This window comes from uncultured Erythrobacter sp., from assembly GCF_947499705.1.
In the GTDB taxonomy this organism is placed as follows: domain Bacteria; phylum Pseudomonadota; class Alphaproteobacteria; order Sphingomonadales; family Sphingomonadaceae; genus Erythrobacter.
The window spans coordinates 112526-224166 of the sequence record NZ_CANMPJ010000002.1 but is presented as its reverse complement, the minus strand read 5'-3'; the positions used below and the strand labels follow the sequence as shown (position 1 = coordinate 224166).

Annotated in this window: 115 protein-coding genes (2 of these 115 running past the window's edge); 45 read left to right on the top strand and 70 right to left on the bottom strand. The window is 59.8% G+C overall.

Going from position 1 to position 111641, the window contains the following annotated elements:
* Positions 1-43: the end of a TonB-dependent receptor gene (locus Q0837_RS13895; protein ID WP_298470350.1), read on the top strand. The gene continues 2351 nt to the left of window position 1, outside the view; the window shows 43 of its 2394 coding nt (coding positions 2352-2394); the start codon falls outside the window, past its left edge; it ends in the stop codon at positions 41-43.
* Between the two features lie 119 nt (positions 44-162).
* Here Q0837_RS13895 and Q0837_RS13890 read toward each other — a convergent pair whose 3' ends face one another.
* The 3 genes from Q0837_RS13890 to Q0837_RS13880 are packed head-to-tail and all read right to left on the bottom strand — an operon-like array spanning position 163 to position 3145.
* A complete protein-coding gene (locus Q0837_RS13890) occupies positions 163-1752 on the bottom strand; it encodes a GMC family oxidoreductase (protein ID WP_298470349.1) in 1590 nt (529 codons plus the stop codon).
* A gap of 24 nt (positions 1753-1776) precedes the next feature.
* On the bottom strand, positions 1777-2736 hold the full coding sequence (locus Q0837_RS13885) for a sterol desaturase family protein (protein ID WP_298470348.1): 960 nt from the start codon (positions 2734-2736) through the stop codon (positions 1777-1779).
* Positions 2737-2746: 10 nt separating this feature from the next.
* Positions 2747-3145, bottom strand: a complete 399-nt coding sequence (locus Q0837_RS13880; RefSeq protein WP_298470347.1) for a hypothetical protein — start codon at positions 3143-3145, stop codon at positions 2747-2749.
* A 59-nt stretch (positions 3146-3204) separates the two neighbouring features.
* On the opposite strand from Q0837_RS13880, the gene Q0837_RS13875 reads away from it, so the two are divergent.
* A complete protein-coding gene (locus Q0837_RS13875; RefSeq protein ID WP_298470345.1) occupies positions 3205-4629 on the top strand; it encodes an amidohydrolase in 1425 nt (474 codons plus the stop codon).
* A gap of 3 nt (positions 4630-4632) precedes the next feature.
* On the opposite strand, the gene Q0837_RS13870 is transcribed toward Q0837_RS13875, so the two are convergent.
* A complete protein-coding gene (locus Q0837_RS13870) occupies positions 4633-5064 on the bottom strand; it encodes a TIGR01244 family sulfur transferase (protein WP_298470344.1) in 432 nt (143 codons plus the stop codon).
* Between the two features lie 314 nt (positions 5065-5378).
* On the opposite strand from Q0837_RS13870, the gene Q0837_RS13865 reads away from it, so the two are divergent.
* The 7 genes from Q0837_RS13865 (at position 5379) to Q0837_RS13835 (ending at position 12295) form a co-directional block, all read left to right on the top strand.
* On the top strand, positions 5379-6170 hold the full coding sequence (locus Q0837_RS13865; protein WP_298470343.1) for a cold-shock protein: 792 nt from the start codon (positions 5379-5381) through the stop codon (positions 6168-6170).
* A gap of 131 nt (positions 6171-6301) precedes the next feature.
* The gene (locus tag Q0837_RS13860; protein ID WP_298470341.1) at positions 6302-7501 is read left to right on the top strand and encodes an aspartate aminotransferase family protein; all 1200 of its coding nucleotides are present in this window, start codon (positions 6302-6304) and stop codon (positions 7499-7501) included.
* A complete protein-coding gene (argF, locus tag Q0837_RS13855; RefSeq protein WP_298470339.1) occupies positions 7501-8442 on the top strand; it encodes an ornithine carbamoyltransferase in 942 nt (313 codons plus the stop codon). Before Q0837_RS13860 ends, argF begins: the two co-directional genes overlap by 1 nt.
* A 54-nt stretch (positions 8443-8496) precedes the next feature.
* Positions 8497-9405: an Hsp33 family molecular chaperone HslO gene (locus tag Q0837_RS13850; protein WP_298470337.1), complete on the top strand. Its 909-nt coding sequence runs from the start codon at positions 8497-8499 to the stop codon at positions 9403-9405.
* An 82-nt stretch (positions 9406-9487) separates the two neighbouring features.
* Complete coding sequence (locus tag Q0837_RS13845) at positions 9488-9904, top strand: hypothetical protein (RefSeq protein WP_298470335.1); 417 nt, start codon at positions 9488-9490, stop codon at positions 9902-9904.
* A 62-nt stretch (positions 9905-9966) separates the two neighbouring features.
* Positions 9967-10665 carry a 7-cyano-7-deazaguanine synthase QueC gene (gene queC / locus Q0837_RS13840; protein WP_298470333.1) on the top strand — a complete coding sequence of 233 codons (699 nt, stop codon included), beginning with the start codon at positions 9967-9969 and terminating at the stop codon, positions 10663-10665.
* Between the two features lie 52 nt (positions 10666-10717).
* Positions 10718-12295, top strand: a complete 1578-nt coding sequence (locus Q0837_RS13835; protein WP_298470331.1) for an MFS transporter — start codon at positions 10718-10720, stop codon at positions 12293-12295.
* Between the two features lie 372 nt (positions 12296-12667).
* Here the strand turns inward: Q0837_RS13835 and Q0837_RS13830 are convergent, their stop codons facing one another.
* From Q0837_RS13830 to Q0837_RS13740, 19 genes are all read right to left on the bottom strand, one after another.
* A complete protein-coding gene (locus tag Q0837_RS13830) occupies positions 12668-13816 on the bottom strand; it encodes an OmpA family protein (RefSeq protein ID WP_298470329.1) in 1149 nt (382 codons plus the stop codon).
* A 177-nt stretch (positions 13817-13993) separates the two neighbouring features.
* A complete protein-coding gene (locus tag Q0837_RS13825) occupies positions 13994-14455 on the bottom strand; it encodes a DUF2793 domain-containing protein (protein ID WP_298470328.1) in 462 nt (153 codons plus the stop codon).
* 14 nt (positions 14456-14469) lie between these two features.
* The gene (locus Q0837_RS13820) at positions 14470-16647 is read right to left on the bottom strand and encodes a phage tail protein (RefSeq protein WP_298470326.1); all 2178 of its coding nucleotides are present in this window, start codon (positions 16645-16647) and stop codon (positions 14470-14472) included.
* A complete protein-coding gene (locus Q0837_RS13815; RefSeq protein ID WP_298470324.1) occupies positions 16648-17070 on the bottom strand; it encodes a peptidoglycan endopeptidase in 423 nt (140 codons plus the stop codon).
* Positions 17067-17882 carry a DUF2163 domain-containing protein gene (locus Q0837_RS13810; protein ID WP_366519681.1) on the bottom strand — a complete coding sequence of 272 codons (816 nt, stop codon included), beginning with the start codon at positions 17880-17882 and terminating at the stop codon, positions 17067-17069. The genes Q0837_RS13815 and Q0837_RS13810 overlap by 4 nt, the downstream gene beginning before the upstream one ends.
* A complete protein-coding gene (locus Q0837_RS13805; RefSeq protein ID WP_298470322.1) occupies positions 17882-20206 on the bottom strand; it encodes a DUF2460 domain-containing protein in 2325 nt (774 codons plus the stop codon). Before Q0837_RS13805 ends, Q0837_RS13810 begins: the two co-directional genes overlap by 1 nt.
* A 14-nt stretch (positions 20207-20220) precedes the next feature.
* Positions 20221-20799 (bottom strand): tail tape measure protein, encoded by a 579-nt coding sequence (locus Q0837_RS13800; protein WP_298470321.1) that lies wholly within the window; start codon positions 20797-20799, stop codon positions 20221-20223.
* On the bottom strand, positions 20792-20992 hold the full coding sequence (locus Q0837_RS13795; RefSeq protein ID WP_298470320.1) for a phage tail assembly chaperone: 201 nt from the start codon (positions 20990-20992) through the stop codon (positions 20792-20794). The genes Q0837_RS13800 and Q0837_RS13795 overlap by 8 nt, the downstream gene beginning before the upstream one ends.
* On the bottom strand, positions 20989-21303 hold the full coding sequence (locus tag Q0837_RS13790) for a gene transfer agent family protein (RefSeq protein WP_298470319.1): 315 nt from the start codon (positions 21301-21303) through the stop codon (positions 20989-20991). Before Q0837_RS13790 ends, Q0837_RS13795 begins: the two co-directional genes overlap by 4 nt.
* A complete protein-coding gene (locus tag Q0837_RS13785; RefSeq protein WP_298470318.1) occupies positions 21300-21707 on the bottom strand; it encodes a phage tail protein in 408 nt (135 codons plus the stop codon). The genes Q0837_RS13790 and Q0837_RS13785 overlap by 4 nt, the downstream gene beginning before the upstream one ends.
* Positions 21708-21712: 5 nt before the next feature.
* Positions 21713-22108: a DUF3168 domain-containing protein gene (locus Q0837_RS13780; protein ID WP_298470316.1), complete on the bottom strand. Its 396-nt coding sequence runs from the start codon at positions 22106-22108 to the stop codon at positions 21713-21715.
* A 6-nt stretch (positions 22109-22114) separates the two neighbouring features.
* Entirely contained in the window at positions 22115-22288 is a 174-nt protein-coding gene (locus Q0837_RS13775; RefSeq protein ID WP_298470314.1) for a hypothetical protein, read from the bottom strand.
* Positions 22285-22830, bottom strand: coding sequence for a hypothetical protein (locus Q0837_RS13770; protein WP_298470312.1), 546 nt, complete (start codon positions 22828-22830; stop codon positions 22285-22287). Before Q0837_RS13770 ends, Q0837_RS13775 begins: the two co-directional genes overlap by 4 nt.
* A gap of 133 nt (positions 22831-22963) precedes the next feature.
* Entirely contained in the window at positions 22964-24121 is a 1158-nt protein-coding gene (locus tag Q0837_RS13765; protein WP_298470311.1) for a phage major capsid protein, read from the bottom strand.
* A gap of 171 nt (positions 24122-24292) precedes the next feature.
* The gene (locus Q0837_RS13760) at positions 24293-24697 is read right to left on the bottom strand and encodes an HK97 family phage prohead protease (protein WP_298470309.1); all 405 of its coding nucleotides are present in this window, start codon (positions 24695-24697) and stop codon (positions 24293-24295) included.
* Entirely contained in the window at positions 24694-25002 is a 309-nt protein-coding gene (locus Q0837_RS13755; protein WP_298470308.1) for a DUF6127 family protein, read from the bottom strand. The genes Q0837_RS13760 and Q0837_RS13755 overlap by 4 nt, the downstream gene beginning before the upstream one ends.
* Positions 24999-26168, bottom strand: coding sequence for a phage portal protein (locus Q0837_RS13750; protein WP_298470306.1), 1170 nt, complete (start codon positions 26166-26168; stop codon positions 24999-25001). Before Q0837_RS13750 ends, Q0837_RS13755 begins: the two co-directional genes overlap by 4 nt.
* Before the next feature lie 14 nt (positions 26169-26182).
* Positions 26183-27505, bottom strand: coding sequence for a terminase family protein (locus Q0837_RS13745; RefSeq protein WP_298471756.1), 1323 nt, complete (start codon positions 27503-27505; stop codon positions 26183-26185).
* A complete protein-coding gene (locus Q0837_RS13740) occupies positions 27505-27975 on the bottom strand; it encodes a hypothetical protein (RefSeq protein WP_298470304.1) in 471 nt (156 codons plus the stop codon). Before Q0837_RS13740 ends, Q0837_RS13745 begins: the two co-directional genes overlap by 1 nt.
* A 214-nt stretch (positions 27976-28189) precedes the next feature.
* Between Q0837_RS13740 and Q0837_RS13735 the strand changes: the two genes are divergently transcribed.
* Complete coding sequence (locus Q0837_RS13735) at positions 28190-28846, top strand: DedA family protein (protein ID WP_298471754.1); 657 nt, start codon at positions 28190-28192, stop codon at positions 28844-28846.
* A gap of 8 nt (positions 28847-28854) precedes the next feature.
* Here the strand turns inward: Q0837_RS13735 and Q0837_RS13730 are convergent, their stop codons facing one another.
* From Q0837_RS13730 to Q0837_RS13720, 3 genes are read right to left on the bottom strand one after another with little or no spacing between them, the layout of a single operon-like run.
* Positions 28855-29640 carry a sulfite exporter TauE/SafE family protein gene (locus tag Q0837_RS13730; protein WP_298470302.1) on the bottom strand — a complete coding sequence of 262 codons (786 nt, stop codon included), beginning with the start codon at positions 29638-29640 and terminating at the stop codon, positions 28855-28857.
* A 1-nt stretch (position 29641) separates the two neighbouring features.
* Complete coding sequence (locus Q0837_RS13725; protein ID WP_298470300.1) at positions 29642-30154, bottom strand: rhodanese family protein; 513 nt, start codon at positions 30152-30154, stop codon at positions 29642-29644.
* Positions 30155-30167: 13 nt separating this feature from the next.
* Positions 30168-30488: a helix-turn-helix transcriptional regulator gene (locus Q0837_RS13720; RefSeq protein WP_298470298.1), complete on the bottom strand. Its 321-nt coding sequence runs from the start codon at positions 30486-30488 to the stop codon at positions 30168-30170.
* A 66-nt stretch (positions 30489-30554) separates the two neighbouring features.
* On the opposite strand from Q0837_RS13720, the gene Q0837_RS13715 reads away from it, so the two are divergent.
* A complete protein-coding gene (locus Q0837_RS13715) occupies positions 30555-31433 on the top strand; it encodes an MBL fold metallo-hydrolase (RefSeq protein WP_298470296.1) in 879 nt (292 codons plus the stop codon).
* 6 nt (positions 31434-31439) lie between these two features.
* Here the strand turns inward: Q0837_RS13715 and Q0837_RS13710 are convergent, their stop codons facing one another.
* The 3 genes from Q0837_RS13710 to Q0837_RS13700 form a co-directional block, all read right to left on the bottom strand.
* Positions 31440-32690: an aminotransferase class I/II-fold pyridoxal phosphate-dependent enzyme gene (locus Q0837_RS13710; protein WP_298470294.1), complete on the bottom strand. Its 1251-nt coding sequence runs from the start codon at positions 32688-32690 to the stop codon at positions 31440-31442.
* Between the two features lie 13 nt (positions 32691-32703).
* Complete coding sequence (locus Q0837_RS13705; protein ID WP_298470292.1) at positions 32704-32946, bottom strand: acyl carrier protein; 243 nt, start codon at positions 32944-32946, stop codon at positions 32704-32706.
* A 117-nt stretch (positions 32947-33063) separates the two neighbouring features.
* A complete protein-coding gene (locus Q0837_RS13700) occupies positions 33064-33438 on the bottom strand; it encodes a response regulator (protein ID WP_298470290.1) in 375 nt (124 codons plus the stop codon).
* Between Q0837_RS13700 and Q0837_RS13695 the strand changes: the two genes are divergently transcribed.
* The 5 genes from Q0837_RS13695 to Q0837_RS13675 are packed head-to-tail and all read left to right on the top strand — an operon-like array spanning position 33432 to position 36749.
* The gene (locus Q0837_RS13695) at positions 33432-33782 is read left to right on the top strand and encodes a DUF3572 domain-containing protein (protein WP_298470288.1); all 351 of its coding nucleotides are present in this window, start codon (positions 33432-33434) and stop codon (positions 33780-33782) included. The two genes, Q0837_RS13700 and Q0837_RS13695, sit on opposite strands and share 7 nt — an antisense overlap.
* Positions 33779-34408 (top strand): HAD family hydrolase, encoded by a 630-nt coding sequence (locus Q0837_RS13690; protein ID WP_298470286.1) that lies wholly within the window; start codon positions 33779-33781, stop codon positions 34406-34408. Before Q0837_RS13695 ends, Q0837_RS13690 begins: the two co-directional genes overlap by 4 nt.
* Positions 34405-34863, top strand: a complete 459-nt coding sequence (locus Q0837_RS13685) for a RidA family protein (protein ID WP_298470284.1) — start codon at positions 34405-34407, stop codon at positions 34861-34863. Before Q0837_RS13690 ends, Q0837_RS13685 begins: the two co-directional genes overlap by 4 nt.
* A 6-nt stretch (positions 34864-34869) precedes the next feature.
* Positions 34870-35598, top strand: coding sequence for a glycerophosphodiester phosphodiesterase family protein (locus tag Q0837_RS13680; protein ID WP_298470282.1), 729 nt, complete (start codon positions 34870-34872; stop codon positions 35596-35598).
* Complete coding sequence (locus tag Q0837_RS13675) at positions 35595-36749, top strand: GNAT family N-acetyltransferase (protein WP_298470280.1); 1155 nt, start codon at positions 35595-35597, stop codon at positions 36747-36749. The genes Q0837_RS13680 and Q0837_RS13675 overlap by 4 nt, the downstream gene beginning before the upstream one ends.
* Before the next feature lie 9 nt (positions 36750-36758).
* Here the strand turns inward: Q0837_RS13675 and Q0837_RS13670 are convergent, their stop codons facing one another.
* On the bottom strand, positions 36759-37088 hold the full coding sequence (locus Q0837_RS13670; RefSeq protein ID WP_298470278.1) for a hypothetical protein: 330 nt from the start codon (positions 37086-37088) through the stop codon (positions 36759-36761).
* A 320-nt stretch (positions 37089-37408) separates the two neighbouring features.
* On the opposite strand from Q0837_RS13670, the gene dksA reads away from it, so the two are divergent.
* From dksA to kynU, 7 genes are all read left to right on the top strand, one after another.
* Positions 37409-37867 (top strand): RNA polymerase-binding protein DksA, encoded by a 459-nt coding sequence (dksA, locus tag Q0837_RS13665; RefSeq protein ID WP_298470276.1) that lies wholly within the window; start codon positions 37409-37411, stop codon positions 37865-37867.
* A gap of 183 nt (positions 37868-38050) precedes the next feature.
* Positions 38051-38428, top strand: a complete 378-nt coding sequence (locus tag Q0837_RS13660; protein WP_298470274.1) for a PilZ domain-containing protein — start codon at positions 38051-38053, stop codon at positions 38426-38428.
* A 102-nt stretch (positions 38429-38530) separates the two neighbouring features.
* Positions 38531-39967 carry an ABC transporter substrate-binding protein gene (locus Q0837_RS13655; protein ID WP_298470272.1) on the top strand — a complete coding sequence of 479 codons (1437 nt, stop codon included), beginning with the start codon at positions 38531-38533 and terminating at the stop codon, positions 39965-39967.
* Between the two features lie 18 nt (positions 39968-39985).
* Positions 39986-40402, top strand: a complete 417-nt coding sequence (locus Q0837_RS13650) for a DUF4112 domain-containing protein (protein ID WP_298470270.1) — start codon at positions 39986-39988, stop codon at positions 40400-40402.
* Between the two features lie 36 nt (positions 40403-40438).
* Entirely contained in the window at positions 40439-41230 is a 792-nt protein-coding gene (locus tag Q0837_RS13645) for a tryptophan 2,3-dioxygenase family protein (protein ID WP_298470268.1), read from the top strand.
* The gene (gene kynB / locus Q0837_RS13640) at positions 41227-41859 is read left to right on the top strand and encodes an arylformamidase (protein WP_298470266.1); all 633 of its coding nucleotides are present in this window, start codon (positions 41227-41229) and stop codon (positions 41857-41859) included. The genes Q0837_RS13645 and kynB overlap by 4 nt, the downstream gene beginning before the upstream one ends.
* A 4-nt stretch (positions 41860-41863) precedes the next feature.
* On the top strand, positions 41864-43081 hold the full coding sequence (gene kynU, locus Q0837_RS13635; RefSeq protein WP_298471751.1) for a kynureninase: 1218 nt from the start codon (positions 41864-41866) through the stop codon (positions 43079-43081).
* Here kynU and Q0837_RS13630 read toward each other — a convergent pair.
* The 3 genes from Q0837_RS13630 to Q0837_RS13620 are packed head-to-tail and all read right to left on the bottom strand — an operon-like array spanning position 43078 to position 45153.
* Positions 43078-43509 (bottom strand): potassium channel family protein, encoded by a 432-nt coding sequence (locus tag Q0837_RS13630; protein ID WP_298470264.1) that lies wholly within the window; start codon positions 43507-43509, stop codon positions 43078-43080. The two genes, kynU and Q0837_RS13630, sit on opposite strands and share 4 nt — an antisense overlap.
* A gap of 37 nt (positions 43510-43546) precedes the next feature.
* On the bottom strand, positions 43547-44485 hold the full coding sequence (locus Q0837_RS13625; RefSeq protein ID WP_298470262.1) for a S41 family peptidase: 939 nt from the start codon (positions 44483-44485) through the stop codon (positions 43547-43549).
* Between the two features lie 59 nt (positions 44486-44544).
* Positions 44545-45153: an HNH endonuclease gene (locus tag Q0837_RS13620; protein WP_298470260.1), complete on the bottom strand. Its 609-nt coding sequence runs from the start codon at positions 45151-45153 to the stop codon at positions 44545-44547.
* A 141-nt stretch (positions 45154-45294) separates the two neighbouring features.
* Between Q0837_RS13620 and gluQRS the strand changes: the two genes are divergently transcribed.
* The 4 genes from gluQRS to Q0837_RS13600 all read left to right on the top strand — a co-directional run bounded on the left by gluQRS (position 45295) and on the right by Q0837_RS13600 (position 47901).
* Entirely contained in the window at positions 45295-46113 is an 819-nt protein-coding gene (gene gluQRS, locus Q0837_RS13615; protein WP_298470259.1) for a tRNA glutamyl-Q(34) synthetase GluQRS, read from the top strand.
* Positions 46114-46137: 24 nt separating this feature from the next.
* A complete protein-coding gene (locus Q0837_RS13610; RefSeq protein WP_298470258.1) occupies positions 46138-46371 on the top strand; it encodes a hypothetical protein in 234 nt (77 codons plus the stop codon).
* Positions 46372-46382: 11 nt separating this feature from the next.
* A complete protein-coding gene (locus tag Q0837_RS13605) occupies positions 46383-46958 on the top strand; it encodes a cob(I)yrinic acid a,c-diamide adenosyltransferase (RefSeq protein WP_298470256.1) in 576 nt (191 codons plus the stop codon).
* Positions 46959-47031: 73 nt separating this feature from the next.
* Positions 47032-47901, top strand: coding sequence for a 3-hydroxyacyl-CoA dehydrogenase NAD-binding domain-containing protein (locus Q0837_RS13600; RefSeq protein WP_298470254.1), 870 nt, complete (start codon positions 47032-47034; stop codon positions 47899-47901).
* Positions 47902-47913: 12 nt separating this feature from the next.
* Here Q0837_RS13600 and Q0837_RS13595 read toward each other — a convergent pair whose 3' ends face one another.
* The gene (locus Q0837_RS13595; protein ID WP_298470252.1) at positions 47914-48351 is read right to left on the bottom strand and encodes a hypothetical protein; all 438 of its coding nucleotides are present in this window, start codon (positions 48349-48351) and stop codon (positions 47914-47916) included.
* Positions 48352-48376: 25 nt separating this feature from the next.
* Entirely contained in the window at positions 48377-51004 is a 2628-nt protein-coding gene (gene mutS, locus Q0837_RS13590; RefSeq protein WP_298470250.1) for a DNA mismatch repair protein MutS, read from the bottom strand.
* 118 nt (positions 51005-51122) lie between these two features.
* On the opposite strand from mutS, the gene Q0837_RS13585 reads away from it, so the two are divergent.
* Positions 51123-53384, top strand: coding sequence for an NADP-dependent malic enzyme (locus Q0837_RS13585; protein ID WP_298470248.1), 2262 nt, complete (start codon positions 51123-51125; stop codon positions 53382-53384).
* A gap of 1 nt (position 53385) precedes the next feature.
* Here the strand turns inward: Q0837_RS13585 and Q0837_RS13580 are convergent, their stop codons facing one another.
* The 5 genes from Q0837_RS13580 to Q0837_RS13560 all read right to left on the bottom strand — a co-directional run bounded on the left by Q0837_RS13580 (position 53386) and on the right by Q0837_RS13560 (position 57887).
* Positions 53386-54093, bottom strand: a complete 708-nt coding sequence (locus tag Q0837_RS13580) for a M50 family metallopeptidase (protein WP_298470246.1) — start codon at positions 54091-54093, stop codon at positions 53386-53388.
* Positions 54094-54100: 7 nt separating this feature from the next.
* Entirely contained in the window at positions 54101-55327 is a 1227-nt protein-coding gene (locus Q0837_RS13575; protein WP_298470244.1) for a DUF917 domain-containing protein, read from the bottom strand.
* Positions 55328-55407: 80 nt separating this feature from the next.
* Positions 55408-56232, bottom strand: coding sequence for a DUF1353 domain-containing protein (locus tag Q0837_RS13570; RefSeq protein WP_298470242.1), 825 nt, complete (start codon positions 56230-56232; stop codon positions 55408-55410).
* 63 nt (positions 56233-56295) lie between these two features.
* Entirely contained in the window at positions 56296-57000 is a 705-nt protein-coding gene (locus Q0837_RS13565) for a tRNA (guanosine(46)-N(7))-methyltransferase TrmB (RefSeq protein WP_298470240.1), read from the bottom strand.
* A gap of 53 nt (positions 57001-57053) precedes the next feature.
* Positions 57054-57887, bottom strand: coding sequence for a class I SAM-dependent methyltransferase (locus tag Q0837_RS13560; protein WP_298470239.1), 834 nt, complete (start codon positions 57885-57887; stop codon positions 57054-57056).
* A gap of 126 nt (positions 57888-58013) precedes the next feature.
* On the opposite strand from Q0837_RS13560, the gene Q0837_RS13555 reads away from it, so the two are divergent.
* On the top strand, positions 58014-59237 hold the full coding sequence (locus tag Q0837_RS13555) for a mechanosensitive ion channel family protein (protein WP_298470237.1): 1224 nt from the start codon (positions 58014-58016) through the stop codon (positions 59235-59237).
* Positions 59238-59411: 174 nt separating this feature from the next.
* On the opposite strand, the gene ctrA is transcribed toward Q0837_RS13555, so the two are convergent.
* The 3 genes from ctrA to lptB form a co-directional block, all read right to left on the bottom strand.
* Entirely contained in the window at positions 59412-60107 is a 696-nt protein-coding gene (ctrA, locus tag Q0837_RS13550; RefSeq protein WP_067600795.1) for a response regulator transcription factor CtrA, read from the bottom strand.
* Positions 60108-60493: 386 nt separating this feature from the next.
* Complete coding sequence (gene rpoN / locus Q0837_RS13545) at positions 60494-61990, bottom strand: RNA polymerase factor sigma-54 (RefSeq protein WP_298470235.1); 1497 nt, start codon at positions 61988-61990, stop codon at positions 60494-60496.
* Positions 61991-62001: 11 nt separating this feature from the next.
* Positions 62002-62793, bottom strand: a complete 792-nt coding sequence (lptB, locus tag Q0837_RS13540; protein WP_298470233.1) for an LPS export ABC transporter ATP-binding protein — start codon at positions 62791-62793, stop codon at positions 62002-62004.
* Positions 62794-63271: 478 nt separating this feature from the next.
* On the opposite strand from lptB, the gene Q0837_RS13535 reads away from it, so the two are divergent.
* Complete coding sequence (locus Q0837_RS13535) at positions 63272-63640, top strand: hypothetical protein (protein WP_298470232.1); 369 nt, start codon at positions 63272-63274, stop codon at positions 63638-63640.
* 33 nt (positions 63641-63673) lie between these two features.
* On the opposite strand, the gene ppa is transcribed toward Q0837_RS13535, so the two are convergent.
* The gene (ppa, locus tag Q0837_RS13530; protein ID WP_298470231.1) at positions 63674-64201 is read right to left on the bottom strand and encodes an inorganic diphosphatase; all 528 of its coding nucleotides are present in this window, start codon (positions 64199-64201) and stop codon (positions 63674-63676) included.
* A gap of 110 nt (positions 64202-64311) precedes the next feature.
* Between ppa and hisS the strand changes: the two genes are divergently transcribed.
* The 7 genes from hisS to Q0837_RS13495 all read left to right on the top strand — a co-directional run bounded on the left by hisS (position 64312) and on the right by Q0837_RS13495 (position 72738).
* Positions 64312-65562, top strand: a complete 1251-nt coding sequence (hisS, locus tag Q0837_RS13525; RefSeq protein ID WP_298470228.1) for a histidine--tRNA ligase — start codon at positions 64312-64314, stop codon at positions 65560-65562.
* Positions 65563-65662: 100 nt separating this feature from the next.
* The gene (prfA, locus tag Q0837_RS13520) at positions 65663-66730 is read left to right on the top strand and encodes a peptide chain release factor 1 (protein WP_298470226.1); all 1068 of its coding nucleotides are present in this window, start codon (positions 65663-65665) and stop codon (positions 66728-66730) included.
* The gene (gene prmC, locus Q0837_RS13515) at positions 66727-67578 is read left to right on the top strand and encodes a peptide chain release factor N(5)-glutamine methyltransferase (RefSeq protein WP_298470224.1); all 852 of its coding nucleotides are present in this window, start codon (positions 66727-66729) and stop codon (positions 67576-67578) included. Before prfA ends, prmC begins: the two co-directional genes overlap by 4 nt.
* Before the next feature lie 249 nt (positions 67579-67827).
* Positions 67828-68475 carry a DUF4167 domain-containing protein gene (locus Q0837_RS13510; RefSeq protein WP_298470223.1) on the top strand — a complete coding sequence of 216 codons (648 nt, stop codon included), beginning with the start codon at positions 67828-67830 and terminating at the stop codon, positions 68473-68475.
* A 35-nt stretch (positions 68476-68510) separates the two neighbouring features.
* On the top strand, positions 68511-70196 hold the full coding sequence (lnt, locus tag Q0837_RS13505; protein ID WP_298470221.1) for an apolipoprotein N-acyltransferase: 1686 nt from the start codon (positions 68511-68513) through the stop codon (positions 70194-70196).
* Positions 70197-70272: 76 nt separating this feature from the next.
* The gene (gene metK / locus Q0837_RS13500; RefSeq protein WP_298470219.1) at positions 70273-71520 is read left to right on the top strand and encodes a methionine adenosyltransferase; all 1248 of its coding nucleotides are present in this window, start codon (positions 70273-70275) and stop codon (positions 71518-71520) included.
* 18 nt (positions 71521-71538) lie between these two features.
* Positions 71539-72738, top strand: a complete 1200-nt coding sequence (locus Q0837_RS13495) for a DUF418 domain-containing protein (protein WP_298470218.1) — start codon at positions 71539-71541, stop codon at positions 72736-72738.
* Here Q0837_RS13495 and Q0837_RS13490 read toward each other — a convergent pair.
* Positions 72735-73886 (bottom strand): CaiB/BaiF CoA-transferase family protein, encoded by a 1152-nt coding sequence (locus Q0837_RS13490; protein ID WP_298470216.1) that lies wholly within the window; start codon positions 73884-73886, stop codon positions 72735-72737. The two genes, Q0837_RS13495 and Q0837_RS13490, sit on opposite strands and share 4 nt — an antisense overlap.
* A 131-nt stretch (positions 73887-74017) precedes the next feature.
* On the opposite strand from Q0837_RS13490, the gene Q0837_RS13485 reads away from it, so the two are divergent.
* Positions 74018-75097 (top strand): hypothetical protein, encoded by a 1080-nt coding sequence (locus tag Q0837_RS13485; protein WP_298470214.1) that lies wholly within the window; start codon positions 74018-74020, stop codon positions 75095-75097.
* An 11-nt stretch (positions 75098-75108) separates the two neighbouring features.
* Here Q0837_RS13485 and Q0837_RS13480 read toward each other — a convergent pair whose 3' ends face one another.
* The 4 genes from Q0837_RS13480 to Q0837_RS13465 are packed head-to-tail and all read right to left on the bottom strand — an operon-like array spanning position 75109 to position 77667.
* Positions 75109-75774 (bottom strand): CoA transferase subunit B, encoded by a 666-nt coding sequence (locus Q0837_RS13480; RefSeq protein ID WP_298470212.1) that lies wholly within the window; start codon positions 75772-75774, stop codon positions 75109-75111.
* A gap of 11 nt (positions 75775-75785) precedes the next feature.
* Positions 75786-76634: a hypothetical protein gene (locus Q0837_RS13475; protein WP_298470210.1), complete on the bottom strand. Its 849-nt coding sequence runs from the start codon at positions 76632-76634 to the stop codon at positions 75786-75788.
* Positions 76635-76639: 5 nt separating this feature from the next.
* Positions 76640-76960 carry a DUF5076 domain-containing protein gene (locus tag Q0837_RS13470; RefSeq protein WP_298470208.1) on the bottom strand — a complete coding sequence of 107 codons (321 nt, stop codon included), beginning with the start codon at positions 76958-76960 and terminating at the stop codon, positions 76640-76642.
* Positions 76960-77667 (bottom strand): CoA transferase subunit A, encoded by a 708-nt coding sequence (locus Q0837_RS13465; protein ID WP_298470206.1) that lies wholly within the window; start codon positions 77665-77667, stop codon positions 76960-76962. Before Q0837_RS13465 ends, Q0837_RS13470 begins: the two co-directional genes overlap by 1 nt.
* Positions 77668-78173: 506 nt before the next feature.
* Here Q0837_RS13465 and Q0837_RS13460 point away from each other — a divergent pair.
* Positions 78174-80495, top strand: a complete 2322-nt coding sequence (locus Q0837_RS13460) for a CDC48 family AAA ATPase (RefSeq protein WP_298470204.1) — start codon at positions 78174-78176, stop codon at positions 80493-80495.
* An 8-nt stretch (positions 80496-80503) separates the two neighbouring features.
* On the opposite strand, the gene polA is transcribed toward Q0837_RS13460, so the two are convergent.
* Positions 80504-83338 carry a DNA polymerase I gene (gene polA / locus Q0837_RS13455; protein ID WP_298470202.1) on the bottom strand — a complete coding sequence of 945 codons (2835 nt, stop codon included), beginning with the start codon at positions 83336-83338 and terminating at the stop codon, positions 80504-80506.
* A gap of 283 nt (positions 83339-83621) precedes the next feature.
* On the opposite strand from polA, the gene Q0837_RS13450 reads away from it, so the two are divergent.
* A complete protein-coding gene (locus tag Q0837_RS13450; RefSeq protein WP_298470200.1) occupies positions 83622-83912 on the top strand; it encodes a hypothetical protein in 291 nt (96 codons plus the stop codon).
* 81 nt (positions 83913-83993) lie between these two features.
* On the opposite strand, the gene Q0837_RS13445 is transcribed toward Q0837_RS13450, so the two are convergent.
* Entirely contained in the window at positions 83994-85013 is a 1020-nt protein-coding gene (locus tag Q0837_RS13445; protein WP_298470198.1) for a serine hydrolase, read from the bottom strand.
* Positions 85014-85312: 299 nt separating this feature from the next.
* On the opposite strand from Q0837_RS13445, the gene Q0837_RS13440 reads away from it, so the two are divergent.
* Positions 85313-87682: a DUF305 domain-containing protein gene (locus Q0837_RS13440; protein WP_298470197.1), complete on the top strand. Its 2370-nt coding sequence runs from the start codon at positions 85313-85315 to the stop codon at positions 87680-87682.
* Positions 87683-87763: 81 nt separating this feature from the next.
* Here Q0837_RS13440 and Q0837_RS13435 read toward each other — a convergent pair whose 3' ends face one another.
* From Q0837_RS13435 to Q0837_RS13420, 4 genes are all read right to left on the bottom strand, one after another.
* Positions 87764-89605 carry a DUF885 family protein gene (locus tag Q0837_RS13435; RefSeq protein ID WP_298470196.1) on the bottom strand — a complete coding sequence of 614 codons (1842 nt, stop codon included), beginning with the start codon at positions 89603-89605 and terminating at the stop codon, positions 87764-87766.
* 139 nt (positions 89606-89744) lie between these two features.
* Positions 89745-91400, bottom strand: coding sequence for a chaperonin GroEL (gene groL, locus Q0837_RS13430; RefSeq protein WP_298470194.1), 1656 nt, complete (start codon positions 91398-91400; stop codon positions 89745-89747).
* 54 nt (positions 91401-91454) lie between these two features.
* Positions 91455-91742 (bottom strand): co-chaperone GroES, encoded by a 288-nt coding sequence (gene groES / locus Q0837_RS13425; RefSeq protein ID WP_298470192.1) that lies wholly within the window; start codon positions 91740-91742, stop codon positions 91455-91457.
* A gap of 149 nt (positions 91743-91891) precedes the next feature.
* Positions 91892-93283, bottom strand: coding sequence for an MATE family efflux transporter (locus Q0837_RS13420; RefSeq protein ID WP_298470190.1), 1392 nt, complete (start codon positions 93281-93283; stop codon positions 91892-91894).
* A 257-nt stretch (positions 93284-93540) separates the two neighbouring features.
* On the opposite strand from Q0837_RS13420, the gene Q0837_RS13415 reads away from it, so the two are divergent.
* Complete coding sequence (locus Q0837_RS13415) at positions 93541-95079, top strand: hypothetical protein (RefSeq protein WP_298470188.1); 1539 nt, start codon at positions 93541-93543, stop codon at positions 95077-95079.
* Here the strand turns inward: Q0837_RS13415 and csgH are convergent.
* The 10 genes from csgH to rplJ all read right to left on the bottom strand — a co-directional run bounded on the left by csgH (position 95076) and on the right by rplJ (position 104664).
* Positions 95076-95414, bottom strand: coding sequence for a curli-like amyloid fiber formation chaperone CsgH (gene csgH, locus Q0837_RS13410; RefSeq protein WP_298470187.1), 339 nt, complete (start codon positions 95412-95414; stop codon positions 95076-95078). The genes Q0837_RS13415 and csgH overlap by 4 nt on opposite strands.
* Complete coding sequence (locus Q0837_RS13405) at positions 95411-96187, bottom strand: hypothetical protein (RefSeq protein WP_298470185.1); 777 nt, start codon at positions 96185-96187, stop codon at positions 95411-95413. The genes csgH and Q0837_RS13405 overlap by 4 nt, the downstream gene beginning before the upstream one ends.
* Positions 96188-96207: 20 nt before the next feature.
* On the bottom strand, positions 96208-96915 hold the full coding sequence (locus tag Q0837_RS13400; protein ID WP_298470183.1) for a hypothetical protein: 708 nt from the start codon (positions 96913-96915) through the stop codon (positions 96208-96210).
* A 71-nt stretch (positions 96916-96986) separates the two neighbouring features.
* The gene (locus Q0837_RS13395) at positions 96987-98627 is read right to left on the bottom strand and encodes a Curlin associated protein (RefSeq protein ID WP_298470181.1); all 1641 of its coding nucleotides are present in this window, start codon (positions 98625-98627) and stop codon (positions 96987-96989) included.
* Positions 98628-98735: 108 nt separating this feature from the next.
* The gene (locus Q0837_RS13390; protein ID WP_298470179.1) at positions 98736-100211 is read right to left on the bottom strand and encodes a hypothetical protein; all 1476 of its coding nucleotides are present in this window, start codon (positions 100209-100211) and stop codon (positions 98736-98738) included.
* Between the two features lie 65 nt (positions 100212-100276).
* On the bottom strand, positions 100277-101581 hold the full coding sequence (locus Q0837_RS13385; RefSeq protein WP_298470177.1) for a hypothetical protein: 1305 nt from the start codon (positions 101579-101581) through the stop codon (positions 100277-100279).
* A 207-nt stretch (positions 101582-101788) separates the two neighbouring features.
* Positions 101789-102697, bottom strand: a complete 909-nt coding sequence (locus tag Q0837_RS13380) for a CsgG/HfaB family protein (protein WP_298470176.1) — start codon at positions 102695-102697, stop codon at positions 101789-101791.
* Between the two features lie 59 nt (positions 102698-102756).
* Positions 102757-103176 (bottom strand): curli assembly protein CsgF, encoded by a 420-nt coding sequence (locus Q0837_RS13375; protein WP_298470175.1) that lies wholly within the window; start codon positions 103174-103176, stop codon positions 102757-102759.
* Positions 103177-103679: 503 nt separating this feature from the next.
* The gene (gene rplL / locus Q0837_RS13370; protein ID WP_298470174.1) at positions 103680-104054 is read right to left on the bottom strand and encodes a 50S ribosomal protein L7/L12; all 375 of its coding nucleotides are present in this window, start codon (positions 104052-104054) and stop codon (positions 103680-103682) included.
* A gap of 94 nt (positions 104055-104148) precedes the next feature.
* A complete protein-coding gene (gene rplJ, locus Q0837_RS13365) occupies positions 104149-104664 on the bottom strand; it encodes a 50S ribosomal protein L10 (protein WP_298470172.1) in 516 nt (171 codons plus the stop codon).
* A 388-nt stretch (positions 104665-105052) separates the two neighbouring features.
* On the opposite strand from rplJ, the gene Q0837_RS13360 reads away from it, so the two are divergent.
* Both Q0837_RS13360 and Q0837_RS13355 read left to right on the top strand, forming a co-directional pair.
* Positions 105053-105877: a helix-turn-helix transcriptional regulator gene (locus tag Q0837_RS13360; protein WP_298470170.1), complete on the top strand. Its 825-nt coding sequence runs from the start codon at positions 105053-105055 to the stop codon at positions 105875-105877.
* Positions 105878-105925: 48 nt separating this feature from the next.
* Entirely contained in the window at positions 105926-107068 is a 1143-nt protein-coding gene (locus Q0837_RS13355) for a hypothetical protein (protein WP_298470169.1), read from the top strand.
* Between the two features lie 70 nt (positions 107069-107138).
* Here the strand turns inward: Q0837_RS13355 and Q0837_RS13350 are convergent, their stop codons facing one another.
* The 5 genes from Q0837_RS13350 to Q0837_RS13330 form a co-directional block, all read right to left on the bottom strand.
* A complete protein-coding gene (locus tag Q0837_RS13350) occupies positions 107139-107366 on the bottom strand; it encodes a helix-turn-helix transcriptional regulator (RefSeq protein WP_298470167.1) in 228 nt (75 codons plus the stop codon).
* Positions 107366-107917: a DUF2975 domain-containing protein gene (locus Q0837_RS13345; RefSeq protein WP_298470166.1), complete on the bottom strand. Its 552-nt coding sequence runs from the start codon at positions 107915-107917 to the stop codon at positions 107366-107368. The genes Q0837_RS13350 and Q0837_RS13345 overlap by 1 nt, the downstream gene beginning before the upstream one ends.
* Before the next feature lie 19 nt (positions 107918-107936).
* Positions 107937-108068, bottom strand: a complete 132-nt coding sequence (locus tag Q0837_RS13340; protein WP_298470165.1) for a hypothetical protein — start codon at positions 108066-108068, stop codon at positions 107937-107939.
* A gap of 116 nt (positions 108069-108184) precedes the next feature.
* Entirely contained in the window at positions 108185-109228 is a 1044-nt protein-coding gene (locus tag Q0837_RS13335; protein ID WP_298470164.1) for a 50S ribosomal protein L11 methyltransferase, read from the bottom strand.
* 51 nt (positions 109229-109279) lie between these two features.
* Positions 109280-109903 carry a LuxR C-terminal-related transcriptional regulator gene (locus tag Q0837_RS13330; RefSeq protein WP_298470163.1) on the bottom strand — a complete coding sequence of 208 codons (624 nt, stop codon included), beginning with the start codon at positions 109901-109903 and terminating at the stop codon, positions 109280-109282.
* A gap of 334 nt (positions 109904-110237) precedes the next feature.
* On the opposite strand from Q0837_RS13330, the gene rpoB reads away from it, so the two are divergent.
* Positions 110238-111641, top strand: partial view of a DNA-directed RNA polymerase subunit beta gene (gene rpoB / locus Q0837_RS13325; protein WP_298470162.1) — the 5' portion only. It continues 2793 nt past the right edge of the window; the window shows 1404 of its 4197 coding nt (coding positions 1-1404); it begins with the start codon at positions 110238-110240; its stop codon lies beyond the right edge, outside the window.

The following is a 111641-nucleotide window of genomic DNA, read 5'->3' as shown; positions in this document are numbered from 1 at the left end:
GCAACCAAGGACGATTGGTGTGACGGCGCGGCAATCTTTTTAGTGGGTTCCGCACGCCATCCGGCGTGCGAAATCCTCGCTCATGCGGCCTGAGGGCCACATCGCTGCGGGCGGGCGGTCGCCTTTGCGGTCCGACTTCGCCGGACCGTTTGGCGCTTCCAGTTAGGTTGCTTCTGCTTCCTTGATGAAATCCGCGCACCTTTCGCCGATCATGATGCTCGGCGCGTTGGTGTTTCCGCTGACGATCTTTGGCATTACGCTCGCATCGGCGATCCACAGCCCGTCGAGCCCGCGCACCTTGAGTGTTGGATCGACCACGGCATCATCGTCTGAGCCCATCCGGCACGTGCCGACCGGGTGATAGACCGTGTCCGCGCGTTCTCGGATCAATTCGTCCAGCGCTTCATCGTCATTGAGATCGACCGGGTGGCGATCAGTCGGACCGTACATCTGGAGCGGCGGCGCTTCGGCAATCCGGTGCGACAGGCGAATGCCTTCGCGCAGCACCGCAATGTCGCGGTCGGCGTCGAGGAAGTTCGGGTCGATCACCGGTGCGTCTTCGGACTTTCTCGATCCAAGCCGTACCGTCCCACGGCTCTCCGGGCGCAGCACGCAGGCATGCAGTGAAAAGCCATAGCCTTTAACGTTCTCGCGGCCATGATCCTCAAGCACAGCTGGCACGAAATGCCATTGCACATCGGGCGTCTCGGCGTCGGGCATCACTTTCCAGAAGCCGCCAGCCTCGGCGTAGCACGTGGTCATCGCCCCGGTGCGTTTGCGGCGATGTTCCAGAATAGCGCCTGCCATCTTGAGAGTGCCTTTCAGCGTCCCGCCAATCGGCACATCGCTTGTCGTCTGCCAGCCAGACACGTAATCGATATGGTCCTGAAGATGCGAACCGACCGCCGGGCGATCAAGCACGACATCGATGCCATGTTCCTTCAAATGCTCGACCGGGCCAATCCCAGACAGCATCAGTATTTGCGGAGAATTGAACGCGCCTGCGGAGAGGATCACGCCGCGCTTGGCATAGAGCATTTCGCTGCGCTTGCCCCGGCGCACCATCACACCAGTGACGCGCCCGCCTTCGACAACCAGCCGGTCGACCAGAGTGTTGGTGCGGATCGCGAAATTGCCCTGTTCGCGCAGCGGCTCGACATATCCGCGCGCCGCTGACCAGCGTTCGCCGCCTCGCTGCGTGGTCTGGTACAGCCCGAAGCCTTCCTGCTTCTCACCGTTGAAATCATCATTGGTGCGCAATTGCAGCGCCGCCGCTGCCTCGACGAAGGCTTCACTGGTCGGGTTGGGTGAAATCTGGTCGGAGACAAACAATGGCCCGCCTTCGCCATGATAATCGTCCGCGCCGCGTTCATTCGCTTCTGACTTGCGGAAGTAGGGCAGCACATCGTCATAGCCCCAGCCGGTGCAGCCCATCGCCGCCCAATTGTCGTAATCCCAGCGGTGCCCACGAATATAGACCATCCCGTTGATGGCCGAGGAGCCGCCAAGCCCCTTGCCTCGCGGCTGATAGCCAATCCGCCCATTCAGTCCCTTTTGCGGGACAGTGTCGAACTTGTAGTTCGCCGAATTCCGGATGAAGGGCATGAAGCCCGGGGTCTTGATGAGTACGTTGTCGTTGCGCCCGCCAGCCTCGACCAGGCACACACGGCGCGTTCCATCGACTGCGAGCCTTCCGGCGACTGCACTCCCCCCGCTGCCGCCACCGATGACGATATAGTCGAAACTTTCCATTATCTCTCCTCTTGGGGGAGAGGATTAGGCAGCTTCGGGACTATCCGCAATCGCGTTTCGCGCTGCAACCGATCGACCGTCGGTTTCGCTCGACGCCTGACGTTCCAGCCAGCGCGCGCGGATCGTGTCCGAGGTGTCGCGGCTGCCATCATGCGTCCAACCGGGCTCGCGCAGCAGATAGGACAGTTTGTGTTTCCACGGTGCCCGCCAGATGTCGCTCAGCATGCCGATCCATTCATGGAACACCGACCATAACAAATTGAAACTGCCGAGCTGCTTGATGATGCCGTATCGGATTTTCTCGTCATTGGTTTCCGGCTCGAACGTGCCGAACATCTTGTCCCAGACGATGAAGACCCCGGCGTAGTTGCGGTCGAGATAGCGCGGGTTGGTCGCGTGGTGGACGCGGTGGTGGCTCGGCGTGTTCATCACCGCTTCGAACCAGCGCGGCATCCGGTCGATCGCTTCGGTGTGGATCCAGAACTGGTAGATCAGGTTGAACCCGCCTGCGATTGCAATCATCCCGGGGTGGAAACCAAGCAGCACGAGCGGCAGCGCGAACAGGAACCCGAACGTCAGCGAGCCGGTCCATGTTTGCCTGAGTGCCGTCGACAGGTTGTAGTGCTGGCTCGAATGGTGATTCACATGCGCGGCCCACATCCAGCGGATGCGGTGCCCGGCGCGGTGAACCCAATAATATTTGAGGTCGTCGAGCACAAAGCAGAGCGGCCACGCCCACCACACGGTCCACCATTCAGGCCCGAGATCAAAAACGCGATACTCGTAAGCGGCGATGAATATGTAGAGCGCGAACCCGCCAAGCAGCCCGCCTGCAATGGTCGATCCCAGTCCGAATGCGAGACTGACCAAAGTGTCCATCGGCTCATAGGCGTCTGGCCTGCGAAACCGCGACCAAACCATCTCCGCCAGTACGGCGATGACGAATAGCGGCACAGCATATTGGGTGGGGGAGAAATCGGGCATTGGTGCAGTGCTATAGCCGATTGATCGCGTCGGCCCAATATGCCGGGTCTTCGAGCGAAAGACGCACGCTGCCGAATTGCGTCTCGCCACAATCGACCACCAAACCGTCGACCTCTTCGCGCACCTTGGCAGCGCTAGTCAGCGTGCGTCCGGCAAACTGGTTGCCATGTCGCTTGATCACCATGATCCGTCCTGCCTTGTCGGAAGCAAGCGCTGCAGCACCATCGCGTGCGATCGAGATGCGCTGCGCCTCGAAACCATCCTCAACCTCGCCCGCCGCGGCTCGGACGTCGGCGTCCTCGCTCAGTACCGGTTTGCCGCCAAGCTTCAGCCACCATGCCAGCCCGGCAAGCGCAAAGATTGCGACCAGCGAACCGCCGGTGATCCAAAGTTGCGGGTGAATTTCCATGGCAATTTGGATTGGCATGGGCGGCGCTTTGCGGCAAGCAATGTGCTGAGGAGATTCACATGAAGCTGTTTGCCAGACTTGCCTGTTCCGCTTTGCTGATCGGTGCCGCTCCGCTTGCTGCCGACAATCACGATCCAGCCGCGACGGTGGAGGCTGAGGCGGAGCGTACGGCCCGCGTTGCACAGCAGCTGTGGGAGATGGCAGAGCTCGGCTATCTGGAAACGCAGTCCTCGGGCCTGCTTCAATCGGAACTCGCTGGCGAAGGTTTCAACATCACTGGCGGTATTGCGGAAATTCCCACGGCGTTCGTCGCCGAATGGGGCGAGGGCGGTCCGGTGATTGCAATTCTCGCTGAGATGGATGCGCTTCCGGGGATCAACCAATCGGCTTCGGCCACGCGCGATCCGGTTGATGGCAAACATGCAGGACATGCCTGTGGGCACAATCTGTTCGGTGCAGGCTCGCTGACCGCGGCGATTGCAGTGAAACGTTGGCTCGAGGCGACCGGTACGCCGGGCCGCATCAGGCTCTATGGCACGCCGGCCGAAGAAGGAGGATCGGGCAAAGTCTACATGACCCGCGCGGGCATGTTCGACGATGTCGATGTCGCAATCCACTGGCACGCCGATGATGAGAACAGCGCAGCGGCGCGGACTAGTCTGGCGAACCGTTCCGCGAAGTTCCGTTTCACTGGCATCTCGGCCCACGCCGCTGGCGCGCCCGAGCGCGGCCGCTCGGCGCTCGATGGTGCTGAGGCGATGAACATGATGGCCAACATGCTGCACGAGCACATGCCGCAGGATGCGCGCATGCATTATGTTATCACGTCAGGCGGAAATGCTCCCAATGTCGTCCCCGATTTCGCGGAAGTGTTCTACTACGTCCGCCATCCGGACCCGGAGGGTGTAGAACAGATCTGGACCCGGCTCGAAAATGCAGCGCGCGGCGCAGCTATGGGAACCGGCACCGAAGTCGAATGGGAAGTGATCCACGGCAACAACCCGTTGCTGGTCAACGAAACGCTGGCCAAAGTCATGGACCAGAAACTGCGCGTGGTTGGCGGGGTCGAATACGACGCCGAAGAGCGCGCATGGGCTGAGAAGCTGCAGGAATCACTCGGTGATGCTGCTAAACCGCTCGCCAGCGCGGCTGAGATTGGCGCTTACAACAAGAGCCTCGGCTATGGTTCGACCGATGTCGGCGATGTGTCCTGGGCAACGCCAACGGTTGGCGTTCGCACCGCCACATGGGTTCCCGGCACGAGCGCGCATAGCTGGCAAGCGGTCGCGTCAAGTGGCCACTCGATCGGGCACAAGGGCACACAGGTTGCCGCTAAAGCGATGGCGCTGATGGCGACGGAACTGTTCACCAATCCTGATCTGCGCGCAGCAGCCCGGGCCGAGTTCGATCGATCGCGCGGCGAAAACTATGAATACAAATCGTTGCTCGGCGACCGCGATCCGCCGCTCGATTATCGCAAGTAAGACTTAGCGCGCGGCGAGCATATCCAGCATCGGGCGGATCGGGCTGACGTCGTAGCCCGCCGCCATTGCGGCCTCGGCGATTTCGTCCGGAGCCATGCCCAGCTTCGCCTGCGCGAGCGACCACAGAAGTGTGGAACGCGTGCCCGAGCGGCAATAGCCTAGCACCTTGCCCTCGGCGCTATCCAGCGCACCAATCATCTCGTCGATCTGGACCTCGCTGAATCCCGAATGTCCGATCGGGATCGAAACATAGCTCAGCTCTGCATCCGCAGCGGCGGCGGCGATCTCTGCACTCTGGGGCGCGGAGGGTTCCTCACCATCGGGGCGGTTGTTGACGATCAGCGTGACGCCCAATTCCTTGGCGGCTGCGACATCGCACACCTCGATCTGCGGGCTGGCGAGCATGGTCTGCGAAAGGGTGCGAAAGTTGCTCATGTTGGGCATGCCTTTGTTTCTGCGCCGAGAATTTCGGCAGGCTGTTACGATTCGCTGGGATAATGGTATTTGCGCCCCCGGCAATTCAATATTTGCGCTATTCAGCTCTGCTCAATCATTCGAAAATGTCATATTTCCGCGGGATACGGGCAGTATCGGTTAAATCATTCGCATAGCGCCAGTTTCTACGCTATGCATCGCTTCGAAAGGTGGGGTTCCGTCGACTCGGTCTGCCACCAGCGCCCGGCACAGCATGCTGTCCCCGGTGTCGGCGCTTTGGAGGGCGGGCAGTGTGATAAGGTACTGACTAGGTTATGGGTTACGATAGAGGACGTCGCCGCGGCAAGGACAAGCGCGACGGATTCGGCGAAGACGGTTTCGATCCGTTCGGCGGTGGCATGGACGGATTCCCGCCCCCTTCAGATTATGGAAATGACCGTGGTGGCGGCGGCGATCGCTATTCCGGCGGTGGCGGCGGTGGAGACCGCGGCGGCAATCGCTACAGCGGCGGCGGCGGCGGAGGCGGTGGTGACCGTTTCGGCGGCGGCGGCGGCGGCGGTGGTCGTGGAGGCCCTGGCGGCGGCGGTGGCGGAGGCGGCGGTTTCAACCGCATGCCCGCTCAGGTCGTAGGCACGGGCAAAGGCACCGTGAAATTCTTCAACGGCCAAAAGGGCTTTGGCTTCATCGCGCAAGAGAGCGGCGGCGAAGATGTGTTCGTGCACATCAGCGCGGTCGAACGCGCCGGGCTTGAAGGTCTTGCTGAAGGGCAGGAGCTTGAATTCAACCTGGTCGATCGCGGCGGCAAAGTGTCCGCGCAGGATCTGCAGGTCGTCGGCGAAGTCATCGCAGCACCAGCAGCAGACGGTCCGCCCAAGCGTGAGCTTACAGGCGAGAAAGCAACCGGCACGGTCAAGTTCTTCAACTCGATGAAGGGCTTTGGCTTTCTGGTACGCGACGACGGCCAGCCTGATGCGTTCGTGCATATTAGCGCGGTTGAGCGTTCGGGCCTGACGGCGATCAACGAAGGCGAACGCTACGAGTTCGACCTCGAAGTCGATCGACGAGGCAAGTATTCTGCGGTCAATCTGGTGCCTGCGCAGGGCTAACCTCGCATCATCACCAAGGCCGTTTGACCTGATCGACGAGCGGCCATATCATTCAGGAAATGGCGGCTCATCGACGGGCCGCCATTTTCTTTTCCGATCACGTCCCATTCGGGCAATTCTAGGATCCCACTATGTCGATTTCCCCGCTGATGCCTGTCTATCCGCGTTGCGGCGTGCGGCCCGTGCGCGGCGAGCACTGCCATTTGATCGATGAAGACGGCACACGTTATCTCGATTTCGCCAGCGGGATTGCAGTGAACTTACTAGGCCATTCGCATAAGGGCCTGATCGAAGCGATCCAGAAACAGGCCGACACGCTGATGCATGTGTCGAACCTGTATGGCAGCCCGCAAGGCGAGAAACTGGCGCAGCAACTCGTCGACAACACATTTGCCGATACTGTTTTCTTCACCAATTCGGGCGCAGAAGCGGTCGAAGGGGCGATCAAGTGCGCGCGCGCCTATCACCAGAATGCCGGGGATGAGGGCGACAAGGAGCGGTTCGAGCTGATTACCTTCACCAACGCATTTCACGGCCGAACGATGGCGACGATCAGCGCATCGAACCAGACCAAGATGCATCACGGCTTCTCGCCATTGCTCGACGGTTTCAGATATTGTGAATTCGACGATCTCGAAGCGGCCAAGGCTCTGATTGGTCCGAAAACGGCAGGTTTCCTGGTCGAACCGATTCAGGGTGAAGGCGGCATTCGCCCGGCATCCGAAGCCTTCATGAAGGGGCTGCGCGAGCTTGCCGACGAACACGATCTGATGCTCGTGTTGGACGAAGTGCAGTCCGGCGTTGCGCGGACCGGTGCACTGTATGCGCATGAGCACTATGGAATCGAGCCCGATATCCTCGCGACTGCCAAGGGCATCGGTGGCGGCTTCCCGCTTGGCGCCCTGCTCGCGACGGAAAAGGCCGCGCGCGGAATGACCTTCGGTACGCACGGGTCGACCTATGGCGGCAACCCGCTAGGCATGGCTGCGGGAAGCGCCGTGATGGACGCCGTGGCGAATGAGGAATTTCTCGCAAGCGTGCGCGACAAAGGCGAGCGCATCCGCTCGCGGCTCGAACAGTTCATCGGCAACTACCCCGACCTGTTCGACTTCGTGCGCGGCAAAGGATTGATGCTGGGCATCAGGATGAAGGTCGAAAGTCGGCCATTCTTCGTCCACCTGCGCGACAACCACCAATTGCTGACAGTTGCTGCGGGCGATCAGACGCTCCGTCTGCTACCTCCGCTGGTGATCGGCGACGAGGAGATCGACGAATTCTTCGAAAAACTCTCGGCTGGCGCTGCAAGCTTCAAAGTGCCCGAGCCAGCCTAATGCCAATCAAGCACTTTCTCGACCTGAGCGATGCTGGCGCTGACGGGGTCGCCGCGATGATCAATGACGCGATCGATCGCAAGGCGGCGCGCGCGGATTGGCCAAAGGGTAAGCCCGATGCCGATGCGCCTTTGGATGGCCGCGTGCTCGCGATGGTGTTCGAGAAAAACTCGACCCGCACTCGCGTGAGCTTCGACATTGCGATGCGCCAGCTAGGCGGGAGCGTGTTGACGCTCGATTCGAGCTCAAGCCAGCTCGGTCGGGGCGAGACGATTGCGGATACTGCGCGTGTGCTCAGCCGGATGGTCGATGTGATCATGCTGCGCACAGACGATCACGCCAAGATCGAAGAGATGGCGAAGCATGCCACGGTTCCGGTCATTAATGGCCTGACGGACCGGTCACACCCATGCCAGATTGTTGCAGACCTGCTCACTGTGATTGAGCATGGTCATCCGCTGCCCGGCCTCGAAGTTGCTTGGTTTGGCGATGGCAATAATGTGCTGCACTCGATTCTCGAGGCGGCTGCGTTGATGAAGTTCAACGTACGCATTGCGACGCCAGCCGGATATGAGCCGGAAGCCGAGTTTGTGGAGATGGCGCGAGTTGGCGGTTCGCAGGTCACTCTGACGCAAGATGCGGCAGAAGCGGCGCGCGGAGCGGACGTGCTGATCACCGACACCTGGGTGTCGATGGGCCAAGAGCATGTCCACAACAAGCTGGCTGCGATGGCACCCTATCAGGTGAACAACGAGTTGCTGTCACAGGCGAAGCCAGGCGCGAAATTCCTGCACTGCCTGCCCGCCCATGTCGGCGAGGAAGTGAGCGAGAAAGTGTTTGAAGGATCGCAATCGGTCGTTTTTGACGAGGCGGAAAATCGTATCCACGCGCAAAAGTCGGTGCTGCTCTGGAGCTTCGGATTGCTGGACGCTCCGTCCTAGTGGTGACCGACCGCGGGGCTTATAGTCTCGCGGAACGGCACCATATATGTGCTCATGAAACTTCAGCCACAAACTTCTCAGGCACCTGAAACGTTTTCGGACAAGCTGCTTGGCTTCACCCTTCCGTCGCGCAATGCGCGGGGGCGTGCGGTTCGGCTTGATGCGGTAGTGGATCAGGTGCTGGCAGCGCACGATTATCCCGCGCCCATCACGCACCTGCTGAGTGAAGCACTGGTGCTCGGTGCCTTGATGGGCGGTTTGCTCAAAGGCGAGAATGGCCAACTGACCATGCAGGCGCAGACCAAGAGTGGCGCTGTCACTCTGCTGGTGTGTGATTATCGCGGCGGCGAGATGCGCGGCTACGCTGAGTTCGATGCTGCGATGCTGGATGGGCTGGGGGCGAATCCGTCGCTCAACGCGCTATTCGGCGAAGGCTATCTCGCAATCACCTTCGAAACAGGAGCCGACAAGCGCTATCAAGGCATTGTTCCGCTCGAGGGCGATACCCTGTCCGAGGCGTGCGAAACTTATTTCGTCCAGTCCGAGCAGGTGCCGACGATGATCCGGATTGCCAGCCGCGCGAGCGGCTCCGGAAGGCAGGCGGCGGGGTTGCTGGTGCAGCATCTGGCCGATGGTGAAGAAGGCCGCGAGCGGTTGCACGTTCGGCAAGATCATCCTGATTGGGAGCATATCACTGTGCTCGCGGGAACCCTCAGTCATGACGAATTGCTCGATCCGTCGCTGTCGATGGAAGGGATCGTCTGGCGATTGTTCCACGAAGAGGACGAGATTCGTATTCAACCGGGTGCAGCATTGACGCGCGGCTGTCGCTGCAGCGCCGAGTATTATGACACCGTGCTTTCCCGCTTTCCCAGCGAAGAACGAGATGCCATGCGCAACGAGGACGGCAAGATCGTGGTTGATTGCGCCTTTTGCTCGAAGCAGTTCGACTTGGCACTTTAACGATTCATCGCTATTCAGGAACGGCTCATCGACGTTCTGACAGATTGTACAAGCAATTTTCGCGTATTTTTGGCGAGGTCACATGATGAAACGCATTAACAGACGCATGATCGGCGGCTTCGCTGCAGCCTGCGGTGCTGGGCTTCTTGCGTTCGGCATCCCAGTTGCAGCCCAATCCGATGGCCTCGCCATGCTCAGCGGTCTGGCCAAAGGCGAATGGACGCTGAAATATCGCGATGGAACGCCTGAGCGCAAAATTTGCGTCCGGAGCGGTCTGGAACTGATCAAGCTGCGCCATTCTGCCCCGAACTGCAGCCGCTTCGTGGTCGAAGACGACGCTTCGAAAGTGACGGTCCAGTACACCTGCCCGGGCAATGGCTATGGTCGGACCAATATCCGCCGTGAAACCGGAAATTTGGTCCAGATCGAAAGTCAGGGAATTGCGTCCGGTCAGCCATTCCAGTTCAGCGCCGAGGCGCGCCGCACCGGAAGCTGCTGATTGCAACTCAAACGGCCATGACGGCAATTGCCATTCGCGCGCGCCGCGCTTAGCCAAATTTCATGCAACAGTCGGAAAACAAAGAAGCACGCCCGGTCGCTGTGGTACTGCTGTCGGGCGGGCTCGATTCCATGGTCACCGCCGCGATCGCAAAGGAGCGTGGCTTTGCCGTCCGCGCGCTCACAATTGACTACGGGCAGCGGCACGTGCGCGAATTGCAATCAGCCAAAGCGATAGTGAGGCAGTTGGAGATCGACCGTCATGTCGAGCTGCCTCTCGATATGAGGAAGTTCGGTGGCTCGGCGCTTACCGACGATATCGAAGTGCCCAAATCAGGTGTGGGGAACGATATTCCGGTGACCTACGTGCCAGCTCGCAACCTCGTCTTCCTCGCTTTGACGACTGCCTTCGCTGAGGCATCGAGCGCGCGAGATGTCTTTATCGGAGTGAACGCGCTCGACTACTCAGGTTACCCTGATTGTCGCCCCGAGTTCATTGCGAGCTTTGCCGAGACAGCACGGCTCGGGACCAAGGCTGGCGTCGAAGGAGCCCCGTTCGATATCCACGCCCCGCTGCAGCATATGACCAAAGCTGACATTGCAAAGGAATGTGCACGACTGGGTCTCGACCCCGCTTGGAGTTGGTCTTGCTACGATCCGACACCCGAGGGCACAGCATGCGGGCTGTGCGATTCGTGTCGCCTACGCAAAAAGGGTTTTGCCGAAGCCGGGATAACCGATACCACCCCATATGCCGCGTGATTGCCGTGTCGAGCATGCGGCCAAGACATAGAGATGCCGAGGGGATCATTCATTGAGTGAAGATACAACCGTGCAGCCGGACTCAGCTAAGCAGAAGGTTCCGGCTTACAGTTGGTATGCGTTGAGCATCCTTGTGATTGTTTACGTGCTCAACTTCGTCGACCGCAACATCATCTCGATCCTGGCCGAGGATATCAAAGCGGACCTGGGCCTGCGCGATGATCAAATCGGGTTTCTGTACGGTACGGCATTCGGCGTCTTCTATGCGTTGTTCGGCATCCCACTCGGCAAACTGGCTGACAACTGGCACCGTATTCGGCTGATGACCGTGGGCCTTGCTGTCTGGTCAGCATTCACCGCGCTATCGGGGTTTGCGAAGAACTTCACGATGCTAAGCGTGGCCCGGATTGGCGTGGGCGTGGGTGAAGCAACCGCCAGTCCAGCCGCCTATTCTCTGATATCTGACTGGTTTCCCAAAAAGATGCGCGCGACCGCGCTCGCGATCTATTCGTCCGGCCTCTATATAGGCGGCGGCGTGTCTCTGCTCATTGGCGGGGCGATCGTGGAGCAATGGAACGCGGCATATCCGTCCGACGCGCCGTTGGGCCTTGCGGGCTGGCAGGCTGCTTTCATCATTGTAGGCTTGCCGGGGCTGCTGCTCGCGTGCCTGGTCTTCACATTGCGAGAGCCGCTGCGCGGCGAAAGCGAAGGCATAGTCACCCCGCCTCCCAAAGACCCGTTTCGCGGTTTTTTCCGGGAACTGGTAGCGGTCATTCCGCCGTTTACTTTGATCGGCGCAGCCCAGGCTGGCGCACGCGGGATCGCAATCAATTTGGCCGGAGCCTTGGTCATCGGCAGCGCCGCCTATGCAATGGCCGTGGCGACTGACAACTTCCAGCAGTGGATTGCGGTCGGCATCGGCTACTATGCCATCTTCTCGTGGGCATCGACGCTGAAAGGGCGGGACGCCCCTACGTTCAAACTGATTTGGGGCACCCCAGCCTTCCTGACGACGATCCTTGGCTACGGCATGGTTGCGTTCATGTCCTACGCCGCGTCGTTCTGGGCGGCTCCTTATGCGATCCGGATACTCGAAGAAGCGCCGTCGACTGCCGGTTGGTGGATTGGTGGCCCCGGAGCACTCGGCGGTTTCCTTGGGGTCATTCTTGGCGGACGTGCAGCGGATTGGCTCCGCGAGCGCAATCCGGCCGGAAGATTGCTGGTCGTCGCATTCGGTCTTGTCGGCGCAGCGCCATTCCTATTCCTGATGTTCACGACCGAAATCCCGGCACTTTTCTATTTTGCTGCCTTCATGCAGTCGCTGTTTGGCAGCTCCGCGCTCGGCGGAGCTGCGGCAACGACGCAGGATCTCGTCCTGCCACGAATGCGAGGCACCGCCACGGCCACATTCTTCCTTGCTACTACGCTGGTCGGTCTTGCGCTCGGGCCATACATGGCAGGGCAAGTGTCGACGATCACAGGAAGTTTATCGTCAGGCGGCCTGAGCCTGCTGATTGCAGTCCCAATTGGTCTCGTCTTGTTGCTGATAGCGTATCGTACAGTGCCCGAAGCGGAGCGAACCCTCCTAGAGAGGGCAAAGGCTGCCGGCGAGGATACGGAAACCGATTAAGGCAGGTGCATGCATGCCAGTAAGTGTCGGGCATGCTGATTTAATACTGATATGCAGGCTTAGGGCTTAGACACCTCTCTCTATGTTGGGCGAATAGGCTTCTGCGCCCTATCGTTTGCCTGCGAGGACAAGAGCCACAGAGCCAGACCGACCAGTAGTCGCGGGCTTCGCTTGGCCGATTGGAGCGGTATCACTGCGCGCATTTGCTCTTGGAAACTCGAAACATACCGCGCTTGCGAAAAAGCACACGCAGAACCTGTCGCTGCTTGAAGTGAATTGCCCTGCAAGAGGGAGAAATAGAAATCTCGCTGGGTACAAAAAAGGGGCCGGATCGCTCCGGCCCCTTAATGATGTTAGGCGTTTAAGCCGTCCTTACATGCCCGAACCCGGACCGTAAGTAACTTCCACACGGCGGTTCTGCAGTTCGCGAACACCATCGGCAGTTGCAACGCGAGGTTGCGATTCACCGAATGCTTCGCTCGAGATCCGGCTGCCTGGGACACCGCGACCGGTAAGGTAGTCGGTGACCGAAGTGTTACGACGCTCAGCCAGACCCATGTTGTAGGTCACGCTGCCCGAACGGTCGGTGTGACCTGCGAGCATGACGTTGGCCGTACCGCAGTTGGCGTAAGCCGTGACCGCGTTGTCCAGGATCGTCGCAGCTTCTGCTGTGATGACTGACTCGTCCCAATCGAAGAATACGATGTACGGGCCAGTGTTGCACGGCGGCGGCGGTGGTGGCGGCGGCGGTGGCGGAGGTGGCGGTGGCGGTGGCGGAGGTGGCGGAGGTGGCGGTGGCGGTGGTGGAGGCGGAGCCGCTGGCTCGCCACCGAAGTTGTAAGTCACCGTACCGAGCAGCGAATGCGAACTTACATCCGTGTTCAGCTCAAAACCGCGGCTATCGACCAGGTCGACGCCCGTTGCATTGAAGTAACGATACTTCAGGCCAACATCCCAGCTCTCGCTGAGCGGAGCGCGGATACCAGCGAGAAGCTGCCATGCGAGACCCGTGTCGGAATCATCAAAAGCGCCAGGGCCGCTAAGTGCAGCCGTTCCGTCGACGTCGACGCGGGCAACACCCACACCACCGCCGGCGAAGGCTTGAATGCCATCATCCGGACCGAAGTCGAAAAGGCCATTCAGCATGAAGCTAAGCGCGTTAAACTCACCAGCCGCCGGAAGCGTGCTGTTGAAGAACGACGTGCCAGCACCACCAGCCGGGTTACCAGCTTGGAGACCAACGGTTCCAGCCTGGAGTTCCTGCAGGCTTGCAGCACGATAGCTGGCTTCGGCTTCGAGACGGAAAGCGCCGAAATCGTGGCCAACTGAGGCACCGAAATCATAACCTGTGTCTTCGAAATCGGCTTCGGCATCAGCCGGAGCACCATTTACGTCGAAAGCAATGTCTTCGACGAGCATGGCCCCGCCGCTACCCTCAATGTACCATTGGCCTTCACGGGCCATGGCGGGTGCGGTGAGCGCTGTCGAAGCCATCGCCATACCAATGACGAACTTGCGCATTCTTATATTCCCCTTTTTGCGAAGTGAGGCACATTGAGTCTCTAACTTCTCGCCCTGTGGGTGGCAAGCAATCAATCACGCAGACTGTTGCAAGAAAGCCTCTATCTGACGGCTGTGTTGAGAAATTTCGAAGATGGTGGGTCTAACCGTGCTCTTTGCAAGGCAGTTGCCTCCGGTTCAGCCGTTCGATCTGAGCCACCCGAGATTGAGAAGCGTCTGAGTTAATTCAGCAATCGCGTTTCTTGCTTCGGCGTCGACTACGCCGCCCCCTTGGGGCAGGTCTGGTGCAACGAACGCGGTCCATCCGGATCGATAGACCACGAAACTGCCCGCATTACGGTCGAACAGATGCATTCCTTCGAAGGGTTCGATGAACTGCCAGGCACCACCAATCCTAATCGCAATTCTGGCTTCGTTGTTTTCCCATTCGCCAGAGGGCGACTCGCCGACCAAGTATGTGTCTCCATCTTCCGGGCTTGCTGGCGGAGCGTCGAGCGTCGCCACAACTCCCTGCTGCAGTAGGGAGTCGACCAAGACCAGGGACTGATTCACGAAGAACTCCTTCTGCGCCTGACCGGCGAATAGCAGGGGGAGTTGGAATTGGTTGGTTGCGGTTGAGAACGTGATCGGTTCGGGCATTCTGGCCTCCTGGTTCAGGAAAATTCTGCGATGAAGAGAGCGTCGGATTGATCGAATGTGCCGATTTGCTTCACCCAAACCGAGCCGCTTCCGTAGAGTCCGGTCAGATCGGTTCGCTCACTCGGAGAGAATGAGATTTCGGGTTTGTCGGTGACCCACGTCTGAAACGGTGATGATTCCGGGCCGAACCCAAGAAGATAGCTCTCCAGTTCCTCGACCAAGGGAACTTCTACGCGGTCTTCCCAAAGCCATTGGCCGCGTGCGCGCCTCGTCCAGCATAGGGTCCAATTTGAGGAGCCATCTATGAGTATTCTTGGATGCACAGGAACGAGTGGTCGGCGGCTGACACCGGTGTTCTGCAAAGTGGCATAGACGGGCTCTTGGTCGCCGCGCCCGATCGCCGCAATCCGGCTAGTCACGCCAGCGGGTAGCTGGCCAGCATCCAGAGCGGTTAGCCGATCATCCAGCAGTGTGATCGAGGTTCCCGATTCGTGTACCATTGCCGCTCGTGCCTCCGTTCCGGCGCGACCGCGAAGCAATCCCGACAATTGCCAAACACGCTCACCGAGATACTCAGCATCGGCAAACTGCACGACTTCGCCACCAACCAGTAGTCGATTGAAGCCCGCAGCGAGACCGGTCACGTCAGTCGACTCCAGAACGAGATCATCGGCAACCAGTTTGATCGTCATGCTTCCGCGAGGTTCGAACAGGATCGCTTCGGACGCTGGCAATGCACTGACAAGAACTCCAGTTACGGCGCGTCTCGTTTCCGTTGAACCGATCTGAACCAGGGTAGAGCCTTGTTCTGCAAACAAGGCCGCGCCTCGCCATGCATTGTTCTCTGAGGAAGCGGCGGCGAACAATTGCGGCGCAGAGGAGTCTGCCGTGCCGTCCGAAGGCAATTCAAGGAATTGCAAGGATGTCGGGAAGATCGGTAAATCTACGGGAGAGATGAGCTGCCCCGCTTCGCTCGGGAGTGGAGTGCCAGCCGCTGGCGGGGCGCGCTCAAGGGTCAATTCGATCCCTCGATCGAACCATTCCCACCCTTTCACGATCCAAAGCCCGGGAGAATCGGGCACTCGTACAAGCGACCCCGGCTGAATCGAAGGGTTGAGCTCGGCAACCCGCCAGGTGATCTTCTCGTGATGCCAACGCGCGCGCTGTGCGTTTTCATTGGCAAGCTGCCGCGCGCCATCTGCCATCATGGTTGCGGGCAAATCGATCATGTTTTCCCGGCCGTTTGGCCGACTTCCGACGGCGCGTTGGACGCCCGGCTGATAGTCTCGCTGTTCATCGTAGTAGCGCACGGCCAGTGGGGTGAGTTCAGCATTATCAGCGCGCTGCTGCGTTCGCTCGTCGGCTTCACCGTCTTGAGTACTGACCAATTGCGGCGGCAATACCGAAATCTCGCCCTCGCTTACAGCGGCAGAAGAAAGGGTGAAACCGTCACCGGTATTGACGCAATAGACAGGCATCACCTGATCGATCGCCGCCAGTGATGAACCAACCGGACCGCCTTCGTCGGCGAAGCCCCGCGCGTGATCTATAGGAGCAGACCCCGCCGCATTCTGGGCCTGCGGGACGATTTGACCCAGGGTGACCTGCTGGTCGGTTTCGCTGAAAATCTCGAACGTGAGCGCGGGTATCCGATTGCCATAATCGGCCAGTTGCAGGTCTTCGAAGACGACATAGGCGCAGTCGCGAAATGCTGGAGCTTGCGCACCCTTGTCTGCGGCAATCACGGGGTCGACCGGATTGTCACCTGTGCCGAGATAGGTGCGCAGAGTGCCTGCAACCTTTAGATCCTCATTGACCCCGCGCAGAAGATTTCCGTCGGCCCATATCCTGCCCAAGCGGGCAATCGGCGTGCTCGACAAGGCAACCGCGAATGACACCGAGTAGGAATAGGTGGTCGTCTTTGGTTGGCCCTTGCCACCTTCTTTGGACGAACTTTCGACTAGGTCAGTCGCCCAGATAACAGTCCCTGCGACCCGCAGCCGCCCGAAGTTGCGCGGGATCGGTTGGCCGTAACTTGAGGTCGTAACCGCCAGCTCTTTCAACCGGGGCCCTTTGCGAGAGCCGATCCCAAACACAGCACTGTCGATTTCGCGGCCGATGAGCGATCCCAAGGCAAGACCGATCGGGCCTCCGAACGCACTGCCGACGGCTGAAAGTACAATAGTAGCCATTCAGGTGTCCTTCGCTCGCGGTTTCACCCGCCAGATGTTTTGGGGTTTCACAGACTGATCGAAAGGCTGGCGCACAACGCGGCGTAGGCCCGCATGCGCGTGAATGAACGACCGGCTCGATTCCATGATGAGAAGGTGAGTCTGACCCGGCCCCGGCACGGTCAACACTATATCCCCGCTGATGGGAGCACCGCTGGCCGTTTTCAGACCTGACCGGTGCGCGCACCCAAGCCAGCGCTCAATCGATGTGTTGCGCAAGTGATAGCCGCGAGGCGTCACAGGCTTAAGGTCAATCGCCTCAAGGCTCGCCGCGACGAGACCAACACAGTCGAGACCGGTGACACGATTTCGGCCATGGAGTCGAAAAGGCACTCCGATCAGCGTCGCTGCGGCATTGGCAAGCCGCGCGCCATCCTGGCTCATCCCGATGGTTGGCCGTAGCGGGTGAGCAGATCGTTGCCCGGAAGAAATGGCTCGCCGCGAAAATTGACTGCGTTTGCAAACCGGGACGCGCAGGTCGTGAGTGTATGATCGCACCCTTCGCGTAGCTCAACTCTTGTGCCGATGGGTGTTCCGTCGACCAATTGCCGATCAAGGACCAGACCGTTCACGTCTGCGCTGATTATGCCGAAAGAAACCCCCGATTGAGGTCCATCCAGAAAGCGCAATTGCCCGTCGACAAAGTCGCTCGGGTCGATGCCATCGAAAAGGATGGTGTTCCTGTCAAGGTCGATCCCCGCAAGGCTTTGGGTCGTTGTCACGGCGGCTGCAGAGACCCCGCAACCCGGGCCGCAGAATAGCGCGCGGCATGTTGGACTGGTGCGCGGAACAAGATCTTCATCGAGCTGTCGTTTTGCTGACCGAAGCTCTGCGGTGAAGCTTCGTCTGTCGTCCTCGATTCTCCCCAATCGACCCGAATAGATCACATGGCTGTCGAGCAATTCCCAATCAACCGCGCCGATCTCGATCGCAGCGTGATCGAACAATCCGGCGGCAAGGTCCTTTTCGCGGATCGTAGCGTGGCTTAGCGCGCCTTGAACCTCGGCGCTGTCTTCGTTGAGGTCCGCGGTCAACCGGATTGCCGCTGGCACCATGCCAGGGGCCGCCCGATGCGCGATTCCGTTGAAGGTCAGGTCGCGATCATGGCTGGTGAACGCCAGCATGATCCCGTCGCGCCGATAGACGCGCCAGAACGTCGCGACCGTATCGAGTTCGCGGTCAAAGAAAACGCGCATCAACTGGTCTCGCGCAGTTCGATCAAGGGAATGCTTGGGGCTTCGCCAGCTGCAAAATTGACGCCCGAAATGTCAATCCGGTCTTCGGCAAAACGAACCGGAACATCAAACAGGAAGCCTGCCCGGATTTCGGACCCCGCTGGTGGAGCCACATCAAAACTCAGCATCCCGAGACTGGTGAGCGTCCAGTCGGAACTGGGTGCGCCGTCGACGCTGACGAGCAGCGATCCTGCACGCGGTCTCGTGATCGGGCGGATCTGCGGTTCGCTTGTGCCGCCGTAAGCTTTCACGATCTGAAAGTCGGCGGCCAGGCCGTCACCGATGCCGATCAACTGATCGAGCATAGTTGGCGTGCCTGTCATGCCGTTTGAGCTGTGATCGAACGGATCGCTGATGCGGAAGCCCCGCGCTGCCCCTCGTCGTGCCCGAAAGAAGGAGATCAACTCCGCCAATTCTGACTCCGAGCGGATTCCGGGACCGACATCGAAATGCACTCGTGCATCCGACCACAGCGAATTGCGCTGCTCATGCCCGGATGCGGTTACCGTGACGGAGGTCGAAAATTCCGGGGCCACAGCCGTGTTGCGACCAAGCGCGAAGGGATAGAGCACGTCGTCAAAAGGTTCCATGATGTCCTCTTCGGCAAGGTAAAGTCGGGTGTAGCCATCGCGCGTGACCTGCGGCAGCGCCCAGACATATCGGCGCGGAACACCGCGTTCGGCAGCTTCATCCAGACCGGCATCGATCCGCGTCCAGAAGTCCTCGGCGTCTGCAGGGTCGAGCACGAAGCCTGCAAGATAGTCTTGCTCGGCGAGTGGGTAACCGAGCAGCTGGTCGACGAATTGATACGCCGCACGGCGCAGCGCATCGGCTCCTGCGGTCAGCCAATCGTAATCTTCAAGCTGGAGACGATCGAACGCAGGACGCGCCCAGCCTAGAGGCAGGTTGGCGCGGTACATTTCCGGCATCTCGGGATCGAGTATCGTCGGCGTGAAAGCCAGCAGCAGCACTTCAGCATTCGAAGTCGCCCGATCGCGGATCGTCGCTGTAAGATCGGCCGTCGATTGCGCAAGCAAAGCGCCCGCCAAATCTAGCAAGGCTAATTGTTCGCCATTCAGCGGGCTGCGCAGGTCATCGATGATGGGAGGGTCACCCCCAAACGCCGCCTTCGCGGCATCATCGTAGAGGCAAATTTCGCCCGCTGCGGTCACCCACCACCATGGTTCGCCAATCTGCATTCGGACCGGCAACTGTGCCTCTTCCAGCAGGTCGACAAAGGCGAGAGCGCTGTCCTTCAGCCAATTCATCGCTTCGGTGTTGGCGGGCGAAAGCAGAGTGGACGGCGGCACCCATCCGGTGAGCGCGGGGTCGCCGCTCGCCGTGCGCTGCTTCCATTCCTCGGGGCAAAAGGCGTTGAACAGCTCGTAGGAAATTGAACCGATCGCTTCGAAATCATTGTCTCGGCAAGCCTCGAAGAAGCTGCGGTGCCAGGCACGTGCCGGTTCGCGGAGCTCGGCTGTGGACGGGACGAGCAGCTCGCCGTTCGTGCGCCGCTCGAGCCGCATGAAGTGGCTCATCCCGACATAGTGAATGAGGTCGTCGCGATACCCGAGCCCGAGAACGTTGCGAAGCAAACGTGCAGGGGTTTGGTTGAAGGCATCATCATAGGCGGTAGCCATGCGCTCGCCATGCGGCGGCAGACGGACATCGCCGATCTCAAGCATCGCGTTCGCGCCATCCGTGTTGATGTCGGACAGAATGGCATGGCCATTGAACCGAGCTGGTAAGGGCGCGCTGCTGTTCGCGACGTAGTCTGGCGCGACAAGCGAAATGAACATCCGGTCGATTGTCTTGGGATTGATCGCATCGCCAGGCAGTCCAAATCCGCCTTCCAGCTCGGAAAACGGCAGCGTGATCACCGCATCTTCCGGTGTGCCTTCGGCATAATTCCAGAGCCGGACGAACCAGGTCTTTGGCTGATCGGCCGCGTCGTAACCTTCGATCGTTAGCGTCGGACCGTTTGGCTGATCGAGCGGAATGACACCCTGCGACTGCCACCGGAAACTTAGCGTTGTATGCGAGTAATCGACGCTGGTTTCATAGGCCAGCAAAGGGTGGTCGAGCGAGTCGATACTGTCCCAGATCAATCCGACGAGTTCGCCTTCATGATGCAGCTCGACATCAACGCGCAGCGAATCCGGCCCAGTCGTCACAACCGACGCCATGGCGGGGCGAGGGAAGTTCACCGTCCAGAAACGCGGGTCGAAGCGTTGGATGTAGCTCGATTCCTGAGCGTGGCGCCGCTGCGCCAACCAGAATGCCATTTCCTGTTCTCCGCTTAGCCGTTTTGGATCGCGCGGCGCACTGCGCTTGCGACTTGACGTGAAGACCGTTGCATGGCGGTTGGTGCCGCCATTCCTCGCGGTGTTGCAAGCTGAATGGCGACGCGAACATCGCGTCCGCCGCCACCGGTGATCGACTCGTTGCTTTCGACCCGGCCTGAGGCCGTAGGCACGAAAATCTCGGGTCCTCGTTCGCCGACGACATAGCCTCGACCCGGCGAAACCGGCCCGCCGGTCGCGCGCCCTGGCAAGCCCAGCAGTGCGCCCAGAGATTGCCCTATCAGGCTGCCCAGTCCGCCATCTTGAGAGCCGCCGAACAGAGAACCGAAGCCCGAGCTGAGCGCGTGTGAAGCGATTTCATCGAGCGCCCGAAACGCAATCTTCTTCAGATCGTCGAAACCCAGGCTGCCGCGCCGAAGCGCCGAAAGCAGGCTGTTTTCAAGCACCCCGCCAGCCTTGCTGAAGCCATCGATCAATGATGTGTCGAGTGTGCTGCGCATTGTTTGGACATCGGCGGCAAAGCCGTCGGTCGTCGCGCGCACATCGATCACCAGTTCATCCAGATTGTCATCCATTGCTATCGCGCTCCATCATTTGAGCGATGCGTTCTCGGCTGGGACCAGCCGCGTCGTCGGTTTCGGTTGGGTCTCGCAACGAAGCTATCAATTCAGCCGGCGTGGCTTGCCAAAAATCGTTTGGCCTCCAGCCGAGCAGGCGGGCCGAAAGGCTCCACCACTTCTGTGCCGCCTGACCAAAGACTTCGTTCATTGCTGCCCTTGCAGGACCTGTGCGAGGATGCCGCGAACGGGCTTCGTTGCAGCGACAAGGCCACCGGTCAGAACAGCCTCACCGACCTCATCACGTGGCGGACGTGCGGTGCTGGCCATGCAATGCCAAAGCAGTGCCGTGATCTCAAACAGAGTGAGCGACCCTTCGGAAGCCCGTTCGACGAGAGCGAACAGTGAACCCAGTTCCTGTTCGGCGGCCACCAACGCTTCAAAGCTTGGGCGCAAGACAAAATCCTGCCCGCCAACCCTGAATGCCAGCTCACCTCGCAGGGGGTTTGCAGCATTCGTCATGCAGGCACGACCGGACCCGAACTCTCGAGTTGGAGCGTGTAGTTGCGCTCTCCGTTGAAATCGCCGGAGTAGTCGAGCCGCTGTACCAGAAACCGCCCGCGCAACCGCTCGCCGTCTTCGAAGGATAGCTCGTAGTCATCGAGCGTCCCGGCGAGCGCATGGCCGCGCACCGCGTTTTCCGCAGCACTACCAAGAAAGATTCCGGCAGCGCTGACCGAGACCGAACGCGTCCCGGCGCCCGATAGCAGATCGCGCCAGCCGCCCGATCCTTTGTGCGTCACTACGACAGTGTCGCCGTTGATCGTCATCTGTGTCGTGCGCAGTCCGGCGACCGTTTCATAGGCGACGGGGTCTGCTCCGTCGCCGATCTTTAGTAGGAAGGCTGAGCCGTTTTGGGCGGGCATAGGGCTTACTCCGTAAGGGGTTCGAGGATGCGGAAACGAAATTCGAGCAGCGCGCCGCGCAGATTGTTCTCGCGCTGCTCACTGCGGGCGCGCAGGAATCGGATCGAAGCAAGCTCGAAGCCCGACTGAAATGGCGGGAGGTCGAGCGTTCGCTGCTCGATTGCCTTGAGCAATGCGGCGTCAGCTGCGGGCTCATCGGCCCGGCCTTCAAGTTCGAGCGCGATGCGTATTTCCCGTCCAGGGCGATCCTTGGTGCCCCAGTCACTCGACGCGCTGGCCGCGATGCCAAGCCATGGTGCGCTCGATTTGAGCGGACTTTCCTCTTCGATCGCGTTGAGGCTCGACAAGGCGGGGTCATCGCGCAGCCACAAAATCAGAGCTGCGCGCAGGTGGTTTTCCATCGCCGATCACTCCAGTCCAAGTTTGGGCCACAGCGCGGCGGAAGACCGCCAGCGGTGCGAGGCATTTCGCAAAGCTTGCGCAAGGTATTCGGCGCGTTGATGTCCAAGGCGCGCGGCGCGAGCTTGCAGTCCAACCAGCGTGTCGGTGCGGGAATTCGCGTCGATAGCGGCGTCGATCATGTGAGCCTCATGGTGCGCCACGGGCGCCACAGAGCTGTCACGCTTGATGGTGGTTGCATCATCCGTTCGCTGTCGCGGTCGCGATAGAAATGTGCTGCCAAACGGATGATGCCTTGCCGCAGCGCTTTGGGAACTGACGGCCAATCGGGCGCGATGCCGACCAACAGAGTGACGGCGACGGCCTGTCCTTCGAGATCGAACTTCAGGTCAGCGGTCGCGACGCCGTCATGATCAAGATTGAAGCCGTGGCCCTGCCCACTCAGCGAACTGCGCGTTCCGATCTGATCGATCAATTCCGCATTGAGCAGCATCCGCGCCGGTCTGGAGCCGAGACGGTAGATCCCTTGCTTGACCGAGATCCGCTCTTCGATTGTCTGCTCGAGCGGCGCTTGCGCGGTGAAGGCTTCACACGTCGCCAGGCTCGCCGCCAGCAGATCGACCAGCAATGGGTCTTCGTTAGGCCGACTGATGCCGAGCCAATCCTTGAATTCGGCCAGCGCCGGACCGCTAAGGTCGGCTGGCTGCACAATCGTCCGCCGCATTGCGGTCTCCAATGTTGAGATCGAAAAGAGGCACCCGCGCCGCAGCATCCGGGGAGAGTTCCGGCGGCGGCGCGGGTGCAGGGTCCGGCAAGGGAGAAGGGGGAACTCGACCTTGCCGGGAGGGTGAGGGGCCTTAGGCCTCGATCTTCAGCAGCTTGATCGCGTTGCTATCGAGTACTTTGCCGCCCACGCGCTTGGTCGCGTAGAAGTGGACGAACGGCTTGTTCGAGAACGGATCGCGCAACACGCTGGTCGCGCTGCGTTCGGCGATCAGATAGCCGTGGCGGAAATTGCCGAATGCGATCGGGAATTCACCGTTCGCGACATCGGGCATGTCCTCGGCTTCGACCACGGGGTAGCCGAGCAGGCGATCGGGCTGACCCTCGACCATGCCCGGCTGCCACAGGAACGCGCCATCGGCGGTCTTGAGCTTGCGAACCGTCGCGAGAGTGGCCGAGTTCATGACGAAACTCGCGCCCTGACGGTGTCCGGCCTTCATCGAGTGGATCAGGTCGATCAATTTGGCTTCAGGCGAGGCGTCGAAACCATCGGTATCGCCGGATCCGACATACTGAAGCGTCCCGAAAGCGCGGACGTTATCTTCGACTGTGCTGGTCGGGACGCTGAGGAAACCCTCGGGCTGATCGAGCCCTGTTCCGCCGACAAAGGCGGAACCTTCTGCGCGGGCGAATTCGATCGCGATTTCGTTGGCAAGCCACGTCTCGATATCGAATGCGGCATCGTCCAGCATCGATTGGCTGGCCGCCGGATTGGCATAAAGGTCCCCGGTCGGCGGGGCGATTTCCGCGAAGTTGGGTGTGTCGGTTTCCGGACGTCCGGCGGTCTCGCTGACCCAGCCCGATGCGGTGCCTCCGGTTGCAACCAGCTTGCGGTAGCCCGCCGTGCCGGTCTGGACGATCTGCGCAATCGAGCGGATCGGGCTGATCTCGTGCAGTTCGCGGGCGATGATCGCGTCGATCTGCTGCGGGACAGCATAGCCGCCATCGGCTGGGTTCACGCCGCTGATCGATTTGAGTTCGGTCTCGCGACCACGGCGCAAATAGCCATCGACGAAGCCTTTGACCTCCTGACTGGTCACCGCGCCGCCGCCGATGGCAGGGCGCGAAGCGGCGCGCGAAATCTTGTCCAGCCGCGCTTTCACTTCATCGACATCCTGGCGTAGCGCCGTGACATTGGCTTCGGTCTGGTCTTGCCGTGCGACGATGTCGAAGCTTTCCTCGAGCGGGTCGGTCGCGGCGGCTGGTACGGTAGGCGTGGTAAGCATATCCATGGGGCAATGGGCCTTTCTGTTGGGCATGAAAAAGGCCGCCCAAGGGCGACCACGTTAGGTGCGGTTTACAAGGATCGGTCGCGTAGCGACCGCAAGGCCGACCGGCCGCCCGCAGCGACCGGAGGGAGCGAGGATAGCCAGGGCTGCGGATGCAGCCGCCGACGCTTGAGGCTAGACAACAAGATGAACGCGTGAGCCGTGTTGAAGAGGGTGCGACACAAGACTGACTTCGAACAAGTCGATGTCGAGAAGTTCGCGGCCCGCCTCGGTATGACGTGCATTGCGGGCGCGGTAGCCGAAGCTGAGGCCGGTCACTTCTCCGTTCGAGAGCATTGTAGCAGCGCGGCTGTCGGGCCGTTCGATCAGCGCGATCACTTTGAGACCCCGAGCATCTTCGGACACAGTCTCCACCGTGCCGATTGGCTGGTCCGGGCGGTGCTGCCAAAGCAGCGGCAGCGGCATGTCTCTCGCCGCGAGGCTCTTGGTGAAGGCGCCGGGCCGGATCGTGTCGCGGTCCGCGTCTGCAATATCGAACAGGGCCGCATAGCCTGCGAAGCGAATGGGTTGGGTGGTCATGAGACCAATTCTCCGACACCGAGCCTGACTGCGATCCCGATCAGCAACAGCGCCAGTACCGCGCGGATCGTCCAATCGATGAAGGCTTTCCATGCGCTGGTCTTGGCATCGCGCCAGGCGCTTAGCAGCTCGCGCAATTCGCCGAGATCGTCCTCGGCTCCTGCATCGCCGAGACCAAGTCGGACGAGCACTCGGTCCGCTGCCAACTCGCTTGTTTCCTCGACAATCGCGCGCAAGGTCACGACGTCCGCGCCGTCTTGTGCCGCCTGCACCATTAATCTGGCGAGCAGATCTTCCCGGCTCATTCTGCATCCTCCGGCTCGGTTTCTTCCGGCGGCAGCCCGAGCATCGCGCGTTTCTCGCTGCGAGTCAGGAATTCGGCATCCGACACCTGCTTCCACAGACGCTCGCGATCCTCGGAAAGTGCGGTGATCTGATCGAGATCGATCCCCAGGTTTGCGTCCGGAAACCACGGTGAGAGACCTTCGCGCAGCGCCGAGAACAGTTTGTCGGCAAGCGGCAGCAACGTCAGTCGCCACAGAGCGCGATTGGCCTCGCGGTAGTTCGAATAGGTGTTGTCGCCCGGCAGCCCGAGCAGCATTGGCGGAACGCCAAATGCCAGCGCGATCTCTCGGGCTGCGGCGCTTTTGAGGGTCGCAAAGTCCATGTCAGCGGGGGAGAGCGCCATGCTCTGCCATTTGAGTCCGCCATCGAGGAGCATGGGCCGACCGGCATTGCCGGCGCCGGAGAAAGCCTCTGTCAGCTCGGACTTCAGCCGGTCAAACTGATCGGTGGTCAGACCCGCGCCATCGCTCGCTTGATAGACCAGCGCTCCTGACGGCCGGGCTGCGTTTTCGAGCAGCGCGCAGTTCCATTCGGCTGCGGCGTTGTGAATGGAGACCGCTTGCATTGCCGCGGCGAGTGCGCCCGCGCCGTAATGATCCTCGAGCGGATGCATTGCCTTGATCGCGATGATGTTGGGCCAGCCGTCCCCGTCTTCGAGCGCCATCGAAATCCGTTCGGACCCGACCCGGTATTCATACGCGCAAGGCCAGCCATCATCGCCCGCGACAACCGTGACGCGGTCGGGCCGAAGCGCGAACAGTTCAACCGGTTTGCCGCTCGCATCCTTGATGATCTGCACATAGCCATTGCCGTGAAGCAGCACCTGCGCCGCGAGCGTTTCGACCAGCGACTGCCCCGCGCTGGTCGCATTGACGAGGCTGGTCAGTTTGCTGTCATCGCCAGCTAGAGGAGCCTGCCCGACACCCTCGGCAACGATCCGCACCGCTCTCTGCGCAACCGGATTGGACAGGAAGCTCTCGCGGACCGCCGTGTGATAATCAAAGTGCCGCGCGGCCCTCCCGCCTTCGAAAGCGGGCATCCATCCCTGCAGGAAGCCGGGGGCAAGCGGCACACGGCTTTCCTCCCCGCCCTTAAAGGCGGAGAGTATGTTTTCGAACAATGCCATTGCTGTTCCTTTGTTCAGATTTTCCGCACGCTAGGCCGCGTGGTGCGACCCAGCATCAATTCGGTCAGTGCCCATACGAGAGCGTCGGCGCGGTCGGGGCTTCGGCCTGGTCCGGCATAGTCACCGGCTACCATCAGTCCGCACAATTGGTCTTCGAGTTGCGGGAAATTCCCGTGATGTCTCACGCGTCCTGCGGCGTAGAGTGCCGCGACCGGTTCGGCCCGCGCGACCTTGCCGCGGCTGGCATGCACCAGCTTGATTGGCAGCGATGACTTGGCTGCGCGCAACACGCTTTCGACCATCGCACCGCCTTGATTGGCTTCGGCGACCACCCGGTCGGCTTCCCATTCCTCCGCCGCGTTGGCGACCGCTCGCGCCCAGCCATCCGGCTGCGAACCCGAGACTGTACAGTCTGCGAGGACATGACCAAGTCCATCCTGGCCCAAAGCCGCGACCAAAATGCCGCATTCGTCGCCATTGGCCGAGGCGGGCGGATCGACCGCAACCACCACACGGCGATGTTCAGGCGCGGGGCCAGTGTCTCGGACTTGCTCAAGCAAGGTTCGCGACCAGAGCGCTCCTTCGATATCCTTCAGCAGTTCGCCGCCAATTTCCTGCCGCGCCAACTGGCTGCCTGCGAACTCGCTCTCCATCGCATCGAGGAACTGCGACGGCAGGTTCGATGCGTTGTCGAAGGTCGATCCTCGTGTGACAGCCACCTCGCCGCCATCTTCTCGTTCCAGCAGGCGTTGTACCAGCGGCACCGCGCGCGGAGTCGTCGTCACCGCGATGCGCGGTTCCTTTCCCAGTCTCAGACCCATCAACAGATTGTCCCAGCAACGCGTAGCCCGTTCATGCGCGAGCGGCCATTTGCCAATCTCATCACACCAGGCGTGCGAATTTTGCGGACCTCGCAGGCTTTCTGGTTCGGCAGCCGAATACATCTGTGCTTGCGCTCCGTTGGGCCAGCGCAGCCGCCGCAAGGACGGTTCGAATTGTGGCCTGCGTTCGGGCGGGCAGCAGGCGATAATGCCGCTTTCCCCCTCGATCATCACTGCGCGCGCCTCGGCGAGCGAGGACGAGACGAGCGCGATGCGTGCCTCGCAATTGTCCTCGGCCACCATGCGAACCCACTCGGCACCGGCCCGCGTCTTGCCAAAGCCGCGCCCGGCCATGATCAGCCAGATCCGCCAATCTCCATCGGGAGCAAGCTGGGCTTTGCGAGCCGACATGCCCCAATGAAAATCGAACTCGTTGCGTTCTTCGTTAGTTAGCGCTTTCGCGATCCGCTCTCGGATCGCCGCAGGCTCGTCTTTCAGCCAATCGAGCGGCGATATCACTTGCGCGCAGCTCCGCGGCGCTTTTCATCCTGAACCTGCTGCCGGATGGCCTCGACCTTCCGGTCGATCGACGCCCGCACTTCTGCCGCACTCACATTGCGCTGTTCGGCCTGAGCGCGGGCCACTGTCTCTCGATGCAAAACCAGCAGGCGCAGCGCGTTCGCGATGTCGAACTTGGGGCCATCGGCCTTGGTGCCCACACGCAGCCGGCGCAGAGTTTCCAGCTCAAGATGCTCGTATCCTTCGAGCAAGGCCACGCGCCATTGCTTGGCAAATTCGGGCTCTTCGCGGCGGACCTTGTATGCGCGGCTGGGGTTGATGCCTGCTTCTTCCGCCGCTTTGGTGACGTTGGACGACTCTGCCAGGAAGTCGAGAAACACCCCGCGCCAATGGCGGTTTAGCGGACCATTTTCGCCCTCTTTAAGCTGCTGTTTGATCTTGGTGCGGTTCTGGCCCCGTGCAGCCATGAACGATCTCCCGTCCCAGAAACGAAAACGGCAGCGCTCCAACGAAGGAGGCTGCCGAGAAATCCGCTTGGTTGCGAATCACAGTTTTGCGATGATGCCCTGTACTAACCAAAGAGCGTGACGATGTCAAGAAAAATAACCAAATGGGTTATTCGATTGTTGGTTGCTTACCGGGAATCGCTGCCCTAACGCGCCGCAAACCCTTGCTTGGATGATGTCGATGGCGTGGCTGCGTGGCCTTTACAATTGGACGATGGACAAGGCTGCGCACCCGCATGCTGTGTGGTGGCTGGCGTTTTTCAGTTTCATCGAATCGAGCTTCTTTCCGATCCCGCCGCATCCGCTGCTTGGCCTGATGTGTCTTGCCGAGCCGAAGAAAGCGATCCGGTTTGCTCTGGTCGCGACCGTGTCTTCCGTGCTCGGCGGGCTGTTCGGTTATGCGATCGGCTTTTTCCTTTATGAGGCCGTTGGAGCCTGGATGATCGGTTTGCTGGGCCTGACCGAGAGTTTCCCGGTCGCCGCTTGCTACATCCGCGAACAAGGGGCGCTCGCTGTGTTTTTTGCAGCAGGAACGCCGGTGCCGTTCAAGTTGATGACCATCACGGCTGGCTTCATCGAGATGAACCTGCTGACATTCACGCTGGCGGCCATCGCCGGACGCGCTTTGATCTTCATGGTTGTGGGCGTGCTGTTCCAACTGTTCGGCGCACCGATCAAGGCGATCATCGACAAGTATCTCGGCTGGGTGACGACAGCATTCGTTGTGCTGGTGGTCGGCGGGTTTGTTGCTTTCACTCAGCTGGCAGGCGGGGAAAACGAGGCCGACGCTTCCAACCCCTGCGACGGTGTAACCGAAGTGCGCGGAGCCTGAGGCTCAGGCTAATCCAAACCTTCGGCAATCAGAATTGCTAATCCCACCGCGACTACCAACGCTCCGAACCCGATCTCCAGTGCTCGGCCTCGCGCGCTAAGCTTTACCATCGCGATACGCCCCAAGACCGCCCCGACCACGCCTCCGGCCGCAAGCTGCACCACCAAACGCCAATCGACGAATCCTGACAGCGAATAGGACAATGCGGTCGTAGCGCCGACCGCACTGATCACCAGAAGCGAAGACCCGATAGCGACAGCGATCGGCATAGCGGTCGCCGAAATCAGACCCGGCACAATTAGAAATCCGCCGCCAATCCCGAAGAATCCCGAAAAGCCGCCGACACCGAAGCCTGTCGGCAATATTCGCGGCAACAGCTTTCGCGCTGTGCTTCGGCCCAGCGTCACGTCGGGATTTGAGCCACCTCGTCGCTCGCGGATCGTAAGAAGGCCGACCCCGATCATCAATATGGCGAACAGCGCCAGCAATCGCTCTCCATCGACCGATTTTCCCAACTCCGCTCCCAGAGCAGCGCCGACAATGGCCGCCAGGGCAAAGGCAATTGCGCAGCCCCATTTGATGTTGCCCTTTCTCGCGTGGGCAGTGAGTCCAATTGCAGCGTTGATTGCGACCGCCACAGCAGCCGTGCCAATCGCCATATGCGTGCTTTCAACGCCGACGAAGTAAATGAGAAGCGGGACAGCGAGGATCGAGCCACCGCCGCCAACCAGCCCCAGGACGAATCCGATCAACGCCCCCGCAGCCATAGCGGCGAAGATGGTCGATGGATCCACGTCAGGCCGCTGCGCGGCGGTTCCAGGGCAACATTGCCAAGAGTTTGGCCATGCCGCACCAGCCCGTTGCTCCTGCAAACAGCAAACCCGCTCCGACAAAGGCAGCGAGTCCGTACCAAACGGGGGTCGTCAGACTGCCGAGCAACACGCCGAGGAGGATCAGCGCGCCAGCGGCGATCTGAACTTGGCGCATAATTTCGATTGGCTGCGAGGCATCGGTTACTATTGGCAGACCTGCCTGTTGCCAGCCATCAAGGCCGCCGTCGACGATGTATGCATCACCGGTACAGGCACCCTCGAGCCGATCGGCACTGGCGCTGGTTCGCATCCCAGATTTGCACATGAAAACGATTGGCTCACCGCCGGTTATCGTTTCGATCACATCGAGTGGCCTGCTCTCCGCTCCAACGGCCTTGGTTCGCCTGAATTCATCTGGAGAACGAATGTCGACAAGGCGCGCACCTTGTGCCGCAAGTTCAACCGCTTCTGAGGGAGATATTGTTTTGATCGCCATGACTGCGGTCCTTTCACGAACAATAGAGTTGATAGAGCGTCGCCAGAAGGCTTTCGCAGCGCGGATCGGCGATCCGATAATATGCGGTCTGCGCATCTTTCCGAGAGGCGACGAGGCCCTCGGCGCGCAGTTTTGCGAGATGTTGTGACAGCGCCGATTGCGACAGGCCAACATCAACCGCCAGCACGCCGACGCTGACTTCGCCGTGTTCGGCAAGCTTGCACATGATCATCAGCCGCCGTTGGTTGCCGAGCGCCTTAAGGAGGGCGGCAACTTCGTCTGCCCGCGCAGCGAATTCGGCGGGATCGAGAGGAGGGTGGATATTCTCTTTCATTAGGACTTGCTAAATAAGCATTCACTAATATATGTCAAGGGAACACTTAGACCCAAGGAGGACGCCGTGAGTGACCCGGCTATCCGCGCATTCTTCGATGAACCGACCAACACCGTAAGCTACCTCGTTTGGGACAAGCAGACCGGCCGCGGTGCTGTCATCGATCCGGTGCTCGATTTCGACATGGCGTCCGGCGAAGCTGACACCCGGTCGGCAGAAGCAATCATGACAGAGGCCGAGAAAGAAGGGGTGTCGATCGAATGGGTTCTGGAAACTCACGCGCATGCCGATCACCTGTCTGCCGCGCCGATGATCAAGGCTCGCACCGAAGCACGGATCGGGATCGGGGAGCACATTCGGGACGTCCAGAAGATATTCCGCCCGATCTTCGCCGACGAAACTTTGAAGACAGACGGGTCCGACTTTGATCGGCTATTTTCCGATGGCGACCGATTTGCGCTTGGACATCTTGAGGTCGAAGTGATTCACGTGCCGGGTCACACTCCGGCGGATGTCGCTTACAAGATCGGCAATCATGTGTGGGTCGGCGATACGCTATTTATGCCCGACTACGGAACCGCGCGGGCTGATTTTCCCGGTGGTGACGCCCGGCAACTATACCGCTCAATTCAACGAATTCTGGCGCTGCCCGACGAGACGAAGCTCTATCTGTGCCACGACTACAAAGCGCCCGGTCGCGACGAGTATCAATGGGAGACGACCGTTGGCGAACAACGAAGGACTAACGTCCATGTCCACGAAGGCCTCAGCGAAGATGAGTTCGTCGCCATGCGCGACACTCGTGATGCCGGCCTGTCAGTGCCTAAGCTGCTGCTCCCGTCGATCCAGGTGAACATCCGCGCGGGACGGTTTCCGGAGGCCGAGGACAACGGCGTCCATTACCTCCGTATCCCAGTCAAAATGAAACCTGCTGCTCGAGGTTGAGCAGACTCAGCCTGGCAGGATCCCAACAGCCTTACCGGCGCGCTCGAACATGCCGAGGATTGTTTCCACTTCCTCTGCCGAGTGCTCGGCGCAAAGCGAACAACGCAGCAGGGTCATGTTTGCGGGCGTTGCAGGTGGACGCGCTAGATTGACGTAAAGGCCTTCGCGCAACAGCGCTTCCCACATCATCGCCCCGCGTTCCAGATCGGGCATGATCACGGCAACAATCGCGCTTTGCGGCGTGTCGGTGCCAATATCGAAGCCAAGCTCGACCAAACCGCCATGCAGCCGCTTGGAATTTTCCCACAGATGCGCACGCTTGTTCGCGCCGTGCATCAGTTTGCGGATCGACGTAGCGGCGGTGGCGACGACGCTGGGCGGCAGGCTGGCGGTGAAAACGTAGGGGCGGCAGACGAGCCGCATGATGTCAAATTTCGGATGGTTAGAGACCGCGAAACCTCCGACTGTGCCGACGCTCTTCGAGAAGGTGCCAATGATGATATCGACGTCGTCGATCACACCCTGTTCTTCGCAGACCCCGCGCCCATTCTCGCCGATGAAGCCCATCGAATGCGCTTCGTCGACCAACACCATCGCGCCATATTTCTTGGCGACGGCGATCATTTCCTTGAGCGGAGCGACGTCCCCCATCATCGAGTAGACGCCTTCGAGAACGACCAGCTTGCCTGCTTCTTCAGGAATGCGGCGCAGGCGCTTTTCCATCGCTTCGACGTCATTGTGCTTGAACGGCACGATCTCGGCCTTGCCCATCGCGCAGCCATCGTAGATCGAAGCGTGGCTGTCGATGTCGAGCACGATGTAATCGCCTTTGCCCGCGATAGTCGAGATGATCCCGAGATTGGCCTGATACCCTGTCGAAAAGACCATCGCATGGTCCATATCGTAAAATTCTCTGAGCGCATCCTCGCACTCTTTGTGACCTTGATATGTGCCGTTAAGAACGCGGCTACCGGTCGTACCTGAGCCATAATCGGCGAGCGCTTGTTTGCCTGCATCGAGCACGTCCGGATCGAACGTCATGCCCATGTAATTGTACGTACCGAGCAGGATAGTCTCACGCCCGTTGCAAATCGCGCTGGTAGGCGAGAGCACTTTCTCCATCACCAGATTGTATGGATCCTCGACCCCGGTCGCGAGCAGCGTTTCGCGCGTTTGGATCAGGCCATCAAACTTGGAAAAGAGGTCGCCGTGCGGCGCGTCCGTATCGGTGCCCGCTTTCGTCATCGTGTCAGTCATGAAGCGCTCTTTATCAGCTATCCTGCAGCTTGTGCACTGCGGCGACAAGTTGCCCATAGGTTTCGATTTCGGCCTGCTGGTTCATGCTGATTATGATGTCGAATTCGTCTTCGATCTCGGCGACGAAATCCATCACGGTCAGGCTGTCGAATTCCAGATCGTTCTGAAATGTCGTGGCGTCGGAAATCTCTACGCCTTTCTTGTTGAAAGGGTCGATCAGGGCGCGGATGCGTTTGTCGACTTCGGCGCTGTCCATGGACGAAATGCTCTCTTTGTTGGGTGGTTTCGCCGCCGCTATGGCGCGTGTTTGTGGCTGAAAAGCGGCTTGGTTTTCCGGATAAATGGCGAGAACGGGCGGAAATGCAAGCGGGGCTCAGGCGTCCACTTCAATCAATTGCCTAACTGCGGTCATGAACGGGGTGATCGACACTGGCTTTGCCAGATAGCCAGAGGCGCCCGCCGACCGGATGCGTTCTTCATCGCCCTTGGCTGCAAAAGCGGTAACCGCCAAAACCGGGATTTCGCGCAGCAGCATGTCCTGTTTGGCCGCTTCGATCAGGTCGACGCCAGACATTCCGCCGAGCTGGATATCCATAATGATGAGGTCGGGCGAGGTTTCGCGCGCGGTGTCGAGTACCAATGCCCCTTCGGCAACCGGATCGACCTCGAAACCGTTAGCCTTGAGCACATCGCAGAACAATTTTCGGTTGAGGTCGTTATCCTCGACAACCATTATTCGCTTTGCCACTGCATGCCCCGCTGCTGACTGTGGCGCCTGCCTATCCCTTCCACGAGGACGCTACAATCGCCAATTCAATAACTTCGCCATCGGACGAACCCGCTTTGACCCCGCAGACGCTTGCCTTGGCGGCGCTAGGCTGGGTGCTGGAGGACGGCGAGCGAGCCGAGCGCTACCTTGAATTGACCGGCCTCGATCCCGATACTCTGCGTGCAGGGCTGGGCGATCCGGTTGTGCTCGCATCGACACTCGATTTTCTCGCAAACCACGAACCAGATCTGATCCGCGCGGCCGAGGCTTTAGCCGTTACGCCGGAAGAACTGGTAGCCGCCCGCCAGGAGCTTCATAAATGACCCGCCCTCTCGTTATCAGCGATTGCGACGAAGTGATCCTGCACATGGTCGCGCATTTCAAGGATTGGCTCGAGGAGAGTCAGGGCGTCAATTTCAACATTGACGACGGCAACTTCGCCAAGGCGCTGACTTGGCAGAAGAGCGGTGAGTTTCTCGAAGCGAATGATGTCTGGCGTATGCTTGGCGGCTTCTTCGACACTGAAATGGACCGCCAATTGCCGATCGCGGGTGCGGTGGAATCGATCAACGCGCTCAGCGAGTATGCCGATGTCGTGATCCTGACCAACCTTGTCGACAAACGCCGCGATCATCGCGCAGAGCAGCTCGCCGGGCATGGCATCCATGCGGAGGTCTACACCAACCAAGGACCCAAAGGTCCGGCGCTGCAGAGAATTATCGAGGAGCACGCTCCAAGCCGCGCGATCTTCATTGACGATCTTGCGCAGCACCACGCCTCGGTCGCAGAGACAGTGCCGAGTGTCATGCGCCTGCACATGTGCGGCGAACCGATGATCGCGGGTGCGATCGACTGCGCTCACAAAGCAGGGCACGCGGATGCGCGGATCGACCGCTGGTCTGATGCGTTGCCATGGTTGATGGATCGTCTTGAGGAGGAGCGGGTATGAGCATCGAAGCACGTTTGAACGAACACGGCATTACGTTGCCCGAAGCAGCAGCTCCAGTGGCCAGTTATCAGCCGGTCGTCGTCCATGGCGGTGTCGCCTATGTTTCGGGACAGCTGCCTTTCGTGGACGGCGAGCTGCTCAAAGGGCGTCTAGGCGAGACTGTATCACTCGAAGACGGCATGGCGGCTGCGCGTGCCTGCGGACTTATGATACTCGCACAATTGAAAGCAGCCGGCCTGCTTGAAAGAGTGGAGCGCGTCGTAAAGCTCGGTGCTTTCGTCAGCTCGACGGTCGATTTCACCGATCAGCCCATGGTCGCAAATGGCGCGTCGGACCTGATGTTCGATGTCTTCGGCGAAAAAGGCCGCCACTCGCGCGCTGCAGTTGGCGTGCCTGTCCTGCCGCTTGGGGCGGCGGTCGAAGTCGACGCCGTGATCGCGATTTCGGATGCCTGATTGCGCGTGACCGAACGTGCTGTTCACGACTGGCTGAGACGCCACACCTTCGCCCATCGAGGGCTCCATGGTCTTAGCATTCCTGAGAATTCTCGCACTGCGATGGAAGCGGCGATCGCAGATGGGTTCGGGCTCGAATGCGACATCCAACTCAGCCGCGACAATGTTCCGCTCGTTTTTCATGATTGGGAGCTGGAGCGGCTGACGGCGGAGCACGGCAAGGTCGCCCTGAAGTCTGCCGATGAGCTGTGCGAGTTGACGCTGGGCCAAACCGATCAGACGATCTGGACGCTCGCCGATTTGCTCGAATTGGTCGGCGGCAACGTCCCGGTCCTTGTCGAGGTGAAGTCGCTGCCAGATTTCGATATCGCCGCCGCTTGCGCAGCAATCTCGTCGGTGATCGCTGACTATTCTGGGCCGCTAGCAGTGATGAGTTTCGACCCTCGCATGGGCGAGTGGTTCGCGAAGCACGCGCCGCAGCACACGCGCGGACTGGTCTGCACCGACACGCTCGACCACGGTTTCAAACATGCGTGGCGACAGCCTAACGCAATCGAGCGCGCTCAGCCCGACTTTCTCGCATGCGATATCCGAGACCTGCCCAATGTGATTGCCGGAATGTGGCGTCAGACTGGGAATCCGCTGCTAACGTGGACGGTGCGCACGCAGGATTTGCGTAAGCGGGCTCTGACCCATACCGATGCAATGATTGCCGAGGGCGAAGGGATCGAATGAACCCGGACGATGCGCCCAACACAGAGCTAACAGTCAAGCTCGCACCCGGCGTGGGCGAATTCGACCGCGACCAGTGGAACGCCCTAGGCGGCGATCGCAATCCCTTCGTAAGCCACGAATTTCTGACCGCGCTCGAGGATTCTGGCAGCGTGGGCGAGGGCACCGGCTGGGACCCTGTGCCGATCGTGATCACCGATGCAGCCGACAAGTTGCTCGCTGCCATGCCGAGCTATGCCAAAGGCCATAGCCAGGGCGAATATGTATTCGATCACAGCTGGGCCGACGCGTTGCAGCGGGCAGGGCGCAACTATTATCCAAAGCTCCAGATCGCGGCACCGTTCACACCGGCAAGCGGCCCGCGCCTCCTGCTAAGCGATCCCTCGCTCGCCTTGCATTTGCTCAAGGGCGCCGAGTTGGTGTGTGAGCAGAACGGCCTGTCCTCTGCCCACGCGACCTTTGTCGAGCGCGAACAGTTGCACCTGTACGAACAGGCGGACTGGCTGATCCGCAGCGACATTCAGTTTCATTGGCTCAACCGCGACTATGCCACCTTCGATGATTTCCTCGGCGAACTCGCATCGCGCAAGCGCAAGAACCTGCGCAAGGAACGCGCGGCGGCGCAGGATGGGCTTAGGATCGAGCGCCTGTCAGGCGGCGACATTAAACCTAAGCACTGGGATGCATTCTGGGTGTTTTATCAGGACACTGGTGCGCGAAAATGGGGCACGCCGTATCTGACGCGCGACGCGTTTACACTGTTGGGCGAAAGAATGGGCGACAGGATGGTGCTGATCCTGGCCTTCGATGACGACACACCAATTGCCGGTGCGCTCAATTTCATCGGCGCAGAGGCAATCTATGGCCGCTATTGGGGATGCACACGCGATGTGCGCTTCCTGCATTTCGAGCTGTGCTATTATCAGGCAATCGACTTGGCGATCGAATTGGGATTGCCGCGTGTCGAAGCTGGGGCGCAAGGTGGGCACAAGCTCGCGCGGGGATACGAGCCAGTGCAGACCTATTCCGCGCATTGGCTGGCGGACCCGGGCTTTCGCGCGGCGGTTGCCGATTTTCTCGAGCGCGAGCGTGAAGGCGTCGCGACGGATCAGTTGTTTTTAGGTGAGCGGACGCCCTTCAAGAAAGAGAATTAGACTGGCCGATCAGGCCGCGTGGCGGCGTTCTTCCGCAATCCACTGGCGTGCGCGTCGCTGTGCTTCGGCGATTTCGCGTGCGGTCATTTCGTCCGAAATGTCGGCGCGGCACCAAGCGGCTTCATCGTGACCGCGCGAAGCGGCGAGGTTGAACCATTTGTGCGCTTCAACAAGGTCGCAGTCGAGCCCGTTGCTACCGGTCGAGTAGGCGACGCCAAGATCGAAATAGGCCGACGTGTCACCTTGTGCGGCGGCAGCAAGGCAGCGTGCTACGACCAGATCCGGTTCGTTGCTGTCGACTGGTTTGAAATTGCCCCCATCAATCGATTTGAGTTCCATTTTGTATTCCCCGTGTTTGGCGAAACAGCCCCCCTGCCGATCGCTTGAACACAGACCTCCAAGATCAGGGTCAACAAATGGTTAACAGCGTCACGGGTTTCTTTAACCAAGAGCCGGCCTTCTCCATGAAAATCCGGGGTTATCGGTCAATTCATCCCCCGTTCTGTTCGCGCGTTGCAAAGCGACTTGTGCCGCTACGACCTCGCGCCTATAGGCCGCCCGAACGCTTCGACTTGCTGGGGGGCAGGTAGGCTAACGGAAACATCCGGGCGCCAAGGACGGGACAGTCTCGCGGGAGTTGAAAGGGCGAAGAGGACCACATGGCCACGGCGGCGTCTAACGAATCCGACATCCTCGAAAATGCAAAACGTGTGCTTCCTGCGGATTACACTCCGTCTGAGGACGAGGAGTACATGAATGAGATTCAGCAGCACTATTTCCGTGTGCTGTTGATTGAGTGGAAGCGCTCAATCCACGACGCGGCGGATCAAACCTTGCAGTCATTGCAGGATGGGCCAATCCGCGAGGCTGACCTGAACGATCGCGCGTCAAGTGAGACCGATTGGGGTATCGAACTGCGCACTCGTGACCGTCAACGCAAACTGATCTCGAAAATCGACTCCGCCCTTCGCCGCATCGACGAAGGCGAATATGGCTATTGCGAGGTGACCGGCGATCCAATCGGATTACGCAGGCTGATCGCGCGGCCTGTCGCAACCATGACGGTCGAGGCGCAGGAAGCGCATGAGCGCCGCGAAAAAGTTTCGCGCGACGATTGATCGTTAAATCGTTTCGCGATTGTCGTGCCACTATGGGACGGCATGTTCGAACAGTGTCGCGAACGTACAAGCATTAACGATGCATTAGCCTTCCTATCCTAACTCGATTGACACGTATCGAGAGCTGAATCCGCGCCGTTGCGGGTCCTCGATTCATGGATTTGCCTAGGAGATGATCCGAAGATGACGGGTGTTGAGACACGGAGCGTATCGCGCGACAGCTTGTTTCTGCTCGCCAACATTCGCGTCGAACAGGGTGAGGATTCGCACCGGATCCGTGTGCGCAACCTTTCGGATGGCGGAATGATGGGCGAAGGCAATCTGCGCGTCAAACGCGGCAATCGGTTGCTGATCGAGCTGCGCAATCTCGGCCAGGTCGAAGGCACTGTCGCGTGGGTCCAGGATAACCGCTTTGGTATCGCGTTCGATGAAGAAATCGATTCTCAGCACGCTCGCGGCGGCACCGCCGAACCACAGGCCGATGATCCTGCGGTTATCGAACGGTCTTGGCAGCACCGGGCGCCGAAAACGCCTGACCCGCTGAACGTCCGCAAGGTCTAAGACAGTTTCTGACAGGGTTTGGCGCATATCTGCGCTGACCCGTTCGTTCCAAGGTGCTAATCGCATCTGGTAATGCGATTCTGTCTTCTTCTTTTGAGCCTTGTGTTTCTGGGATCGTGCGGTCCTTCGAATGACAATGGCCCGATCGAAGTTGCAATAGTCGGCGAACCGGAAAGCCTATTCGAGCAGGGCGTTCGCCTCTCTCCAGCAGCTCAGCATGTTCGCGCCGCGACGGTAGAAGGGCTTGTAGCTCTCGATCCGGCTGGGCAGATTGTTCCTGCCATCGCCGAACGCTGGATCGTCGCCGATGATGGCCTTAGCTACATTTTTCGTCTTCGCGCCTCCGACTGGCCCGACGGTGAGCCGGTTACGGCAGCCGATATCCGGCAATTGCTTCGCGACACGATCACGCGGCTCGAGGGAACCTCGCTTGGCCTCGATCTCGCCAAGATAACCGACATCCGGGCGATGACCGGGCGTGTTATCGAGGTGCGATTGTCGAGCCCGATGCCCGAATTTCTGAGATTGATTGCTCAGCCAGAGCTTGGCCTCTTGAAAAGCGGTAGCGGTTCCGGACCGATGGTGATGTCGCAGGATGATGAGCAAATGCTCGCCCGCCTGAGCGCCTTGCCGCCGGAGGAGCGCGGCCTTCCGGCAAGAGAGGATTGGGAGGAAATTGCCCGAACCCTCACGGTTCAGGCGATGCCGGTCGAAGCATCGGTTGAGGCCTTTTCCAGCGGTGCTGTCGATCTGCTTCTGAATGGGCGCTTATCGGGATTCCCTCTCGCCGAACTCGGCCCTCTTTCGCGTGGGACGGTGCAAGTCGATCCGGCGCTTGGTGTGTTTGGACTGGTGTTTCGCAGCGACGACGGATTGCTTGCTGACCCCGCCCGGCGCGAAGCCCTATCGATGGCATTGGACCGCAGCGGATTGATTGAGCCATTCGGATTGGGCGGCTGGCAGCCGACCAGTTGGATCGTGCCGCCAAGCCTGCTTGCGGGTGCAGCGCTGGACCCTGACAGGTGGAGCGATCTCGATATCGACGCTCGCAGAAATATCGCCGCGCAAAGGATCGCTCAGTGGCAGCCGGCCGAAGGCGAAGCACGCGAGGTCAGGGTCTCACTGCCCGAGGGGCCGGGAAGCGATCTGTTGTTCCAGCAGCTCGCCCAAAACTGGGCCGCCATCGGCGTTGCCGCGATCCGGGTGGCTCCCGGGGAGGGGGCGGACCTTGAAATGCGAGACCGGCTGGCGCGCTATTCATCGCCGCGGTGGTTCCTGAATCAGTTCAATTGCGAGCTGGAAATCGGCCTTTGTTCGGCAGAAGCCGATGAATTGGTGCAGCAGTCGCTGACGATCCGAGACCCGGAAGCGAAGCAACAAGCCTTCGCGCAGGCGCATGCTGCATTGGTGGCAGAAGAGGTGTTTATTCCCCTCGGCGCACCGGTCCGCTGGTCGCTCGTGCGCGGCGCGATTGGGGCCTATGTACCCAACCAATGGGGCCTCCACCCCTTGTTCCCGCTGTCCCAACCCACCATTTAGAGGGCAAAGGAGAGCACATTGGACGGCCCTGAACGACTGCAAACGGCCCAGATTAGCCTGCCTACCGGCACCGACCCGGCTTCGATCCGCGCGCGGGTCGAAACGCTGGAATTGCTGCTCGAACGCAGTTTTCGTGTGCCGGGTATCAACGTTCCCATTGGTTTGGACGCGCTGATCGGACTGGTCCCTGTCCTCGGCGATTTCGTGACCACCGCCCTCGGTGCCTACATCGTCTGGGAAGCGCGCAATCTTGGCATGTCGAAATGGCATTTGATGCGCATGGGCGGCAATGTGGCGTTCGACACGGTTCTCGGTCTAGTTCCGGTGGTCGGCGATGCCGCGGACTTCGTGTTTCGATCCAACACACGCAACCTGCGGATCATCAAGAAGCACCTCGATAAGCACCATCCCGAAACCCGCGTAATCGAGGGTTAGTTTTCTCGCGGCGACATTCACGCTAGGGCATGGGCCATGACCAGCGACGTCACCTATTCCAGCTATCTCGATCTCGACAAGGTGCTCACCGCGCAGCACCCCTCTTCTGATGCGCATGACGAGATGCTGTTCATCGTTGTCCATCAGGCCAGCGAGCTGTGGCTCAAACTCTGTCTGCATGAGCTGACCGAAGCGCGTGAGCATATCGAGCGTGACGATTTGCGACCGGCTTTCAAGATGCTGGCGCGGGTGGCGCGGGCGCAGCAGCAATTGATCCAGAGCTGGGATGTGCTGAGCACGATGACGCCGCACGATTACTCACGCATCCGGCCCTTTCTCGGTGCGTCGAGCGGGTTCCAGTCGGCGCAATATCGGATGATGGAATTCATGCTTGGTGGGCGCGATGCGAAGCACATTCGCCTGCATGCCGAGAACGCCGATTGGTCGGAGCGGCTAGAGGCGGAAACCGCAAGAGCAAGCCTTTATGATTCCGCGATCCAGCTATTGGCGCGGCGCGGCTTTACCATCGACCCTAAGGCGACAGAACGCGACCCTAGAGCAGCCTACGAGCACAATGTATCGGTCGAAGCGGCTTGGGCTGACATCTACCGCGACCCGCAAGCGCATTGGGATCTTTATGAGCTAGCGGAGAAGCTCGTCGACCTCGAGTATCATTTCCAACGCTGGCGTTTTGGGCACCTCAAGACCGTCGAGCGGATTATCGGTTTCAAACGCGGCACAGGAGGGACGCCGGGTGTGCCCTACCTGGCGGGCGTGCTGAAGCAGGCGTTTTTCCCTGAATTGCTCAGTGTGCGGACCGCCATATGAGCCGGCGGATCTGGGATATTTCGCAAAAGCTGCATCCCGATGTGCCTGTGTGGCCGGGCGACACTGCTTTCGAGCAGGCGCGTACATGGCAGATGGAGGAAGGCTCGCCGGTCAATGTTTCGGCGTTGACGATGTCTACTCATACCGGTGCGCATGCCGATGCGCCCCTACATTATTCGCAGACCGCGCCAGATATCGCCTCGGTCGATTTAGAGCCCTATCTCGGTGAGTGTCTGGTGGTGGATGCGCGCGGTGTGGGTCCAGCAATCGAGGTTGCTGATCTGCCGCACCTTCGCAGCGCCGACCGTGTCCTGTTCAGAACCTTCGAAACATTTCCCCGCGACGCGTGGGATGCCGACACAACCGCCATCGCGCCTGAGACAATCGAATGGCTCGCGGTGCAGGGCGTCAAGCTGGTCGGTCTCGATGGACCTTCTATCGACCCGCAAAGCTCCAAGACGATGGATGCGCATAAGGCGGTGTTGAAGCACGATATGCGGGTGCTTGAGGGGCTGGTGCTCGATCAAGTGCCGGAGGGCCGGTACGAGTTGATCGCTTTGCCCCTGCCGATTGTCGGCGGGGACGCTTCACCCGTTCGTGCGATCCTGCGCGAGCTTTCCGATGCCTAGTGACCTGATCGCACGCGCGCGGGAATTGGATGCCGCCGATCCGCTTGCAGCATATCGCGAGCGCTTCACGTTGCCAGAGGGTGTGATTTACCTCGACGGCAATTCGCTCGGCGCACTGCCCATCGCCACCCCTGCGGCAATGCAGCGCGCGGTTGAGCAGGAATGGGGCCAGGGGCTGATCCGCAGTTGGAACGATGCGGACTGGTTCGAAATGGGATCGCGTGTTGGTGCCAAGATAGCTCCACTGATCGGCGCGCAGCCGCAAGAGGTGATCGCCTGCGACACGGTCAGCGTGAACCTGTTCAAACTGATCTCCACCGCGCTGCAGATGCGCCCGGGCCGCAAAGTCGTTCTATCCGAACCCGGCAACTTCCCGACAGACATCTACATGATCGAAGGGCTAGAACGGCAGGGTTTGGCGCAGCAGCGGCTGGCTCAGCGCGATCAACTGCTTGAAGCGCTGGGCGACGATGTCGCGCTGCTGATGCTGACCCATGCACATTACAAAACCGGCGACCTTTTCGACATGCAGGCTTTGACCGAGGCAGCGCATCAAGCCGGAGCGCTCGTCTTGTGGGATCTCTCCCACACCACCGGAGCGCTGCCTGTCGATCTCAATCGTTGTGCTGCCGATTTTGCCACCGGCTGCGGCTACAAATATTTGTGCGGGGGGCCGGGCGCTCCTGCCTTCGCCTATGTCGCTGAGCGCCATCACGCCGATCTCAAACAGCCGCTTACCGGTTGGTTCGGTCACGCGCGACCTTTTGCCTTTGTCGACGAATATGAAGCGGCTCCGGGAATCGAGCAGTTGCAATGCGGCACCTCGCCAATCCTTGGCCTCACCGCACTCGAAGTGGGCGTCGATCTGATCGCAGAGATCGGGGTTGACCGGCTGCACGCCAAATCACAGGCGTTGTCGGAATTCTTCCTCGAATGCCTGACGGAGCGCGGCATTGGTCTGGACTGCATCAGCCCGGCAAATAGCGCCGAGCGTGGTAGCCAGCTGAGTTTTCGCCATCCACAGGCCTACGCGATCTGCCAGGCTTTGATAGCGCGTGGTGTGATCGGGGACTTTCGTGATCCCGACGTGCTGCGACTGGGCTTTGCGCCTGCCTATTTGAGCTTCGAGGATATGGCGTCGGCAGCAGGCCACTTGGCAGAAGTGATGGAAGGCAAAGAGTGGCGGCGTGACGAATTTAGCGAGCGGTCGTCAGTTACTTAGCCCGGCAGTCCGGTCTTCCAGTATCGCTCCATATGCAGATACGTCATCGAGGCGGTCCATGTGACCATGACCAGCCCGTTGAGCGCTTCGATTCCGCTGAGCAGCCGCACCTGCCCGGTCGGATAGATGTCGCCGATGCCCAGCGTCGTGTAGCTGGTGATCGAGAAGTAGAATGCGTCGTTGTAAATGCCCGAATCCGGACCGGCGATCGTGCCGAGGCCGAACTCGAACTCCATCAGGATGAAGCCAACCGCATAGAGAGCGATATGCACCAGATGCGAAAGCAACGCGCCGCTCAGCATCATCCACATTCTCATCCGCGGGCGCACATTCAGATCGGTCGCGCCGAGCGACACGAGGCGCAAGGTTTCGTAGTGGATGAAGATTGTCGCAGCGATTAGCAGCGCAGCAAGAGCGATGGAGATCACTTTTCATCGCCTCTGCAGATGATCGAATCGATGGTTTCTAGGCGCGGGTAGTCCTGCATTGTTCTTCGAGCCATCCTGCGGCTTCTTCCTGTGCTTCGTCTTCAACGAGAACGTCCGGTTCTATCGCACCTTTGACCAATTCCCCAGAGGCGAATGCAACCTGGCTGGAAGTGATGCCGAGGACCGCCCCATCACTCAGCGGAAAGGGACGAACAGCCGTTGTGAAATTGGCCGACGGTTTTCCGAAGCTCTTTGAGTTTGTCAGGCCGATCAGAGCGATGGCCACCATCTCGCCGGAACTGGTGGTCTGTTCGCCAATCAGGACGGCGATGGGGCGGCTCGAATTCTGGAGCTTGAATGACGGGCTTGGCTCGCTTTTGGCATTTGCCGTGCTCGCGCTGATACCTTGAAAGGTTCTGACCCATGCGGACTTTTCTTCCAGTCCGACAAAGTACCCGAATGGGCCGTCTCCAAGCAGCGGATCAAGGCCGTTCAGCATTGGCCACATATTTCCGCCGAAGTTCTTCCGTAGATCGATGATCCACCCGCAAGAGGCGTTCTTGTCGAGGTCTTTCAGCAGCGATTGCAGAGTATCGCGGTACTGCACACCCACCTGCTCGCGGCCTTGAACGGTTGTGAGCGAAGGTATGGCAACATAGCCGATCTCCCCTTCAAGCCGTTTCCCTTCCGGCATCGGTGGAAGCGGCGGCTTTGCGTTGGTGGCGGCAGAAATGGTCTTTCTGGGCTTGCGCGGTGGAACCAGATAACTGTGCTTTTCATCCAGCGCCACGATCACCGCACGCAGCGCCGCATGGGTATCGGCAGGGGAATGCGCCTGAGCCGTCAGCGCCCGCGCGGCATCGCGCAAGGCGGCCCAATCGGCTTCGTTGCGATTAATGTGATAGGATTCGAGAAGCTCGAAAGCGCTCTCCAGATACTCCTTTGGGTCCTCCTGGGCTTGTTCTTGTGCTCGCACAGCCGGACTGATCGCGACCAATGACAAAGCCGCGAGAGCTGAGGAAAATACGGCCCGCGTCACGCCTCCAGCTCGATGTCCCAATACAGCCAATCGCGCCACGTTTCGTGCAGGTAGTTCGGCGGGAACTGCTTGCCCTGCTGTTGAAGCTGCCAGCTGGTTGGCCGGATTGGCTTCATCTGAACCGGCATATGCGCCTGTTTCGGCGTGCGGCCGCCTTTCTTCATATTGCAGGGCGCGCAGGCGGTGATGATGTTCTCCCATGTGGTCTTCCCACCCAAACGGCGCGGGATCACGTGGTCGAAGGTCAAATGGTCGCGATTGCCGCAATATTGGCATTCGAACTTGTCGCGCAGGAACACGTTGAAGCGTGTGAAGGCTGGAAACTCGCTCTGCTTCACATATTGCCGCAGCGCGATGACGCTGGGAATCTTCATATCGAGGCTGGGCGAGTGCACTTCGCGGTCATAGCTCGCGACGATATCTACCCGGTCCAGGAACACCGCCTTTATCGCGGTTTGCCACGGCCACAGGCTCAGCGGATAATAGGACAAAGGAGTGTAGTCCGCGTTGAGCACAAGCGCGGGGCAGGACGACAGGTTCCGAGTCGGATCCTCGGTGGCGCTGCGGAATTGTGCAGCCTTTTCGATCAGTTCGGCTTTGAACACGGTGCGCGTTCCTCCCTGATTGACTGCAACATGGCGTGGCAGAAATCAGAGTCAAAGCCGTGACAGTGCGAATATCCACAGGGACAGGCTGTTGATGGTGTGTGGATAGCGCAATGCGATTGCGTATGGCATTGGGGCGGCGTGCAGACTGTTACGCGTTTTGCCCCGAGCCCCAATGGCCACCTGCATCTGGGCCACGCTTTTTCGGCGATAGTTGCGCATGATCTGGCGAAGGCGGCGGGCGGGCGGTTCCTGCTGAGGATCGAGGATATTGACGGGCCAAGGTCGCGGCCCGAGCTCGCCGATGAGTTTCGCCGCGATCTCGAATGGCTGGGTTTGGAGTGGGAAGAAGTTCCCGCGCAATCGACCCGGCTGGCAAGCTATGAAGCGGCAGCAGAGCAACTGGTTCAAGCTGGGCTTGTTTACAGCTGCACTTGCACTCGCAAGGAGATCGAAGCGATCGAGCCAAGGCGAGGTGCCGATGGCCTTGTTTACCCTGGCTCATGCCGCGACAGGCCCCATGATCCGGGAAAGCCTGCTGCGCTGCGGCTTGATATCGATTCTGCAATGGAGCGGGTGGGCGAAATCATCTGGACCGATGAAATCGCCGGCAGCGTAATCGCGGACCCGCGTGAGTTTGGCGATGTCGTGATTGTGCGCAAAGAATTGCCCGCAAGCTACCACCTTGCCGCAACTCTGGACGATGCCGCCGATGGGGTCACTTTGGTGACGCGCGGAGAGGATCTGTTCGCCTCGTCCCATGTCCACCGCCTGCTACAGGAACTTCTGAAGCTTCCCGTTCCGCGCTGGCACCATCACCGGCTCTTGCTCGACGAGAATGGCGAAAAGCTCGCGAAACGGCGCGGCTCACCGTCCTTGGCAGATCGGAGAATAGCGGGTGAAGACGGGCTGATGCTTGCCGAGCAATTGCGATTGCAGGAATTGCCGGTTGGAACTTAGCGGCGCAGGGTCCATTTAGGGTCCATGGTCAATTATTTTCTCGGCGCCGTCCTCGTGATCCTTTGCATCATGGTCCTTGTTTCGCTCGTTCGCGGGGTGATCGCATTCCTCCAGACGACGAAAATCGATCTGGAAACGGGCGAGGGTGAAACCGCGACCGACATGCAACTCGCCCAGAACAAGGCGATGTTCGCGCGCATCAAGTATCAGGCAGCCGCGATTGCGGTGGTCGTGATTATCATGCTCGTGGCACGCTGAGAGATCGCGGCATGGTAAAGCTGAACAAGATTTACACCCGCACGGGTGATGATGGCACGACAGGTCTGGTCGACGGCTCGCGCACCGCGAAGCACTCGGCTCGGATTGCCGCGATCGGAATGGTTGATGAAACCAACAGCGCGATCGGGTTTGCCATCAGCGGGATCGACGATGAGGCGCACCGCGCGATGCTGACCCGCGTGCAGAACGACCTGTTCGATCTCGGCGCTGACCTTGCGACGCCGAGTGAAGACGGTGATTTCACGCCCTCGGAGATGGTTCTGCGGATCGTGCCTAGCCAGCCCGATTGGATTGAGACGCAGATCGATGCGCTCAACGAACGGCTCGAACCGCTCACCAGCTTCGTCCTGCCGGGCGGCAGTGAAGCGGCAGCGCGCGTCCATGTCGCCCGTGCGGCCACTCGCGCATCGGAGCGGGCAATGACGGAACTGACAGGCGAGACTTCGGTGAACCCGGCGGCTCTGGCTTATATCAACCGGCTGTCAGATTTACTGTTCGTCCTCGGCCGCGTGCTGAACGATGACGGCAAAGCGGACGTGAAATGGGTGCCCGGCGCCAACCGCTAGTCGCTAATCGCTAGCCAACCCCAGACTGCCCCGCTAACAGGCCCTTTGCTGCACTTGCGAAGGGATTGTTGCCATGCGGAATATTGCTGTGATCGGTGCCGGACAGATGGGGACGGGCATCGCTCAAACGGTTGCACAGCACGGCATGCAGGTGATGCTGTCGGATATCGATCTGGCCACCGCCGAGGGCGGGAAGGGCAAGATTGAGAAGGCCCTCGTCAAGCTGGTAGGGCGGGGCAAGCTGGAGGCTGATGAAGCCGAAGGCGTACTGGCCAGGATCACCCCGGTTGCCGACTACGCGCCCATGGAAGCCGCCGACCTGATCATCGAAGCGGCGACCGAGCGCGAAGAAGTCAAACAGATAATTTTCGAAGCGGCAGGCAAAGTCCTGTCCGACATGGCAGTGATGGCGAGCAACACCAGCTCAATCCCGATCACCCGGATGGCAAACCACTCACCCGATCCGGCGCGTTTCATCGGTCTGCACTTCTTCAACCCGGTGCCAGTTATGGGCCTGATCGAAGTTATTCCCGGCCTCGCAACCGCGCAGGTCACTACCGACCGCGTCACGACATTCGCCGAAGGTTTGGGCAAGGAAGTCGTGCTCAGCCAGGACGAGCCAGGGTTCGTCGTCAACCGCATTCTGCTGCCGATGATCAACGAAGCAGTGTTTGTGCTCGGCCAGTCAACCGCCGGGATCGAGGACATCGACAAGGGCTGCCGCCTCGGTCTCAATCACCCGATGGGGCCGTTGCAACTCGCTGATTTTGTGGGCCTCGATACGTGCCTCGACATTATCAAGGTGCTCTACAAGACCACGCGCGACAGCAAGTATCGCCCTGCGCCCCTGCTGGTGAAATATGTCGAAGCGGGCTGGCTCGGCCGCAAGACCGGACGCGGCTTCTACGATTATTCGGGCGAAGCGCCGGTCCCGACTCGATAACGCGGCTGACGTCTACTTGACGTCGAGAGCGCGGTTGCGACGGGCCGTTTTCGGCGTCGATGGCGCTGGGCCGGGCCGATTGGCAACGTTAGGCTTTGGCCCGGCGCTTGGGGCAGATCGCTGGTTTGAAGAATCGCCTTCTGCACTTGGAGCCGGGCTATCGAAGATTTCAACCGGCTCATTAGGGGTCGGATCGAACCCTTCAGCCGTATCGATCAGTTCTTCGTCTGAGGCCCAATCGGCGATCACAGGCTGTTCTGCCAGCGGCGCCGGTGGAGCGTCTTGCTGTGTGTTGGCAGCGACTTGCTGACTGGGAGCAGGCTCGCTTTCGCCTTCGACTTCAACGCCGCTCAGCGAATTGTCGGTGCCCATAAGCAGCCCGGCGCCAACAATCGTGACGGCGGCGAAGCCAAGCGCAAATTTGCTGTTTTCGAACAATATCCTCGACATGGGCACCGCCATAGCGCGGCTACGGTTAAGGATTGGTAGAGATCAGCTCGCGTTTAAGATCGTAAAGCAGATCGAGCGCCTCCCGAGGGGACAGCGCATCCACATCGGTGTCGCGCAGGCGGTTGGCGAGTGCGTCTTCGGCGGTTTCGTCAGGAGCGGCCACGCTCGCGGCAAATAGCGGCAGATCGCCCAGGCCAGCGGCGATTCCGCCGGTTTCTGAGCGCGCCTCTTCGAGTTTCGAGAGCACCTGCCGTGCGCGTTCGACGACAGGCTTCGGAACGCCTGCGAGCTTCGCCACCGCGAGGCCATAGCTGCGGTCGGCTGGTCCTTCCGCAAGCTCGTGCAGCAGCACGAGATCACCTTTCCATTCGCGCGCTCGGACATGGTGGAGCGAGAGAGCTTCGCAAGTCTCACCGAGCCGTGCGAGTTCGTGATAATGCGTTGCGAACAGGCAGCGGCACGCGATTGTGGAGTGGACCGATTCAACCACGGCCCATGCGAGTGCGAGCCCATCATAAGTCGACGTGCCGCGGCCCACCTCGTCAAGGATTACAAAGCTGCGCTCTGTCGCTTGTGCCAGGATCGCAGCGGTTTCGACCATCTCTACCATGAAGGTCGAGCGGCCGCGTGCGAGATTGTCCGATGCGCCAACCCGGCTGAACAGACGATCTACGAGCCCAATTCGGGCGGAATTGGCTGGGACATAGCACCCGGCCTGCGCCATCAGTACGATAAGCGCGTTCTGGCGTAGAAATGTGGATTTACCGCCCATGTTCGGTCCGCCGATCAACCACAGCCGATCGTCTGCAGCGAGCGAACAATTGTTGGCGACAAATCGTTCGCCCGTTTTTACGAGCGCTGCCTCGACAACGGGATGCCTGCCGCTTGTGATTGCAAGGCCAGCATCGTCTGTGATTTCAGGGCGGCACCAGTCTCCTTCATTCGCCCGTTCGGCATTGCCGGCACTCACGTCGATCCGCGCCAGTGCGGCGGCTGTTCCGGCGATGTGTTCGCGTTCACCGCTGACTGCAGCGACAAGCTCTTCAAAGTGAGCTTCTTCTGCAGCAAGCGCCCGCCCGCCCGCTTCGGAAATCCGCGAGGCTTCCTCGTGCAGGGCCAGCGAATTGAACCGCACTGCGCCTTTCATCGTCTGGCGGTGCGTGAAGCCGCTGTCAGCCGCCATGAACTTGTCGGCATGGCGGCTTGGGACTTCGATGAAATAGCCGAGCACACCGTTGTGCTTGATCTTGAGCGAGGCAGTGTCGGTTTCGTCCCGGTAGCGCGCTTCCATAGCGGCGATCGCTCGCCTCGCGCTTCCGGAGATTTCGCGCAACTCGTCCAGGCTCGCATCATACCCTTCGGCGATGTAGCCTCCGTTGGAACGCTCGGTTGGCGGCGCAACCACCAAAGCGCGTTCGAGCAGGTCGGTCAGCGCGCCATGCCCCGTCAGGCTCGGCAACAGTTCATCGAGCATGGTTGGGCGGTCAGCCTCGGCCGACAACCAATCATGGATTCGCCGGGCTTCACGCAGACCATCGCGCACCTGCCCGAGATCGCGCGGACTTCCTCTGCCGGCAACCAGCCGTCCCAGAGCACGGCCGATATCGGGTAGAGCGCGCAGGACATCGCGAAGCTGGGCACGTTCGATCGGGCGATCACGCCAGAACTGAACCAATGCCAGTCGGCCTTCAATAATCTCTCTGTCCAGCAGCGGAGCCGAAAGATCCAGAGCCAGCAGCCTCGACCCCGCACCGGTAGAGCAGCGATCCAGAGTGGCTATCAGGCTGCCCGAGCGCGCGCCTTGCTGGCTTTCAAGAATTTCCAGACTGGCCCGGGTCGCCTCGTCCATTGCCATCCCGGCTTTCTCAGCGCGCAGGACAGGCGGAAGTAGCAATGGCAAAGCCCCGCGCCCGACATGCTCCAGATAACCGATCAATCCGCCAGCAGCGGCCAGCATGGCGCGCGAAAAGGCACCGAATCCATCCAGGGTCGCAACATCGTGCAACCGTTTGAGCCTGGCCTCGCCTTCATCGCTTGTGAACGTGCCGGGGGAATGAAGCGTCGGTTCATCAGGACCATGCGTCCAGCCATCCGGTGCCACAACTTCGATCGCGCCGAGTCGTGCCAATTCCGCTCCCAGCATGGCGGGGCTGCATTGCTCCAGCACCATCGTGCCCGTCGAAATGTCGCAGCTCGCGATCCCGATAATTCCGCGAATTTCTGCTAAAGCCACCAACATGTTGGCGCGGCGCGGCTCCAGCAGCGCTTCTTCGGTCAGGGTTCCAGCGGTAACGAAGCGGACGATCTCGCGTTTGACGAGCGCTTTTGACGAAGGCCAGCCTTCTTTCTTTGCGCGGACCTTTGCTTCGTCCGGTGTTTCGACCTGCTCGGCAATCGCTACCCGGCATCCAGCTTTGATCAGCCGGGCCAGGTACCCTTCGGCAGAATGTACCGGCACGCCGCACATCGCCACAGGTTCCCCGGCATGTTCGCCGCGACTGGTCAATGCGATATCGAGTATTTCCGATGCAACCTTTGCATCGTCAAAGAACAGCTCGAAGAAATCGCCCATCCGGTAGAACAGCAATGAGCCTTCGGCCTCGTGCTTCAGCGCGAGGTACTGCTCCATCATCGGGGTGACTTTTCCGGCCATCACACCGGCCTAGACAGCACCCGTCCGATTCGGAACGGTCTGGATCACGCTTTCCCCTATCGCTTGCAATCCGACCGGGCTAAGCGCTCATTAACTCGCGACATTTTCAGAGGGGCTTATGGCCGAAGACCGCACACCGTCATTCACCACACGCGAAGCGCTGTTTTACCATGAGACTATCCGTCCGGGTAAGCTGGAGGTTGTTGCGACCAAGCCGATGACGTCGCAGCGCGACCTGAGCCTCGCCTATTCGCCCGGCGTGGCGGCTCCGGTGGAAGCGATCGCGCAGGACCCCGCACTGGCGGCGCGCTACACCGCGCGATCAAACATGGTTGCGGTGATTTCCAACGGTACTGCGATCCTTGGTCTCGGCAATCTCGGTGCGCTGGCTTCGAAGCCGGTGATGGAAGGCAAGGCGGTGCTGTTCAAGCGCTTCGCCGATGTCGACTCGATTGATATCGAGCTTGCCACCGAAGACCCCGAAGCCTTCATCAACGCTGTTGCATTGATGGAGCCGAGCTTTGGCGGGATCAACCTTGAAGACATCAAGGCGCCCGAATGCTTCATCATCGAGCAGGCCTTGCGCGAGCGGATGAAGATTCCAGTGATGCATGACGATCAGCATGGCACCGCGATCATCGCGGCGGCTGGCCTGATCAACGCCTGCCATCTGACTGGGCGCGATCTTAAAGACGTCCGTATGGTGGTGAACGGGGCAGGGGCTTCGGCGCTTGCCTGCACCGCGCTGATCAAGGCGATGGGTGTCCCGCACGAAAACGTGATCGTCTGCGACCGCACCGGCACAATCACGCCGGGCCGCGACAAGGTCGATCAGTGGAAGAGCGCCCACGCTGTCGCCACCGATGCGACCAATCTGGAAGAGGCACTGGTCGGCGCCGACATCTTCCTCGGCTTGTCTGCCGCTGGTGCGCTGAAGCCCGAATGGGTGGAGAAGATGGCGGACAAGCCGATCATCTTTGCGATGGCCAACCCGACGCCGGAAATCATGCCTGACGAGGCCAAAGCGGTACGTCCCGATGCGATTATCGCCACAGGGCGCAGCGACTTCCCCAATCAGGTCAACAATGTGCTTGGCTTCCCGTTCATTTTCCGCGGCGCGCTCGATGTGCAGGCGACCACGATCAATGAAGAGATGAAGATCGCCGCCGCGACTGCAATCGCCGAACTCGCGCGCAAAAGTGTGCCCGAAGAAGTGGCGAGCGCTTATGGCAAGAACCAGAAATTTGGCACTGACTATATCATCCCGGCTCCGTTCGACCCGCGCCTGATCGAAGTCGTCTCTTCGGCAGTGGCCAAGGCGGCCATGGATTCGGGCGTCGCGCAGTCCCGCATCGAAGATTTCGACCAATATGCCCACGCGCTGAAATCGCGACTCAACCCGACGACATCGGTGCTGACCGGGGTCTATGAAGACGCAAAGAACAACCCAAAGCGGATGGTGTTCGCCGAAGCGGAAGAAGAAGTGGTGCTGCGCGCCGCGATCCAGTTCCGCGATTTCGGATATGGCACTCCGATCCTGGTCGGCCGCACCAAAGCGGTGGTCGACAAGCTGCATCAGCTTTCCGTGTCCGATCCCGGCAGTTTCGAAATCCAGAACTCCGCCGATAGCGAGCATGTCCCCGCAATGGTCGACTATCTCTACAAGCGGCTCCAACGCCGGGGCTATACCGAGCGCGACGTGCGCCGCATGGTCAATCAGGAGCGCAACGTGTTCGCGGCGCTACTGGTCGCGCTTGGGCACGGCGATGGTCTCATCACTGGCATGACCCGCACCTTTGCGCAGAGCGTGCGCGAGGTGAACCTCGTTATCGACAAGAAGCCCGACGCCCTGCCGTTCGGCATCCACATGATGATCGGCAAGAACCACACAACCTTCCTAGCCGACACAACCATCAATGAGCGTCCGAGCGCTGATGAACTTGCCCATATCGCGAAAGAAACCGCAGCGGTCGCGCGCCGCATGGGTCATGAACCGCGCGTTGCGTTTCTGTCCTATTCGACGTTCGGAAACCCTTCTGGCCAATGGCTCGCCAACATCCGCGAAGCAGTTGCCATCCTCGACCGCGAGGACCCGGGCTTCGAGTATGAAGGCGAAATGGCCCCCGATGCTGCGCTCAATGAAAAGGTGATGGAGCTTTATCCCTTCAGCCGCCTGTCTGCGCCTGCAAACGTGTTGATTATGCCGGGTCTGCAATCGGCAAACCTCTCCGCCAAGATCCTGCGCGAACTCGGCGGCAACGCGACGATTGGCCCGATGCTTATCGGGATGGAGAAGCCTGTTCAAATCGTGCCGATGACAGCGATAGCGCCAGACGTGCTGACGCTGGCGGTGTTGGCGAGCGCCGGGGTTGTGGGCTAGTCTATTTCCAGCGCAAGTGCTGGAGAATAATCGACCCGTCGCTTCCACGAAAGGGCATTAGGTTTAGCACCCCGGATACGACCGAGATAACGATCAGAAGTCGCACGAGAGCATGCCCAAGATCGTGCCAGAATTCTTCAGACTGACGCGTTCTTTGATCTTCGAGGAATCTCTTGATCTCCGTTTCGCTTGGTAATGGCGCCGTTGTCGTTGATTTGGGCGGTGGGCGCTCGACCAACGGGCTGATAAGTTCTGTCCGAGGATGCTCTAGTTGGCCGTTGTCAGATGGCAAAGGTGCTACACTTATGGAGAGTATCAACACGGCAGCAAACACGAATTCAGCACCCGGGCCAGCGGCTGCAATTGCCATTTCATCCTTGCGTGTCCCGCAATCGTCTGGGAACGAATGCTCTACGAAGCCTGCTATGTCACCTCCGCCAGATCTTCCCATAAGGGCGAGTGTTCTAGTTCGAGGTGAATAGCCAAATGGAAACACTGCAATCATCTCGACCTCAGCGCCTCGCTTCTTAGCCATCCAGGCATGGCCAATCTCGTGAACGGTCGTTGCGACGAAACTCATCGCGATGATTGCTGCCAGTGCGGAAAAGAAGTTACCAAAGACATCAAAAGATGAAGCGGCGGCGAAAACGATGATCGCGCCAAACAAAAAGGCTGCGTCGACGCACAAGCTGACGATGCGCTTCTTCATCGGTTAGTTAGCCAAGCAATTCCTCAATCGGCACATAGTCCAGAACGTAGCCGAAATAGCGCGGGCTGAAGACTGCCAGACCCGCTTCGCTGCGCCAGATCGGATCGCTGCGGAACCCTAAGACTGCCACTGACTGTCCGTTCTCATATCCGGGATTGACGATTCCATCGGCACTTTCGAGGTCGATGATCGAGATAAGATCAGGGCAAGTCGCTATCACTGCGCCATCGCGGCGGGCGACCAGGTGTTCGTTCTTCACATCGGTTTCGAACGATTGGCCTGCGAAATCTCCAGTGCCCGACAGCGTGACCTTGCCTTGGAGGAAGCCGTCTTCGTCCTTCCATTCGGTGCTCGCGACCGTGCCGGTGAACAGCAGATAGCCATCGCCAGCCACGCGTGCCGCTTCGATCGGGTCCGAACCCGCCGCTTTGGCTTCGCGCACTGCTGCGCCGATATTGCGGGCGAGAGTGAGGCTGCCGGTGACCAGTGTACCTTCCTGCTTGGCCTGCGCGCCGGTGATCGGGCTATCGGTGACGCCGCATTCGCGGCTGACCACGGCGATGCTGCGCAGGATATCTTCGGCGCGGGTTGGATCGCCCAATGTCCCGACAATCATCTCATCACCAAACGGTGTCGCAGCGCCAATCGGAGTGAGCGGAATGCCTGCGACTTTGACCGAGTGCTGATTGATCTCCGGCACGGCGCGCCCGACCGTGTCGGCATCGAGTGCCGGCACGCCAAGCCGTGCGGCAGTCGCAAGACCTTCTGCCAGACTGAGCGGGCCAATCTCGCCCATGATCACGCCCGCAAATTTCTGGCCGACATGCTTTTCGAGTGCTTCAAATGCTGCCTGCACGGGAACTTCGACCCGGTTCTCGATGGCGTCGAGCCGTGCCTGCATTTCTTCCGATGTGTCTGCGAGGCTGGCGAGGCCATAGGGGCAGGCAACCCGGTCCGTATCAGAAAGCGCGGTGACGGGAACCATCGAGAAAGTGAGGCCGGCGGCAAGGTCTTTCGCGATCAATTCCCGTGCCTCTTCCAGACCGCCTCCGCCGCCGGTGCCGAGATAGGAACTGCCTACAAGAGCGTCTTCGAGTGCTTCCGCGTCCAGTGCAGTGGCATCGGGATTTGCGGTGCGCTCCCCGCTGCCTTCACCCGGCGCGATCTCTTTGCACGCCGCAAGCGCGCCAGTCGCTACGACCAATCCGCCCAGAAATTGTCGCCGTGATGCCATGAAATGTCCCCCAATGCGTTCGGGAAGACTGCCGAAGCCGAAAGACCGATGCAAATTCTAAATGCGGTGGCGATTCAGATCTACCGGGGGATGGACTGCATCGCAGCTGCCTCCTCGATCATTTCGGGTGTGACGGCTTCGGGCGCATTTAGGAATTCGGGCGGAACAAGCAGCTGCCCCTCGGGATTCTCGGACGTCATCTGGTCGACGATATTCTGAGCATTCGCCACCTCGCTGTTGACGTCGAAATCGGTCAACGGTGTGAGATTGTCGATTTCATCCAGCGATGGGTTCTCGGCAGCAATCAGCTTGCTAGCTTGTTCGTGCTCAGTGGACTGGTACTCCTCAAACCGTCTTTCGACGATGCGGTCAGACAAGGCCACTTTGGGATCACGCAAAACAAAGAACGATTTCGATTGCGACCGAGGGCGTTTGAACAAGCCAAAGCGGCCCGTCCAGCGGTGGGTTGAATTCCAGCGAGGACCGCCTTCTTGCACTGCGAGGTATTTGATCTTGGCTTCGGTTTCGCCCATCCCCCGCGCTCGCATCGCGTCGTAGAACACCCGGTGCGTTGCCTGCCACGATCTGCTCATCGTATCGCAAAAAGCATCATGGATTATCGCCGCGTCGCGGTGCAGCCCGACAAAAGGGCTACCCGCAACACGCCAAAGAAAGCGCGGTATCGAAGCACCATCAGTTGTGTAGGGAGCCCGCACTCGCCACAATAGCCCTTGGGGATCGCGATAGCTGAAGTCTTCGCGCAGGTTCATGTTGATTCCGTCGGATAGCCACCTGGTAAGCGGTTCCCCTGAAAAGCCGTTGCGGCTTTGCGCAAAAACCCTGCCAGGCGTCGTCAGTGCTATCGCCCCTGCGGAAAGGGCAAGAAAGCCGCGCCGATCAACCATATCGTCCTCCTTCAAGCTACTGCTGCATTAGAGGCACGTCCTGGTTCTGAGCCGTGATTGGCGTCATGCCTTGCGCCGAAACCGAAAATACCAGACTTCGTGGCCGAATTTCTCGCGCGCTTTCGTTTCGTAGCGGGTCTCGCTCCAGCCGCTGGGGCGGTTTTGCCAGCTTGCAGGCCCTTCGACGACCCATTCGAACTCGTCGGTGAAGCGCTGCATCACCATCAATGCATGGCGGAGGTAGATCGCATGATCAGTGCCGAAGCGGAATTCGCCACCGGGTTTCAGTTTGTCGGCGAACATCTGCACCGGGCCATCATTCATCATCCGCCGCTTGGCGTGCTTGTTCTTGGGCCAGGGGTCGGGGTGCAACAGATAGAGCATCGTCAGCGCGCCATCGGGCACGCGCGACAACACCTCCAAGGCATCGCCATGCTGCAACCGGACATTGGCGAGCCGCTGATCATCGATATGGGTCAGCGCCGAGGCCACCCCGTTAAGATACGGCTCGGCGCCGATGAAACCGTGATTGGGCAGCAGGTCGGCGCGGTAGGCGAGGTGCTCTCCGCCGCCGAAGCCAATTTCGAAATGCAGCGGGCAATCCTCGCCGAACAGACCTTCTGCTGTCACCGGACCGTCGGCAGGCACAGCGATTTTGGGTAGAAGATTGTCGACCAGACCTTGCTGGCGCGCGCGCAAGGGCTTGCCCACGCTGCGACCATACAGTCGGCTGAGTGTCGTCGGATCGCCTTCTTTGAATGCGCTCATGGCGCGCCCGCTACGGTGTCCGGACCCGACTTGTCCAGAGGGTCAAGCACGTGTCAGCTTTCGGCGATCAAGACATGCGCGCGCATCGGTGCGTGGATTGAGCCGTCGTCCAGCCGGAATTGCGCCGTTTGCTCCTCCATCTGCCCGATGATTGACTCGATCACTGCATCGTTCGCCGGATCGGCAAAATCGAGGATGGGTTGGAGCGTTCCATCTGGCGCTGGCCTGCCCAGAAAGGCGAGATCGAACAGAACGAAGGTCCGTGCATCGGGCAATGGCGAGATGCGCGTCTCGGCCTCCAGCGAGACTATTGTGAAGCCTGCCTCGTCTGCCAGTCTTGCAATCTCGCCTTTGTCGCCGAACGACAGGGGGCCAAACGGGACCAGATCGTCGCCCAACTCGCGGGCGATTATGTCTTCGAAGGCTTCGAACACAGGATTGCCATCCTTTGCGTAGCACCAAGTCGAGAAAGCCGCTCGCGCGCCGGGCTTGAGAACACGGCGGACTTCACGGAGTGCGGCGAGTTTGTCCGGAAAGAACTGCAGACCCTGTTGGCACACGGCGCAATCGAAGGCCCCGTCTTCAAATGGCAGCGCCTCTGCGCCTGCAACGGTGAATGTCGTTTTGCCTGCCGCAGCGCTGCCAAACGCCCGTGCCTTGTCGATCATGGGCGGCGCGACATCGACTGCCTCGATCCGAGTCACCTCGTTGCGGGCCGCGGCAGTTCGGCTAAGCAAACCAGTGCCGCAAGCGAGGTCGAGCATTCGGCCCGCAGGCCCAAGCTTATCAAGCAAAGCGTGCGCCCAAGGCTCAAACGCCGGTTCTAGATAGGCATGGTAAAGGTCGGGCGGGGTCCGACCGGCGAGAAACTCCGGTACTATAGGCATGGTGCAAGCCCTTCAGATCGCAGGGTGCCATGATCTCACTTGCACTCACCTTAGTCTAGTCCGGTGCAGGGCTGCATCAGCGAGCGGGGTTGGCCGCGAACCGACTTGCGGCTAGGCGGCTTGGCAATGGAACAATTGCAAAGCTTCTTCGCCGAACAAGTGCCATGGGTGCAATCGCTGATCGGGCTGGCATTGCTCGCCGCCGCGGCGCTCGCCGTGAACTACGTGCTCAAATATGTGATCCTGCGCGCGGCCAAGCCATGGCTCGATCAAAAGACGCAGACAGTCGACAAAGCCGCAGCGTGGCTAGCCACGGTTGCCCCGCTGCTGATCATCTCGCGCGGGATTGTCGCGGTTCCCAATCTGCCTGAGGACCTGGCCACAATCATCACCAATGTGGCGCAGGCGCTGATCGTGCTGTCGGTTGCGATGGGAATCGTCAAATCGCTTACCTACGCCAACGAGCTTTACGAGCGCCGCCCGGAATCGCGAAACCGTCCGATCAAGGGCTTCGTGCAGGTTGTGAAGATCATCGTCCTGTGCGGCGCGGCGATCATCATGATCTCGGCGCTGATCGAGCAATCGCCGCTGCTGCTGTTGTCTGGCCTTGGTGCGATCACTGCGGTTTTGTTGCTGGTGTTCAAGGACACAATCCTGTCGCTGGTCGCCAGCGTTCAGCTGACCACAAACGATATGCTGCGCGTTGGCGACTGGATCGAAATGCCAAGCATGCACGCAGATGGCGATGTGATCGATATCTCGCTCCACACTGTGAAAGTGCAGAATTTCGACAAGACGATCACCTACATCCCGACCCACCGGCTGGTGTCGGATTCCTATCGCAACTGGCGCGGAATGGCCGAGGCAGGCGGAAGACGGATCAAGCGATCGCTGTCGATCGATCAGACCTCGATCAGATTTTTGAGCGATGACGAGGTCCTCGAACTGAAGAAGTTCAAGATGCTGAAGGACCATCTCGCCGGCAAGCGAGAGGAAATCGCAGAGTGGAATGCGCGCGAACTTACAGGCGAGGATTCGCCGGTTAATGCGCGGCGGCTGACCAATGTCGGTGTGCTGCGCGCTTACATCATCGCATATCTGAAATGGCACGCGCGCCTCAGCACCGATGAATTTACAATGCTCGTCAGGCAATTGCCCCCGGGACCACAGGGCCTGCCGATCGAGATCTACTGTTTTTCCAACACGACGATTTGGGGTGAGTATGAAGCGATCCAGGCCGATCTCTTCGATCACCTGATTGCGATATTGCCCGAATTTGGCCTGCGTGTTTTCCAAGAGCCAAGCGGCATGGATGTACGCGAAGCCCCAGCCGGGTCAGGCGCAGCTTAGCCACAACGAAAAACACCCGAGGCGTAGGTGCCCCGGGCGTTCTTTCACAGAAGACTGAACTCTACTGAATTTCTGATCGTTGGATCGCTAGCGATCCCAAAGTGCGACCGCACGCCGCGGCTTGTGCCGCGCCCCTCGGAGCAGGCGGCGTAAGCCGCACTGCGCGAGAGAAAATCAAGCAGCTTCGGCTTCGTCCTGCGGATCGCGCAGCACATAGCCGCGGCCCCAGACGGTCTCGATGTAGTTCTCGCCGCCGCATGCGTGGCTGAGCTTCTTGCGCAGCTTGCAGATGAAGACGTCGATAATCTTGAGTTCCGGCTCATCCATCCCGCCATACAGGTGGTTGAGGAACATTTCCTTGGTCAGCGTGGTGCCTTTGCGCAGCGAAAGCAGCTCAAGCATCGCGTATTCCTTGCCGGTCAGGTGGACCCGGGCGCTGTCGACTTCGACGGTCTTGGCATCGAGGTTCACGGCCAGCTTGCCGGTGCGGATGATCGACTGGCTGTGGCCTTTCGAACGGCGCACCACGGCGTGAATGCGGGCAACCAGCTCTTCGCGGTGGAAAGGCTTGGTCACGTAATCGTCGGCACCAAAGCCGAACGAGCGAATCTTGCTGTCCATTTCGGCAATGCCCGAAAGGATCAGGACCGGCGTCTGCACCTTGGCGACGCGCAGTTTCTTAAGCACGTCATAGCCGTGCATGTCCGGCAAGTTCAGGTCGAGCAGGATGATATCGTAATCATACAGCTTGCCCAGATCGAGGCCTTCTTCGCCCAGATCGGTCGAGTAGACATTGAATCCTTCAGTGGTGAGCATGAGCTCAATGGCCTTGGCCGTTGTCGGCTCATCCTCAATCAAAAGCACTCGCATCGCTGGTCCCCTAATTTTGCCCCAGTCTGATAGATATGTGCGGTAACCCCTCGCTAAGAGGTGTTGCCCTTCATTAACCACACAACATCTGAACGGAAAAGGTTAACGCGCCGTAAAGAGGTTCGCAGAAATCTTTACGAGTCATTTATGTCACAGGTATTCTTACGCCCTCAAGCGCCGGGCGCGGGCCATCCGGCCCGCTTGGCTTCCGCGCCATAAGGCGCGTCGCGCGGTCGCGCTTGCGACGCCTGCGGCGTCGAAATAGCGCTAGCTAGCTACGGTGTCGCGGAGCACGGCCGCGCAGCGGCCGCAAGCCCGACCGGGCGCCCGCAGCCCCGTTAGGGGCGAGGATTTCGCACGCCGGATGGCGTGCGGAAAACAAAGACTCAAAGATTCTCCAATTTCTTCGCCCGCCGCCTTTGCGCGCTTGAGCCGATCCCGATGGCCTCGCGGTACTTTGCCACTGTGCGCCGCGCGAGGTCGAAGCCTTCTTCCTTGAGCAGGTCGACCAGCTTCTGATCCGACAGCACCTTCTTGGGGTCTTCGGCATCTGTCAGTGCCTTGATCCGTGCCTTAATCGCTTCGGACGATGCGCCTTCGCCGTCGCTCGACGCGACCCCGCTGGAGAAGAAGTATTTGAGTTCGAAAGTGCCGCGCTCGCAAGAGAGATACTTGTTGCTGGTCACCCGGCTGACCGTGCTTTCGTGCATTTCGATCTCTTCCGCGACTTCGCGCAAGGTCAGCGGGCGCAGTTCTGATACGCCGCGCCGGAAGAAGCCGTCCTGCTGTTTAACGATCTCGGCTGCCGTTTTCAGTATTGTCTTCTGCCGTTGATCGAGAGCGCGGATCAGCCAATGCGCATCGGCAAGCTTTTCCTTGAGCCAGCCCTGCGTTTCCTTATTGGCTGAGCCGCCGCTCAATTCCACGTAATAGCTACGGTTCACGACGAGGCGCGGCAACGTGTCTTCGTTCAACGAAATATCCCAGCCGCCTGCGCCATTGTCCTTAAGTAAGACGTCGGGGATCACCGCATCGTCGCTGCTCGGTGCGAATGCGAGGCCGGGCTTCGGATCGAAACTGCGCAACTCGTGCAGCATATCGGCGAAGTCTTCGTCATCGACATTGCACATGCGCTTGAGCCGCGCGACCTCGCCTTTGGCCAGGAGTTCGAGGTTGTCGATCAGCTTGGCCATGCAGGGATCGTAGCGGTCCGCCTCGCGCGCCTGGATCTCAAGGCATTCTGAAAGAGATCGTGCACCCACCCCGCTTGGATCAAGCATCTGAACAACTGTCAGCGCGTCTTCCATCTGATCCATATCGACGCCCAGATCGTAGGCCACTTCGCGCAAGTCGAACGGCAGATAGCCTGCATCGTCGAGCAGGCCGACGATATGACGCGCGACGAACGCTTCCTTTTCGCTCGTTGCGATCGCGCCGATTTGCGCGTCGAGATGTTCGGTCAGGGTTTCTTCGGCCGCTCGCGTGGCTTCGATATCAGGGAACTCGCCATCGCCGCTAATTGCGCCGCCGCCCGCGCTGGCTCCCCAATCGGTGCCCCCGGTTGCGCCATCGCCGGTGTCGCGGTCGCGGTCCAGCGCCGAGGTGTCGAGATCGGTCGGCGCTTCGCTTTCCCCCTGCGCCTGCGACATCAACTGATCGGACGTAAACTCCTCACGCGGAATATCGTCCGGCTCGGAAGGCGTACCCGTGTCCTCACTACGCGCCGCACCCGCTTCCAGCAGCGGATTGGTTTCCAGCGCTTCGCCAATAAAGGTCTCGATTTCGAGATTGGACGCCGCCAGCAGCTTGATCGCCTGCTGCAATTGCGGCGTCATCACCAATGACTGCGATTGGCGAAGGTCCAGTCTGGGTCCGAGCGCCATCCGGTGCGATCCTAGAGCGTGAAGCTCTCTCCAAGGTACAGCCGCTTGACGTTCTCGTCCGCCACCAGCGCCTCGGGCGTCCCGGCGAACAGCACCTGACCCCCATATATAATGCAGGCGCGATCGACGATATCGAGTGTTTCGCGAACGTTGTGATCGGTGATCAGCACCCCGATCCCGCGATCCTTCAGATCCTTCACAAGATCGCGAATGTCGCTGATCGAAAGCGGGTCTATCCCGGCAAACGGTTCGTCGAGCAGCATGATCGAGGGCTTCGCCGCCAGAGCGCGTGCAATCTCGCAGCGTCGGCGCTCACCACCCGACAGCGCCATGGCCGGGCTTTCGCGCAGCCGGGTGAGCCCGAATTCGCCGAGCAAGCGCTCCAATTCGGCGGCTCGCGTATCCGCGTCTGGTTCAACCATTTCGAGTACGCAGTTAATGTTCTGTTCGACAGTCATGCCGCGAAAGATGCTGGTTTCCTGCGGCAGATAGCCGAGCCCCAGGATCGCGCGGCGATACATCGGCAGCTTGGTCACATCCTCGCCATCCATCAGGATGCGGCCCGAATCCGGACGAACCAGGCCCATGATCGAATAGAAGCACGTGGTCTTGCCCGCGCCGTTGGGGCCGAGCAGGCCAAGAACCTCGCCTTTCGCGACACTCAGAGAGATGTCGGTAAGGACCGCGCGCTTGTCATAGCTCTTGGCAATCGAAATGACTTCAAGCCCGCCATCGGGCAGCGGCACAGTGGCGCTGGCACTAGACTGGCCAGCAATGTCTTGGACGAGATCGGATTCAGCCATCTGCCCTGCTTTAGCAGCCCAACCTTAACAGGAAAGAGCGGGAACGCCGCAATTGGCAGGATTTTTGCTTTATTGTTCGTTTTGCCCTCAAACGCCGGGCGGTTACTTGTTTGGTCCGCACCCCATCCGGGGTGCGATATCCTCGCTCATGCGACCTGAAGGTCGGGTGGCGCTCCGCGCCGTCTTCGACTCCGCTGCGGGCGGCCTTGCAGGTGTGCTTCGCACGTCTGCGTCTTCGACTTCGACTCCCCCCTTGCGGCCGCTACGCGACCGTTTGGTTCTTGGTCACGGTAGTCAGAGGCCGACTGGCCGTCGCGCCTTATGGCGCGGAAGCCAAGCGGGCCGGATGGCCCGCGCCCGGCGCCTGAGGTCCAAACAAACAAAGCAACAAAGTTGCGATATGGTTACGGCGCTTGCAACGGTGGCGACTCTTTGAAATACTCGCCGCCGGAGAGAGAAACCGTTGGGGAGCGGATTAATGAGCGAGATTTCGCAGCAACACGAAGCAGCCGAAGCGCAAAAGCGCGATTGGCGCAAAGCCATGAGCGATCATGTTGCCTATGCGCTGCTTGTTTATACCGCGCTGCAAATCTTCGTAACGGTCAAGGCGCTGGAAACCGGATCGTCGTCGATCCTGCCCTATGCCGCATTGGTCATCTTGGTCGCCGGAATCATCCCAGCATGCCGCTGGTTTGAAAAGCGCTGGGCTGGGCTCACTGACGAGCAAGCAGCGGATATGACGTATGCTTCATCATTCCGCCGCGACACAATCGGATTGTGGTTGCTCGCGCTTGGTCTGCCATTCCTGCTGACTGCATTGTTCAAGGCCATGCTCGCCGTGAGTTGATTTACCGCGCGCATTGAAGCGCGCGGCAACACCTCAGTTTCCAGCTCTTTCAATCGCTTCGAGCACGATCTGACGTGCTTCGGCGCGGTCGCCCCATTTGCCGATACGAACCCACTTTTCGGCTTCAAGGTCTTTGTAGTGCGTGAAGAAGTGCTCGATCTGTTGCAGCACGATTGAAGGCAAATCCTGCCGTTCACCGACGTCTGAGTAATACGGGAATGTCGTGTCCACCGGCACACAGATCAGCTTTTCATCGCCGCCATGTTCGTCTTCGAGATTGAGCACACCGATCGGGCGTGCGTTCACGACGCAGCCTGCAATGAAGGGCGAGCGTGCGACGACAAGCGCGTCAAGCGGATCGCCATCGGGGCTGAGCGTGTGCGGCACAAAGCCATAATTGGCCGGATAGCGCATCGGCGTATGCAGAATGCGGTCGACAAACAGCGCGCCGGATTCCTTGTCGAATTCGTACTTGACCGGTTCGCCGCCGGTTGGAACTTCGATGATGACGTTGAGATCGTCTGGGGGATTTTTGCCGGTTGGAATCTTGTCGATACGCATGTGGGGGTTCCTGCTCGTGTTGTTCGGCCCCTCTCCCAAAGGCTTCGCGTGCGCCGATAGCTCGCTCTCGATGTTGCGGCAACCTAGACTCTGGCCTAATCGCGCCCTCCATGAGCAAGAACACACCAAAAGCCATTCGCGGCACGCAGGATATCTTCGGCGCCGACGCTGAGGCTTTCGCCTTCGTCGTCGAAACCTTCGAGCGCGTGCGCAAGCTGTATCGGTTTCGCAGGGTCGAGATGCCCGTGCTGGAGATGACAGAGGTTTTCGCGCGTTCCATTGGTGAGACCACCGACGTTGTTGGCAAAGAGATGTATTCGTTCGAGGATCGCGGCCGCGACAACGTGACCATGCGACCGGAGTTCACAGCTGGGATTGCTCGAGCTTATTTGACCAACGGATGGATGCAATTTGCGCCGGTGAGGGTCGCCACGCATGGTCCTCTTTTCCGGTTCGAGCGGCCACAAAAGGGGCGCTATCGCCAGTTCCACCAGATCGATGCAGAAATCATCGGCGCAGCGGAGCCGCAGGCAGACGTGGAATTGTTGGCGATGGCCGACCAACTCCTCAAAGAGCTTGGGATCGAGGATGTAACCTTGCACCTCAACACCCTCGGCGATGCGGACAGCCGTGACAGGTGGCGCGCCGCGTTGATCGATTATTTCCGCGCGGTCGAAGGGCAACTGTCCGAGGATTCGCAAGAGCGCTTAGAAAAGAACCCGCTGCGTATTCTCGACAGCAAGGATCGCCGCGATCAGCAGTTTCTCGCCGATGCGCCGAAGATCGATCAGTTTCTGTCTGACGATGCTAAGGCGTTCTTTAAGGCTGTGACCGATGGGTTAGACGCTGCCGGTGTGAAGTGGGTGCGCGCAGAAAACCTCGTGCGCGGTCTGGATTATTACCGCCACACAGCCTTCGAATTCATTCCAGATGCAGGAAGTGCTTCTGCCGATGCACTTGGCTCCCAAAGCACAGTTTTGGGTGGCGGGCGCTATGATGGATTGATGGAAAGTCTGGATGGGCCTGTGACACCAGCAGTGGGCTGGGCCGCGGGGATCGAACGACTGGCTATGTTGGTGGAACAGCGCAGCGAACCTATGGCCGATGCGGTGGTCGTTCTCGAGAACAACGAGCACATGATGCAAGCAGTTCAGCTTGTCGCCCGGTTGAGGAATGCGGGCTTCAAATCGGAGCTCTTCGCTAGCGGATCACCCCGCAAAAGGTTCGACAAAGCAAAGAAACTTCCATCTCACGCTTTGGTCACATTCCCGGTTACGGATGCGGGCGTGACAGTACGAGTGTTAGGGGACGGTGGTGAAACTCACACGGCGGTCGAGCAGCTTGTGCTGGTCGATCACTAGCCATTAGTCATCCCCGCGAAGCCGGGGATCCAGGGCGGACCCACCGCCCGAGCCAACTGGGTTCCCGCGTTCGCGGGAATGACGATAGAAGAAGTAGCATATGCAAATCCCCGCCGAACGCCTCGATCAGATCGCCAATCGCTTTGCCGAGCTTGAAGCGCGGATGGCGTCGGGCACGCTTGAAGGCGACGCATTCGTGCAGGCGAGCCGTGACTATGCAGAACTGGAGCCAGTCGCCAAGATCGCCTCCGAAGTGCGCGCGATGCGCGAGGAGATCGCGGGGCTTGAAGAGATGCTCGCCGATCCGGAAATGAAGGCGATGGCTGAGGAGGAGCTTACTTCGATCAAGGAGGCTCTCCCTGAAAAAGAGCGCGCGCTGGCCGTCGCATTGCTCCCCCGCGACGCCGCCGACAGCAAGCCTGCGATGCTCGAAATCCGTGCCGGGACGGGCGGCGATGAAGCGGCACTCTTCGCGGGCGATCTCTACCGGATGTATGAGCGCTTCGCGGCGGACTGCGGCTGGAAAGTGGAACCGGTCAGCATGAACGCCAGCGAGGTTGGCGGCTTCAAGGAAATCGTTGCGAACGTCACCGGGCAGGGCGTGTTCGCAAAGATGAAGTTTGAAAGCGGCGTCCACCGCGTGCAGCGCGTCCCCGTGACCGAAAGCGGCGGGCGCATTCATACCTCGGCGGCCACGGTCGCGGTGCTGCCCGAGCCGGATGAAGTCGATGTGCAGATCGACCAAGGCGACCTCAAGATCGACACCTATCGCGCGAGCGGTGCCGGCGGTCAGCACGTCAACACCACCGATAGCGCGGTCCGTATCACTCACCTGCCGACGGGCCTCGTCGTGATGCAGCAGGACGAGCGCAGCCAGATCAAGAACCGGGCCAAGGCGATGCAGGTACTGCGCGCGCGGCTCTACGAAAAGATGCGCGACGAGGCGCAGGGTGCCGAAGCCGAGGCGCGCAAAGCGATGGTCGGCAGCGGCGACCGCTCCGAACGCATCCGCACTTATAACTTCCCGCAAGGCCGCGTGACCGACCACCGTATCGGGCTGACTCTGCACAAGCTCGAGGAAGTGCTCGCCGGACCGGGGCTGACCGAATTGGTCGATGCCCTGATTGCCGAGGACGAAGGCAAGCGGCTCGCCGCCCTCAGCGAGTGACCGTCGCTGAAGCCATTCGTGCGGCGACCGAGCGCTTGTCTGCCACCAGCGACACCGCACGGCTCGATGCCGAATTGCTCATGGCGCATGCTTTGGCTGTGAGCCGTTCTGACGTGCTCGTTCACCGCATGAATGATGCGGCACCGGCCGAATTCCATCGCCTGATCGAGCGCCGGGAGCAGTTCGAGCCGGTCGCCTATATCACGGGACATCAGGAGTTCTTCGGGCGCTCGTTCAAAGTGACTCGAGACACCTTGATCCCGCGGGCTGACAGCGAAACCATTGTCGAGGCAGCTTTGGAGGTTCTTGGCGATCCAGCCTATGTCACCGAGGGCATTCTGGATCTCGGCACAGGCACTGGTGCCCTGCTGCTTAGTGTGTTGGCCGAGCGACCCGGCGTGCGCGGGTTCGGGATCGATATCAGCGCGCCGGCTGTCGCCGTGGCCAGAGAGAACTCGCGCATACTTGGCCTTCATGATCGTGTGACGTTCGAGACTGCCTCATGGCATGATCTGGGGTTCCAACATTCTTCCGGTTGGAAAGACAGCACCGGGCTTTACGACCTCGTGATCGCCAATCCGCCCTATGTCGAGATCGACGCGCCGCTCGACAAAGATGTAAAGGACTACGAGCCTGCCAGTGCATTATTCGCGGGCAAAGACGGGCTTGACGAGTATCGCGCTATCATTCCCGAGCTAGGCAACCTCCTCGCGCACGACGGTGCGGCGGTTCTCGAAATCGGCCACACCCAGGCCCAAGCCGTCACCAAACTCGCCGAAAACGCCGGTTTTTCGGTCGAAATCCGCAACGATCTTGCAAATCGGCCACGTTGCGCGATCCTTCGGTGACATAAATGTCGCTAGGGCTTGGCAAATCGCTCGGGCGTCGCTACCTCAGAATCAGGCTTTTTGACCGGCACTGTATGTGTGGTTGTTCAGCCAAGCTCCGACTTTCCGCTTGAAGAGACCGCGCGGCCACGGCCCCGGTCAGTGTATCGCGGGATGCGCCCGCGATAATCCGGCGCAAGTGACGAGGGGTATACTGGCCCAACGCGCAGATCCGTTTGCGCTCGTGGTCGTTGATGAGGAACACTTTCCTTGAATAACAATCGTAACAATCGTCGCCGCGGTCGCGGTCATCGCAACAACCAAGGCGGCGCGAATAACCAGAACCGGATCGACAGCCGGGCGCGGGGCAATGCGCCGCAGCTGCTCGACAAGTACAAAAAGCTCGCGCAGGACGCGCAGCACAATGGCGACCGGGTGCAGATGGAATATTATCTGCAATTCGCCGACCACTATTTCCGTGTCATCGCCGACAACAAGGCGCGCCAGGATGAGGCGCGGGCCAAGCGCAATGAAGAGCGCGGCCATTCGGGCGAGGACAGCGACGAGAACGAAGACGGTGACAATCGCCGCCGCAGCAACAATCGCCGCCAACGGCCGCGCCGTGACGAAGCCGAAATGGCCGAGACCGAAGGCGAAAGCGGCACTGAAGGCGAAGCAGTCGAAGCTTCCGATGAAGCAGAAGAAAGCCCCGAGCCTAAGCGCCGTGCCCGCAAGCCCAGAGGCGAAGGTCGTGGTGAGGGGCGTGCTCCGCGTACTCGCAAGCCGCGCGAAACCCGCAACGGTAAATCGGATGATGACAGTGCTGGCGAGATCGATTCCGCTGTGCTTCCACCGGCCATCGGCGGCGACGAATCGTCCGATGGGGATGGAGGCGACAGCCTTGAGAAGGTTGGCTGAGTAGACGCGCAGGCGCGTGATGCGAGCTTGAACGAATGGGTTCGATCCGCGCCCGCTTCGATAGCTTTATAGAACAGGCGCAGGCCCGGCCCGGCCTGTGCGCGATTGCCCTCGGGCTGATTGCGGCATGCGGCTATCCGCCGCTGCATGCGTGGTGGATCGCGCTTCCCGCTCTGGGCCTGTTCATAGCGCAGCTCCACAAGGCACCGAACTGGCGCGCGGCGGCTTGGCAAGGCTGGCTGTTCGGCTGGGCGCATTTGACACTGGCGAACAACTGGATCGCCACTGCATTTACCTATCAGTCGGAAATGCCCGAGTTTCTCGGTTGGCTGGCGGTGCCGCTGCTTTGCGTGTATTTGGCCGTGTATCCGGCATTGGCTGCACTGCTGGCGCACGTGCTAACTCGACCACCAGGCGGGGCCGAAGCAACAGTGCACGAAATCAGCGAAGCTATGGGTGTGCCCCGCGAACCCTCATGTCATGCATCGTTTCCGGTATTCGCTGTCCTTCTTGCCGCCACTTGGATCGTAACGGAATGGCTCCGGAGTTGGGTCTTTACAGGTTATCCGTGGCCGCCCCTAGGAATGCTCCTGCTTGGCGGTTTGGATGGTCCTGGCCTCGCGCGCGCGCTGCCATGGGCCGGTACCTATGGCTTGTCCGGATTCGCCATAATCTGTGCCGCAGGTATTGCCGACACCATCATACGGCGAGACATTCCGGTGGCTGCTTTTGTCGCTGCGGTGATCGTGATTGGAATGCTTGTCCCGCGGCTCGATCCGCAGCAAGCGTCTGAAATCCGCTACGCCCTGATCCAGCCCCTGCTGACTCAAGACGAAATCAACGATCCGACCAAGTTCGAAGAGCAATTCGGTCGGATTGCGGACCTCTCGCTACCGGGCCGCGAACAATCCCGCTTGGTTCTGTGGCCCGAAAGCGCAATCCCGGACTATCTCGAAGATGGCTATCCAAAGCGCTACTACGCGACGACTGCTGCGACCAATCCAGAATTTGCGCGGCGCCGCATTGGATCGGTCATAGGCGAACAATCGACGCTGCTCACCGGCGTAGTCAATCTCGACATTGGCGAGCGTGAAGATGGTATCCTCGGTGCCATCAGCGCGCGCAATTCCGTACTCGGGTTGAACGGCGAAGGCGAAATCACCGCGCACTACGCCAAGGCGCATCTCGTCCCCTATGGCGAGTACCTGCCGATGCGTCCGATCCTTGAGCCGCTTGGGCTTTCGCGGCTCGTTGCCGGTACGATCGACTACAAACCCGGCCCCGGCCCACGCACGCTCGACCTTGGCGAACATGGCCGCGCTGGCATCCAGATCTGCTATGAGATCGTCTTTTCGGGCCAGACTGTCGACCGCGACAATCGGCCCGACTACATCTTCAATCCATCCAACGATGGCTGGTTCGGTTGGTGGGGTCCACCCCAGCATCTCGGGCAAGCGCGCATGCGGGCGATCGAGGAAGGCCTGCCGGTTTTGCGCTCCACTACAACCGGGATCAGCGCGGTGATCGATGCCAATGGAATTGTGCGCGGGACGATCCCCACGGGCGAAGCTGGCAGGCTTGATGGACTGATACCCGAGGCCAAACCGCCGACGCTGTTTGCCCGGTTCGGAAACGCGCTTCCACTGGCATGGGCCGCGCTGCTCATCCTCATTGGTATTGGCCTGCCAAGAGCGCTTGCGCTGCTCCGCGCACGCGGCTAGGGCGGCAGCCACACATAAAGGTTTCCTTATATCCCTTTGGAAGCCGTTCCATCGACATATCAGACCGAGGGTCCCGATGCGCAGCGATTATCTGTTCACTTCCGAAAGCGTTTCCGAAGGCCACCCCGACAAAGTCTCCGACCAGATCTCCGACGCGATCGTCGACCTGATGCTGGCGAAGGACCCGGAATCGCGCATCGCCTGCGAAACTATGACGACCACGCAGCGCGTGATCCTTTCCGGCGAAATCCGCTGCGCGCCGATGTATGATGAGAACAACGAAGAATGGGCCGTCAATGGCGGCTGGGCTCCGGGCGCGAAGGAAGAAATCGAGCAGGCCGTTCGCAGCACCGTTCGCGACATCGGCTACGAGCAGGACGGCTTCCACTGGAAGACGCTGACCTTCGAGAACCACCTGCACGGACAGTCGGCGCATATCGCGCAGGGCGTCGATGCTGGTGAAGATGGGTCGAACAAGGATGAAGGCGCGGGCGACCAGGGCATAATGTTCGGTTTTGCCTGTGACGAGACGCCCGATCTCATGCCGGCGACCCTCGATTACAGCCACAAGATCCTAGAAAAGCTGGCGGCAGATCGTCACTCGGGTGCGGCCCCGTTCCTGGAGCCCGACGCCAAGAGCCAGGTCACACTGCGCTATGTCGATGGCAAGCCTGTGGCCTGCACCGCAGTGGTCGTCAGCACCCAGCATGCGCCGGGCTATGACGAAGGCGAAAAGGAAGCGGAGCTGCACGCCTATGTTAAGCGCGTCGTTACCGACATCCTGCCCGATGGTTTTGTGTCCGACGACACTGCGTGGCACATCAACCCGACCGGCAGCTTCGTAATTGGCGGTCCCGATGGTGACGCGGGCCTCACGGGCCGCAAAATCATCGTCGACACCTATGGCGGCGCTTCGCCCCATGGCGGCGGCGCGTTCAGCGGCAAAGACCCGACCAAGGTTGACCGCAGCGCGGCCTACATCACCCGCTATCTTGCAAAGAACGTAGTCGCCGCTGGTCTCGCGACCCGATGCACGATCCAGATTGCTTACGCCATCGGCGTGTCCGAGCCGCTTTCACTCTATGTCGATACACACGGGACCTGCGCAGACGGTGTCGACGACGCGGCCATCGAAGGCGCTATCGCCAGCATCGGTAAGCTGGGCGGCCTGACGCCGCGCGGTATCCGTACGCATCTCGGCCTCAACAAGCCGATTTACCGGAAGAGCGCGGCCTATGGTCACTTCGGCCGCACAGCCGAAGGCGATCTGTTCCCATGGGAACGCACCGACCTCATCGACGATCTCAAGGCAGCGCTCGCCTGATCTGCTAGGGCGTCTGTCATGACGGCGCCCACCGACCCAGGCTCAGACCGCATCACCCAGCTCGACGCTTTGCGCGGGCTGGCAGTGATCGGCATCGTCTGGATGAACGTCTATGTTTTCGCGCTGCCGTCGCAGGGCTACTACAACCCGCTGGCCAGTGGCGTGCCCGAAGGGCCGTTCGACCGGCTGGTTTGGGCGGCTAGTTTCGTCTTCATTGAAGACAAGTTCCGTACATTGTTTGCCATGCTGTTCGGCGCGGGATGTATCATCCTGCTTGAAAAGGGCGGCGAGCGGGCGTGGCGCGCGCACTTTGCGCGGATGGCTGTGTTGTTCGTGATAGGGTTGGTCCATGCGACCCTACTAGCCAGCAACGACATCCTGCGCGCCTACGCGCTGGCAGGATGCGCTTTGCCGTTCCTTGCTCAGCTATCGGTGCGTGCGCTTGTGGCCGTCGCCATCGGACTCGTGGCTGTTCATATCGGCGGAGGGATCACCGCATTCGGCAGCGCGGTCTACGATTGGACGCAGGGCCGGTTGAACAGCGACGTGATGCTGATGGTGGAACGTAATTTCGGCAGTGATCCGCGCGCGATCCAGTTTTCGCTGGAGCAGGGACGCGAAGCACTTGGCGAACGGGTACCGAGGAGGCTGGATGGATTGGGAGCGCAACTGCGCATCATCGCAGGCTCGGTGCCGATCAACTTGGCCGCGATGGTCCTTGGTATGGCATTCTGGAAGGATCGCATGCTGGCGGCGGAATGGCGGACATTCCGGTTGCAGCGATTGGCAGCGGTCTGCGCGGTGCTTTCGATCCCGCCGCTGCTGTGGCTTGCCTCTTGGGTGTCGAGCAATGGCTTTCCCGGCGCTCTGGCTGGTCCGGTTTCACTGGTTCTTTCCGCGCCGTTCGACGTTGCGCTAGGTGTTGCTTACGCTGCCTTGGCGATGGCGTTTTTCAGCAAGGCAGGCGGCGTATCGAAGCGGCTTGCAGCGGTGGGCCGGTTATCCCTGACCAACTATCTGATGACCAGCGTCATCCTTGGCGCGATCTTCGCAGTGTGGGGTGGCGGGCTGTTCGGTTATGTGAACCGCGCGGAGGCTTTCGCGCTCAGCTTTGTCCCGATCGCCGCGATGCTGATCTGGTCGCCGATCTGGGTATCAAAACTGGGGCAGGGGCCGTTCGAGCGATTGTGGCGGAGCGGCGCGAGGCTGCTGAGCTAGCCGTCTTCACCGTGCATCGGCGATGGCCGGTCGAGCGCCAGTTCGGCTTCGGAAAACACGAAGGGCGACCGCACGCCCGGCATTCCGCCAAGATCGACCCGCATTCCCCGCGCGATCACTTGCGGGTCGGCAAAGACCTCATCGAGATTGTTGATCGGGCCAGCGGGGACGCCATGCTGATGACAAGCATCGAGCAGTTCGGCCTTGGACCAGCCTGCAGTGATCGCCGCGATTTCTGCGTCGAGCGCCTTTGCGTTTTCGACCCGGCCAGCATTGGACGTGAAGCGTGGATCATCGGCCAAATCGTCCCGGTCCAGCATCTTGACCAGCTTCACGAATAGCCCGTCATTTGCTGGCGAAAGGATCACGTGACCGTCGCTCACTGGGAACACGCCATAGGGAGCGACTTGGGCATGGGCATTCCCCATCCTTGGCGGATTGTCGCCGGTGGTCATGAAGTAGCTAGCCTGGTTTGCGAGCAGCGCGACCGAACAATCGAGCAGGCTCATATCGACATGTTGCCCCTTACCGGTGCGTACACGCTGTAGGAGTGCCGCCTGAATCCCGTTGGCCGCCCAAACGCCGGTGGACAGGTCGGAGATAGAAATACCCATCTTCACCGGAACGCCATCTGGCTCTCCCGTAACCGCCATGAAGCCGCTCATCCCTTGGATCACGAAGTCATAGCCAGCCTCGTGAGCGCGCGGTCCTGTTTGCCCGAAGCCAGTGATCGAGCAATAGACCAGTCGCGGATTGTCCGACGTGAGCGACGCGTAGTCGAGACCGAACCTGGCGAGACCGCCCGTCTTGAAGTTCTCGATCAGGACATCGGCATCGCGGCAAAGCTCGCCTACCCGCGCTAGCCCTGCCTCGTCGCCAAAGTCCGCAATGATTGAGCGCTTTCCCCGATTGCAGGCATGGTAGTAGGCGGCTTCACGGTGGACCTTCCCAGTCGCATCGGTGCGCTCTACCCATGGTGGACCCCACAGCCGCGTGCCATCACCTTCCGGGCTTTCGACCTTGATCACATCCGCGCCCAGATCGGCGAGTATCTGCCCAGCCCATGGTCCCGCGAGCACGCGGGCAAGTTCGACGACTTTCAGACCCGCCAAAGGGGCATTCGGATTGCGGGGTTGATTGAGCCACATATGTCATGTTGCTCGTTGAAAGTGCGGTCGGCGTCAAGCGGCCCAGCGCTCCAATTCTCCGCGACGATCAGGCTGTCATTGCCCGAACGAACCATCCGTGGCAGTTTCCGCCAGCTAGGGGGAGTGATCGCATGACAAAGTTTTTCAATCGGTTGGCGGCGTTGGTAGTCGCCGTGGCGATTTTCAGCACGCCCGCAGCCGCGCAGCGAGCGCTGCAGATTGACAACGATAGCGTGTGGGAGCACCCGCACAGCAGCATTGCCGTGCCAACAACACTGGCTGGTCTGCCGCGCGCACGGGCGACGGAGTTCGCGCCCGACTTTCTCAATGTCGGTTTCTCATTCCGCATGGGCGACGATCCAGAAGAGATTTCGCTCTACATCTATCGCGATACCAATGGCGGCGTGCCGGTGTGGTTTGAACAGGCGAGGATCGGTATTGAAATGCGCGATATCTACGCAAATCCGCAACTCGCCTTCGGAGTTGAGCAATATGGCTGGCCTGGCAACGAAGTCTGGCAAGGTCAGCGCGCAGTTTATGATACTCCCAACAGTACCTATTCGAAAAGCACAGGCGTAGTGCTGTTCTCCGTAAAGGGCTGGTACGTCAAAATGCGCGCAACATCCTCCGTCCGCACTGCGTCGGAATTGCGCGACTGGATCGATACAGCATTTGGCGAGATTGCCCCTCCTGCAGCCAATGTCAGTCAGCCTCCTGCCATTCCCGTCACCGAATGCGCTGAGAAACTTGCTTTCAAGAAAAAGGCCAAGGACGCGAAAACCGATGGGACTGCGGGCCTGATGAGCGCGCTCTTGGGTGGAATGGTCGCGGAAAAAGTGCAGGACCGGCAAGAAAGCGATGAACCTGTCGAGGCGGTGGCTTGGTGCCGCGATTCTTCTCTTGGCCGAACACAGGTCGCCTATCGCGCAGATGCCTCGATCAATTCCTATCTTATCGCTTTGGGTGATAGCGGCATGGGGGTTTCTGTCGCGCCCGATGCGGGCGCCGCGCTGTTAAGCGAGAAGTCGAAGAAGGACCAGAGCTTCGCGATCACTGTCATCACCGACGCTCAGCGGATCAACTTCGTGCCTCAGAATCGCTTGCCTTCGCTTAAGCGGGTCATGAAGATCATCAATGACAACCGAACGATCAGCTCGGTTTCTACATGGGGTGACGACTCGTCAATCGAGATCAATCCCAACGCGATGTAGTCGAGAGGGCGCTACGCCGGCTCTAGCGCCACCTCGTATTGCGCTGTCGTCTTCGCTGCGATCTCTTCCTCGGTCACACCCGGTGCCAGCTCAATCAGGCGGAACGGACTGTCATGATCCGCGCGGTGGAAAACGCCGAGATTGGTGATGATCATATCGACCACATTGGTTCCGGTTAGCGGCAGCGTGCATTCGGGAATGAACTTCGGATCGCCTGCCTTGCTGGCGTGATCCATCACCACGATGATCTTCTTCACGCCCGCGACAAGGTCCATCGCGCCGCCCATGCCCTTGATCATCTTGCCCGGGATCATCCAGTTGGCGATGTCACCATTCTCTGCGATCTCCATCGCTCCGAGCACGGTCAGGTCGATATGCCCGCCGCGGATCATGGAGAAACTGGTGGCGCTGTCGAAATAGGCGCTGTGCGGCAGTTCGCTGATGGTTTGCTTGCCGGCGTTGATGAGGTCTGGGTCGACTTCATCGTCATAGGGAAAAGGCCCAATGCCAAGCATCCCGTTCTCGCTCTGCAGGGTTACCTGCATGCCTTCGGGAATGTGGTTCGCGACCAAAGTCGGAATGCCGATACCCAGATTGACGTAATAGCCGTCTTGCAATTCGCGCGCGGCGCGGGCGGCCATCTGGTCGCGGGTCCATCCGATTGTCTCTTGGGTCATGCGGTGTGCCTTCAATCTGTCGAAAGTGCGGTTTGAGGAGAGGCCGGTGCTAGGGCTGGCGGGATCAGAAACCAGCCTTGGCCAATGAGGAGTTCAAGCGCGAGGGCGGCTTCAGGATTGACGAGGTATTCGAACAATTCGTCGAAATCCGTGCGTGCGTCGCCTGCGATTGCGATGACACAGGATGTCTTGGCGAGATCCCGGCGCCGGGTCTGTTTGCGATCACCCGGATAACGCATCAGCAGCAGACGGTCCTTGCTTTCAGGATCGAGGCCCGACTGTTTCAAGGCCATGCGGATGTTGCCCGCATCCGCTGCTGACTGACCGGAAATCCATGCAATATCGATCTGTGCTTCACGTAATCTTGCGAGGCCCTGGATCAGTCCAGCCGGGGCGGGCGTGGCATCGCCGGTCGTCAGTGAACCTTCTTCCGGATCGAGATCGATCAGCACAGTGGGAATGTTGGTCACACACGGCGCACGAACGGCTCGCAAGGTCGACGGGTCGCTCAGCATTGCCGATTGCGGCGGAGCTGCACGCGCGGAAGCGGCGCCTTGCTCTACGGCGTAGCGGATCAGCTCATCATAGGCGTCAGTGTCCGCCAGATTGGACTGGACTGCAGAGGGTGGGGCGCGAAGTGCGGCATCTGGCGGCGGTGTGGCGGCGATCTGCGAAAGTTCGTCTCGCGCGGCAAGCGCTGCTTGCTGTTGTTCAGCCGCACGTTCGTCTTCGCCGGGCTCCTTCCCGTCGGTCGTCGTGCGCGCCATGGTCGCACCCGCCACGACAGGGATGATCGCCGCGACGCAGCCTTGCAGAGCGAGTGATGCCGCTATCAGACCAAAGATGGAGACTGCGCGCATGCCGACTATTGGTCCGGGTCGAAATCCTGGACGGTGTCGAGATCGGTCGTGTTGTGCGAGCGCTCCATATCGACCCCTTGCCAGATCCGCTGCAACGCTTCCTCTTCGCTAATGCCATAGCACTGAGCGTAGGCGCGGGCGCCGTGGCGAATTGTGTCGACCATCAACAATCCGAATGCCTCGGGTTGCTCGAGCCTGTCCGGCTGGATCAGGCAAGTCGCGGGTCCTTCGTTCTCCACCCAAAGGCGCGCAACCTCTACCGAGTCCTTGAGGAAATCGAAGCCATCGACATCGATGGCGTTCGGATTGGATTTCTTTCCGAACATCAGGCGTTTTCCCTCTCACGAGTGGTGCGGAACTCGATCTTCTTGTCGTAGGGCGCGCCGAGCACCATGCGATTGACGAATACGCCGGGCAGGTGGATCGCGTCGGGATCGAGTGAACCGGCGGGCACAATCTCTTCGACTTCGACAACGCAGATCTTGCCGCAAGTTGCCGCGGGCTGATTGAAATTGCGGGCGGTCTTGCGGAACATCAGGTTGCCGGTTTCATCGGCTTTCCATGCCTTGACGATTGCAAGGTCGGCGAAGATTCCCTCTTCGAGGATATATTGCTCGCCGCCGAAATCCTTGTGTTCCTTGCCCTCGGCGACCTGTGTGCCGACGCCGGTCTTGGTGTAGAAGCCGGGGATGCCAGCACCGCCAGCGCGCATGCGCTCGGCCAAGGTGCCTTGCGGGCAGAACTCGACTTCGAGTTCGCCAGATAGGAATTGCCGCTCAAACTCCTTGTTCTCGCCGACATAGGACGAGATCATCTTTTTGACCTGCTTGGTTCGCAGCAGCTTCCCGATGCCTTCGTTGTCGATCCCCGCATTATTGCTGGCGAAGGTCAGCCCCGTGACCCCGCTGTCGCGGATCGCATCGAGCAACCTTTCGGGAATGCCGCAAAGGCCAAAGCCACCGGCAGCGATCAGCATATCGTTTGAGAGCACCCCTTCGAGCGCGGCAGCAGCGTTAGGATAGAGTTTGTTCATGGGAACATCCTGATGAGGCGAGCATTGGGTTGCCGTATCCGGCCTTGGGTGGCCTGATTATCGCCTTCAAACGCGCCTGTCACGCCTAGTCACTACGTGAGACAGCCACCGTGAATGCTGCGACGCAACATAGCGAGAATCGCTTTGGCATGCTTTGCTGAGGTCACTTTCCGAGCAAATTTGAGTGAATGCACAAACTTTAGGCAGATTGTTTGCAAAGTTTGACACCAATGCGACAGAAAGCCGTTCAAAGTTGCGAAATTTGCAACTATAAATGCGTCATTCGCACTTGCACAATATTCGATCCGCGAACATAACTGATCGTGCCTTTCAGGCATCCTCTCCCAAACTTTTCAAGCCCGGCCTCGTGCCGGGCTTTTTTCTGCCTGCAGCAGATTTGATACCCAAGAGCTGACCCAAGGGGGTTAGCGGTTTGCAATCACCTGCGCTCCTCCTTAGCTAGCGCAATCAATTGATTGCGACTCGTTTAGCTTAAAGGACTGCCCATGGCCGACGCCGATGCCGCCACTTCCAGCCGTACCGCGCGCCTCCAAGTCGCACCTGCGAGGCAGGAAGAATCGGGACAAGGCATCGCGCGGATGCCGCGCTCGGCATTCCAGGAGCTCGGCATCACGGAAGGCGACGTGGTTGAGATCACCGGCAAACGTGCGACCGCAGCCATTGCCATGGCCGCCTACCAGGAAGACGACACGCTGGATGTGGTTCGGCTCGACGGGTTGCAGCGCGGCAATGCTGAAGCGGGATCGGGCGAGCATGTTGAAGTCGTCGCAGCCGAATCCCGTCCAGCAACACGGGTGGTGTTTGCTCCGGCTCAGCGGGAAATGCGCCTGCAAGGGCCGACTCAGGCGCTCAAGCGGAATTTCTTCAGAAAGCCGCTGGTTGCAGGAGATCTGGTCGCCACAACCGGGCAGCAGCCGGTACAGAACATGCCGTCCGATGTGCGACAGCTGCTCCGCGCACCAGCTTATGCGCTGACCCAGATCCGCCTCTCGGTAGCGTCGACCAGCCCAAAGGGCATCGTCCACATCGACGAGAATACCGAAGTCGAATTGCGCACCGAGTTCGAAGAACCGCGCGACGCACGCGCGGTTGTGAATTACGACGATGTCGGCGGGATGGAAGACACCATCCAGCAGCTGCGCGAAATGGTCGAGCTGCCGCTACGCTATCCGGAGTTGTTCACGCGGCTTGGCGTCGACCCGCCCAAGGGCGTGTTGCTCCACGGCCCTCCCGGCACCGGCAAAACCCGGCTGGCGCAAGCGGTGGCCAATGAATCCGACGCTGAGTTCTTCACCATCAACGGTCCCGAAATCATGGGTTCGGGCTATGGTGAGAGCGAAAAGCGCCTGCGCGAAGTGTTTGAGGAAGCGACCCGCGCCGCGCCCGCTATCATTTTCATCGACGAGATCGACTCGATCGCCCCCAAACGCACGCAAGTGCCGGGCGAGGCTGAGAAGCGTCTGGTGGCGCAGCTGCTGACGCTGATGGACGGCCTTGAGGCGCGCGCCAACCTGGTGGTGATCGCAGCGACCAACCGCCCCGATGCGATTGATGAGGCGCTCCGCCGCCCGGGTCGCTTCGACCGCGAGATTGTCATTGGGGTGCCGGATGAAAGCGGCAGGCGCGAAATCCTTGCGATCCATATGCGCGGGATGCCGCTCGAAGAAGCGGTCGATATCAAGGAACTCGCGCGCGTTACCCATGGCTTCGTCGGTGCTGATATCGCTGCACTGGCGCGCGAGGCTGCGATCGACGCTGTCCGTCGGATCATGCCGCGGCTCGATCTGGATGAGCGGACCATTCCGCCTGACGTGCTCGAGGATTTGTGCGTCACCCGCGAGGACTTCCTCTCGGCGCTTAAACGCATTCAACCATCGGCGATGCGCGAAGTCATGGTGCAGATGCCCAACGTCTCATGGGACGATATCGGCGGCGTCGGCGATGCGATCGATAAGCTGAAAGAGGGGATCGAGCTACCGCTCAAAAACCCTGACGCGTTCCGGCGTCTAGGCATCCGCCCGGCGAAAGGCTTCCTGCTCTATGGGCCTCCGGGAACCGGAAAGACTTTGCTGGCTAAGGCCGTCGCGAAAGAAGCCGACGCCAACTTCATCTCGATGAAGAGCTCGGACCTACTTTCCAAATGGTACGGCGAAAGCGAACAGCAGATCGCGCGCCTGTTTCAGCGCGCCCGCGCCGTTGCGCCTTGCGTCCTGTTCATCGACGAGATCGACAGCCTCGTGCCCGCTCGCGGATCCGGACAGGGTGAACCGCAAGTCACAGGCCGCGTGGTCAACACGATCCTTGCCGAGATGGATGGGCTTGAAGAGCTGCAATCCGTGATTGTCGTGGGCGCGACCAACCGTCCGACACTCGTCGATCCGGCTTTGCTGCGGCCAGGCCGGTTCGACGAATTGGTCTATGTCGGCACGCCCGACGCGCCGGGTCGCCAACACATTCTCAAGATTCACACCAGCGGTATGCCGCTTGCGGACGATGTCGATCTGGTCGCGATTGCCGAGAAGACGGCACGTTTCACCGGCGCCGATCTCGAAGACGTGGTGCGCAGGGCCGGACTCGGCGCGCTTAGGCGTGTCGGCGGCGAAGTTTCCGAGGTTTCTGCCGAAGATTTCGACGAGGCGCTGAAGGATTCGCGCGCCACGGTCACGTCCAAGATGGAAGCCGAATATCGCAAGATGCGCGGCGAACTGAAAAAGCGCGCCGCCGAGGTCAATCCGATTGGCTTCCTTGTGCCAGAAACGCTTGAACCAACGCGGGCCAAGAAGCACGGCGAGCCCGAGAAAGACTAGCGTCGTTGTTAGTGCGCTGCGTCCCAGCTCGCACCCGTGCCGATATCGATTGCTAGCGGCACGTCGAGGGACACGGCTGGTAGTGCAGCTTCGGCCATCACTCGCTCGATGATCGGCGATGCAGCAGCAACGTCGCTCTCGGGCAGTTCGAACACCAGTTCATCGTGCACCTGCAACAGCATGCGCACCTGATTAAGGCCCGCGTCGCGCAGAGCAGGCAGCATCCGCGCCATCGCGCGCTTGATGATGTCGGCGCTGGTTCCCTGAATGGGTGCGTTGATCGCTGCGCGTTCTGACCCTTGGCGCTCAGCCTGGTTCTTGGACTTGATGCGCGGGAACCACGTCTTGCGCCCGAACAGTGTCTCCGAATAGCCGAACTCGCGCACGCTTTCGAGCGTCTCCATGATGTAGCGCTGGATACCGGGAAAGCGCTGGAAATAGGTGTCGATCATCGCTTGCGCTTCATCCGGTTCCACTTCGAGCCGGCCCGCGAGCCCCCAGCGTGAGATGCCGTAGAGGATCGCGAAGTTGATCGTCTTGGCCTGCGCGCGGGTGTCGCGAGTGACTTCGCCAAACATCTCGGTTGCCGTGCGGGCGTGGATGTCCTCGCCATTGGCAAAGGCTTCTTTGAGCGTATCGACCTCGGCCATATGCGCAGCGAGCCGAAGCTCGATTTGCGAATAGTCCGCGGCGAGCAGGACGTTTCCGGTTTCGGGTACGAAAGCCTCACGGATCTGGCGGCCGATGGCAGTCCGGATCGGGATGTTCTGCAGGTTGGGATCGGTCGAGGAGAGCCGACCGGTCTGCGCGCCTACCAGCGAATAGCTCGTATGAACCCGCCCGGTATTTGGGTTGATCGCCTGCTGCAGTGCATCGGTGTAGGTCGATTTGAGCTTTGCCAGTTGGCGCCATTCCAGCACCTTGTTGGCAATCGGCGCATCTTCGCCCGCCAGTCTTTCGAGGACCGACTGATCGGTCGAATATTGCCCACTCTTGCCTTTCTTGCCGCCCTTGTAGTCGAGCTTGTCGAACAGGATTTCGCCCAATTGCTTGGGGCTGCCAACCGCGAATTCCTGACCGGCAAGTTCGTGTATCTCGCCTTCCAGACGGCCAATCTCCTTGGCGAACTCCCCTGAGAGACCAGCCAAGCGCTCACGGTCGACCTTGATCCCTTCGCGTTCCATTCCAGCGACCACCGGGATCAGCGGACGGTCGACACGTTCGTAGACTTTGGTTCCGCCTTCTTCGGCCAGACGCGGCTTGAGATGTTGGTATAGTCGCCACGTTACATCGGCGTCTTCCGCAGCGTATTCAGTCGCGCGATCGAGCGGGACCTCGCCAAACGGGATCTGTTTCTTGCCGGTCCCGCACACTTCCTTGAACGATAAGGGAGTGTGGCCGAGATGTCGGTCGGACAGCTCGTCCATGCCGTGCCCGCCGCCAATCCCGGCTTCCCCGCGCCCGGCGTCGAGATCGAAGCTGACGATCATCGTATCTTCGATCGGGCTGACCATTACGCCATAGCGCGCCAAAACGTTGAGATCGTATTTGCCGTTTTGGAAGATCTTGGTGACAGAATCGTCCTCGAGCAGTGGCTTTAGTGCGGCAATGGCCGCGTCGAGGTCGATCTGTTCGGGCTTTTCGTCGAACATGTCGGTGCCGCCATGCGCCAGCGGAATGTAGCACGCATCGTTGGGACCAAGCGCGAGGCTCACCCCGACCAGATCGGCCTGCATCGCATCGAGCGCGGATGTCTCGGTATCGACGGCCACCAGACGCGCCGCAGTAGCGCGGGCGACCCATGCTTCGAGCCGGTTCATGCTCTGCACAGTTTCGTAGGCGCCACGGTCGAGCTTTGGCATGTCTGGGATCGATTGGCGATTGCCCTGTTCGGTGCCCGCATCGCCGGCCTTGTCAGCTTTGTCAGGATGCAAATTGTTCGCGCGCTCAGGGCTGCCCGACCCTGTCCCCAGCCGCTTGAGAAGCGAAGTAAAGCCATGCTTTGCTAGGAACGCGGCAAGCGGTTCCTCGGGAATTTTGACCAGCTCCATATCGGTGAGTGCGACTGGAAGATCGCAATCCTCTTTCAGCGTCACCAGAACGCGGCTCATCTCCGCGTCTTCGCGACCTTCGAGCAAGCGCTCCTTCAGCTTCGATTTCTTCATCTCGGGAGCGAAATCGAGCGCGGCGGTGAGCGAGCCGTGTTCGCAGATCAGCTTGCTCGCGGTCTTCGGGCCTACGCCATAAATTCCGGGGATGTTGTCGACGCTGTCACCCATAAGCGCGAGGACATCGCCGACCAGCTCGGGCTCCACACCGAACTTCTCTTCGACCTCCGGAACATAGATGCGCGCGCTCTTCATCGTGTCGAGCATGTCGATACGTGCACCATCCACCTCGCCGATCAGCTGCATCAAATCCTTGTCGGATGAGACGATCGTGACATTCCAGCCTTGCCGCTGGGCTTCGCGGGCATAGGACGCGATCAGGTCATCGGCCTCCAGCCCCGCTTCTTCGATACAAGGCAGGCTGAAGGCGCGGGTGGCGTCGCGGATCAGCGGGAATTGCGGACGCAGATCCTCCGGCGGCTCCGGCCGATTGGCTTTGTATTCCGGGTAGATATCGTTGCGGAAGCTCTTCGAATCCTTGTCCAGGATCACGGCCAGATGGGTTGGCCCGTCTGCAGCATCCAAATCATCCGCGAGCTTCCAGAGCATCGTGGTGTAGCCATACACCGCTCCAACTGGCGTGCCTTCCGGATCGGTTAGCGGGGGCAGGCGGTGATAGGCGCGGAAGATGTAGGATGAACCATCGACGAGATAGAGATGTTGCTGTTCGGACATGGCAGGTTGCTAGCAGCCGAGGGCAGGGGGCGTAAGCCGCTTTGGTCGGAGTTTCACAATCCAAATGCGGGTCAATTGTGACCGCAAACTGCCTCAATTGCCGCTCAATCCGCCCTAAAATGGCCGAAAAAAGGCAGAAATATGGCAAAAGCGCCATAATTGACTTGCATTGCCACATTGCCGCCACTATTTAGATTGCAGAGTCGGGGGTCAGAAGCTCGGCTTTGGCGCAGTCCTGAGATAGGGCGCGCGAAATTCACTCGCTGAATAAGGAATTGAAATTATGCGTAAGTTCGTTCTTGCCGCTGCTGTTGCAACCTCGGCTCTGGGCCTCGCTGCTTGCGGCGAAACCGCTGACAAGGCCGGCGAAACCGTAGACGCCATGGCTGCTGACGCCGAAGCAAACGCTGAAGCCGTTACCGACGCTGCTGGTGAAGCTGCTGACGCGACTGCCGATGCCGCTGAAGGCGCTGCTGAAGCAACCGGCGAAGCTGTTGAAGGCGCCGCCGACGCTGCTGTTGAAACCGCTGAAGGCGCTGCCGACGCAGCTGCTGAAGCTGTTTCGGGCGAGTAATTCGCCGCAGCATTCTTCCGTAAGGAAGATAGCTAATTCAGGAAAGGGCGGTGCCGAAAGGCGCCGCCTTTTTCTTTTGGATCAACCGCCCGTGCGCGGCGCGTTGGTCCAGACCCGCTGGTTGCGCGCCTTGGCAGAGAAGCCGTCATAAAGTGCGCGCGCGATCGAAGCGATCCGCGCTTCGCGGTTACGCCGAGTGCCTTGCCCGGTGACATAAATCGCCACCGCAATCGCACGTCCATCGGGCGCTTCGATGATACCGATATCGCTCGATGTGTTGTTCAGCGATCCGGTCTTGTGGCTGACACGCGTATCGGAAGGCATGTTGGCAACGATCCGGCGCTTGCCAGTGACCGTGCGGCTCATCGCGCCGAGCAAAACTCGGCGGCTTTGATCCGAGAGAAAGTCGCCGCGGTAAAGCCCTTGCAGCAGTCGCACCATCGCTTTCGGTGTCGCGGAATCGCGTGGGTCAATCCAGGCCGCGGGATCGTATTCGCCGTCATCGCGCACTAGCGTAGCAATATCCCGGTCGATGCTGAAATCGTTGATGCCCTGACGCCGCATCCAGTCATTGACCTTCGCAGGGCCTCCGACCGCAGCAAGCAAAGTGTCAGTCGCCGGGTTACTCGACCGCGTGATCATGATTTCGATCAGGTCGATCGCAGGCATGTACTTGCCTTTGCGCTTGGGCGCGGCGGCGGATGAGAACTTGGCCGAACGGACGGGGAGCAGCAGCGGGAACTCGCTGGTTAGCGAGTACTTCCCTTGCTCGACCATTTCGAGATAGGCGGCAGCGACCGCAATCTTGCTGGTCGACGCCATCGGGAACAATTGGTCCCCCAGGACCATGATCTGCTCACCCGTGGCGAGATCCATGGCTGCAACGCCGATCCGGCCATTGTCGCCATTGGCAAGCTCGGCAATGCGCTGTTCGAAGCCGTTTGCATAAACGGCCTCATAAGTCTGCGGATTGCGCAGCTCGGTGCCAAGCGCACTATCGAAGCTGGCTTCAAGATCATTGGTCTGCGCGGAGGCAGGGCTGACGGTAAGAGCGATGCCTGCAAAGGCAGCGAATAGGGCGGACCAGCGTGAGGATGACATATGTAAACGATACTCCGTCAGGGTTACTGGCGTCTTAACAATGCAGCCCTAGAGGGCAGCGATTCGTCCCGGCAAGCGCTCGATTCGCCGCGCGCGATGAAAGGTGCGCCGAAAGCGACCGATTCCGCATTGTTAGGTTGGGCAGGCTATTTTCATGCAGTCTTGCGGAAGAAATCGAGGGCGATCGATGGTCAAATGAAATATTATATCATGGATTGTCAAGCCCCATGCTAATTGGCTTGACTGTGCGTCAAGGCTCGTCAGTGTAGCGGTCAATCAATCATCAGCAGGACTTCACGATGACCTCCAATACTTCTGCAGCGCGCGGTTCGCGCGCGATCCTCACCGCCATGCTGCTTGGCAGCTCTACACTCGCCCTTGCGCAAACCGCGCCGCAGATCGTCCAACCCGGTGCGCCGGGTCAGGCCAGCAAGGTTCTGACCGCAGATGAAGCGACCCAGCTCGCCAGCGCGAAGTACACCGATGCCGACGTGACCTTCATGCAAGGTATGATCGTGCATCATCAGCAAGCGGTGGAAATGGCCAAACTGGTCAAAGACCGCACCAACACCGAAGATATCGTCGCCATCGCCGGGCGGATCGAGTCCAGCCAGGACGATGAGATCATGTTCATGAATGAGTGGCTCTCGACCCGCGGTGAGAAGACCGTGATGGTCGGCACAAGCGGCCATGCAGGACACAACATGGGCGACCATTCAAACCATGCCATGGTTGATCACTCGACAATGGCCGGCATGGCGACGCCCGACCAGATGGCGGCACTGGCCGCTGCCGAGGGGACCGAGTTTGATCGCCAGTTCCTGACATTGATGATCGCCCATCACGAAGGCGCCATCGATATGGTCGATGAATTGTTGGGACAGCCCGGCAGCGCAGCCGACCCGATCCTGTTCCGCTTCGTTGGCGATATCGAGAACGATCAGAAGGCCGAGATCGACCGGATGGACGTGCTGCTCGCCGGTCTTTCGCCCGATCCGCGTGCTTCTCTTGCTTCGGGCTTTGACGATGCCGAAGAAGCGATCCTGAATTTGCGCAAGGTTGCGACGCTTTCAAAGCCTGCGGGTTTCTTCGACCCTGAGAACCCGGCAGATTTGCGTGTCGCTGTGCCCGATCGTGAAGATGACGAGGATGAGAGCGAAACCGAAGGCGAGGGCGGCGCTGCCGCAGTTCTTGCCAAGGCAAAGGCATTGGCCGAAGAGGCCGCAGAACTCGCAAAGGCGCTTGCCGAAAGCGATCAAGCCGATCCTACCTCCCCGCGCGAGGAAGAAGAGAGCCTTACCCAGTTCGCCGAACGCACGCCGTTGCTCGACTTCGCCAACACCGACATGGCGTTCTTCGACGACATCATGGTCGCGGGCAACTATCACGGCTTCAACATTTACAAGCTTGGTGACGATGGTGCGCCGACATTGATGAGCTCAGTGGTTTGCCCAGGCGGGCAAGGCGACGTCTCGGTCGCCGGCAACCTGCTAGTGATGAGCGTCGAACAAACCCGTGGCCGGGTCGATTGCGGACTGCAAGGCGTGCAGGCAGAGGTCAGCGAAGAGCGCTTCCGCGGCCTGCGCATTTTCGACATTTCCGATCTCACTGCGGTGCGTCAGGTTGGGCAGGTGCAAACTTGCCGTGGCAGTCACACGCACTCGATCGTCAGTGCCGATGATGAGAAGCTGATCGTCTACAATTCGGGGACGTCGCGCGTTCGCGAGCAGGAAGAACTCGCGCGCTGCATCGATAACCCCGCCGATAGCCGGACGGCTCTGTTCAGCATCGACGTAATCGAGATTCCGATTGCCGATCCGTCACAGTCGCGCATCGTCAGCAGTCCGCGCGTGTTCGCTGATGCCGAAACCGGAGAGATTGCCGGTCTGTGGGAAGGCGGCGAAAGCGAGGAAGGTGCGCAGGACACGCGCCAGACCAACCAATGCCATGACATCACCGTCTTCCCGAGCCTGAACCTCGCCGCTGGCGCTTGTTCGGGCAATGGAATCCTGATGGATATTTCCGACCCGATGAACCCGGTCCGGATCGATGCGGTGTTCGACAAGGGTTTTGCCTATTGGCACTCCGCGACCTTCAACAACGATGGCACGAAGGTCGTCTTCACCGACGAATGGGGAGGGGGCGGACGTCCGCGTTGCAAGGCATCCGACCCGATGACGTGGGGCGCCAATGCGATCTACGATATCGTCGACGGCAAGCTTGAATTCCGCAGCCACTACAAGATGCCGGGGCCGCAGGGAGAGTATGAGAACTGCGTCGCGCATAACGGCTCGATCATTCCGGTGCCGGGCCGCGATATCTTTGTGCAGTCCTGGTATCAGGGCGGGATCAGCGTGATGGACTTCACCGACAGCGCCAACCCGAAAGAGATCGCCTATTTCGACCGCGGCTCGATCAGCGATGAACAGCTGGTAGTGGGCGGATATTGGTCATCCTATTGGTACAATGGCAGGATCTACGGAACCGAGATCACCCGCGGGATCGACGTGTTCGCACTGGAGTCAAGCGAGCATCTCACCGCAGCCGAAATCGCGGCAGCGGAAGAGGCATCCTACGCCAACACCCGCTTCAACCCGCAGACGCAGACCCAAGTCACTTGGGATGCCGATGTAATCGAAGCCGCAGAGGCCAGCCGCAAAGGCGGCTAGGCCTTCCAACCGACAAACAAAAGGGGGCGGAGTAGCGTAGTGCTATTCCGCCCCTTTTTTATCTTTCCGGAGAAGTGCAGATCAGGCCGCTTTGACCTTCGCGATCCATTGATCGATCCGCTTTTCCAGCACCGATAGCGGCACCGAACCGCCGCCCAGAACCGTGTCGTGAAAGCCGCGAATGTCGAAGGCGTCGCCCAGTTCCTCTTCGGCTTTGGCCCGCAATTCCTGGATGCGGATCATGCCGATCTTGTAGGACGTCGCCTGACCGGGCAGCACGAAATAGCGGCGGACTTCGGATCGCACAGTTGTCTCTGGCATCGGCGAATTTGCAAGGAAGTAGTCGACTGCCTTCTGCTCGTTCCAACCCTTCGAGTGGATGCCCGTGTCGACCACTAAGCGGATCGCCCGCCACATCTCATTGGTGAGCCGCCCGAAGTCGGAATAGGGGTCTTCGTAGGCTCCCATCTCCTTGGCAAGTAGCTCGGAATACAGGCCCCAGCCCTCGCCAAAGGCTGGAATGTACCCGCCCTTGGCACGAAACTGCGGCATCTCGGTCAGCTCTTGCGCGATCGAGCTTTGCATATGGTGCCCGGGATTGCCTTCGTGATAAGCGATCGCTTCCAGCACGGGGATCGGCATCGCCCTCATGTCGGACAGGTGAGCGTAGTAGATACCCGGTCGCGACCCGTCGGGCGTGCCGACGCGGTAGTGCTGAGCGGCGCCATCCTGTTCGCGGAAAGGCTCGACCCGGCGCACTTCGAGCGGTGCCTTTGGCAATGTCCCGAAATAGTCGGGAAGTTTGGTAGTCAGAGTGTCGATATGCGCTTTGGCGCGGGCGATATACTCCTGCGCGCCGGCATCGTCGTTCGAGAAGAAGAACTGATCGTCCTCACGGGTGAAGGTGAAGAAATCGAGCAGGTCGCCCTCAAAGCCAACCTGATCCTTGATCGCCTCCATTTCGCCGCGAATGCGCGCGACTTCGGCGAGGCCCGTTTCATGGATTTCGTCAGCTGTCAGCTCGGTCGTGGTCATCAGGCCGAGGCGGTAATTGTAGAAGTCCTCGCCATTGGCGAGAGCTCCGACGCCCTGAGCGATGTCGCCTGTGTTCGCGCGGTCTTGCGTGAACCATTCGATCACGCGCTGATAGGCTGGTGCCATCTGATCGATCAGAGCCGTGCGGGCTTCTTCGCGCAATTCATCGGCGCGTTCCTGACTGATCGCACCGTCTTCGACCAGCTTGGACAGGTGCCCTTCGCTGGCAGCCCATAGTGCCGAGGGCTCGCGATCATCGAACGGTGCGCCGCTGATTAGTTTGCCCGACTCATTGATGACAGCGTCATAGGCGTAGCGGGGTGGACGCGTGCCAGCTTCGGCATTGGCTTGAGCGCGTGCGAGCAGTTGATCCATCGCCGTGCCGATCCCGCCAAGCCGAGCGATGAATGCGGTCATATCGCTTTCATCCTCGACCTTATGCTGGGTCAGCAGGAAACTTGGTAGCCCGGTATGCAGGCCGTTCATCTGGGTGAGGATGTATTCTTGCTCGCGGAAGTCTGCAGCGGCTTCGGCCTGATCCTTGCGGAATTGCCACATGTCCCATGACAGCTTGGCTTCGTCGGTCAGCTCGTCATAGTCGAAATTGGCTTCCATCTCGGCGGTTGCCTGCTGCCACCACTTAAGCTGCGCTTGCGCCGCTTCGACTGTGAAATCGTCGATCTTGTCGTAGTCGGTTTTGAGGCCCAGCGCAGTTTGCCGCAGCGGGCTGAATTTCAGCTCTTCCTCGAACTTCGTTTCAAACCAGTCATTCAGGCATTCGGTCTGCGTGGTCGCGCATTCGATGGTCGCAACCGGCGCCGATGTCATCGCATCGCATCCTGCAAGCGCGGCGGAGGCTAGCAGAGCGGCAGCTAGTCTTGTCTTCACGAACGGTCCCCTTGTGAGAAAATCATGCCAAAGCATGCTCCAGCGACGCAGGAAAGGGAACCCGCCAATTCGACCAACAAAAAACCCCGGAAGACGAACGTCCTCCGGGGCCTTTTTGTAAGCGTGGAAGTGACCGAGCTTAGAAGCCCATGCCTCCGCCCATGCCGCCCATGCCGCCCATATCGGGCATTGGCGGACCGCCAGCGGCCTTGTCTTCCGGAGCGTCGGTGATTGCCGCTTCGGTGGTGATCAGCAGGCCAGCAACCGAAGCTGCGTCCTGAAGTGCGGTGCGTACGACCTTGGTCGGGTCGATCACGCCTGCTTCGACGAGGTTCTCATAGGTGTCGGTCGCGGCATTGAAGCCCTGCGTTTCGTCGCCTTCACGCAGCAGGTTGCCAGAGACAACCGCGCCATCGTGACCGGCGTTCTGAGCGATCTGACGGACCGGAGCGAGGATCGCGCGGCGCACGATGTCCATACCGCGGGTCTGATCGTCATTGTCGCCCTTCAGGCCTTCGAGCACCTTCGATGCGTAAAGCAGCGCGGTACCGCCGCCCGGGACGATGCCTTCTTCGACAGCAGCGCGGGTGGCGTGGAGCGCGTCATCAACGCGGTCCTTGCGTTCCTTCACTTCGACTTCCGAAGCGCCGCCAACCTTGATCACGGCAACACCGCCGGCGAGCTTCGCCAGACGTTCCTGCAGCTTCTCACGGTCGTAGTCGCTGGTGGTGGCTTCCATCTGAGCCTTGATCTCACCGACTCGGGCCTGGATGTCTTCCTGGCTACCGGCGCCGTCGACGATGGTGGTGTTGTCCTTGTCGATGGTGACGCGCTTGGCTTCACCCAGCATGCCGAGCGTAACGTTCTCGAGCTTGATGCCCAGATCTTCGCTGACCATTTCGCCCTTGGTAAGGATCGAGATGTCCTGCAGCATCGCCTTGCGACGATCGCCGAAGCCCGGTGCCTTGACCGCTGCAACCTTCAGGCCGCCGCGCAGCTTGTTGACCACGAGGGTCGCGAGCGCTTCGCCTTCGATATCTTCAGCGATGATCAGCAGCGGACGACCGCTCTGAACAGCTGCTTCGAGAACTGGCAGCATCGACTGCAGGTTCGACAGCTTCTTTTCGTGGATCAGGATGTACGGGTTGTCGAGTTCGACAGTCATCTTGTCCGGGTTGGTGATGAAGTACGGCGACAGGTAGCCGCGATCGAACTGCATGCCTTCAACCACGTCGAGCTCGAATTCGAGACCCTTGGCTTCCTCGACGGTGATGACGCCTTCTTTGCCAACCTTTTCCATCGCTTCAGCGATTTTCTCGCCGACTTCTTTATCGCCATTGGCAGAAATGATGCCGACCTGTGCGATTTCGGACGAACCGGCGACTTCTTTCGAACGACCGGCGAGGTTTTCGACGATCTTGGTGACAGCCGCATCGATGCCGCGCTTGAGGTCCATCGGGTTCATACCAGCGGCGACAGCAGTCATGCCTTCGCGGATGATAGCCTGACCAAGAACGGTGGCGGTAGTGGTGCCGTCACCGGCGAGGTCGTTAGTCTTGCTGGCGACTTCGCGCAGCATCTGTGCGCCCATGTTTTCGAACTTGTCGGTGAGTTCGATTTCCTTGGCGACGGTAACGCCGTCCTTGGTGATGCGCGGTGCGCCGAAGCTCTTGTCGATCACAACGTTGCGACCCTTCGGGCCGAGCGTCACTTTGACAGCGTTGGCGAGCGTGTCGACGCCCTTGAGGATGCCTTCACGGGCATCGCGGCCGAACTTTACGTCCTTGGCAGCCATGATTGTTTCTCCTGAAATTCGTTGAGTAAGAAGTAAGCGTTAAGGGTCAGGCGATCAGCCAATGATCCCCATGATGTCGCTTTCCTTCATGATCAGCAGGTCTTCACCGTCGATCTTGACTTCGGTGCCAGACCACTTGCCGAACAGCACGCGGTCGCCGGCTTTGACGTCGAGTGCGATACGATCGCCGTCGTCGTCACGTGCCCCTTCGCCAACAGAGACGATTTCGCCTTCGCTTGGCTTTTCCTGGGCAGAGTCTGGAATGATGATGCCGCCAGCGGTCTTCTGGTCGGCTTCGATGCGGCGGACCACAACGCGGTCGTGCAGCGGACGAAATGCCATAATTGATGACCTTTCAGTTGAGTTGAATGAATGTCTCTTGGCACTCTCCTCTTGAGAGTGCCAACGCGGCGCATTTGGGGAGCACTGGGTGAGGAGTCAACACCAGCAACTGCACTTTTTTGAACGAATTCTGGGAGACTGCTGGCCGGTCAGGCCGGGCGAGTTGTCAATCCGAGCTTCTCGCGGCCCATCCAGCGCCAGGTCAGCAAGACAGCGGCGAAGGCCAGGCCCGCTGCCAGACCGATCCAAACCCCCGTGCCCTCCAGCGCGGTGAAGAAGCCCAGACCAATGGCAAGGCCGATGCCCGGCACCCAGTAACTGAAGATCGCGAACCACATCGGAACCCGTGTATCCTGCAATCCGCGCAAGGCCCCGGCGGCGACCGCCTGTACGCCGTCGACCAGTTGGAACATCGCCGCAAGCACGAGGTATTGCAGCGCAAAGCCGACCAGAGCCGCATTCTTTGCAGCATAGGGATCAACGTAAATCGACAGCAAGGTCATCGGGGCGAACAGCATGGCCAGCGCGGTCAGCGCCATGAATCCGGTGCCGATTACGATTGCAACCCAGCCGGCTCGCTGGATGCCAATGGGATCTCGAGCGCCGTAGAAATAGCCGACTCGAATGGTGACAGCCTGCCCCACTCCGAAGGGTACCTGAAAAGCGAGCGCCGCAAGCTGCAACGCTACTGTATGGCCAGCGAGTTCAGCCGCCCCGAACCGCCCCATCATAAACGCCGCCGCACCAAAGATCCCGGCTTCTGCCGTAACCGTGAGCGAGATGGGGGTGCCGATGCGCACAATCTGCCAGAAGCGCGGCCAGTCGGGCGACCAGAACCGACCGAACACATGGTAGCGGTGCAGCCTCACATCCGTGCGGATCGCAACGACATAGGCAGCTAACGTAATCAGCGCCGTGATAATCGTTGCGACCGCCGCACCTGTCAGTCCCAATTCGGGTGCGCCGAAATTGCCAAAGACGAACGCGTAATTCGCCACCGCATTCACGCCGATACCTACCGCTGTGATAGCGGTTGCAAAGATCGGCCTGCCGAGCGCGGAGACGAAGTTGCGCAGCACTGCTGCCAGCAGCATCGGAATCATCGAGAAGATGATAACGACGTTGTATTCGTTTGCGAGGCTGATGATCTCCTTCTGTTGCCCCGTAGCCCGCATGATCGGATCAAGGAGTAGGCAGATTCCCATACCGAGCACGCCGCTGAACACGGCCAGCCACAACGCCATCCGCACCGATCGCCGCACCGGTCTGACCGATGGCTTGCCCGACCCGATCGCTTCGGCGATGAGCGGCGCGACCGCCCCGGTAAGCGCGGTCATCGCCCATAGCACCAGCCCGAACAGCGACACGGCCAGAGCCGATGCTGCCAGCGGTTCGTCACCCAATCGCGCGATGAAAATCACGTCGATAGCATAGGTCAGCATCTGCAAAAGATTGGCGAGCGCAAGCGGCCACGCGAGCGTCAATGTCGCCCGTAGCTCCTCGCCCCAACTCGGCGTTTCAAGAGGTGCTGTCTCGCGCATAAAGCCGGCCCGGATACGCGTATGGGCGAGTCGTGGGAAGCGCTAAATGCCGAAGGAGGCAGGGTGGCTTGGCACCACACGCCGATTCGCGAATTCTCGGTGATGAATGGCGGTTTGTGTGTGTTGACGCGGCACGGATTGCCAAAACACGCGAACATTCAGGAAACAAAGCACGCAAATGGCCGGATTCGAGGGGATTCTGCTTCCCACAGGTGGCGGCAGGCCGCATAATTGCACTTCGTTTGGGGGCGAGGACGATGGGCTTCGAAGGCCAGTTTTCGGAAAGCTTTGCCGGCTGGTCGCAGGAGGTGCGTTCAGGCCGTTCCCTTGCGCGCGCCGACGAAGAGGTTCTTGAGCGCCAGTCCCGCGGTCCGCTCATTCCCAACATCGTGAAGTATCGCCTGCTGCCGGGCACTGCCGTGGTTGCGATTGCGCTTACAGCTCCAGGCTTTTCGCAGGGAGCGGGGGATCTCAAAGAGCAACCGATCGCGGCCCCTGATCCGATTGCATTTGCACAGCCGGCGGGATTTGCAGAAGCGGCGCAGGCCAGCCCGGTTCGGATATCGCAAGGGTTGGGAGACTTCGGCGCGGAACCGATTGAGGTGCTGCAGGCACCGGTTGTCGAAGCGACGCTCTCTTTGGCGGCTCAGCCCACGGAATTGGTGGCTCTTCCAATTGCGCCGGAAGCCACCGTTGCGCGGCTAGACCCAACCGTGTCCCGAACATCCTTCGCGGCTGCCTTCGAACCTTTTGCAGGCTCTGATGAAAGTATTGGCGACGCTGCAATCGTAGCGGTTCCCGAAGCCGTTGAAGTCACTTCGGTTGTGCTTCCCGAGCTTGCAGAGGTGCCCGCTGGGCATTCTGACAATGTGGTCTTGGAGACATCGCAGGCAGTCACACAGATCGTTACAATTCAAGCTCCTCAACTGGCGAAGGTCGAGCTGCCAATTTCCGCTCTCTCAGCGGGACGCATCCCGCAGATTGAACTCGCTGGCCTAGATGTCGAGCCGGTGGTGTTGCCACTGGTGGAAGCCGCCACCACAGTCGGCAATGACGAATTGTCCGCTTCTGCGAGTATTGACGCATTTGAGTCTGTTACACAGGCCGAAACTGCAGCGCCAGTTTCCGACTTCGCGATCCGGTCTGCCGCCCCTCAGCGGTCACCTGCACCCTCCGTCTCGGCGCGCAAGCCGGTTGTCTCTTCAGCAACGCCTACTCGCAGTGCGGCAATTGCTCCGCAGATTTCGGCGCTTCCGCCCACACGAGCAAGCGGCGCGCGCAACGATGCGATGCCAATTGTGGTCGATCGGGCTCAGGCTGTCCCAGCGCCAGCCGTGCAGGCTCCAGTACCCAGCGCCAAAGCTGGCTTTGCGAGCGCAGTCGATCCGCGCCGTCCAGCCAGCCTGCCGGTCTCTGGCAGCGTCAGTGGTTTCGATCTCAACATTGAGTCGCAGCTGATCACCCGGGTTGATGGGCAGGTGGCGGGTCAGCTCGATTTCAAACAGACCAACAATGCGCTCGCGGTCCGGCTGGGCTCGATCGTAGAATTGCTCCGCGATCGCTATGACATGAGCGAATTTGAGCGAATCACTGCGTCATCGGCCAGCGATCTGTTCGTGACCATGTCGCAGCTCCGCGATGCGGGAATTCCGATCACCTATGATCCAGTCTACGACGAGTTCAATGTCGGCACCCGTGACCACCGACCATCGGCAGCGCACAAGGTCCAGATTGATCAGATCGGATCGCCGCAGCGCAGTACCGAGCGTTCCGGGATCGACCAGGTCCGCCCTTAGTCGGCGCAAGACCCTTCGCTGAGTTCGTAGGGCGCGCGCCCTTCTTCTTCGACCATCACTCTGGCACACCATTTCCCGCTGGTGCTGACTTTGATCGTCGACAGCGTCTGCGGAGAATTGGCAGCCAATGTCAGGCTGCCGCTGTGCTTGCTGTTCGACGAACCGGTCACTTCGATAGCGAAGGAAACGTGCTGGGTCTTGGGTGAGTTGCCGTGCAATTCGACCTTGATCTGGTCGCCTTCTTTCGAGACTTCCATTTCGATTGCACGGTCATTGGGCTCCGTCGCATTTGCTGCGATCGTTTGTGCGGCCAGAAGGGCGAGCCAATGCGTCATTGCGGAGGACTTCCGGTTGCGCCGCCCAATTGCTGGACCAGCGCGTTGATGAGGGCTTGAGTGTCTGACGGCAGATCGCTGATTTGCGTGCCGCCAGGTTGCTCCGGCTGCGCCGGTTGCGGTGTTCCGAGAGCGACCGATGCGATTGCCTGGGTGTCGAGCGAGTTCGCATCGCCGCGCCCTGCATTACGCGCAAGCCGTTCGACGTCGCGTTCCAGCGTTGAGGCTGTGCGGGTTCGGTCGAGGCTTTCGCCAAGCAGCCGTTCCTCAGCGGACAGAGTGTTCACTTCGCGGACCGCGAACTCGGTGGAGCGCGTTTCGATGCGGGTTTGGCAAAGCTCGATCACGGCCGGAATGTCAGGCGGGTTGTCGCAGATGTCGGTGCCTTGGATCGCGTCGAGCAGCACTTGGCGCTCAGCGCTGGAGAGCTGTGCCAGCGTCCCCTCGAGATCACCGAGATTGAGCTGAGCGATGGCGCGCTCGCTGTCTTCGGTGCTGCTGATTTGCGGTGCTGCTCTGCTCCCGTCTGGCTGTGAGGCTTGATCCTGCCGTGCGTCAACGACGGGCGCCGTGACATCGGCTGAGCTGACCTGCACATCCTCTGACCAATAAGCGTTCGAGGCTTCGCCGCTTTCGATCTGCGAAGCTTCGGTGTCAGAGCTTTGGCGCGCTTTGGCCTCGCCGACTTGGGTGATCTGGCTGGCACTCTCTGAGCTGTCTTGTGCCACCAACGACCCCGCAGGGATCGCAAGCGCACCTGACAGCACGGTCAAGAGGGCAGCGCAGCGCAGGATCAGCCTCCCGATCCACCCGGCGGAGGAGCGAAAGCTGCGCCGGTGTTGCTCTGAGTGATTTCCATGGTGCTGCCGCCTTCCTGCGTGATCCGTAGGTCCGACAGGCCATCGCCTTGCTGCGTCCATTCAAGCCGGTTGCCCGAATTGAGCTGAGTGGCGGTCATGGTGTTCGCGTTCCCGTCCTGCGTCAGGCGCGCCTGATTGTCGCTGCCATCCTGGATCAGGGTGAGGTTGTTGTTGTCGCCGCGCTGCAGCACCGCCGCCGCCGATGAGAGCGCCGAAGTTTCGCGCTGCAACAGGATCGCGCTGTTGGTGTCGCCTTCCTGCGCGAACAGCAGTGTGGTGTCTCCGGTGCCCGCTTGCTCTGCCAGAAGGACATTGCCGTCGCCTTCTTGCGCTGCGCTTGCCCTGTGTGTGCCTGCACCGCTCTGGCTCAGCTCGGCATCGTTGTCTGCACCGTTCTGAATGATCCGCGCGAAAGAGCCGGAGTCTTCTTGAGAGATATCGGCGCGATTGGTTGTGCCGATCTGCGAAATGAATACTCCGCGCGATTCTTCGGCCTCGGGAATCTCTATCGCTCCGACCACGCCCTCCTCGCCCGAACCGCCAGTGTCTTGTGCGAGCGTCGGTGAGGCAAGTACTGCCAGAGCGAGCGCACAGATCGGCGCTGCCTTGAGGGCGGTTCTGATGGGAAGCGAAATCGTCATTATGGTTCTGTCTTACACTATTGCAGGTATCCGGGCGAGACGCGAAGTCCCGCCCGGGCCCCCTACGCCGTTTACATGCCCTGAGTGACAGTGGCGGTGCCGCCAGTGCCCGTCTGGGTCACGTTGGACGTGTTGAAGTCGCTCGACTGAGTCACCGTTGCGGTGTTCAGCGAACCGGTCTGCAGCACATCCGAAACGTTCCAATCGCCCGACTGAGTGACATCGGCGGAGTTGCCTGCGCCCGCGACAGTTCCCGTCTGGGTGATGTCGCTGTCATTGTTCGCGCCCGATTGAAGGACCGTCGCATCGCTGTTCCATCCATCCTGGGTGATCAGCGAAGTGTTCATCAGGCCGCTTTGTGTGACGTCAGCCATATTGGCCGATGCCGGGCTGCCCGATGCGCCGGTCTGCAAGATGGTCGAACTCGACCCGTCCGAACCCACCAGTTGATCGACGAAAGCCATATCATTCTGCGCATTGCCGATTTGGTCGATCGTCGAGGTTGCACCGATACCCGCCTGGAAAACGTCCGACATATTGCCGGTGTGTTCCTGCGTGATCACCGAGGTGTTGGTGGTGCCGGTTTGCAGCACCGTCAGCGAGTTGGCAGCGCCCGACTGGATGCCGGTCGACATGTTGCCATCACCCAGTTGATCGACATCGGCAGTCTGCGTCTTGTTCACCTGTGTGAGCGAAGACATGTTGCCGTTCCCAACCTGATTGACATCTGCAGTCAGGCCGAAATCGGGGTTGGCGACAGTCGTGAAGGTGAAGTCCTCTTGACTGACTGTCGATGTGTTGGCGTCGCCATCCTGATTGACCGTCGCGGAGAAGGAATTGGCACCTTCACCGTTGAAGGTCTGCGTGATCATCGAGTTGCTGGCACCGTCTTGCGTGACGATTGCATCCTGATTGATCGAGGACAGGCCTGCGGCCGTTTGCGTGATGGTCGACGTTGCGCCGTTGTCCTGCATGACACTGGCGTAGAGATCGCCGGAGTCTTCGCCGGATGCCGTTTGTGAGACCGTCGAATCCGATCCCGCGAACTGCGTGACTTCCGCAACCAGTCCGATTGCACCTGGACCAGATGCTGTCTGCGTCACCAGTGACGTCGAGTCGGTCTGGATAACAGTGGCGTGAAGCTGACGCGCGTGCTGTGCATCGACCGATTGCAAAACCGTTGAATCGCTGTTGCCGAACTGTGTGACATTGGCTTGCAGGCCGCCGGTGCTGGTCGTGTTGGCGATGTCTTGATCGATGACCGAGACGTTGTCGTCGCTCATCTGATCGACATTCGCGATGCTGTTATAGCCGGGCGCGACTGCATCCTGAGTGATCGTCGAAGTGTTGCGATCGCCGATCTGGCTCACGGTTGCTTCGGGATCTTCGGGAAGGCCGATCGTGTTGCGATCGTCGCCGTCATTCTGGGTGATGCTCGATGTGTTGGTCGAGCCATCCTGAGTGACGAATGCACCGGCACCGATCGAATCCTGATCGATGGTCGAGCTGTTAGTCGCACCATTTTGATCGACGGTCGCAACGTTGTCGTCACCGTCCTGATCGACGTCGGACATGTTCGATCCGACCTGCTCGACAGTGGCTCCGTTGCCGTTGCCATTTTGGTCGACTGTCGAAACGTTGCTCTGCGCGAAGGCAGGAGCAGCGGCCGCAAGAGCCAGGATCGATGCGCCTGTGATGATTGTCTTTTTCATTTTCTTGTTCCTTTCGGAGAACATGGCGGAGAGGCTCATGCTCTCAAGTTCTGAGAGGGAGTGCGGCCCGGATTGCGCGAAAGCGCTTTGCCGGGCCGCGGATCACCCTCAGAAGCTGCCCGATGGCGCAGCCGTATCCTGACCGACGAGGGCAGTGTTGCCGTTGCCGATCTGAGTCACGGAGGAGTTGTTCAGAGCGCCTGCCTGAGCGACATCGGCGGTGTTGAGTGCGCCGTCCTGCGAGATGAACGACACGTTGTCGGTGCCGAAATCGGTCAGACGAGCGGCGTTTTCATCACCGGCCTGCTCGATGGTCGAAGTGCCATCGATGCCATTCTGATCGACGATCGCCAGGTTCCCGAAGCTGCTGGCACCTGTCACGAAGGTAAGGCTGCTGCCAATACCTTGCGAAACATTCGAGGTGTTGCCGTCGCCCATCTGGGTGACCTCGGCAGTCTGACTGTCTCCAATCTGCAAAACACCGATGTTGCTGAGATCGCCAGGAACGCCCGACGTGTTGTTGTTGCCAATCTGCTCGACTGTTGCCGACTGATTGATGCCCAACTGCACAACCGACGCCCGGTTCTCATTGCCTTCCTGCGCAATCGAAGCGCTATCAGCTTCGATCAGCGGAACAGGGATGAAGCCGAACAACAGGCCTGCGGCATCGCTTTGGCCGATTTGGGCATTGTTGTCGTTGCCATCCTGCGTGATGATCGAACCGGAAGCCTCGGCCCGCTCACGGATCAGCGCGGTGTTGTCATTGCCGAACTGATCGACGCTGGCGGATGATCCGATTGCTACCTGATCGACGGTCGACATATTGTCTTCACCGTCCTGAAAGACATCGACAATGACGCCGGCACCGGCTTGATCGACGAGCGAGCGGTTTGAAACCCCGCTTTGATCGACGGTGACAAGAGCGCCGCTAGCAGTTTGGCCAACGTCAGAGAGGTTTTCCTGTCCACTCTGAGTCACAATGACAGCAGCCCCGCTGCCGGTCTGGGTTACCAGCGAGTTGTTACCGAGCGTACCAGCATCGCCATTGTCCTGCATGACGTCGACATTTGCGAAATCGCCGGTTTGCGTCACGTCAGAAACGTTCTGCGAACCGCTTTGATCGACGACGGTCGTGGCGAAATCGGCACCGATTGTCTGCAGTACGGTCGAGCTGTTGTCTTCACCGTTCTGGCTTACGTCGGCCAGCAGGTCGTCGCCTTCCTGGATGATCGAAGACAGGTTGCCTTCACCGATCTGGTCAACCTCAGCAGTTGAGTCGACCGCTGCGCCGCCCTGCTCGATTTCGGACTCGTTGGCATCGCCAGCGGTGCTTTCTTGATTGACCGTGGCGGTGTTGTCTGCGCCGTCCTGATCGATTTCGGAGATCGACTGGCCCGAGCCGGACTGATCCACGGTGGCAGTTTCGCCAACGCCGGTCTGTTCGATGTCCGAGCAATTGCCGCCCGAAGTGGTGGTGCAATCAGCGATGCCCGAAGACAGAGTTGCGCCTGAATCTTGAGCGATTGCGGCACCGCCCATCGCCAATGCGATGGCTGATGCGCCTGTGAGAATAAGAGTTTTCATATTTGATTTCCTTTGAAATGGCTAACCGTCGGCGGGCACCATCAAGCGCTCGCCGACGTGCTGGATCAGTTGCCTTGAGTGACGGTCGAGGTGTTGCCGGTGCCGGTCTGAGTGACCGTCGACATGTCGAACGAACCCGTCTGAGTGACCGTCGCCGTGTGGCTATCGCCGGTTTGATCCACGAGGCTGTCGCCATTCGACCCGCTCTGGGTGACGTCGGCGGTGTTTTCGTGACCGTCCTGGCTGATTTCTGAGAAGTTCATCGAACCGCTCTGATTGACCATTGCCAGATTGTTGGAGATCGGCGGAGCGCCCAAAGTGTTGGTCTGGGTGATGACACTCTCGTTCATCGTGCCACCTTGTGTGACTTCGGCAGTCATCTGGCGGCCGGGACCAACAGGCGGCGGCGATGCAGTCTGTGTAATCGTGCTGGTGTTGAACGTGCCCGACTGATCGACATCCGCAACCGAATTGTTCGCGCGGCCGGTCTGGAAGACCGAGCTGGTCAGGTTGTTACCGATTTGATCGACGGTCACGAGTCCGAAATTGGCGGACTGAGTGACAGTGCTCTCATTGTCGTCGCCAATCTGATTCACGCCAACGCTGACCAATCCGACGGGGTCGCCAATGTCGTTGTCGAAACCGGGCTGGTTGATGGTCGACATGTTGTCGTTGCCGGTCTGATTGACGCTGGCGAAGTTTTCCGACCCGCGCTGATCGACGTCGGACGTGTTGCCGGTGCCGGTCTGGACTACAAACAGCTCCTGGCTGGTCGTGGTATTGGCGGCGTTGTTGCGGCCCTGGCTTGATGTCGAAGTGTTGCCGGTCCCGTCCTGCGAAACGTCTGCACTCGCTCCGTCATTGATCTGGGCAAGATCGATCGTGTTGTTCCGGCCAGACTGGCTGGTTGTTGCAGCGTTGCTGTTTCCGGTCGCGAGTGCCGCTGCACCCTGATCGATGGTGGTGGTGTTGCCATCGCCGCTTTGCGATGCGTCTGCCACGTTGGCTTCGAGCGCCGATGTGCCGTCACCGTTCTGGTTGATGGTCACTGCGTTGGTCGAACCAGCGGCGTTGTCGTTATCCTGATCGACGGTCGCGGTGTTGTAGTCACCGGTCTGATTGATATCGGATGTGTTGGCTGGAACCGAGAAGCTTTCCGATCCCGGAGGGTTCGTATCCTGGTCGACAGTGGCGGTGTTGTTGTCGCCATCCTGGTTGACGTCGGACAGGTTTTCGTTGCCGTCCTGTTCAACGGTTGCAGCGTTGTCATCGCCGTCCTGGAAGATCACGGAGTCCTGAGATTGCGCCAGCGCTGGACCGGCAGTTGCCAGTGCGGCAGCGGACGCTGTCAGGAAAAGAAGCTTTTTCATCTTGTATCACCCTCTGTTTAAGGCGATAATCAAGAGTCACCACGGCGCGTGAAGACGCCGGGTGTTTCAAGGTTATCGCAGCCTATACCTGCACGCATCGGAGTTGCAGCTCCTTTGCGTGCTTACTTTTTTGCGTCCCTGTTCAGCGCTTTACGCGCCTTCTGGTCTGTTGCGCCGACGAGCTACTTTGGCCCGCCAGTCGTTTTCTTAAGACCCGTCACCATCGTCGTCTTGATCGTCGACAATGGTTAAAGCTGTCAGCGAACCGGCCTTTTGGACCGCTCGCTGAACATCGCGCGCTTCGTAGATTCCATCACGTTCCGCGCGATATGTGGACAGGAGCGGTTGAGCCGCTGCCATGTCTTCGAACCGCCAGAGATCGAGTTCGACCCCTTCGAGTACGAGGCCGTAGACGGCCTTCTCGATTGCCTGTTGCAGCGCGACCTGATCGGGCTCGTTGGAGGTGATCCCCCATTCCGCCTCGAGCAGTTCACGGAAAGCCACAAAGCGATAGGCACTGGCACCGATTGCCTGACTGGCAATGGTCTTGGATGCGCTGACATTCGTCAGGACCTCTCCGGTCCGGACCGAAACAGCGCGCAAATAGACTGTCACGGTGTCTTGGCGATATTCGGTGCGGGCACCGATGCCGAGGAATGCCGCACCCGCACCGCCGGTGACGGTGTTGGTGTCATAGCCGACGATCCCGCCTTCTAGCAGAACGCCTGCGAACAGCAGGGCTGGAAGGGCATTCGGATCGACCTGCTCTTCACCGAGGTAGCGGCGGCGCATTTCACCGATGATCTGGCGCTCTTTCAGCAGATTATCGAGCCGCTCGCGTTCGACGACGGTGAACCAGTCGCGATTGCCGGCATCCTGCAGCGCTTTGACCAGGATCGAGCCTGCGCCCTGCGTAACCGCACGCGAGAGTGTTTGTCCGGCCTCGGTCGGTTTGAACTGGCCGGTCTGATCGGTGAAACCGTAGACCGCGATCGCCACCTGCCGCTGCGGTGGTGGCAGCTGGTTAAGCAGGTTCTGGGTCTGCGTTTTCTTAGGGAAATAGGCGAGGCTGGTATCCTCGGGCAACAGGTCGCGGCCGCTTTGGCCGACCGACATACAGCCGGTGAGCGCCAGGGCAGCAACGGGTGCCAAAATTCGCATTAGAATTGTTTTCATCAGTTCACATCGACGAAGAGCGGCACCACGATACGGGTCTCTTCGCCCGTTTCGTCGTTGCGGATGATCAAGGTCACCTCATCCAGAGAGCGAAAAAACTCGATTGTCTGTCCGCCAAAGCTGATGACGCCCTGTTCCTGCGGATTATCGCCGAAGATCGCATCCACGACTTGCGAGGACAGCGCCGAAAGCAGGCGCGACTGCAATTGCCGCGCAAAGATGTCAGCTTCGGTGCCGGTGCTCTCTGCACGCGGATCGCGCGTGTCGTTCTGCGCGTTAGCAGTACCGAGAATGTGATTTGAATTGAACGGGTTACCGCCAAAAGTCGGGCTGATCGGTCGATGGACCAGATCCTGTGCAGCCACCGGCGCAGCTGACACCATAAGTGCAGCGCAAACGGCCACTCGAAACGCAGACATTATTCCCCCCCTCATCCAAAATCGCGGATTAGGTTCTTTTGCCCTGAATTGTCTGACGCAATTCTTCTGTGATGAGCGACTCGGTAAACAAAACGTTACGCAATTATGCCCAAGAGTCTAGCAACATCTGAATCTTTCAGGGGGCGTTGTCCTGAACTTAGACATTGAAAAATCGCCGGGTTAATCAATCAAATCGGCGCGATGATGATACAAAATCACGCGCTCCGAGTGACGCTGCGCTGGCCTGAAAAGGCAAGGCCTTGGCTGCTAATCAGACTAACCTGACTTCTTCAGTCGAACCAATTCCGACGGCGATGGGTGTGATCAACTTTCCAGGCAGGAATGAAGGTTAGTGCCATAACGCAGAATGAAAGGCCGATTGGCCAAAGACTGCTTTCGCGCAGCCGCCCTAGCGTGTCGGCCAAATGAAAAGGGCGGCACCATTGCTGGTACCGCCCCCATCTGCAGGCGCTTCAAGACACCTGCAAAACTTCGGTTCAAGATTACTTGAGCTCGACGGTGCCGCCAGCTGCTTCGATCTTGCCCTTGATTTCTTCGGCTTCCGCCTTGTTGACGCCTTCCTTGAGAGGCTTTGGTGCGCCTTCGACGAGACCCTTGGCTTCGGTGAGGCCCAGACCGGTGATGGCACGGACTTCCTTGATGACCTGGATCTTCTTGCCGCCGTCGCCGGTAAGAATGACGTCGAATTCGTCCTTCTCTTCAGCAGCCGGTGCGTCGCCGCCACCAGCAGGGCCAGCAACTGCAACAGCAGCAGCGGCGCTAACGCCCCACTCTTCTTCAAGAGCGGTTGCAAGTTCAGCCGCCTCGAGGACGGTCAGCTTCGAAAGTTCTTCAACAAGCTTGGCAATATCAGCCATGATGTTCACTCCAATTTATACGGGGCGGCCTGACTAGGTCACACCCCAGATATGTTTCGTCTCTCGCGAGACCGTCTCTTAAGCAGCGTGCGCTTTATGCCGCGTCTTGGGCGGCATATGCGCCGAACACACGGGCCAACTTGTTGGCGGGCGCGTTGACGACCTGAGCAACCTTGGTTGCCGGGGCGTTGACGAGGCCAACGAGTTTGCCGCGTAGCTCATCGAGGCTCGGCATCGAGGCAAGCGCCCTGACACCAGCTTCGTCGAGCACCTGCGTGCCCATCGATCCACCGACGATTTCGAGCTTGTCGTTCGACTTTGCGAACTCGACAGCGGCTTTGGCAGCCGCGACCGGGTCTTCAGACCAGGCCAACGCGGTCGGGCCGGAGAGAAACTCTTCGATCCCGGTGTAATCGGTGTCTTTCAGGGCGAGCTTGGCGAGACGGTTCTTCGCAACCTTGTAGGAAGCACCAGCTTCACGCATCTTTCCGCGCAGTTCGGTGGACTGATCCACCGTCAGGCCGAGGTTGCGGGTCACGACGACCACGCCAACATCGTTGAAAGCTGCATTGAGCTGGGCAACCGCGTCGGCTTTTTGCGAACGATCCATGCCTTACTCCTTCACTATGGCCGCACGGGAACATCCCGAACGACCGGCTCAAATCACCACGCCGCTCATGCGACATGGCTTTCAGGTTCGCCGGATGCGCTCATCGCGATCCGACATGTCCATTGATGGGGAAGGAGGATGCCGCGAAGACACCGGGTGGGTCGCAAAAGGAGCGAACCCAAAATCTCTTTTCCCCGTCTAGGCTGGAAATTAAGAAGGCCCGATTGCCTTCACCAACTGTCTCGGACGGATGACCTCAAACGAGGTCGGGGCGGGCAATTAGCCGTCTTTGCGCTCAAGTCAAGAAAAATGCCCTCGGTCGATGAGGTGAGATCGCTCGCCGAGCTGCTCTTTCGCCACTGCCGCGATCGTGAGAGGGAACTGGTCAGTGATTGACCCTGCAAACATTGAGCATGAGCCGATCCAATCAAGCGGATCGTACAAGGCCTGGGCGCTGGGCGACGGCAAGCCAGCTGTCGTCGATCTCGCTTGGCGTAGCAAATCGGACCACGCCCGCCCCGAGACACATCATCTGCTCCCGTTCACGGAACCGTCGATCGCGTTGCGGCGGCGCTTTGCTCGATCCGGAGCAACGCTCGACTGGGACTTCGTGATCTTTCGCGCGCGGCCTGATGGCGGCATCTACGATCCGGAACCTGGAGAGGAGCTGTTCGCGCTTCGGCTTGCACCAGAAGCGATGGAATCAGGGCTGCGAATGAAGGCGACAGAGCATCTGGAGGCCGACAGCGAAGTCCCGCAACCATTGCTCACGGCGCTCGATGATGTGGCCCGTCATGCAGATCAACAACGCTTCGAGATGGCGTGGCGCGTTATGCTGGCGACGATCTGCGGACATGCGGATGGGCTTGAGGTCGATCGGATCAGTGCTGCGGCAGGATTGGCGCGCCGTTCCGAAGGGGTACTCGCGCCGACGCAGCTCGCCCAGCACGCTGGAATAAGCGCGCGCCATATGCGGCGCGGCTTTGTCGACAGATTTGGGCTCTCGCCGCGCGGTGTCCTGCGCCGCCAGCGTCTCACGTCCGCAATGCTGGCTGCCGAGAAGCGAGAGCAGCCCAACTGGGCAGACCTGGCCGCCGAGCACAATTTTTCCGATCAGCCGCACATGATCCGCGAAGCGCGCGCGCTAACCGGGCAGAGCCCCGGCGAATGGCATCGGCAAAGGCGCGGCATGGCCGTTTCATTCAATACCTGAGCCGCTCACTCTGCTCTGACTTCCGCTGGCAATGTCGCGGAGGAATGGATGCGAATACTGATTTCAAGAATAGTTGGCGCCGCGCTGGCGTTATGCGTTGCCGGGCTGGCTCAAGCGCAGGACGAAACCCCCGCGGCCCTCGTGTTCGACAGCTATCAGGTCAGGCCTATCGGTCCGCCTGATCGTGTCGAAGTCGCCGACGTCGATGGACGGCAGGAACTGATCGTCTCACGCGGAGCCGCAATGCTGGAGGGAGTCGAGTTCACAGAGGGTGTGATCGAGTTCGATGTCGCTTTCGAGGACAAGCGCGGTTTCGGAGGTCTGATGTGGCATACCTCGGATGACGGGGATGCGGAGTACTTCTATATCCGCCAGCACAAATCTGGCCTTCCCGATGCGGGCCAATACACGCCGATGCGCGGGGGTCTGACATCCTGGCAAATCTTCTCGGACAGCAATGCGATCGCGCCGTTCGCATACACATATGATGGCTGGAACCGGATCAAGTTCGTCATCGCGAACGACAAAGCTGATATCTATCTCAACGGCAGTGTTGAGCCGATCCTGCACATACCTGATCTTGCGACAGATCGCGGAACTGGAGGGGTTGGTTTCCGGACCAGCGGGCCCAATGGCCGGATTCGGATTTCCGATCTGACAATTCGTTCCCTGCAATCCGGCGAAGGGATCGTGGGAACGCCAAAGGAAGTGTCGCCGCCTCCCGCCGGATTAGTTACAAGCTGGCGGGTCTCGCAGAGTTTCGCGGAAAGTAGCGTTGAAGGCGCTTTGACCTTGCCGCCACCTTTGGCCCAGCTGGGAACGGTCACGACCCTTGCGGCCGAGCCAAGCGGTATCGTTGACCTTGGGAGGGTGGCTCAGCCGGAAGATGGTGCCGACACGGTTCTGGTTTCGGCCCGTATTGACGCCGACACGGCCAGGTCAGTCCGGCTTCGCTTCGGCTATTCGGATCGCGTGCGGCTGTTCCTGAACGGCGAGTTGGTGTTCGATGGAGCGGCCGGCTTTCGCAGCCGCGACTTCTTCTTCCTCGGGATCATCGGCTTCAACGATGTGGTGGTGCTCGATTTGCAGGAAGGCGAAAATGTGCTGACCGCAGCTGTGTCGGAAACCTTCGGTGGTTGGGGCTTCGCCGGAGCCATAGAAAACGGCGATGGACTGACGATCCAGCCCTGAGATTGTCGCGCAAGTCGAAAGGGGCCACCTCCTGACGAAGGTGGCCCCTCACGTGTTAGATCGCCGTGCCTTATTGCGCCTGAAATTCCAGCAAATCGCCCGGCTGGCATTCCAACTCGCGGCAGATCGCTGCGAGGGTTGAGAACCGGATTGCCTTGGCCTTGCCGGTTTTCAGGATCGAGAGGTTGGCGAGGGTCAGGCCCACTCGTTCAGCCAGCTCGGTTAGGGTCATGCGGCGTTCGTGCAGCAGGTCGTCTAGCTTGACCATGATCATTGCTCCTTCGTCATCGGCTGGCATCACACGGTCCCTTCGAGATCTTCGCGCATCGCAGCGCCATGTTTGAACACGCGGGCGAGGATGAAGAGAACGACAACCATCAGGATGCCGGTAAGATCGAAGCCATCTCCGATGGTAAATTCGATGTCTTCAATGTCGCCTGCCCAGTCTGCGAGGACCAAAGCGAGTGCCGCAAGCGGGATCGAAAGCACCTGCACTGCCAGGAGCAGCCACGCCATAAGATTCAGCCGTTCGGCGTTCTCCGGAACGAATGGCTCGCCTTCTCCGACAGTCGAGATAATTGCCCGCAGCTTGCCGAAGAAGATGAAGATAAGAGCGACGAGCACTAGCGCGATCAACATGATGCCGGCTGTTGTCATCGCCGGGAAGACGCCGATCGCATCGCCATGTTCGGCGCGCATTTCAGCGGTAATGTCGTTCTGGAAGAACAGGATCACAGGGATCGCGACCGCGAGTGCGACTGAGCCGATAGCCATGATAGCCTGCATGAGAACCGCGAGCACTTTCCCCGCGAGCAATAACAGGTCGTTGGGTTTGTCTTGCATTGTCATATGTCTCTCCTCTGGCCGATCAGGCGACAACGGAAATGGGTGTGGCGGAAAGCGCATGCGCTGGCGGAACCGCCACGACCGATCCGATCGACGTGATGGTGAGAAGGATCGCTGCGCAGGCGGCGAGAGATTGGGTGATTGAGGTTTGCATATCGAACTCCTTGATGTGCCATATTGAATATCAATAAGGACCATCTACGATCGATTCGATTTATTGTCAATCAATAATATTGAAAAACAATATGGAACTAATTGTTTTTCGCTATGTCAGCGATCGACTGCCTCGCACCAGATCACCGGCGAGGCGTTCGAATACCAACCTCCCACGCGGACTGGTTCATCATTCTCGGGCAGGTCCGATGGGGCGGGGATCAGATTGATCTGCCAGTGAAGGCTGGCATCGCCACCGGGTCGGTTTTCGTAAGTGATGTCGGGAGCAAATTGCAGCCTGATCCACTGCGCCAGGCCGCAAGCACCTTTTCCGGAATTCTCGAGAACGAGTGCGTTCTGATCTGTCTTAGGCAATGGCGTTTTCGAATTGAACTCGAACGCAAACAGCTCCGCTGGCTCGCTGCGCAGAACCAGTTCCTTGTTCGCTGCGCCAGTATGCTGTGATCCGTTCATATGGCGGCGAAAGGGGGAGATATCGAACCCCTCGACAGCGTTGGGGTGGGCGGGTTCCTCAGGGAAGTCCGCAAGTGCGACCATGATGCTGGCCCGCTCGGGTATGAATAGCGCGCCGGGACGGCACAGCTTGCTGCGCGCGTGATCGAGTGACGACAACACGCCTTCGCTCAGCAGGCTGTCAGAGAATATCTCCGACACGACGAGATCGACGCCGCCGGCAAGGTCGCGCTCCGCATCGAGCTTGGCCGAATGTTTCGCATATACGGTTATGTTGTCGGCCAGGCCGTTTGCTTCGATCACCGCCTGCGCACTGGCGGCAAGCACCGGATTGGCTTCGCAGGCATAGACATGTTGCGCTCCTGCGCGCGCCGCCATCATCGCCAGAAGTCCCGAGCCGGTTCCGATATCCAGCACCACACGATCTTTGGCAGAGCGCTCGATTGCCTGTTGGTATGCGCGATTGCGAATGGAATCGCGCAGCATGAAGCCATGAAATTCTGGCACGTTGTTGAGCATGATGATCGACGCAATGCCTGCCCATGGCTGCACATTGCCGTGATGCGCCAGCACCCGGTCCACCAATGCAACGGCTAGCTGCGCCTTGTCGCTCCGCAGAATTTGCAGGCCCATCTCAAGAAAGTCGGATGGGTTCTCGAGTGGCTTGAGCGCGTGCGGGTTGGTCATCTCATGCTGAATTGTCTCGTCGCTTGGGCGACGCAAGCAAAAAACAACCAGCTAGGCGGACGCGGCTTTACCCATCAGACCCAGTGGCCGGCCATCATTGTCCTCAATAAAGGCCATCCACTCTTCTGTTCCATCTTCGTGCGTGTGAATTAGGTGGGGAGCAGACAAGACCTTCGCCCCGGCATTCTCCAAGCGCTGGTATTCGGCATGAATGTTCTCGGTGTTGAAGTAGATGATCGACTCAGTCCCCACTTCGCCTTCGGAGAGCATCAATCGGACACCACTACAGGCGAAGAACGCCATGTTCCCCGCATCCATAAGTGGTTCGAGGCCCAGAACGCCGCGATACCATTTGCGGGCTTCATCGATGTTGCTCACCGTACGGGCGATCTGACCGATCGATTGCAACCCGTTTGCACCGTCCATCTGCTGAACCTTTCTCATAGGGCTTTCGCCTGCGATGCCTGACCAGCGCCGAAGTTCGACGCGCGATTGCAACCCGAGCTTCGCCAGAATGTTCGACACATGATATTTAACCGCGTCAGGGGTGACATGCAGCCGCTTGGCGATATCCGGATTTGTAAGCCCGTGACGCACTCCGTCAGCAACGCGCCACTCGGACGGGGTTAGGATATCGGGATGTTGAGGCCGTCCGCGCGGCTTTCCGGTCTTCATCTCCATGCCCTAGCAAAGTTGCAGCCTATTTTCCCTACCCGGCCCTTTGCCTTGTGATCGCAATTGACACCCGGCGAAGCCATTCCTACATGGCGCTCACACGTCAGCTTCGAGACAGACCGATTCATGCGCGGGGATCGGTTCCAGAATAGAAGCGGCGCTTTGCCATATTCGCGACGAATTGATCAGCTGCATCCCGGCAGCCCGAAAGGGTTGCGCCGAGGCGTGCGGCTCTTTTGCGTCGAATATGGCTCAGGTCTCGCGTGACTTGAGTTTCACATCCAGCGAGCGGGGCTTCCCTCCGTGAGCACAGCAAAAGAGGCATATCTCCTCCATGGCAACCAAGGCGAAGGCTCCAAAGGCCGTCCGCAGCCGTAAGGCACAGGGCACCGCGAAGAAGCGCATCCGCAAGATTTTCGGCGACATCCACGAAGTCGTCGACATGCCGAACCTGATTGAGGTTCAGCGCGAGAGCTACGAACAGTTCCTCCGTTCGAACAAGGAGATCGACTACGTCTCCGGCCTCGAAAAGACGCTGCGCAGTGTGTTCCCGATCCGCGATTTCGCCGGCACTGCCGAGCTTGATTTCGTTCACTACGAACTCGAAGAGCCGAAATACGACACCACCGAGTGTCGCCAGCGCGGCATCACCTATGCCGCCCCGATGAAGGTTACCCTTCGTCTGATCGTGTTCGAAGTCGATCAGGAAACCGAAACCCGCAGCGTGCTCGATATCAAGGAGCAGGACGTTTACATGGGCGATATGCCGCTCATGACGGAGAACGGCACCTTCATCATCAACGGCACCGAGCGTGTGATCGTCTCGCAGATGCACCGCTCGCCGGGCGTTCTGTTCGATCACGATCGCGGCAAGACCCACTCGTCTGGCAAGCTGCTGTTTGCTGCGCGGGTCATTCCATATCGCGGTTCGTGGCTCGATTTTGAATTCGACGCCAAGGACATCGTCAACGTCCGGATTGACCGTAAGCGTAAGCTGCCGGTCACCGCGCTGCTTTATGCGCTGGGCCAGGACAGCGAAGAAATCCTGCACTTCTTCTACGACACTGTCGTGTGGGAACGCGCCAAGGATGGTTGGAAGATCCCGTTTGTCGCCGAAGCATGGCGCGGACAGAAGCCGTCATTCGCCCTTGTCGATGCCAAAACCGGCGAAGAAGTCTTCGCGGCCAACCAGAAGATCAGCCCGCGCGCTGCTAACAAGGCGGCCAAGGATGGTCTCACCGAATTGCTCCTTCCAACCGAGGAAGTCGTCAGCCGCTATGCTGCACGCGACCTGATCGATGAGAGCACCGGCCGCATCTATGTTGAAGCTGGCGATGAGCTGACGCTCGAGCATGTCGAAACCTTCGACAATGCCGGGATCGACAGTCTTGAGCTGCTCGACATCGACGAAATCAACACCGGCCCCTGGATCCGCAACACGCTGAAGGTCGACAAGGCTGAGAACCGCGATGAGGGTCTCGAGGCGATCTACAAGGTCATGCGCCCGGGCGAACCGCCTACCAAGGAAACTGCGGAAGCACTGTTCGAAGGCCTGTTCTTCGATGGCGAGCGTTATGACCTTTCTGCCGTTGGCCGTGTGAAGCTCAACATGCGTCTCGGCCTTGATGCCGAAGACACCGTGACCACCCTGCGCAAGGAAGACATTCTTGCCGTGGTCAAGGAACTCGTCGGCCTGAAAGACGGCAAGGGCGACGTTGACGACATCGACAACCTCGGC

What these genes read in the sequence shown, in the direction of transcription:
- Q0837_RS13890 (WP_298470349.1), bottom strand. Translation starts at nt 1,752, where the DNA reads ATGGAAAGTTTCGACTATATCGTCATCGGTGGCGGCAGCGGGGGGAGT.
- Q0837_RS13885 (WP_298470348.1), bottom strand. Translation starts at nt 2,736, where the DNA reads ATGCCCGATTTCTCCCCCACCCAATATGCTGTGCCGCTATTCGTCATC.
- Q0837_RS13880 (WP_298470347.1), bottom strand. Translation starts at nt 3,145, where the DNA reads ATGGAAATTCACCCGCAACTTTGGATCACCGGCGGTTCGCTGGTCGCA.
- Q0837_RS13875 (WP_298470345.1), top strand. Translation starts at nt 3,205, where the DNA reads ATGAAGCTGTTTGCCAGACTTGCCTGTTCCGCTTTGCTGATCGGTGCC.
- Q0837_RS13870 (WP_298470344.1), bottom strand. Translation starts at nt 5,064, where the DNA reads ATGAGCAACTTTCGCACCCTTTCGCAGACCATGCTCGCCAGCCCGCAG.
- Q0837_RS13865 (WP_298470343.1), top strand. Translation starts at nt 5,379, where the DNA reads ATGGGTTACGATAGAGGACGTCGCCGCGGCAAGGACAAGCGCGACGGA.
- Q0837_RS13860 (WP_298470341.1), top strand. Translation starts at nt 6,302, where the DNA reads ATGTCGATTTCCCCGCTGATGCCTGTCTATCCGCGTTGCGGCGTGCGG.
- argF (WP_298470339.1), top strand. Translation starts at nt 7,501, where the DNA reads ATGCCAATCAAGCACTTTCTCGACCTGAGCGATGCTGGCGCTGACGGG.
- Q0837_RS13850 (WP_298470337.1), top strand. Translation starts at nt 8,497, where the DNA reads ATGAAACTTCAGCCACAAACTTCTCAGGCACCTGAAACGTTTTCGGAC.
- Q0837_RS13845 (WP_298470335.1), top strand. Translation starts at nt 9,488, where the DNA reads ATGATGAAACGCATTAACAGACGCATGATCGGCGGCTTCGCTGCAGCC.
- queC (WP_298470333.1), top strand. Translation starts at nt 9,967, where the DNA reads ATGCAACAGTCGGAAAACAAAGAAGCACGCCCGGTCGCTGTGGTACTG.
- Q0837_RS13830 (WP_298470329.1), bottom strand. Translation starts at nt 13,816, where the DNA reads ATGCGCAAGTTCGTCATTGGTATGGCGATGGCTTCGACAGCGCTCACC.
- Q0837_RS13825 (WP_298470328.1), bottom strand. Translation starts at nt 14,455, where the DNA reads ATGCCCGAACCGATCACGTTCTCAACCGCAACCAACCAATTCCAACTC.
- Q0837_RS13820 (WP_298470326.1), bottom strand. Translation starts at nt 16,647, where the DNA reads ATGGCTACTATTGTACTTTCAGCCGTCGGCAGTGCGTTCGGAGGCCCG.
- Q0837_RS13815 (WP_298470324.1), bottom strand. Translation starts at nt 17,070, where the DNA reads ATGAGCCAGGATGGCGCGCGGCTTGCCAATGCCGCAGCGACGCTGATC.
- Q0837_RS13810 (WP_366519681.1), bottom strand. Translation starts at nt 17,882, where the DNA reads ATGCGCGTTTTCTTTGACCGCGAACTCGATACGGTCGCGACGTTCTGG.
- Q0837_RS13805 (WP_298470322.1), bottom strand. Translation starts at nt 20,206, where the DNA reads ATGGCATTCTGGTTGGCGCAGCGGCGCCACGCTCAGGAATCGAGCTAC.
- Q0837_RS13800 (WP_298470321.1), bottom strand. Translation starts at nt 20,799, where the DNA reads ATGGATGACAATCTGGATGAACTGGTGATCGATGTGCGCGCGACGACC.
- Q0837_RS13795 (WP_298470320.1), bottom strand. Translation starts at nt 20,992, where the DNA reads ATGAACGAAGTCTTTGGTCAGGCGGCACAGAAGTGGTGGAGCCTTTCG.
- Q0837_RS13790 (WP_298470319.1), bottom strand. Translation starts at nt 21,303, where the DNA reads ATGACGAATGCTGCAAACCCCCTGCGAGGTGAGCTGGCATTCAGGGTT.
- Q0837_RS13785 (WP_298470318.1), bottom strand. Translation starts at nt 21,707, where the DNA reads ATGCCCGCCCAAAACGGCTCAGCCTTCCTACTAAAGATCGGCGACGGA.
- Q0837_RS13780 (WP_298470316.1), bottom strand. Translation starts at nt 22,108, where the DNA reads ATGGAAAACCACCTGCGCGCAGCTCTGATTTTGTGGCTGCGCGATGAC.
- Q0837_RS13775 (WP_298470314.1), bottom strand. Translation starts at nt 22,288, where the DNA reads ATGATCGACGCCGCTATCGACGCGAATTCCCGCACCGACACGCTGGTT.
- Q0837_RS13770 (WP_298470312.1), bottom strand. Translation starts at nt 22,830, where the DNA reads ATGCGGCGGACGATTGTGCAGCCAGCCGACCTTAGCGGTCCGGCGCTG.
- Q0837_RS13765 (WP_298470311.1), bottom strand. Translation starts at nt 24,121, where the DNA reads ATGGATATGCTTACCACGCCTACCGTACCAGCCGCCGCGACCGACCCG.
- Q0837_RS13760 (WP_298470309.1), bottom strand. Translation starts at nt 24,697, where the DNA reads ATGACCACCCAACCCATTCGCTTCGCAGGCTATGCGGCCCTGTTCGAT.
- Q0837_RS13755 (WP_298470308.1), bottom strand. Translation starts at nt 25,002, where the DNA reads ATGAGCCGGGAAGATCTGCTCGCCAGATTAATGGTGCAGGCGGCACAA.
- Q0837_RS13750 (WP_298470306.1), bottom strand. Translation starts at nt 26,168, where the DNA reads ATGGCATTGTTCGAAAACATACTCTCCGCCTTTAAGGGCGGGGAGGAA.
- Q0837_RS13740 (WP_298470304.1), bottom strand. Translation starts at nt 27,975, where the DNA reads ATGGCTGCACGGGGCCAGAACCGCACCAAGATCAAACAGCAGCTTAAA.
- Q0837_RS13735 (WP_298471754.1), top strand. Translation starts at nt 28,190, where the DNA reads ATGTCGATGGCGTGGCTGCGTGGCCTTTACAATTGGACGATGGACAAG.
- Q0837_RS13725 (WP_298470300.1), bottom strand. Translation starts at nt 30,154, where the DNA reads ATGGCGATCAAAACAATATCTCCCTCAGAAGCGGTTGAACTTGCGGCA.
- Q0837_RS13720 (WP_298470298.1), bottom strand. Translation starts at nt 30,488, where the DNA reads ATGAAAGAGAATATCCACCCTCCTCTCGATCCCGCCGAATTCGCTGCG.
- Q0837_RS13710 (WP_298470294.1), bottom strand. Translation starts at nt 32,690, where the DNA reads ATGACTGACACGATGACGAAAGCGGGCACCGATACGGACGCGCCGCAC.
- Q0837_RS13705 (WP_298470292.1), bottom strand. Translation starts at nt 32,946, where the DNA reads ATGGACAGCGCCGAAGTCGACAAACGCATCCGCGCCCTGATCGACCCT.
- Q0837_RS13690 (WP_298470286.1), top strand. Translation starts at nt 33,779, where the DNA reads ATGACCCGCCCTCTCGTTATCAGCGATTGCGACGAAGTGATCCTGCAC.
- Q0837_RS13685 (WP_298470284.1), top strand. Translation starts at nt 34,405, where the DNA reads ATGAGCATCGAAGCACGTTTGAACGAACACGGCATTACGTTGCCCGAA.
- Q0837_RS13675 (WP_298470280.1), top strand. Translation starts at nt 35,595, where the DNA reads ATGAACCCGGACGATGCGCCCAACACAGAGCTAACAGTCAAGCTCGCA.
- Q0837_RS13670 (WP_298470278.1), bottom strand. Translation starts at nt 37,088, where the DNA reads ATGGAACTCAAATCGATTGATGGGGGCAATTTCAAACCAGTCGACAGC.
- dksA (WP_298470276.1), top strand. Translation starts at nt 37,409, where the DNA reads ATGGCCACGGCGGCGTCTAACGAATCCGACATCCTCGAAAATGCAAAA.
- Q0837_RS13660 (WP_298470274.1), top strand. Translation starts at nt 38,051, where the DNA reads ATGACGGGTGTTGAGACACGGAGCGTATCGCGCGACAGCTTGTTTCTG.
- Q0837_RS13645 (WP_298470268.1), top strand. Translation starts at nt 40,439, where the DNA reads ATGACCAGCGACGTCACCTATTCCAGCTATCTCGATCTCGACAAGGTG.
- kynB (WP_298470266.1), top strand. Translation starts at nt 41,227, where the DNA reads ATGAGCCGGCGGATCTGGGATATTTCGCAAAAGCTGCATCCCGATGTG.
- Q0837_RS13610 (WP_298470258.1), top strand. Translation starts at nt 46,138, where the DNA reads ATGGTCAATTATTTTCTCGGCGCCGTCCTCGTGATCCTTTGCATCATG.
- Q0837_RS13605 (WP_298470256.1), top strand. Translation starts at nt 46,383, where the DNA reads ATGGTAAAGCTGAACAAGATTTACACCCGCACGGGTGATGATGGCACG.
- Q0837_RS13600 (WP_298470254.1), top strand. Translation starts at nt 47,032, where the DNA reads ATGCGGAATATTGCTGTGATCGGTGCCGGACAGATGGGGACGGGCATC.
- Q0837_RS13595 (WP_298470252.1), bottom strand. Translation starts at nt 48,351, where the DNA reads ATGTCGAGGATATTGTTCGAAAACAGCAAATTTGCGCTTGGCTTCGCC.
- mutS (WP_298470250.1), bottom strand. Translation starts at nt 51,004, where the DNA reads ATGGCCGGAAAAGTCACCCCGATGATGGAGCAGTACCTCGCGCTGAAG.
- Q0837_RS13585 (WP_298470248.1), top strand. Translation starts at nt 51,123, where the DNA reads ATGGCCGAAGACCGCACACCGTCATTCACCACACGCGAAGCGCTGTTT.
- Q0837_RS13580 (WP_298470246.1), bottom strand. Translation starts at nt 54,093, where the DNA reads ATGAAGAAGCGCATCGTCAGCTTGTGCGTCGACGCAGCCTTTTTGTTT.
- Q0837_RS13575 (WP_298470244.1), bottom strand. Translation starts at nt 55,327, where the DNA reads ATGGCATCACGGCGACAATTTCTGGGCGGATTGGTCGTAGCGACTGGC.
- Q0837_RS13570 (WP_298470242.1), bottom strand. Translation starts at nt 56,232, where the DNA reads ATGGTTGATCGGCGCGGCTTTCTTGCCCTTTCCGCAGGGGCGATAGCA.
- Q0837_RS13565 (WP_298470240.1), bottom strand. Translation starts at nt 57,000, where the DNA reads ATGAGCGCATTCAAAGAAGGCGATCCGACGACACTCAGCCGACTGTAT.
- Q0837_RS13560 (WP_298470239.1), bottom strand. Translation starts at nt 57,887, where the DNA reads ATGCCTATAGTACCGGAGTTTCTCGCCGGTCGGACCCCGCCCGACCTT.
- Q0837_RS13555 (WP_298470237.1), top strand. Translation starts at nt 58,014, where the DNA reads ATGGAACAATTGCAAAGCTTCTTCGCCGAACAAGTGCCATGGGTGCAA.
- ctrA (WP_067600795.1), bottom strand. Translation starts at nt 60,107, where the DNA reads ATGCGAGTGCTTTTGATTGAGGATGAGCCGACAACGGCCAAGGCCATT.
- rpoN (WP_298470235.1), bottom strand. Translation starts at nt 61,990, where the DNA reads ATGGCGCTCGGACCCAGACTGGACCTTCGCCAATCGCAGTCATTGGTG.
- lptB (WP_298470233.1), bottom strand. Translation starts at nt 62,793, where the DNA reads ATGGCTGAATCCGATCTCGTCCAAGACATTGCTGGCCAGTCTAGTGCC.
- Q0837_RS13535 (WP_298470232.1), top strand. Translation starts at nt 63,272, where the DNA reads ATGAGCGAGATTTCGCAGCAACACGAAGCAGCCGAAGCGCAAAAGCGC.
- ppa (WP_298470231.1), bottom strand. Translation starts at nt 64,201, where the DNA reads ATGCGTATCGACAAGATTCCAACCGGCAAAAATCCCCCAGACGATCTC.
- hisS (WP_298470228.1), top strand. Translation starts at nt 64,312, where the DNA reads ATGAGCAAGAACACACCAAAAGCCATTCGCGGCACGCAGGATATCTTC.
- prfA (WP_298470226.1), top strand. Translation starts at nt 65,663, where the DNA reads ATGCAAATCCCCGCCGAACGCCTCGATCAGATCGCCAATCGCTTTGCC.
- lnt (WP_298470221.1), top strand. Translation starts at nt 68,511, where the DNA reads ATGGGTTCGATCCGCGCCCGCTTCGATAGCTTTATAGAACAGGCGCAG.
- metK (WP_298470219.1), top strand. Translation starts at nt 70,273, where the DNA reads ATGCGCAGCGATTATCTGTTCACTTCCGAAAGCGTTTCCGAAGGCCAC.
- Q0837_RS13495 (WP_298470218.1), top strand. Translation starts at nt 71,539, where the DNA reads ATGACGGCGCCCACCGACCCAGGCTCAGACCGCATCACCCAGCTCGAC.
- Q0837_RS13490 (WP_298470216.1), bottom strand. Translation starts at nt 73,886, where the DNA reads ATGTGGCTCAATCAACCCCGCAATCCGAATGCCCCTTTGGCGGGTCTG.
- Q0837_RS13485 (WP_298470214.1), top strand. Translation starts at nt 74,018, where the DNA reads ATGACAAAGTTTTTCAATCGGTTGGCGGCGTTGGTAGTCGCCGTGGCG.
- Q0837_RS13480 (WP_298470212.1), bottom strand. Translation starts at nt 75,774, where the DNA reads ATGACCCAAGAGACAATCGGATGGACCCGCGACCAGATGGCCGCCCGC.
- Q0837_RS13475 (WP_298470210.1), bottom strand. Translation starts at nt 76,634, where the DNA reads ATGCGCGCAGTCTCCATCTTTGGTCTGATAGCGGCATCACTCGCTCTG.
- Q0837_RS13470 (WP_298470208.1), bottom strand. Translation starts at nt 76,960, where the DNA reads ATGTTCGGAAAGAAATCCAATCCGAACGCCATCGATGTCGATGGCTTC.
- Q0837_RS13465 (WP_298470206.1), bottom strand. Translation starts at nt 77,667, where the DNA reads ATGAACAAACTCTATCCTAACGCTGCTGCCGCGCTCGAAGGGGTGCTC.
- Q0837_RS13460 (WP_298470204.1), top strand. Translation starts at nt 78,174, where the DNA reads ATGGCCGACGCCGATGCCGCCACTTCCAGCCGTACCGCGCGCCTCCAA.
- polA (WP_298470202.1), bottom strand. Translation starts at nt 83,338, where the DNA reads ATGTCCGAACAGCAACATCTCTATCTCGTCGATGGTTCATCCTACATC.
- Q0837_RS13450 (WP_298470200.1), top strand. Translation starts at nt 83,622, where the DNA reads ATGCGTAAGTTCGTTCTTGCCGCTGCTGTTGCAACCTCGGCTCTGGGC.
- Q0837_RS13445 (WP_298470198.1), bottom strand. Translation starts at nt 85,013, where the DNA reads ATGTCATCCTCACGCTGGTCCGCCCTATTCGCTGCCTTTGCAGGCATC.
- Q0837_RS13440 (WP_298470197.1), top strand. Translation starts at nt 85,313, where the DNA reads ATGACCTCCAATACTTCTGCAGCGCGCGGTTCGCGCGCGATCCTCACC.
- groL (WP_298470194.1), bottom strand. Translation starts at nt 91,400, where the DNA reads ATGGCTGCCAAGGACGTAAAGTTCGGCCGCGATGCCCGTGAAGGCATC.
- groES (WP_298470192.1), bottom strand. Translation starts at nt 91,742, where the DNA reads ATGGCATTTCGTCCGCTGCACGACCGCGTTGTGGTCCGCCGCATCGAA.
- Q0837_RS13420 (WP_298470190.1), bottom strand. Translation starts at nt 93,283, where the DNA reads ATGCGCGAGACAGCACCTCTTGAAACGCCGAGTTGGGGCGAGGAGCTA.
- Q0837_RS13415 (WP_298470188.1), top strand. Translation starts at nt 93,541, where the DNA reads ATGGGCTTCGAAGGCCAGTTTTCGGAAAGCTTTGCCGGCTGGTCGCAG.
- csgH (WP_298470187.1), bottom strand. Translation starts at nt 95,414, where the DNA reads ATGACGCATTGGCTCGCCCTTCTGGCCGCACAAACGATCGCAGCAAAT.
- Q0837_RS13400 (WP_298470183.1), bottom strand. Translation starts at nt 96,915, where the DNA reads ATGACGATTTCGCTTCCCATCAGAACCGCCCTCAAGGCAGCGCCGATC.
- Q0837_RS13395 (WP_298470181.1), bottom strand. Translation starts at nt 98,627, where the DNA reads ATGAAAAAGACAATCATCACAGGCGCATCGATCCTGGCTCTTGCGGCC.
- Q0837_RS13390 (WP_298470179.1), bottom strand. Translation starts at nt 100,211, where the DNA reads ATGAAAACTCTTATTCTCACAGGCGCATCAGCCATCGCATTGGCGATG.
- Q0837_RS13385 (WP_298470177.1), bottom strand. Translation starts at nt 101,581, where the DNA reads ATGAAAAAGCTTCTTTTCCTGACAGCGTCCGCTGCCGCACTGGCAACT.
- Q0837_RS13380 (WP_298470176.1), bottom strand. Translation starts at nt 102,697, where the DNA reads ATGTCGGTCGGCCAAAGCGGCCGCGACCTGTTGCCCGAGGATACCAGC.
- Q0837_RS13375 (WP_298470175.1), bottom strand. Translation starts at nt 103,176, where the DNA reads ATGTCTGCGTTTCGAGTGGCCGTTTGCGCTGCACTTATGGTGTCAGCT.
- rplL (WP_298470174.1), bottom strand. Translation starts at nt 104,054, where the DNA reads ATGGCTGATATTGCCAAGCTTGTTGAAGAACTTTCGAAGCTGACCGTC.
- rplJ (WP_298470172.1), bottom strand. Translation starts at nt 104,664, where the DNA reads ATGGATCGTTCGCAAAAAGCCGACGCGGTTGCCCAGCTCAATGCAGCT.
- Q0837_RS13355 (WP_298470169.1), top strand. Translation starts at nt 105,926, where the DNA reads ATGCGAATACTGATTTCAAGAATAGTTGGCGCCGCGCTGGCGTTATGC.
- Q0837_RS13350 (WP_298470167.1), bottom strand. Translation starts at nt 107,366, where the DNA reads ATGCCAGCCGATGACGAAGGAGCAATGATCATGGTCAAGCTAGACGAC.
- Q0837_RS13345 (WP_298470166.1), bottom strand. Translation starts at nt 107,917, where the DNA reads ATGACAATGCAAGACAAACCCAACGACCTGTTATTGCTCGCGGGGAAA.
- Q0837_RS13340 (WP_298470165.1), bottom strand. Translation starts at nt 108,068, where the DNA reads ATGCAAACCTCAATCACCCAATCTCTCGCCGCCTGCGCAGCGATCCTT.
- Q0837_RS13335 (WP_298470164.1), bottom strand. Translation starts at nt 109,228, where the DNA reads ATGACCAACCCGCACGCGCTCAAGCCACTCGAGAACCCATCCGACTTT.
- Q0837_RS13330 (WP_298470163.1), bottom strand. Translation starts at nt 109,903, where the DNA reads ATGAAGACCGGAAAGCCGCGCGGACGGCCTCAACATCCCGATATCCTA.